87 protein-coding genes, 2 tRNA genes and 1 riboswitch are annotated in these 97,931 nt (G+C 38.3%); of the genes, 43 read left to right on the top strand and 46 right to left on the bottom strand.

What is annotated here, in order from left to right; translation table 11 throughout:
- From AW17_RS03900 to AW17_RS03805, 20 genes are all read right to left on the bottom strand, one after another.
- Positions 1-231: carboxypeptidase-like regulatory domain-containing protein (locus AW17_RS03900; RefSeq protein ID WP_029274810.1), on the bottom strand; the 231-nt coding region annotated here is incomplete at its 3' end.
- A gap of 21 nt (positions 232-252) precedes the next feature.
- Positions 253-1,437 carry a TlpA disulfide reductase family protein gene (locus AW17_RS03895; RefSeq protein ID WP_051691622.1) on the bottom strand — a complete coding sequence of 395 codons (1,185 nt, stop codon included), beginning with the start codon at positions 1,435-1,437 and terminating at the stop codon, positions 253-255.
- Positions 1,438-1,494: 57 nt separating this feature from the next.
- Positions 1,495-2,715: a peroxiredoxin family protein gene (locus AW17_RS03890; protein ID WP_051691621.1), complete on the bottom strand. Its 1,221-nt coding sequence runs from the start codon at positions 2,713-2,715 to the stop codon at positions 1,495-1,497.
- 15 nt (positions 2,716-2,730) lie between these two features.
- Positions 2,731-4,773: a carboxy terminal-processing peptidase gene (locus tag AW17_RS03885; RefSeq protein ID WP_083488623.1), complete on the bottom strand. Its 2,043-nt coding sequence runs from the start codon at positions 4,771-4,773 to the stop codon at positions 2,731-2,733.
- Between the two features lie 21 nt (positions 4,774-4,794).
- A complete protein-coding gene (locus AW17_RS03880; RefSeq protein WP_051691620.1) occupies positions 4,795-6,006 on the bottom strand; it encodes a TlpA disulfide reductase family protein in 1,212 nt (403 codons plus the stop codon).
- A gap of 6 nt (positions 6,007-6,012) precedes the next feature.
- Complete coding sequence (locus tag AW17_RS03875; protein WP_036668958.1) at positions 6,013-6,903, bottom strand: TraB/GumN family protein; 891 nt, start codon at positions 6,901-6,903, stop codon at positions 6,013-6,015.
- A gap of 19 nt (positions 6,904-6,922) precedes the next feature.
- The gene (locus AW17_RS03865) at positions 6,923-8,995 is read right to left on the bottom strand and encodes a carboxy terminal-processing peptidase (RefSeq protein ID WP_083488622.1); all 2,073 of its coding nucleotides are present in this window, start codon (positions 8,993-8,995) and stop codon (positions 6,923-6,925) included.
- Positions 8,996-9,255: 260 nt separating this feature from the next.
- Positions 9,256-10,530 (bottom strand): peroxiredoxin family protein, encoded by a 1,275-nt coding sequence (locus AW17_RS03860; protein WP_167343642.1) that lies wholly within the window; start codon positions 10,528-10,530, stop codon positions 9,256-9,258.
- Positions 10,531-10,599: 69 nt separating this feature from the next.
- Positions 10,600-12,318: a RagB/SusD family nutrient uptake outer membrane protein gene (locus tag AW17_RS03855; RefSeq protein WP_029274801.1), complete on the bottom strand. Its 1,719-nt coding sequence runs from the start codon at positions 12,316-12,318 to the stop codon at positions 10,600-10,602.
- A gap of 110 nt (positions 12,319-12,428) precedes the next feature.
- Complete coding sequence (locus tag AW17_RS03850) at positions 12,429-15,914, bottom strand: TonB-dependent receptor (RefSeq protein ID WP_029274800.1); 3,486 nt, start codon at positions 15,912-15,914, stop codon at positions 12,429-12,431.
- A 188-nt stretch (positions 15,915-16,102) separates the two neighbouring features.
- Positions 16,103-17,275, bottom strand: a complete 1,173-nt coding sequence (locus tag AW17_RS03845) for a FecR family protein (protein WP_051691618.1) — start codon at positions 17,273-17,275, stop codon at positions 16,103-16,105.
- A 141-nt stretch (positions 17,276-17,416) separates the two neighbouring features.
- Complete coding sequence (locus AW17_RS03840) at positions 17,417-18,025, bottom strand: RNA polymerase sigma factor (protein WP_029274798.1); 609 nt, start codon at positions 18,023-18,025, stop codon at positions 17,417-17,419.
- Between the two features lie 164 nt (positions 18,026-18,189).
- Entirely contained in the window at positions 18,190-21,150 is a 2,961-nt protein-coding gene (locus AW17_RS03835; RefSeq protein ID WP_029274797.1) for a M16 family metallopeptidase, read from the bottom strand.
- A 16-nt stretch (positions 21,151-21,166) separates the two neighbouring features.
- Positions 21,167-23,038: a M61 family metallopeptidase gene (locus AW17_RS03830; protein ID WP_051691617.1), complete on the bottom strand. Its 1,872-nt coding sequence runs from the start codon at positions 23,036-23,038 to the stop codon at positions 21,167-21,169.
- Between the two features lie 153 nt (positions 23,039-23,191).
- Positions 23,192-24,106: a DUF6263 family protein gene (locus AW17_RS03825; RefSeq protein ID WP_029274795.1), complete on the bottom strand. Its 915-nt coding sequence runs from the start codon at positions 24,104-24,106 to the stop codon at positions 23,192-23,194.
- Between the two features lie 388 nt (positions 24,107-24,494).
- On the bottom strand, positions 24,495-25,262 hold the full coding sequence (locus tag AW17_RS03820) for a metallophosphoesterase (RefSeq protein ID WP_245235005.1): 768 nt from the start codon (positions 25,260-25,262) through the stop codon (positions 24,495-24,497).
- Positions 25,259-25,525, bottom strand: a complete 267-nt coding sequence (locus tag AW17_RS24825) for a tyrosine-type recombinase/integrase (RefSeq protein WP_245235004.1) — start codon at positions 25,523-25,525, stop codon at positions 25,259-25,261. Before AW17_RS24825 ends, AW17_RS03820 begins: the two co-directional genes overlap by 4 nt.
- 11 nt (positions 25,526-25,536) lie before the next feature.
- The gene (locus AW17_RS03815) at positions 25,537-26,505 is read right to left on the bottom strand and encodes a site-specific integrase (protein ID WP_245235003.1); all 969 of its coding nucleotides are present in this window, start codon (positions 26,503-26,505) and stop codon (positions 25,537-25,539) included.
- A gap of 301 nt (positions 26,506-26,806) precedes the next feature.
- Positions 26,807-26,878, bottom strand: a tRNA-Glu gene (locus tag AW17_RS03810).
- A 70-nt stretch (positions 26,879-26,948) separates the two neighbouring features.
- Positions 26,949-27,024: transfer RNA gene (locus AW17_RS03805), tRNA-Met, on the bottom strand.
- A gap of 115 nt (positions 27,025-27,139) precedes the next feature.
- Here AW17_RS03805 and era point away from each other — a divergent pair.
- The 4 genes from era to AW17_RS03785 all read left to right on the top strand — a co-directional run bounded on the left by era (position 27,140) and on the right by AW17_RS03785 (position 30,921).
- Positions 27,140-28,036: a GTPase Era gene (gene era / locus AW17_RS03800; protein WP_029274793.1), complete on the top strand. Its 897-nt coding sequence runs from the start codon at positions 27,140-27,142 to the stop codon at positions 28,034-28,036.
- A 16-nt stretch (positions 28,037-28,052) separates the two neighbouring features.
- Entirely contained in the window at positions 28,053-28,559 is a 507-nt protein-coding gene (locus tag AW17_RS03795; protein WP_029274792.1) for a TlpA family protein disulfide reductase, read from the top strand.
- A 154-nt stretch (positions 28,560-28,713) separates the two neighbouring features.
- Positions 28,714-30,015 (top strand): ribosome biogenesis GTPase Der, encoded by a 1,302-nt coding sequence (gene der / locus AW17_RS03790; protein WP_029274791.1) that lies wholly within the window; start codon positions 28,714-28,716, stop codon positions 30,013-30,015.
- A gap of 396 nt (positions 30,016-30,411) precedes the next feature.
- The gene (locus AW17_RS03785; protein ID WP_029274790.1) at positions 30,412-30,921 is read left to right on the top strand and encodes a GNAT family N-acetyltransferase; all 510 of its coding nucleotides are present in this window, start codon (positions 30,412-30,414) and stop codon (positions 30,919-30,921) included.
- 152 nt (positions 30,922-31,073) lie between these two features.
- On the opposite strand, the gene AW17_RS03780 is transcribed toward AW17_RS03785, so the two are convergent.
- The 5 genes from AW17_RS03780 to AW17_RS03765 all read right to left on the bottom strand — a co-directional run bounded on the left by AW17_RS03780 (position 31,074) and on the right by AW17_RS03765 (position 35,385).
- Positions 31,074-31,580, bottom strand: coding sequence for a GNAT family N-acetyltransferase (locus AW17_RS03780; RefSeq protein WP_029274789.1), 507 nt, complete (start codon positions 31,578-31,580; stop codon positions 31,074-31,076).
- A gap of 104 nt (positions 31,581-31,684) precedes the next feature.
- The gene (locus tag AW17_RS03775; protein WP_342421133.1) at positions 31,685-32,146 is read right to left on the bottom strand and encodes a short chain dehydrogenase; all 462 of its coding nucleotides are present in this window, start codon (positions 32,144-32,146) and stop codon (positions 31,685-31,687) included.
- 6 nt (positions 32,147-32,152) lie between these two features.
- Entirely contained in the window at positions 32,153-32,281 is a 129-nt protein-coding gene (locus AW17_RS25085; RefSeq protein ID WP_280739920.1) for a Rossmann-fold NAD(P)-binding domain-containing protein, read from the bottom strand.
- Positions 32,282-32,492: 211 nt separating this feature from the next.
- Positions 32,493-33,626 carry a histidine decarboxylase gene (locus AW17_RS03770; protein ID WP_029274788.1) on the bottom strand — a complete coding sequence of 378 codons (1,134 nt, stop codon included), beginning with the start codon at positions 33,624-33,626 and terminating at the stop codon, positions 32,493-32,495.
- Positions 33,627-33,777: 151 nt separating this feature from the next.
- Positions 33,778-35,385, bottom strand: coding sequence for a S41 family peptidase (locus AW17_RS03765; protein ID WP_029274787.1), 1,608 nt, complete (start codon positions 35,383-35,385; stop codon positions 33,778-33,780).
- Positions 35,386-35,575: 190 nt separating this feature from the next.
- On the opposite strand from AW17_RS03765, the gene murQ reads away from it, so the two are divergent.
- The 6 genes from murQ (at position 35,576) to AW17_RS03735 (ending at position 43,616) form a co-directional block, all read left to right on the top strand.
- A complete protein-coding gene (murQ, locus tag AW17_RS03760; RefSeq protein ID WP_029274786.1) occupies positions 35,576-36,379 on the top strand; it encodes an N-acetylmuramic acid 6-phosphate etherase in 804 nt (267 codons plus the stop codon).
- A 95-nt stretch (positions 36,380-36,474) separates the two neighbouring features.
- Positions 36,475-37,041, top strand: a complete 567-nt coding sequence (locus tag AW17_RS03755; RefSeq protein WP_029274785.1) for a hypothetical protein — start codon at positions 36,475-36,477, stop codon at positions 37,039-37,041.
- Between the two features lie 37 nt (positions 37,042-37,078).
- Positions 37,079-37,834, top strand: coding sequence for a Bax inhibitor-1/YccA family protein (locus AW17_RS03750; protein ID WP_029274784.1), 756 nt, complete (start codon positions 37,079-37,081; stop codon positions 37,832-37,834).
- 113 nt (positions 37,835-37,947) lie between these two features.
- Positions 37,948-38,052: riboswitch (SAM riboswitch) on the top strand.
- Positions 38,053-38,189: 137 nt separating this feature from the next.
- Positions 38,190-41,891: a methionine synthase gene (gene metH / locus AW17_RS03745; protein WP_029274783.1), complete on the top strand. Its 3,702-nt coding sequence runs from the start codon at positions 38,190-38,192 to the stop codon at positions 41,889-41,891.
- 69 nt (positions 41,892-41,960) lie between these two features.
- Entirely contained in the window at positions 41,961-42,914 is a 954-nt protein-coding gene (metF, locus tag AW17_RS03740; protein ID WP_029274782.1) for a methylenetetrahydrofolate reductase [NAD(P)H], read from the top strand.
- A 432-nt stretch (positions 42,915-43,346) separates the two neighbouring features.
- Positions 43,347-43,616, top strand: a complete 270-nt coding sequence (locus AW17_RS03735; RefSeq protein WP_029274780.1) for a hypothetical protein — start codon at positions 43,347-43,349, stop codon at positions 43,614-43,616.
- A 249-nt stretch (positions 43,617-43,865) separates the two neighbouring features.
- On the opposite strand, the gene AW17_RS03730 is transcribed toward AW17_RS03735, so the two are convergent.
- The 5 genes from AW17_RS03730 to thrA all read right to left on the bottom strand — a co-directional run bounded on the left by AW17_RS03730 (position 43,866) and on the right by thrA (position 49,868).
- The gene (locus AW17_RS03730) at positions 43,866-44,408 is read right to left on the bottom strand and encodes an REP-associated tyrosine transposase (RefSeq protein WP_029274779.1); all 543 of its coding nucleotides are present in this window, start codon (positions 44,406-44,408) and stop codon (positions 43,866-43,868) included.
- A gap of 199 nt (positions 44,409-44,607) precedes the next feature.
- Positions 44,608-45,915, bottom strand: coding sequence for a threonine synthase (gene thrC / locus AW17_RS03725; RefSeq protein ID WP_029274778.1), 1,308 nt, complete (start codon positions 45,913-45,915; stop codon positions 44,608-44,610).
- Between the two features lie 88 nt (positions 45,916-46,003).
- A complete protein-coding gene (locus tag AW17_RS03720) occupies positions 46,004-46,936 on the bottom strand; it encodes a homoserine kinase (protein ID WP_029274777.1) in 933 nt (310 codons plus the stop codon).
- A gap of 15 nt (positions 46,937-46,951) precedes the next feature.
- Positions 46,952-47,410 carry a DinB family protein gene (locus AW17_RS03715; RefSeq protein WP_029274776.1) on the bottom strand — a complete coding sequence of 153 codons (459 nt, stop codon included), beginning with the start codon at positions 47,408-47,410 and terminating at the stop codon, positions 46,952-46,954.
- 4 nt (positions 47,411-47,414) lie between these two features.
- Positions 47,415-49,868: a bifunctional aspartate kinase/homoserine dehydrogenase I gene (gene thrA / locus AW17_RS03710; protein ID WP_029274775.1), complete on the bottom strand. Its 2,454-nt coding sequence runs from the start codon at positions 49,866-49,868 to the stop codon at positions 47,415-47,417.
- A 1,196-nt stretch (positions 49,869-51,064) separates the two neighbouring features.
- Here thrA and pckA point away from each other — a divergent pair.
- The 8 genes from pckA (at position 51,065) to AW17_RS03665 (ending at position 58,768) form a co-directional block, all read left to right on the top strand.
- Entirely contained in the window at positions 51,065-52,660 is a 1,596-nt protein-coding gene (pckA, locus tag AW17_RS03700; RefSeq protein ID WP_051691616.1) for a phosphoenolpyruvate carboxykinase (ATP), read from the top strand.
- Between the two features lie 298 nt (positions 52,661-52,958).
- Positions 52,959-53,789, top strand: coding sequence for a MotA/TolQ/ExbB proton channel family protein (locus AW17_RS03695; RefSeq protein WP_029274772.1), 831 nt, complete (start codon positions 52,959-52,961; stop codon positions 53,787-53,789).
- A gap of 78 nt (positions 53,790-53,867) precedes the next feature.
- On the top strand, positions 53,868-54,482 hold the full coding sequence (locus AW17_RS03690; RefSeq protein WP_029274771.1) for a biopolymer transporter ExbD: 615 nt from the start codon (positions 53,868-53,870) through the stop codon (positions 54,480-54,482).
- A gap of 3 nt (positions 54,483-54,485) precedes the next feature.
- On the top strand, positions 54,486-54,992 hold the full coding sequence (locus AW17_RS03685) for an ExbD/TolR family protein (RefSeq protein WP_029274770.1): 507 nt from the start codon (positions 54,486-54,488) through the stop codon (positions 54,990-54,992).
- A gap of 18 nt (positions 54,993-55,010) precedes the next feature.
- A complete protein-coding gene (locus AW17_RS03680) occupies positions 55,011-55,829 on the top strand; it encodes an energy transducer TonB (protein ID WP_029274768.1) in 819 nt (272 codons plus the stop codon).
- Positions 55,830-55,835: 6 nt separating this feature from the next.
- On the top strand, positions 55,836-56,063 hold the full coding sequence (locus AW17_RS03675) for a hypothetical protein (RefSeq protein WP_029274767.1): 228 nt from the start codon (positions 55,836-55,838) through the stop codon (positions 56,061-56,063).
- A gap of 8 nt (positions 56,064-56,071) precedes the next feature.
- The gene (locus tag AW17_RS03670) at positions 56,072-56,977 is read left to right on the top strand and encodes a PstS family phosphate ABC transporter substrate-binding protein (protein WP_029274766.1); all 906 of its coding nucleotides are present in this window, start codon (positions 56,072-56,074) and stop codon (positions 56,975-56,977) included.
- A gap of 78 nt (positions 56,978-57,055) precedes the next feature.
- A complete protein-coding gene (locus AW17_RS03665; RefSeq protein WP_029274765.1) occupies positions 57,056-58,768 on the top strand; it encodes a tetratricopeptide repeat protein in 1,713 nt (570 codons plus the stop codon).
- Between the two features lie 128 nt (positions 58,769-58,896).
- Here the strand turns inward: AW17_RS03665 and AW17_RS03660 are convergent, their stop codons facing one another.
- Entirely contained in the window at positions 58,897-59,265 is a 369-nt protein-coding gene (locus AW17_RS03660; RefSeq protein ID WP_029274764.1) for a helix-turn-helix transcriptional regulator, read from the bottom strand.
- 1,040 nt (positions 59,266-60,305) lie between these two features.
- On the opposite strand from AW17_RS03660, the gene AW17_RS03645 reads away from it, so the two are divergent.
- The 22 genes from AW17_RS03645 to AW17_RS03540 all read left to right on the top strand — a co-directional run bounded on the left by AW17_RS03645 (position 60,306) and on the right by AW17_RS03540 (position 79,220).
- Positions 60,306-60,539, top strand: a complete 234-nt coding sequence (locus AW17_RS03645; RefSeq protein WP_029274759.1) for a hypothetical protein — start codon at positions 60,306-60,308, stop codon at positions 60,537-60,539.
- 187 nt (positions 60,540-60,726) lie between these two features.
- Positions 60,727-61,098, top strand: coding sequence for an NADH-quinone oxidoreductase subunit A (locus AW17_RS03640; protein WP_029274758.1), 372 nt, complete (start codon positions 60,727-60,729; stop codon positions 61,096-61,098).
- Between the two features lie 228 nt (positions 61,099-61,326).
- The gene (locus AW17_RS03635; RefSeq protein ID WP_029274757.1) at positions 61,327-61,869 is read left to right on the top strand and encodes an NADH-quinone oxidoreductase subunit B; all 543 of its coding nucleotides are present in this window, start codon (positions 61,327-61,329) and stop codon (positions 61,867-61,869) included.
- A complete protein-coding gene (locus AW17_RS03630; RefSeq protein ID WP_029274756.1) occupies positions 61,869-62,369 on the top strand; it encodes an NADH-quinone oxidoreductase subunit C in 501 nt (166 codons plus the stop codon). Before AW17_RS03635 ends, AW17_RS03630 begins: the two co-directional genes overlap by 1 nt.
- A 93-nt stretch (positions 62,370-62,462) precedes the next feature.
- Positions 62,463-63,677, top strand: coding sequence for an NADH-quinone oxidoreductase subunit D (locus AW17_RS03625; protein WP_029274755.1), 1,215 nt, complete (start codon positions 62,463-62,465; stop codon positions 63,675-63,677).
- The gene (locus tag AW17_RS03620) at positions 63,670-64,185 is read left to right on the top strand and encodes an NADH-quinone oxidoreductase subunit NuoE family protein (RefSeq protein ID WP_029274754.1); all 516 of its coding nucleotides are present in this window, start codon (positions 63,670-63,672) and stop codon (positions 64,183-64,185) included. The genes AW17_RS03625 and AW17_RS03620 overlap by 8 nt, the downstream gene beginning before the upstream one ends.
- A 75-nt stretch (positions 64,186-64,260) precedes the next feature.
- Positions 64,261-65,628 (top strand): NADH-quinone oxidoreductase subunit NuoF, encoded by a 1,368-nt coding sequence (gene nuoF / locus AW17_RS03615; protein ID WP_029274753.1) that lies wholly within the window; start codon positions 64,261-64,263, stop codon positions 65,626-65,628.
- Positions 65,629-65,714: 86 nt separating this feature from the next.
- Positions 65,715-66,251, top strand: a complete 537-nt coding sequence (locus AW17_RS03610) for an ORF6N domain-containing protein (protein ID WP_029274752.1) — start codon at positions 65,715-65,717, stop codon at positions 66,249-66,251.
- 75 nt (positions 66,252-66,326) lie between these two features.
- Complete coding sequence (locus AW17_RS03605) at positions 66,327-67,337, top strand: NADH-quinone oxidoreductase subunit G (protein ID WP_029274750.1); 1,011 nt, start codon at positions 66,327-66,329, stop codon at positions 67,335-67,337.
- The gene (nuoH, locus tag AW17_RS03600; protein WP_029274749.1) at positions 67,337-68,374 is read left to right on the top strand and encodes an NADH-quinone oxidoreductase subunit NuoH; all 1,038 of its coding nucleotides are present in this window, start codon (positions 67,337-67,339) and stop codon (positions 68,372-68,374) included. Before AW17_RS03605 ends, nuoH begins: the two co-directional genes overlap by 1 nt.
- A 2-nt stretch (positions 68,375-68,376) precedes the next feature.
- On the top strand, positions 68,377-68,880 hold the full coding sequence (locus AW17_RS03595; RefSeq protein ID WP_025146332.1) for a NuoI/complex I 23 kDa subunit family protein: 504 nt from the start codon (positions 68,377-68,379) through the stop codon (positions 68,878-68,880).
- 128 nt (positions 68,881-69,008) lie between these two features.
- Positions 69,009-69,512, top strand: a complete 504-nt coding sequence (locus AW17_RS03590) for an NADH-quinone oxidoreductase subunit J family protein (protein ID WP_029274747.1) — start codon at positions 69,009-69,011, stop codon at positions 69,510-69,512.
- Positions 69,512-69,841, top strand: coding sequence for an NADH-quinone oxidoreductase subunit NuoK (gene nuoK / locus AW17_RS03585; protein ID WP_029274746.1), 330 nt, complete (start codon positions 69,512-69,514; stop codon positions 69,839-69,841). The genes AW17_RS03590 and nuoK overlap by 1 nt, the downstream gene beginning before the upstream one ends.
- Positions 69,842-69,854: 13 nt before the next feature.
- Positions 69,855-71,756 (top strand): NADH-quinone oxidoreductase subunit L, encoded by a 1,902-nt coding sequence (gene nuoL, locus AW17_RS03580; RefSeq protein WP_029274745.1) that lies wholly within the window; start codon positions 69,855-69,857, stop codon positions 71,754-71,756.
- Positions 71,757-71,776: 20 nt separating this feature from the next.
- Positions 71,777-73,240, top strand: a complete 1,464-nt coding sequence (locus tag AW17_RS03575; protein WP_029274744.1) for a complex I subunit 4 family protein — start codon at positions 71,777-71,779, stop codon at positions 73,238-73,240.
- A gap of 3 nt (positions 73,241-73,243) precedes the next feature.
- The gene (locus tag AW17_RS03570) at positions 73,244-74,614 is read left to right on the top strand and encodes an NADH-quinone oxidoreductase subunit N (RefSeq protein WP_029274743.1); all 1,371 of its coding nucleotides are present in this window, start codon (positions 73,244-73,246) and stop codon (positions 74,612-74,614) included.
- A 47-nt stretch (positions 74,615-74,661) separates the two neighbouring features.
- On the top strand, positions 74,662-75,321 hold the full coding sequence (locus AW17_RS03565) for a DedA family protein (protein ID WP_029274742.1): 660 nt from the start codon (positions 74,662-74,664) through the stop codon (positions 75,319-75,321).
- Positions 75,322-75,323: 2 nt separating this feature from the next.
- A complete protein-coding gene (locus tag AW17_RS03560) occupies positions 75,324-75,875 on the top strand; it encodes an inorganic diphosphatase (protein ID WP_025146339.1) in 552 nt (183 codons plus the stop codon).
- Positions 75,875-77,299 carry a hemolysin family protein gene (locus tag AW17_RS03555; RefSeq protein WP_083488619.1) on the top strand — a complete coding sequence of 475 codons (1,425 nt, stop codon included), beginning with the start codon at positions 75,875-75,877 and terminating at the stop codon, positions 77,297-77,299. The genes AW17_RS03560 and AW17_RS03555 overlap by 1 nt, the downstream gene beginning before the upstream one ends.
- Before the next feature lie 8 nt (positions 77,300-77,307).
- The gene (locus AW17_RS03550) at positions 77,308-78,012 is read left to right on the top strand and encodes a 16S rRNA (uracil(1498)-N(3))-methyltransferase (RefSeq protein ID WP_029274739.1); all 705 of its coding nucleotides are present in this window, start codon (positions 77,308-77,310) and stop codon (positions 78,010-78,012) included.
- A 119-nt stretch (positions 78,013-78,131) separates the two neighbouring features.
- A complete protein-coding gene (locus AW17_RS03545; RefSeq protein ID WP_029274737.1) occupies positions 78,132-78,716 on the top strand; it encodes a DUF4159 domain-containing protein in 585 nt (194 codons plus the stop codon).
- Positions 78,717-78,719: 3 nt separating this feature from the next.
- The gene (locus AW17_RS03540; protein WP_029274736.1) at positions 78,720-79,220 is read left to right on the top strand and encodes an acyl-CoA carboxylase biotin carboxyl carrier protein subunit; all 501 of its coding nucleotides are present in this window, start codon (positions 78,720-78,722) and stop codon (positions 79,218-79,220) included.
- Positions 79,221-79,386: 166 nt separating this feature from the next.
- On the opposite strand, the gene AW17_RS03535 is transcribed toward AW17_RS03540, so the two are convergent.
- Positions 79,387-81,072: an SUMF1/EgtB/PvdO family nonheme iron enzyme gene (locus AW17_RS03535; protein WP_029274735.1), complete on the bottom strand. Its 1,686-nt coding sequence runs from the start codon at positions 81,070-81,072 to the stop codon at positions 79,387-79,389.
- Between the two features lie 639 nt (positions 81,073-81,711).
- Here AW17_RS03535 and porV point away from each other — a divergent pair.
- Both porV and ispF read left to right on the top strand, forming a co-directional pair.
- Positions 81,712-82,902 (top strand): type IX secretion system outer membrane channel protein PorV, encoded by a 1,191-nt coding sequence (gene porV / locus AW17_RS03530; protein WP_029274734.1) that lies wholly within the window; start codon positions 81,712-81,714, stop codon positions 82,900-82,902.
- Positions 82,903-82,963: 61 nt separating this feature from the next.
- Positions 82,964-83,443, top strand: a complete 480-nt coding sequence (ispF, locus tag AW17_RS03525; protein WP_029274733.1) for a 2-C-methyl-D-erythritol 2,4-cyclodiphosphate synthase — start codon at positions 82,964-82,966, stop codon at positions 83,441-83,443.
- A gap of 6 nt (positions 83,444-83,449) precedes the next feature.
- Here ispF and AW17_RS03520 read toward each other — a convergent pair whose 3' ends face one another.
- The 11 genes from AW17_RS03520 to AW17_RS03475 all read right to left on the bottom strand — a co-directional run bounded on the left by AW17_RS03520 (position 83,450) and on the right by AW17_RS03475 (position 95,847).
- Complete coding sequence (locus tag AW17_RS03520; RefSeq protein WP_051691615.1) at positions 83,450-83,908, bottom strand: hypothetical protein; 459 nt, start codon at positions 83,906-83,908, stop codon at positions 83,450-83,452.
- Between the two features lie 293 nt (positions 83,909-84,201).
- Positions 84,202-87,606 carry a trifunctional glycoside hydrolase family 18/polysaccharide deacetylase/glycosyltransferase family 2 protein gene (locus AW17_RS03515; protein WP_029274731.1) on the bottom strand — a complete coding sequence of 1,135 codons (3,405 nt, stop codon included), beginning with the start codon at positions 87,604-87,606 and terminating at the stop codon, positions 84,202-84,204.
- A gap of 385 nt (positions 87,607-87,991) precedes the next feature.
- Positions 87,992-88,861 carry a pirin family protein gene (locus AW17_RS03510; protein WP_029274730.1) on the bottom strand — a complete coding sequence of 290 codons (870 nt, stop codon included), beginning with the start codon at positions 88,859-88,861 and terminating at the stop codon, positions 87,992-87,994.
- A gap of 67 nt (positions 88,862-88,928) precedes the next feature.
- A complete protein-coding gene (locus AW17_RS03505; protein ID WP_029274728.1) occupies positions 88,929-89,459 on the bottom strand; it encodes a YceI family protein in 531 nt (176 codons plus the stop codon).
- A gap of 164 nt (positions 89,460-89,623) precedes the next feature.
- A complete protein-coding gene (locus AW17_RS03500; RefSeq protein WP_029274727.1) occupies positions 89,624-90,211 on the bottom strand; it encodes a Crp/Fnr family transcriptional regulator in 588 nt (195 codons plus the stop codon).
- Positions 90,212-90,223: 12 nt separating this feature from the next.
- Positions 90,224-90,382, bottom strand: coding sequence for a FeoB-associated Cys-rich membrane protein (locus tag AW17_RS23515; RefSeq protein WP_082458743.1), 159 nt, complete (start codon positions 90,380-90,382; stop codon positions 90,224-90,226).
- A 295-nt stretch (positions 90,383-90,677) separates the two neighbouring features.
- Positions 90,678-91,865 carry an ATP-grasp domain-containing protein gene (locus AW17_RS03495; protein WP_029274726.1) on the bottom strand — a complete coding sequence of 396 codons (1,188 nt, stop codon included), beginning with the start codon at positions 91,863-91,865 and terminating at the stop codon, positions 90,678-90,680.
- 112 nt (positions 91,866-91,977) lie between these two features.
- Positions 91,978-92,805, bottom strand: coding sequence for a type 1 glutamine amidotransferase (locus tag AW17_RS03490; protein WP_029274725.1), 828 nt, complete (start codon positions 92,803-92,805; stop codon positions 91,978-91,980).
- Between the two features lie 7 nt (positions 92,806-92,812).
- Positions 92,813-93,913: a carboxylate-amine ligase gene (locus AW17_RS03485; RefSeq protein WP_029274724.1), complete on the bottom strand. Its 1,101-nt coding sequence runs from the start codon at positions 93,911-93,913 to the stop codon at positions 92,813-92,815.
- Between the two features lie 29 nt (positions 93,914-93,942).
- Positions 93,943-95,037 carry an ATP-grasp domain-containing protein gene (locus AW17_RS03480; RefSeq protein ID WP_051691614.1) on the bottom strand — a complete coding sequence of 365 codons (1,095 nt, stop codon included), beginning with the start codon at positions 95,035-95,037 and terminating at the stop codon, positions 93,943-93,945.
- A gap of 102 nt (positions 95,038-95,139) precedes the next feature.
- The gene (locus AW17_RS03475; protein ID WP_029274721.1) at positions 95,140-95,847 is read right to left on the bottom strand and encodes an esterase family protein; all 708 of its coding nucleotides are present in this window, start codon (positions 95,845-95,847) and stop codon (positions 95,140-95,142) included.
- Between the two features lie 182 nt (positions 95,848-96,029).
- Between AW17_RS03475 and AW17_RS03470 the strand changes: the two genes are divergently transcribed.
- Positions 96,030-96,842 carry an alpha/beta hydrolase gene (locus tag AW17_RS03470; protein ID WP_029274720.1) on the top strand — a complete coding sequence of 271 codons (813 nt, stop codon included), beginning with the start codon at positions 96,030-96,032 and terminating at the stop codon, positions 96,840-96,842.
- A gap of 90 nt (positions 96,843-96,932) precedes the next feature.
- Here the strand turns inward: AW17_RS03470 and AW17_RS03465 are convergent, their stop codons facing one another.
- From AW17_RS03465 to AW17_RS24050, 3 genes are all read right to left on the bottom strand, one after another.
- Entirely contained in the window at positions 96,933-97,151 is a 219-nt protein-coding gene (locus tag AW17_RS03465) for a hypothetical protein (RefSeq protein ID WP_029274719.1), read from the bottom strand.
- Positions 97,151-97,474: a tetratricopeptide repeat protein gene (locus tag AW17_RS03460; RefSeq protein WP_029274718.1), complete on the bottom strand. Its 324-nt coding sequence runs from the start codon at positions 97,472-97,474 to the stop codon at positions 97,151-97,153. The genes AW17_RS03465 and AW17_RS03460 overlap by 1 nt, the downstream gene beginning before the upstream one ends.
- 116 nt (positions 97,475-97,590) lie before the next feature.
- On the bottom strand, positions 97,591-97,767 hold the full coding sequence (locus AW17_RS24050) for a hypothetical protein (RefSeq protein ID WP_157280202.1): 177 nt from the start codon (positions 97,765-97,767) through the stop codon (positions 97,591-97,593).
- Between the last annotated feature and the right edge of the window lie 164 nt (positions 97,768-97,931).

Raw genomic sequence — 97,931 nt, 5'->3', positions numbered from 1 at the left:
GGGGATGCCCGTCATTTCAAAACGACCTTCGGCATCTGTAATGGTAAAGCTTACCAACGACGAATCACTTCTTTTAAGGATGGTGATCGTTGCACTGGCAATAGCTTGTTGTTTCAGCGCAGTGTCTATCACCATACCTTTTACAGACCCGTTCTTTTGTTGTGCCTGGATAGTAGCTGTTACAGATAAAAAAACACAAAGTAGGTAGCTAAATCTTGTTATCGCCTTCATGAATATCTTACTGATCAAATACTACTTTTCTAACAGTTCTTTCAACTTTTTCTCCAACTCATCGCCCCATAAATTACGGGCAATGATTACGCCTTTAGGGTCTATTAAAAAGTTCTTGGGAATTCCGCTAACGCCATATTGCATTGATATTTTTTCTTTATCATCGTACACATGCAACCAATTGCTTTGCTCTTCTATAATAGCCTTTTTCCAATTGGTTTTGGCCGAATGGTAAGAAAGTGATACGCTCAGGATGGTAAAGCCATTTTCTTTATAGGTGTCATACGCTTTGCGCATGTAAGGAAATTCCATACGGCACGGGCCGCACCAATCGGCCCAAAAATCAATCAATACATATTTCCCTCGTAAGGATGCTAAAGACAAATTCTTTCCTAAAGTGTCTGGAAGCGCAAAATCTAGAGCTGTTTTACCTATTTCTGCAACTGCGCCTATATCCAACCACATTTTCATATTTTTGGCTGCAGACAATGCTTTTACTTGGGGCGAAAGCAACTCGTACAAAGGATGTTGAAGATCGTAATTGTAATCCTTTATTAGTCCGCCGATATTAAGCAGCGCCCACAAAGCCAAAGGCGAGTCGGCATGTTTTTTTATATAGGGTATCAAAACATTGTGGTTCAAGATACTATCCAATCCACGGGTCGACAAATAGTTGGCTTTATTATATTTTACGGAATCACTTTTATATCCTTCAAGACCGTAAGCAGCTCCTGCCTTTCCATTTTTATACAATTCTAATGCTGCACTAAGTGTTGCTGCATCTTGCGATGCATTGTAATTGGCATCGTCTGCAAGTTTTAGTTCCTTTGTTAGGTACTGAAAATCTGTATTATATTTAGCACCATTGCCACTTGCTTGCGTGTTGCTTAAGGTTTTGTTAGACAGAAGCACTACATTGCCAGGCACAAGGTATAAATCGTATACATCTGCATCGGCATTACCTTTCAAGTGTACAATTACAGGTTCGGCCATTGAGCCGTTAATGCTATATTGTCCATTTTTAACAAGTGCTTCTATGTGCTGTTCTTCATCATTACCATAAGTAACAACAACCTTATGCATTTGCAAATTGCCTTTAATTGTTCCGATAATTTTAAATGGCTTTGGTGTCTGGGCAAAGGTTAAGCCTACACAACTAACAAGGCCGAAAAGTAAAAAAAGAGTCCGTTTTGTTATTTGGTTCATGATTGTATTTTAAGTATTAGAAGGCGATTTATAAAATGATTACTTTTTTTGCGCTTTCTAATCGCCCAACAGTTCTTTCAGTTTTTTTTCTACTGCTTTGCCACGTAAATTAACGGCAATGATTACGCCATTGGGATCCAATAAAAAATTACAGGGGATCGAACTAACGGAATATAGTTTTGCTATGTTTCCTTTTTCGTCGAACACATGTAACCAGTTGCTTTCGTCTTTTACAATAGCCTCTTTCCATTTTATTATGTTTTCAGGGCTCATAATGGTTAATGCAGATATGCCCAAAATGGCAAAATTTTTATCTTTGTACTTGTTGTAGGCACTGCGTAAATAGGGGAACTCCTTACGGCAGGGCGCACACCAATCAGCCCAAAAATCAACCAGTACATACTTTCCGCGTAACGACGACAGAGACAGGTTTTGCCCTAAGGTATCGGGTAATATAAAGTTCGGTGCTGTTTTGCCTATTTGGGTAATGCTGTTTTGCTCTAGCTTTTCTTTAAAGGCCTTTGCAGTACTTAATGCTTTTATTTGGGGCAATAGTCGCTCAAACAAGGGAAATTGAAGGGGGTAATCAATCGTCTTTCTACGTCCTCCCATATTAAACAATGCCCACAATGCTAAGGGCGATTCCGGATGTTTCTTTACATATGGTATCAAAATACCATGATCTAAGATACTATCCAAGCCCCCGTCAGCTAAATAAGTTGCTTTAATAAATTGTATCGAATCTCTGCTATATTCTTTTGAACCGTAAGAAGCTAGCGCCTTTCCCCTTCTATATATTTCCGTCTTACCGTAGAGATTTATCCTATCTGTAGAGGCTGTAACGTTTAAGTTATGTGTGTTCTTTACCTGTCTATCCAAGTAATGATAATCCTTATTCCAATGGCTGCCACTGCCACTTGCCTGCGTGTTGCTTAAAGTTTTATTCGATACCAAAACCACATTGCCCGGTACGAGGTACAACTCGTACCTACTTATTCTATAATCATAGTCTACATCGTCTTCATTACCTAATCCTTGCAAATTCATGATTACAGGTTCGGTAATGGTAACACGAATACTATATTGCCCATTTTTTACAGGCACTTCTATGGCCGGTTTTCCATAAACACCCCAGACCCTAATTTTCCGAATTTGTGGATTACCCTTAATTGTGCCGGTAATTTTAAAAGAGTGCGGCGCAGGCTGAGCAAAGGTTAAAACTGCACAGGCTATAACGCCGAAAAGCAAAAAAAGGATCGATTTTGTCATCTGATTCATGGTTTTTAGATTGTTTTACATGGTTTTTAATAATTCTAAAGCGGCATCTGCTGCTGTTTGGATATAGAGATCGGCATTAATACTGTTTAAAAAACCTTCTTGTTCTTTGGCCTCTTGCCCGATTGGCATTCGTACCGATAATTTTGTTTTTAACTTGCCCAACGCTACCGATTGGTTAAAACGCATGCTCATTTCTTTTCTAAAAAGGCTATACGCTGCCCAATTGAGGGATACAGGTTCTTTGTCTGCTTTTTTCAGCCAAGCCTCGTTTTCTATAATTTGCTTATAAGCGGCATTGTTGCTCACATCTTTTTGCACTTTCTTTTTAGTCGATTCTAGATCAAAGCCAAAATTCCAGGTTTGGTATTTTACAGGAGCTATGCTATCCCAAGGAAGTGCATTTTTCTGTACGGATTCCTTCTCTTGATCATCATAACGATATTCTGGCAGTACCACATCAGGTATTACGCCTTTTTGCTGTACAGAACGCCCGGTTACGCTATAATACTTGATATAGGTTAAAGCCAATTGCCCAAAATTTTCTTTTTTGTTCTTTACTGTTCCGTTATTCCATGATATATCTTTTACCTGAAACAGGCGACTTCCGTTGCCTTTTCCGGCCGTAGCAGAACCCATAATCAAAGCTCGGTTGTAATCCTGCATAACGGAAGTAAACAAATCGCCACAAGAAATGGTATGTTGATTAGCCAAGAGCACCACAGGGCCGCTAAAATTCATGTTCATATTCTTATCGTTAAACACCTGTACAGGGTCATTTTTAGATTTGGTTTGTATAATAGGCCCATAAGGCAAAAACTCACCTAGCGCTTTAATGGTACTTTCTAAATCACCACCAAGATTATTACGCAAATCCAGTACAATGGCTTTTACATTTTCGGCATTCAGTTTCTGCACCACTTTGGCCATATCATCGCCAGCATTTGCACCCTTACCATTATAAAATTGAGGTATAATAACATAGCCAATTTTCTCTTCATTTTTTTCTATAATGGCACTTTTTATAATATTGGCTGTAACATTTATCACGCTACGTTTTAAGGTTACCGTATACGCAACACCATTGGGCTTTCTGCAATCTATGGTCAGTTCTGTATCTGCAAGGCCGTCAAGCGTACGTTTTAGAAAACCTCCAGTGTAACCTGCAATATCTTCGGGTTTGCCATTTACCTCTTTTACTGTTAAAATGATATCGCCTACATTCATCTTGCCCGATTGCTCTGCCGAGCCATTTGGTTCAAGCTTGGTAATTTGTATAAAACCATGGTACTGACCTGTTTCTACTCCTATACCAGAGATTGTACCACCCAAAAAATTTGCGTACAGTTCTTGCCCTATCGCATCAAAATACATAGAATGAGGATCCAACGTGAGGCAAAACAAGCCCAAATACCAAGCAAGGTAACGCTCATGGTTCATCTTGTTCAAGAAACAATATGCGTAGCCCGTAAATTTTCGCTTAACCGCTGCACGGGCATCCTGTTCTAATGCAACAACTGTTGAAGTAATTCCTTGTTGCGCTCGTTCTTCTTGCAAACTGTACATCTCGGCCTCTATTTCCCAAGTAAGCCATTGCCGCCATCTTTCCAATTGTTCAGCTCTGTTGGCTGGAAAAGCTATTGGAGCTGTAGATAAAAACCGATCTTGTCTGTTCAGGTTAAATGGCTGGCTCAATAATTTTGTGCAAATAACCAAGGCCTCTTTTAACCTAATTTTATACAAGCGTTCTCCCTCCACGCAAAAACGAACTGGGGCACCGTTCAGTTCGTCATCTAGCCTGGTTTCATATTTACTGAGATCTTGAACATCCTTTTGTAAAAAAACGGCATGCCATTTATCGAGCTTTTCTACATATAAGGCAAATAATTTTTTAGAAAAAACATCGTCAAAATTGCTGTATGAATAGTGACCCATCTTTACCAATTTTGCCGACAGGTGGACAATGGAATCAAACCTTGCCAACTCTTTCTGCGTTTGCGCATCAACTGCTCTATTCCCTATACAAAGCATAAATAAAAGAACAGAAATTATGTATTTCATGGTTTAGCTTTTTATATTTTTCTATTTTCCTAACAGCGCTTGAAGTTTTTCTTCTAGCGTGTTGTCTTCCAACGTTCTTGTAATAATCGTTCCATCGGCAGCTATTAAAAAATTACGTGGAATGGAACCGATCTGGTAGAGCCTCGAAACATCAAACTTATTATCTCTAACCTGGCACCAGGGCATTTTATCTTCTTTCACTGCCTTTAACCACTCCGCTTCTTTTTCATCAATTGAAATGGCTAAAATTTCAAAGCCTTTATCCTTATATTTTTCGTATATTTTTTTTAACGATGGATTTGCACCACGACAAGGTCCGCACCAACTGGCCCAAAAATGTACCAGCACATATTTGCCTTTAAGCGATGAAAGCGAAAATGGCTTCCCATTTACATTGGGCAAGGTTATTTCGGGTGCCGGCGTGCCCTCTGCAGTTTTGGCGGTTTTAGCCAGCATTTCACTAAAATATCTTGCGCCGATGTAATTCTTTATTTCGGGCGAGAGTAAATCGAATAGCGATTGTGAAAGTTTGTATTGTTTAATAACTCTTTCTTCTGCAATTTCAGATACATTTCGCAAAGCGAAAAACGAAACCGGGGAACTCGGGTTTTTACGGATATAGGGTATCAGTATCTTTTCATGCAATCTCTGTTTCTGTCTAGGAAATGCACTATTGTTGATCTCTTCTAGCTCAGTAGAATCACGCTTATAACTGGCATAGCTATATGGTGGCTTTTGATTGGCTTTTATGGTTCTTTCGTAAGCATCAACCATGTTTGTTGTTTGTTGAAATTTAGCTATCCAATATGCTGCCGAATCTTTACTTAGCTTTATTTGCTGCTGTAGCTCGTTAAAATCTTTATTCCAGATGCTGCCCTCGCCGCTCATCTCCATATTGTTAAAAGTCTTGGATGAACTGAGGTTAATCATCCCATCGGTAAGGTAAAGGTTAACTTGGTCGCTTTCTGTTCTTCTTTTTTTAGAAGCTGGTTTATAAGTTACCCACAGAACAAAGCCTTGCGGTTCATATATGGTTCCGGTAAAACTATAACTGTTATCGCTAACCTGTACGGTATCGGTAATTTGCCGGCCAAGGTTGTTATAGCGAAGAAATACCTGGTCTGCATCGGCCATGCCCGAAAGACTGCCGTTTATTTGAAACAGACTGCCTGTTTGGCCCTGTACCATGGTAACGGCAAAAACAAACAAGGTAATTAATATGCTTTTTTTCATAGAAATTTAGTTATTATTCGGCACACCTTCTACCGTGTAGCCTTGTTTACGTAATAATGAAACCAAGCCGGTTTTACCAAATAAATGCGCATAACCTACAGCCAGAAATATCTGTTCCGTTTTCATCTTTTCTATTAATCTCGCCACCCAAAGATTGTTTCTGGTATCTAACAGAATATGATCTGACTCATTGGGTTTCTCTGCTGTAACCAAGCTATCTAACGATATCATCTGCTGGGCTACGTACAATTTATTTGTTTTATAAAAAGAATTCTTTGCAGGATTTTTTATCAAAAAAATTGAATACAGCAACGATTTCGCCTGAATTTTATAGGGAATGCTATCGCCAAAATTATTCTGCTCTTTTATGCTGGATATACCGCCTATTTTAATATTAGATGCCTGTGCAACGTTGGTTAACTCAAGCTCCATTTCACTCCTATCTGCACAGGTAAGAAAGCCCTTGTTTACCTGTGATTGTAATATGATAGGCTGCAGGGTTTGTACTTCTATCAGCGGAATAGTTGTTTTGTTTTTACTGAAATAATCTATAATGGTTTTCAGCTCTCTTTTGGTAACCAATTGCTTTAGGGTAGTGCCATTAAGCATATTGCTGTTCTTCATCGATGAAATAATTACCTCTGCGGTGTTTGTAAAGTCAACTTCAAATAACACTTTGTTACAAGATTGGATGGCTTGCTTTAAAGTTGGTGTAATTATTTTTGCGGCCTCGTCTTTGCAAATTACATGCGTGGTTCCAAAAATATACGATGGCTTAGAAAGGCCCTTTCCTGATATCCGCCACAGCAATGTATTCATATCCGGTTTATCCTGTGCAAACAGCCCCGTAGCAACGAAGCAAAGCGAAAAAAAGATTGCTGGTATTATCCTGTTCATAATTAAATTATTGAATGGTTTATTTGGTTTTCAGCAGCTCTAAAGCGGCATCTGCTGCGGTACTTATGTAGAGGTCTGCATTAATACTATTTAAAAAGCCCTGCTGCTCTTTAGCACTTTCATTGTTCGGTATGCGCACGGTTAGCTTGTTTTTTAGCATCATCAACTCTTCCGATTCATTTTGCCGCCTTGTTTCTTCTTTTCTATAGGCACTATATTCTTCCCAGTTAAGGGAAACAGGTTCTACCTTCTTTTTCCTTAGCCAGGCTTCGTTTTCGGCTATGCGCTTATAGGCAGGATTGTTGTTCACTTCGGCCTGCATTTTCTTTTTAACAGCTTCTAGATCAAAACCAAAATTCCATGGGGTATAATTAGCCGGAGCAATACTATCCCAAGCCAATGGGTGTTTGTGGTTAATTTCTCTGTACATATCAAAATCGCGGGAATCTGGTAACAATACATCGGGGGTAACGCCCCTTAGTTGTACAGAACGCCCTGTAACACTGTAATATTTTTCGATAGTTAGCGTCATCATCCCAAAAGATTCGCTCTCCTTGTTTGCAACTTCTTGGTTAGAATCTATTACTCTATCTTCAACTTTTACTGAATATTGTGCTACTGCTTTTCCGGCAGTGGGGGCACCCATAATCAATCCGCGGTTAAAATCCTGCATCATCGATGTAAACATATCGCCTGCAGAAACAGTACGGGGATTTACCAATACCACCACAGGCCCAGCAAAATTCATATTATTATCAAAATCATCCTTGGTATACACCGGCCTGTTTTTGCCTCTTATCTGGATAACATTACCATAGGGAAAAAACTCGCCAAAAGCCATAAGGCAATCATCCATACTTCCGCCTCTATTGTTCCGTAAATCGAGTACAATGGCACTTACATTTTCTTTATTCAGTTTTTTTACGGCATTTATCATATCGACCGATACACTATTTCCCATCCCCGAATAAAATGATGGAACCACAATACAGCCTATTTTTTCACCATTCTTTTCTATCACCGCCGTGTTTATAATATTTCCAGGTAAGGTCATGGTAGCCCTCTTTAGGTTTACCGAATACTTGCTGCCATCGGGGCGTTCGCAGCCCAGGATTATTTCCGAACCCTCCTCGCCCAAAATTGTTCGTAGCAAGAAATAGTTGTTATAGCCCGAAATACCTTCTGGTTTGCCCTTACCCTCTTTTACGGTGATAATGGCATCGCCCAGTTTCATTTTGCCTGATTGTTCTGCCGGCCCCCCGGGCACCATGGATACAACACGCATAGTACCACCAATATCGTTTATAGTAACCCCAATACCAGTAGTTGTACCACTAATCTGATTAGAGTATATTAATTCAGCTTTAACATCTTGGTACACCGAATGTGCATCTAATAACTGACTAAACTGGAACATATACCCACTGAAATAATCTTCATGATCCATTTTAACGAGATAACGATTATTGTTTCCAGTAAGACGCCTTTTAATAGCAGCACGTGCTGCTTGTTCTATATTGGCTAAAGAGGTTTTTATCTTGTTCTTGGCCTGAGCCTGTTGCATATTAAACATTTCACGTTCTACCACCATGGTTAGCCATTTACGCCATCTTTCCCGCTGCTCTTCCCGATTAGCAGGGTAGCTTGTGTAGTAATGTTCGTGTTGTTTGTCCGATGAAGCCGGAAACTGTTCGTGATTGGTTAAATTTAATGGTTGGCTTAACAATTTTGACCAGCATGTTTCTGCTTCTTTCATCCGTTTTCTGAACAAGAGCTCTACTTCTGGGCAAAAACGAATCGGAGCACCGTTCAATTCATCATCGAGCTTAGTTTCGTATTTTTTCTTTAAGTCTTCAATATCTGTCTGTAAAAAAACAGCATCCCATGTATCCAATGATTCTACAAAATCGGTAAACAGGGTTTTAGAAAACGCATCGTCAAAAGAGCTGTACGCATAATGCATTTTTTTTGCAATCTTTGCCGACATGTGGGCAATCGAATCGAACCGCACCAGTTCTTTCTCCGATTGAGCATGCACAGTTGCCGTACACATACATATTGCTACAGCGAAAGCTGTAATGTTAAATTTCATCCTTAGAATTTTTATTTTTTTTAATTGTCTAGCCGTTATAGCAAAAAATTTTATGTTTTTTTTAAAAGAGGGTTTAACGACACTTTTATAGTATTAGGGCATAGAACCAATATCTGTTCTGTAACTGCAGTCACAGGATTATGCTTATTTTTTGCTTAATCTGTGCGCTTTTATACGAAACTTATGTTGCGAAATATATTTTACCGCCTGCCTTTATTTTGCAGGCGGTAAATACGTAATATTTTGCGGTTTTGTATTACTTACAATCCACTGTCAATAGCTTTTTTTAAACTGCTATCGATGTTTTCAGAATACATCACTTCATAGAATGAGACTTTTCCGTTCTTATCAACAACAATATTCGTAGGGAAAGCAGCCACTTTATATTTGTTTGCCAGTTTTAACGAGCTTGGGAGAATGCGGTATTTAAACTCATGTGTTTTTAAAAACTCATTAATGGTATTCGCATCGTCGTTACAAAACGAGATAAACTCTACATCTTTGCCCTGATACTCATCAACCAGTTTATTTAATTTAGGCATTTCTTCTAAACAAGGCGCACATTTTGTAAACCAAAAATTTAATACCACTACTTTTTTGCCCTTGTATTGCGACAAGCTTATATCTGTACCGTTTATATCTTTTGCCGAAAAATCTTCCAACTTGCTTCCAACCGCAGTAACACCTTTAGTATTACCCGGATCAATTATTTTTAATTGAGCAGAACTATTCGTACTACTGCCACCGCCACCAACTATCGATGCATCTATCGGTGTCATCACCGTCATCGTTTGCCCCCTCCCTCTTTTCTCTTCCAGGGTAGATTTACGGTAAATCGCAGCTTTAATTAAGCCATTATCATCGCAATAATCCACATGTTGAAAATTAACATCTCCCATATATTTGGCAAACACTGGGTTTTGGCTTCCATCAGCCAACAACATCGGTATTAATTTTCCTTTCTCATCAAAAAAAGCTACTCTACCGGAGTTCATTTGCCTTCCACCAAATTTTAATATCGGCATTTGATGTAGGCCTTTTATAAACTCGTCTTTATTTAGGTTAGCATCAAATTTAATGGCCTCATAAGTACCTGGCTTGCTCAAATCAAGCCCATTGGGATCAATGCCATCCATTACATACATTCCGGCCTTTTGGCGCAAGAGTCTTTGCGCCTCTTTCTCTTCTGGCGTAGCATCCCGCACCACCATCAGTACAATCTTATTTTTATCAGCTGGATTTACGTAAGGAATTAAGATGTAATTTATTTGGGCAGAATATTCTGCTACTTGACCAGACATCACGATGCTACCGTCTTGTCTATAAATTTCAGTAGATTTTGTAAGATCAAAACTTTTACCTTGTTCTTGAGTAACTTTAAAAGGATCTAGTGCTACTAACCCTTTTAATTTCTCTTTGAACTTTTTGGTATTTTCGGTAGCCTGAGTCTCGGTAACATCCTGCGCTTTAAGATTTCTGGCCATTCCAAAACATAATGCTAGGAACAGAAGGATAATAAAATTATTTTTTTTCATTGTTTTATTTTTTAGGTTTTTAATAATTGATTTAAATAGTGCTGTATCCATAATCCTGCTATTTGTTTATTAATATTCTGTATTCTGTACCAGATTTGTATTGGCTTGCAGTTCTTTTGCCGGTATTGGAAATACATAATACTTGGGCGTAAAAGTTCTGCTAAATTGTACTGTGCTACTATTGGGTATAAGAGTCAGCATACCGTTTGACCGATTTACTGTACCATTAAGGCAATCGTACACATCTTTTATCACATCGGAACCTATTTGCCATCTTACAATATCAAACCAGCGCAAGCCTTCGCCAGCCAGTTCGACTCTTCTTTCTCTGCGTACTAATTCTCGCATGGCTGTTTGGCCAGAATGGGTAGAGGTATTTACCTCCGGCATCATTACACGAGCTCTTACTTTATTAATGGCATCGTATACCGATTGGTCAATTTGCCCGGCTTCTATTTTTGCTTCAGCGTAAGTAAGTAACACTTCGGCATAGCGGATAACAATTACATTACCACCTGTATTGGATAGCTGGTTAAGACCATAAGTGCTATTCCAATAATCATTAAGATTTGCAAGGTATTTTTTAAAACTATAACCAGTGGGCGAATTCATAAAAGCAGCCTTTTTGTAATTACTAGGGATTGAACCATAGCCGCTACTTGGGCCTCCACCACCAGCAGGGACAGGACCTCCACCACCAGCAGGAACAGGGCCTCCAATAATACCAACATTCGGAGGAGTAATAGGATCGAAGAAAATACCATTATAAAACAACCCTGGGCGTATAATCGTAGCACTTAACCGTGGATCCCTGTTTTGATATGGCTGTAACAGATTGTAACTATTATCTTCACCAATGGTTTGGCCATTTAAGGTTTCAAAGGCATCTACCAAGCTTTGTGTAACGGCAATTTGGCTGTTTCCGGCAGGTGCTATAGCAAGTGCGGATAATACATTCTTTTGATTATAATCTAACATATACTGCGCATCGAGAATTACCTCTTTGTTCATGGCATTGTTTTCGAACTGCGGACGAAACAAATTCTCGAAATTGCTATACAGGCTATACGTAAACGGTGCTGTCATTAACTGGTTGCAGGTGGCAATACAAGCATCGTATTTCTTACTGTACAATTCGATACGGGCTTTTAAAGCTAAGGCCGCTCCACGGGTAATGCGCCCCTTATCGGCAGAATCGAAATATTCAATAGGTAAATCGGGCGCAATTGCTGCCAGTTCGTTTAAAATAGTTTCGGTAATTACAGCTTTAGAAACTTGTTTTTGCAAACGCGACTCATCAATGGTTTGTGTATGTAATACCAGCGGTACATTACGATAAAACTGCGATAAAAGGAAATAACGGTAAGCCCTTAAAAAGCGGGCTTCGGCCTTGGTACGCTTTTTAAAATCTGCATCAACAATATCGTCACCTGCCCTGTCAACATTCTCCAGAAACCAATTACATTTATTAATGGTTTCGTAATTATAAAAATCATCAGATACGGTAATTGAAGCCGGATTGTAATTGCCTGATGCAAAATTTTCGTACATTGTTCCAAAAAAATCCTTGTTTACTTCGTTATCCGTTAAACAATCTCTAAAAAGAAGCGGAAAGCCACTTGGCTCCCAATTACGATAACAGCCATTAATAGCGGCCACTACATCTTCTTTTGTAGACCATACCGTTTTATCTGTATATTCTGCCAAAGGGGCAACATCGCTTAATTTTTTGCAAGCACCAGACCCCAGTAAGATCAGTAGCAAGCTTATAGTATATATTTTTTTCATCTATTTAAATTTTATTTTCATTTGTGATGAAGTTGTCATGATTTGTTTAATCCACTATGTAATTTGAAAATCATGACGGTTTCATGCTAAGCACTGATTTAGTATATGAATTAAAATTGAACATTAACGCCTAGTGCATGCATTGTAGGCGATGGATAATTAAGAACCGAGGCTTCTACCTGCGTTGTTTGCGGGTCTAACCATTTCCAAAAATTAGGTGAGTATGTAAACAGGTTGGAGGCAGAATAAAATACCCGAACACCCTTTACTACTTCTTTTCCGAAAAATTTTGGATGAAAACTGTAGCCAAGGGTAATGTTTTGCAAACGAACATAAGAAGCATCCTTTACCCAAAATGATGAAGCATACTGTTGCGGGTTGTTTTGCATATTATAAGCCCAGGCCCGAGGAAACTTATCGGTAGGGTTGCTCGGTGTCCATCTATCCCAAAAAGCAGGGGTAGCTTTATTGTCATAATCGCCGATAGACCCTAAAGCAGAGCCAACACTTGCTTTACGACCGGCTGATCCGGTAAAAAACAGGTTAAGTTCAAATCCTTTCCAAGTTCCGCCTAAGGCCAAGCCTAATGTTGTGGTCGGGATAGAGTTTCCTAAATACACAATGTCATCGGTCGTTATTTTACCATCGCCGTTTTGGTCTTTGTACCTGATATCGCCAGGACCTACTTTATCGTTTAATGTAGCCGATTTACTTACTTCATCTTGGTTTTGATAAATACCCTCGGCCTGCAATCCAAATAAAGCACCGTAAGAATACCCCTCAATGTTCTGACGTAATTGGCCAAATTCTTTTGCTGGCGTTTTATATATAAAATTTGTAATTTTGTTTTTGTTGTAACTGAAAACTCCTTTGGCCGACCAGCCAAATTCGCCAACCCTGTCCTGATAAGAAATTGCAATTTCTACACCTTTGTTCCACATAGACCCTTTATTTTCTGCTGGAGCAGTTGGATAGCCATAATTAGCAGGCCCTCCTATTGTTAATAAGATATCGTTCGTTGTTTTATTGTAGGCATCTACCGTAACGGTCAGCTTGTTATTGAACATAACGGCATCTAAACCTATATTCTTAATCGTTGTTTGCTCCCATCGGATATCTGAATTACCAGGAAGCATGGGCTCTAAACTAGATTGCAGCTGGTTATTAAAGGAATAATTACTAACACCTAGCCTAGTGAGGTATGCAAAATTGCCTATTGAATTATTGCCCAACCTGCTCCAAGAAGCCTTCAATTTTAAAAAATTAATGGTTTTTAACAAACTGGTTGAGTGCTGAAAAAAGGATTCGTTTGATATTAACCAGCCCGCAGCAAATGAAGGAAAAATACCCCATCTTTTATCACTATTAAAAGTAGTGCTGGCATCTCCCCTTAGTGTATGCTCAATATAATAACGATCGCCGTAGTTATAAAACACACGACCAAATGCCGATTGCTGTATAACTTGAGAGCGACTACCCATTAACACTTGCCCATCAGCCGAAGCCAAATCGAGTGATTGGAGGCTGTTGTTTAAAAGGTTCTTTTTTTGGGCAAAAATATTGTTACTATTTCCTGAACTTTCTGAAGCACCCACCAAAATACCAAACAAATGATCGCCTTTAACTTTTTGATAAGAAGCCGTTATTTGCGGATTAATACCTAAGCCTGAGCTCGTATTTTCTGTATAGCGATTTATAAGCTGCGAGCGCCATGTGTTCACAACCAGCGGAGAACCTGCAGGGCCATCAAAATAAGAATTAAGCCTAGCAGCAAATACCTGGTAATTATTAATGTTATAATTAAATCCAAAAGAAGGTTTAATTACCAAATCTTCTATGGGCGTCCAAGTAAGCCCAAGGTTTCCGTTCATGGTAGAACTGCTTGCTTTATAAAAAGAACCTGCATGCAACCATGCTATAGGGTTTATTTGACTAGTTGTACTATATGCTCCATTTTGATATTTTAAGGGTACCATGGGCGAGATTGTATAGGCTCCGCCCAAAATATCTCCTAAAAATCCGGAGCTTCCGCCCGGTTCTTGTGCAGGTGCATGACTAAAGTTTAGCCCTGTTTCTATCTTCAGCGTTTTAAAAGGGGTACTCTTTAAATTAATACGAGCACCATAACGTTTGCTATTTATGCCTTCTATGTTACCATTTTGATTCAAATATTCGAAAGACATACGATACAAGGTATTATCATCCCCACCAGAAAAGTTTAGCGTATGCTGCTGCTGCAAACCCGGTTTTTGGTATACCAAGCCCATCCAGTCTGTATTAGGATAATTGGGGTCGGTACCATCTTTGTATTTCTGAATTTCTTCGTCGGTAAATTTATGAAGAGGTCTTAAAGGGCCAACGCTGCCACCATTAATACCGCCACCAATAATTGAACCACCACCACCACTACCAGCACCATTAATAATGCCCTCATTGTCTATTACCTCGTTAATTAACACAGCTTGTTGCCATGAAGGTAAAAAGGTAGGCCTGCGTTGAATGCCCTGTAACCCCGCAAAGTACTGATAATCTATAATCACTTTACCTTTAATTCCTTTTTTAGTGGTTACCAAGAGTACCCCATTGGCCGCACGAACACCATAGATAGCTGCAGATGCATCTTTGAGCAAGGTAACAGACTCAATATCTTGTGGGTTTAATAAATTCATATCGCCCTCAATACCGTCAATAAGAATATAAGGCATACTATTGCCAAAATTAAGGTTATTGAGAAGAGTATTATTAAAAGGGCTAGTAGGCGCACCACCCTGACCCGCACTCAGAGTAGGCGGATTTAATCCATTAGAGTTTCCCCTTGTAATTAAATCATATTGGTACTTACCTGGCTGCCCACTTTTGTTTATCACATTTAAGCCGGCAAGTCGTCCGTTTAAAATTTCGAACATGCTAGTTGTAGTAGGCGAGCTTGCAATATCTTTACTTGTTATGGTAGAAACAGAACCTAAAATATCTTTTTTCTTTTGTGTTCCGTAACCAACTACCACGACTTCATTCATTGGCGACATTTTACGCACCATTACTATGGCAATGGTTTCGGAAGCTTTTGCAACATACTCTTGCACCTGGAACCCGATATAAGAAAACACCAAAATATTTGATGTGTTATCGGGTATGGGTAAAGTAAAGTTGCCCAACTGGTCAGAAACGGTAACAAAATTTGTACCTTTTATTTTAATTGTTGCTCCGGCCAATGGTTTGCCGTTCTCATCTAAAGTTTTACCCGTAATAATAATTGGGGCAGCTTTTTTAGGAGACGCTTGTCCTTCCTTTCCCATTTCAACTTTCCTGGGTTTAATGACCACCGTTTTATCGATAACGGTAAAACCGAATGGTTGATTTTTAAAGCATAATCGGAGTGCCTCAACAATACCGATGTTTTTTACATTGATGTCAACTGGTTTAGCTTCTTTGATAAGCTTTGGACTATACAGAAATTCATAGCCTGTTTGTCGTTGAATTTCGGTGAATGCCTTTTCAATTGTAGCATTCTTTAAAGACAGTGTAACATTTTGGCTTCTCCCTTTGGCACTTGCCAACAGAAAGCCAGAGAGCATAAAAATTGTAATTAGTTTCATAATTCGAAACGCTTTAATGGTTACGCATCTGTTTTTGCAGAATCGTTTTTTAATCATAACTTCGTTTTGCTTTGGTTTAGGTTATACATTAGACTCCTTCCTGGATTTTAATTATTGAGTTAATCCAAGCTTATAGCCGGTAGTGTTGCTGCACTACTGGTTTTTTCTTGAATACGCAATTCTCTTTTTTACTGTGGTTTTACATATAGTTTTTTTGATTTAATAGAAAATTTCACCATTTCCGTTGCTTCCAAACGTTTCAATAACTCGGATAAATTAGCTTGTCTTGATACAGAGCCAGCAAAATTCAAATCGGATACATCTCCTTCATACGCAATCTCCACATCGTACCACCTACTCACTTGGCGCATAATCTCTTCAATATTTGCATCCTTAAACTGGAACACACCTTTTTTCCAAGCCATTACCTCGTTAAGATCAACATCTTTTTGTACTTCAATTTTATTGGTTATACGGGCTTGCTCTCCTGGTTTTAACTTAGCAGATTGGCCGTTCTGCTTTGTTGTTTTTACAGAACCTTCAAGAAGTGTTACTTTAATATCAGTTTCATTGTCATATGCCTTTACATTAAAATGGGTTCCCAGAACGGTTACTTCCATATCAGCTTTGCTTACTTTAAATGGCATATCGGTGCGATGTGCCACTTCAAAATAGCCCTCGCCGTTAATGGTTACTTTTCTGTCTTTACCCATAAAAGCAACTGGGTAATATAAAGTCGAACCTGCATTTAACCAAACCTTAGTTCCATCCGATAATGTAATATCAATTACCTGACTACCCTTTGGATTAATGAGGGTATTATAAACCATTTTTGTACCTGCATCAGCATTTGTCTGGTAAACAATTTTTCCATCAACAGTCTTTATTACATTTGCATTGCCTTGCGCAACTAGTGTTCCAGCGGCGACTTTATCTAAGTAAACTTGTTGGCCATTATTTAGTTTAATCATAGCACGATTTGATTGAGGGGCCGATATATCCTGTGCTATTTCTACTGCCTTATAATTGCCTTCACGATTGAAGGTCCAAAATCCAATCCCTAATACAAGAATAATTGATGCAGCCACTGCAATTTTTTGCCAACTAAGCCAACTTGTTGTACTAGACACAACTGGTACTTTTTCTTCCAATTCTTCCATTAAAAGTGACATTTTGTAATCCCAGTTAATATTAACATCACTATTTTGTCCTTTTGTTTTTTCCCAAACTACCCATAACACCTCTTCCAATTGTTCATCGTCAACTGATTCCCTTACCAATAAAAAGAAAGTTTCCAATTCTTTTTTAGAACAGGTATTGTTGATATATTTTTCAACCAATATTTGAAGCTGAGCATTCATAGTCGTTAAATTTATTTTATTAAATAGATTCCTATAAGATCAATTATATTACAATGACGAAAAAAAACATGGATACTACTACCCAAGTTAATTATTTATTAACTATTTATTATTTCTAGGAATTTAGGAGGTATATGGGCTTTATTTATTACTTTTTACCTGCTGTAATAATAAAGAAAGAATTATTGCGAGATCGAGATTTTTTAGCAGGAAGGATTTTATAAATCCTTGTGCATCAACAATCTGGTTAGCTACCGTACTTTTAGCGATTGATAATTTTTCTGCTATTTCCGAATGTGATAAGCCCTGCTCCCTACTCATTTGATAAACCTCTTTACGTTTGGGTGGCAACAAGTCTATCGCCTCTCTTAAGATTTTCTCATATTCTAGCTGAATCAATTGCGTTTCTGGGTTTCGGTTGTCAGCAAATTGAATATTATCCCCTAGAATATCAATTAGTTTCGGGCTTTTCGAAGCCTTACGAATAAAGTCTATCGATTTATTACAAGCTACTCGAAAGAGGAAAGCTTCTATATTCTCTATACGAGTAACGATATCTTTCCCCATCCATATTTTCAGGAAAACATCGAGAACCAACTCTTCGGCTACTTCCTTCGATTTTACAATACCCAAAATATATTGATATAACCTGCCTCTATGCTTCTTAAAAAGGATCTGAAAAGCCTGTTCATTCCCCGCAGCTATCTGATGTAGCAGTTCATCTTCTGTGTATGGTGGGGAGAGCTTCAAGAAAACAATATACTAAAAATCAAATATATAATATTATAAAGTGATTATTTAAGCTAGAAACAATAATCGACCCAAAAAAAATAAAATCTTGTGTTCGTCAACAGAACACAAGATTTTCAATTATCATCAATAAATCTAGAATAGAAGTGTTGCAGAAAGCTGTTTTAATAACCAAACACCTCCTCAGGGGTGAGCTTTTTTACATTTCCATATTTCTTCAAATCGGCTCCTTCAAGCACATCTTTCGATCCTATTATGCAATAGGCATATTTTTTATGGGCAATGTATTTATCGGCAAAGGCTTTAAGATCGTTGTAATTTAACGCCTCTAAACTTTCATATATCTGCTGACGGAAATCGGTTGATAGTCCTTTTTTCTCCAACAATAAATAAAAATCTACTACCTTTTCATCCGTAAACCGTTGTGTTTCCAGTGATTTACGCACACTCCTTTTGGCGTTCTGTATGCCATCGTCAGAACGAGGCAAATCATTGAGCAGGGAATCCATTCCATTAATGGCCTCGTCCATTTTATCGGCCTGACAGCCAATAAAGGCAGTCATCCGATAATAATCGTTTTTATAAGCTGGGGCTTGAAATGTTGCAGACGTTGAATAAGCAAGCGCCTTTGATTCACGTAACTGCTGAAAAACCACCGATCCCATTCCATCGCCAAAATAATTGTTATACAGGTTTACGTTAGCCTGTAGCGAAGGCTGATAACCAGGCATGTTTCTAACCCATTGTATTTGTGTTTGCAGCATATCAAAATCGGCGGCATACACTTCATTTTCTTCTAAAATGCGTGGCTGAAAGTTAACAGCAGGAGCCGGTATCGATGTGAAAGAAGACGGCATTTGATGGCTGCTTTTTATCTTTTGAGTAATGGTTTGAAGCGATTCTGGTCCGTAATATGTAATAAGATGTTTGTAACGGGTAAGCTGATGCAAGAGGTTAACCAATGCAGGAGCATCTAATTGATCGGGTTGTAAACTTCCCGCCTGACTAAATGGATTTTTGGCTCCATAAACGGCATAGCTAACCAAACCTTTCATCAAGGCTTCTTTCGATATTTTTGCATCAATCCTTTCTTTCTTCAGTTTTTCTTTCAGCTTATTTAAACTTTCTGCTGTCGGTTTGCAATTAGCTAGCAAATGCTCTAACAACGCTACTGCTTTATCAAAATTTTTCTGAATGCCTGATACAACAATTGCTGTACTTTTATCACTTACACGTATAGAATACTCGCAAGCCAATTGATAAAACTCTTTGTTAAGGTCTTCGGCCGAATATTTATCTGTACCCAATAAACTCAAATAATTTACCGCAACAGGCAATAAATTCGAGTTCCAGCTTCCCATATCAAACCGATATTGCAGTTCGAAAAACCCGTTTTCTTTGTTAGTTGTATACAAAAACCTTGCGTTATTTATTTTGCTATGCGAAATAGCTTTATCAAAATTTAGCCATACAGGTTTTGTTGCAGGTACAGGAATGGCATCCAAATTTTTCGAAAATGCAGACCTATCTGTTTTATTAATGGTGATGGGTGTAATTTTGGGCTTAACTATTTTGGCAGTGTTTGTCGATTTCCCTTTTCGTTTATACACGCAAACATAATTACCTGTAAATACGCGGTTGGCATAATCAACCAATTCTTGTTTGGTAACTGCGTTTAAAATCTCTAAAAAAGAGGCTTCGTTATTCCATGTTTGGCATCTATCGGCTATAAAACCCCTTTCCAATGTCATTAAAGTGGCTATATTATTTCTTTTAGACATGCTCACTTCCAATTCGATATTGTTTTTAATCGCCGTTAAAAGCTTCTCGTCAAAATCGCCATTCTTTACTTTTTTAATTTCTTGCCATAGCAAATCTAAAGCCTGATCGGTAGTTTGACCCGTTTTAGGCATCGCCACGCCCAACAGGGTAATATATTTTTGATAGGTGCCCAAAAGCTCAATCCCTGCCATTTGCATTTTTTGCGGCATATTGATATCGATATCGAACAACCCGGCTTTTCCATTAGAGCATAGCTGACTAAGCAGGTTTACCAACAGCTCGTCTTTACTATTAGTGCCTTTAAACGGTATACGGAAAGCAAGTACACCAACCTCTGGTGTGGGGCTCGTAATTTCCTTTACAACCGGAGTGGCAAAATCGGGCTCTATAGCCTGCAAAAAAGCAGTTAACTTACCGGGCCGCATATAGGAAAAATATTGATCTATCTTTTGAATGATTTCATCGGCATTAAAATCGCCTGATAAAATAAGGCCCATATTGTTTGGCACATAATAGGTATCGTAAAATTGCTTAATAGCTTTTAAGGATGGATTTTTTAAATGCTCTATTGTACCAATAGTGGTTTGTTGCCCATAATTGCTGTTGGGGTACAGCGTTGAATTAACGGTTTCGAACATCCTGAAATCATCACCATCCAAACCTTTGTTCTTTTCTTCATATACAGCCTCCAACTCGGTATGAAAAAGACGGAAGATAGGATTGCGGAAGCGTTCGGCCTGTACTTGTAGCAATTTATCCAACGCACCTGCTGGCACATTTTCATCATATACGGTAGCATCGAACTCGGTATGTGCATTGGTACCCTGCGAGCCCATTTCTTTCATGATATTGGTATATTCATTGGCAATGGCGTATTTGGAAGCAATGCCCGAAATAGAATCTATTTGACGATAAATGACTTTTCTTTCGCTTTCGTTAGTGGTATGATTATAGGCTTCGTACAATTCTTCTATGTGGCTCAAGTATGGCTTTTCTTTCTCCCAGTTAAGCGTTCCATATTTATCGGTACCCTTAAACAATAAATGCTCTAGGTAATGCGCCAAACCTGTATGCTCTGCCGGATCGTTATTACTGCCTGTTCTTACCACCATTTTATAAATTACACGTGGTTCTTTTTTATCTACATGCAATATCACCTGCAAACCGTTTTGCAATGTATAAAACCTTACATTCTGTACATCGTTTGTTACGTAACGGTATTTATATTTACCTGTAACGACCTCTTTCCAATTGTATTTATTTTGGGCAACAGCATTGCCCGAGAAAACACCTATCAACAGATAACAAAAAACGAATAATGGTAGAATTAATTTAATTTTCATAAAATTTTACCTCTTTTTAATTATAATTATTTTTTATCCAAGCGTTTTTAACTAAGCACTGAGAAGGAGTAAGTTCGCTATCTTCTATCAACACCATTTTATAATGTTGTTCTACTTTTTCTCTTAATGCTGATACAGTTGCCGACAGTTTTACTTCTTCCATTTTGCCTACAGCATTTTTACGTTTTACAATTACCGTTAGTGTATCACCTTGTTTTATTTTTTGTTTTACCTTGTTTATAACATCGATATAATTATTTGCGTTAACAGCCATATCATCCATTTGTACAATCTCATCCATCAATTTGTATTGCATTGCTTTGCCAAAGGCATCCATATTGCCGGCATTTACAATACAAACGTTATCTACACCAAGTGATGTTATGCTAATGTTGCCAATAGAAGCCACCTCACTTTTTATATAATCGTGATAAGACACGCCTGCCAAGGCAAAAAAATCGCTGTAAGGTATCGGTGTTGTGCCGGCTACATATTTATTAAGGAAATCTTTTACTTCGGGAAAACTGAGCTCAGCTATTTCATCAAACAGTTGGTCATCATTAAAGTATTTGCCATTACCAAATTTTATCCCCAAATCATGTTTCAATGCTGTTAGTCCGTATTTTCCACCAGATAATTTTAATAGGTAAATATCTAAACAAGCACTAATTAAAGCTCCTTTTTCGTAAACATTTGGGTATTGATCGGCGTAAGTGGTTGCTACTTCTTTGCTCATTACAGTAAAAGGGAGTGAATCTTTAAATTCTCTTTTAGACTTTATGATTTTTGCGGTTAGTGCTTTGAAAAATTGTGTTGTAGTGGTTAAACCCGATTTAACCTGCACATGATGCGCATCATATTCTGTTGACCCCTCGTACAACCATAAATGTTTTGACAAAACGGGTTGCTGATAATTAAATTCTCTAACTTCTTTAGAACTGATGGACAATGGCGTAAGGATATGAAAAAATTCGTGTGCCGATATATTCGTCATAACAGATTTTGCTACAGGTTCTTCCAATTGCGGGAATGCATAAAATGAAGAATAACTATGTTCTAAAGCACCAGATACTTCTTTTGGATTTACTTCATCATTAAAACTATACAGGAAGGCATATTTTTTTACGGGCAGTTTGCCACCAAGATAGGCCTGTGTAGCCATGAGCAAGTTTTCCATCGCTTTAGCTAATGTGGCAGCATGTACCTGTTTATCCGGAGAGTAAACGGAAATAAGCACCTGCGTACGACCAAGATTTACACTAACGGTATCGGGCTTGCAATACATAATGGGCGAATCGTATAACTCGTGTACACTTTTTAATTGAAATAAATCGGTTGTTTCCGTACTGCTTGATGGCACCAGTGCCGTTGACCCATAAAAGCCCGAAGGTTTCTGAAACTCTACATCAAAAGGCAATTTTTCTAGCTGATTGAAATAACCAAAGAAACCGAACGTATTGATAACATACTGTTTGTTTAGTTCGATATTGGTTCCCCCCATCGGGTAAATTTTATTTCCCTTGATATTTGTATGCCATGTATCTTCTACCACATAAGTAATTTTATATAGCTGTTGTGCATTGCCAATTTTCCAAGTGTTTTGGTTCTTATGCTCAACGGTTAGTTCTTTTCCTTGTTTATCAAAAGCTTTAAAATTGCTTACAAAGCGACCATAATCGGCAATGGAATAGGTTCCAGGAACAATAGCTGGAAAAAAATATTCGATACTGGATTGCTTAATAGTAGGCGTAATTAATTCGACCTGCACCGTATGATTGGTTGCCCCAGCAAGATTAATCTTATACTGGTATTTAGATTGGGCAAAAAGACTGATAGGGTTTGCCGCCACAAGACCTGCAAACAAAATAGAAAATAAAAAATTCTTCATTAAATCTGATTAATCGTTGACAGTTTTTCTAAACAACTTGCATTTAGAATTCCTAATAATATGTGAGCACAAAATATAATCTTGCAAAACATCAGCAAGGATAAAAAGCCTATCCAATATTGTATCTAATGCTAAAAAATATAAAGGATGACGCTAATTTGCACCTACTTTTTTAACTGTTTCGACGTAGGAAACAGCCATACTCAGTTTTTGCCTACCATTAGGAGTTGTCATGGTTTGTGTGCCTCTTATTACACTTTTAGCTTCGCTCATAATGCCGGTTGTTTTATTTATATTTAAGGTGCCGGTGCCGTTGAAAAGAGCCGACACTTTTATTTCTCCCAACTCCGCTGTTCCATCGGGTGTTCCATCTACAGTCATTTTGGTTATTGCATCAAGATAAATTTTATCTCCATCGATACGGTTAACGGTATAAGAAACCGTTGTTGCTTGAGTGATGCCTGCATTTTTCTCGGAATAGGTTTTATCCCATTTAGTACCGTTTACGGGTTTTTCATCAGGCATGGTTCCTCCAAAAATGGTTTCAACTCTTCTTTTCAATTGATTATCGTTATAAGGAAAGAAGTTAATTGCCGGCTCTATACCAGAAGGCGATTGTGCCTGAGCTGTATCTTTTACAGGGCGTTCTTTAATGGTAATTATTTTGCGGCTGTTGGCGTCGATGGTAAAAACATAACTTTTTCCGATTACTGCTTTTACTTTCTCACCTCCATCACCATCCATATCTTCCTGTTTTTGCGAATCGAAAGTTATTTTATCATCACTACCAGGTTCTGTGGCCTGAAATTTAATACTGTTGTAGGTAAGTTTAATATCGTAAGTGCCTTTATCGGCGGCCAATACTTCATAAGTGCTGCCCAATATATTTTCATCGTTCAACTCTAAAACACCTCCCTGTTCGTTCATATCCTGACTGCTGTTGGTTCTTTTTAGTTCGTGATACCATTTATCGCCTACTTGCAGATGTAATTGTAGTGCTTTTTGCGCCATACCCGAAAAGGCTGTGCATACAAAAAGAATAGTCATTATAGCTTTGCTATTTTTCATTTTTGGTTTTAATAAATATTAGGTTAGTAAACTAAAGTTCTTTTCGAACTAAATATTAATTTGTTTTTTGTTGTAACATTAATATTCTATGACGTAAACAAAAAAGAAAACTACTATTGAACCATCCATAATATTTTTAAGTATTATAAAGTATTTTCGAGATAAGAGATTAAATACGTTTAAGATCCACTTTTTGACTAAACAACTTACCTGCGGACACGAATATTCCAACCCAATGCAAAAAGGGGTTAATTTCCGTAGACACCAAAACGGGAACCTGTGCGATGGAATTGTGGGCGGGCGGTTCCGTAGGCCGCAAAAGAGCGAAGGGAATAATTGAAATAGTCGTCAATAAACCATACTAGTTTATTGACGATAAATAGGTTTATTATAATGAGAATGTTTTTGTCCTATCAAATCCAGATTGTTCATTATAGCGAACGTACCCTAGCTGATTAGTCAATAACTTAGTTTTGCCGATTTCAAACTGAGTTATATTTTGGTGATGATGTCCAAAAATCCAATAATCGGGTTCACGGTTTACAATAAAATCGTCCAGATTCGAGGCAAAGGCTTCATTTAAAATACTCCCTAAATAAGCAGGCGGATAATGTTGAAGTGTAGGCACATGATGGCTAACCACCACCTTTTTAAGCCCCTGATTTCCAGAAAGTGTACCGTCTAAAAAATCCAAATTCTGCTCATAGAGCTTATTAAAATGCGCTGGCGTAAACGTACCCCCATTGTGGTTGATGACCTGAAAGTCTCCCATTCGAGGAGGAATATGCCACTGGTTTTCCAGACTGATCTTCGACCATAAGGTCGAAAAGATCAATAGACAATGCTCAACCTGCACGGACATATTGTTAAGCAGCAGCACATTCTTTCGGATTTCCTCGGTAAAAGAGCCACAACGCTCGGTAACATCAGAATAATAATATTCATGATTTCCTGGTATCCAGTAGACCTGATTAAAGTGATCCGCTAACCAGTCAAAGAAATAACTGTGTTTTTCCATGAGTGCAAAAGGAACGATATCTCCTGCTAAGACTAAAATCTCAGCCGATGGAATCAAAGCGTTTTGCTGTAGCCAATTTCTATTTTCTGGAAATTCCAGATGCAAGTCCGAGGCGTATTGAATGTTTATCATCTTCATGGTTTGGCTTGGGACAAATTTACTTTATTTATGGCTAATTTCTCTTCTAGCTCACTCATATCCTTACCTACTTTCGCATCCAAAACTTTCGCATAATGCTGCGTGGTCTTCAAATCCTTATGCCCAAGCATCTTGGAAACCGTTTCCATTGCCACATTATTACTAAGGGTAACGGTAGTTGCAAAAGTATGCCTAGCAATTTGAAAAGTCAGTGTTTTTGTAATTCCGCATTGGTCGGCAATCTCCTTCAGGTAACTGTTCATCTTCTGATTGCTCAATACGGGCAAAACCAAGCCTTCATTTTACAATCTGGATGTTCGCTGTACTTATCCATCAATTTTTTCGGAATGGCCAATAATGGTACGTTTGAAGCAATTTCATTCTTTTCCCCATTGGTGAAAATCCACAGCTTGCCGTCATTTCCCTTTTTAATCTCCGAACGGCTCAGCTTCTTCACATCGGCATAAGAAAGACCAGTGTAACAACTAAAAAGAAAGATGTCCTTAACCTGATCAAGTCTTTTAATTCCGAATTCTTTGTTGGCTATTTCATTCAGTTCGTCGCTGGATAAAAATCCCTTGTCTTTTGCCTTCGCCTTATTCTTATAGAAAACAAAGGGATTATATTCAATCCAACGGTGGGCGAGGCAGAGATTAACAATCTTTCTAAAGTGTTTCATGTATTTTGCGACCGAAACATCGCTGATCTCTTTTTCCGTCCGCAGATAAAATTCATAACCGATAATAAAGGCATGGTCAATTTTCCTAATGTCGATATCCTTGCTTTTATAGTCTTTGAGCAGATAGGCGGTTAGGTGGATTACAGAAGATTTGTAGCCCTTTAAGGTATTCGCCTTGAAACCTTTCCCGATAGAAGCTTCCATTTTTTTATTGTGGTCTTCGAAGATTTCCATCAGGAATTTTTGCTTTTCCTCTTTTCCGAGGTATGCGTTCATCATGGTTTCAGCAGAAATTTCCTGCGCCATCTTTTTAAGATGGGTATGGATCTGCTCGATTTTTCTGTCGATGGCATCGATGTAACTGTTCAGTGTCCGTGCAGGTTCGGAGTTTCCCCTTGCACGGTTTACACTCGAAATCCAATCGTTCGGATCGCACATTCTGCCAATCGAGGCTTCTTTTGGGACGCCGTTGTTTACCGTAATCCGCATGTAGATGGCCTTTGCGCCACCCTTGTAGTACTTTGGTTTCTTCAAGAAAAAATGAAGAGAATAATTCTGACTCATAAAATTGATACATTAATAGGTTAGTAACCCAAGCCCGATTTTCGGGATTGAGCTGCATCGCCTATAAAAAATAATAGAATAGACGATGCAAATCTAGCAATGTGGTCAATCGTAACCAAGATGTTCAATTAATTAACTAGCTGTAAATCAGTTTCTTAAGTCCTTTTCAGTGAGTGCCTATTTTGACGGAGGTACTCACTGATAGTATGGGAATTCGTGTACTTTTTGACTTGTCTGTAAAACAAAAAAGGCCGTAAATCTTAAATTTACAGCCTTTTAAACGTTTTGATATTGAAATTTGTAGCCCGTAGGGGAATCGAACCCCTGTTTCCAGAATGAAAATCTGGCGTCCTCACCCCTAGACGAACGGGCCATTTTTCAGTTTTAAATTTCCAATTTTCAGTAAGCAATTAAAACTGCCAACTGAGAACTACCAACTGAATTGGTAGCGGGGACACGACTCGAACGTGCGACCTTCGGGTTATGAGCCCGACGAGCTACCAACTGCTCCACCCCGCACTCTATACAACTCGTTTTTTTTCTTTGAATTAAATCCTTAACTCTGTTTCCGAATTGGAATGCAAAGATATAATTCGTTTCTTTGTGCTGCAAATTTTTTTTTAAAAATATTTTAATGGCGCATAAAGCAGGTTTTGTTAGTATAATAGGTAAACCAAATGTAGGTAAATCTACCCTCATGAATGTGCTTGTAGGCGAGCGACTTAGCATTATAACTCCTAAGGCACAAACCACAAGACACCGCATTTTAGGTATCGTAAATGAAGAAGAATATCAGATCGTTTTCTCTGATACTCCGGGTATAATTAAGCCAAAATACAGTTTACAAGAGAGTATGATGAGCTTTGTTAACGGATCTTTGACCGATGCGGACGTACTTTTATTCGTAACCGACATCAACGAAGAGCATGATGAGGAAGACGTTCTGGAGAAAATTCTGAACCGTAACATCCCCACAATTGTACTCATCAATAAAATAGATAAAGCATTACAAGAACAGGTTGATGAGAAGATTGCCTACTGGCAGGAGAAGCTAAATCCGGTTGCTATTTATGCAATTTCGGCTTTGCATAAACACAATGTCGACGGATTATTGGATCGCGTGCTCGAAATGTTGCCAGAGCATCCACCATATTACGACAAAGAAGATTTGACTGATCGCTCAGAACGTTTCTTTGTTTCGGAGATTATCCGTGAAAAAATTTTCCTTAATTATCAGAAAGAAATTCCTTACAGTACTGAGGTAATTGTGAAGAGTTTTAAAGAAGAGGAAATGAAAAATGGTAAGGGTGCATTGATCAGGATTACTGCAGAAATTGTGGTCGAACGCGATTCGCAAAAGAACATTTTAATCGGTACGGCCGGAAGCATGCTGAAAAAGGTAGGTACCGAAGCGCGTTTAGAGATTGAGAAATTTTTAGACAACAAGGTTTTTCTGGAAATGTTTGTGAAGGTAATTCCCGATTGGAGAAGTAAAAAGAATTATTTAAAAAGCTTCGGTTACGATAATTAATTTCGATTTTTAGGATATGAAGAAAAATTTGACGTTTCTCTTACTGCTGATCGGTACAGCAGTTTTTGCCCAGGAATCAAACAATGGTAAAAAATTGTGGGCAAAATCTATCCTGAACGAAAAAGCGCCAGACTTAGTTGTTGAAAAATGGATTTCGAACCAGCCCGATACCAAAGGGAAGTTTGTGCTGATCGATTTTTGGGCAACCTGGTGCGGACCATGCAGGGCATATATCCCTACATTAAACGATCTTCAAAAGAAATATGCCGATAAAATTGTAATTATTGGTGTTTCTGATGAAGCAGCAGAAAAAGTAGAAGCTTTTAATAATCCTAAAATCAACTATTTTGAAGCCATAGACACTAAGGGAACGGTAAAAGACTCACTTCAGGTTAAAGGCATCCCGCATGCTATTCTTATCGATCCGAAAGGAATTGTTAGGTGGGAGGGCTTTCCCTTATTGCAAGGAAATCAATTAACCGAAGAGGTAATAAAAGGACTTTTAGAAAAGTATAAAAATTAATATTAATGGAGGTTACGAAAATTAACCTTACCTTTGCAGCCCGAAATAAATCGGTTAGTAGTTGATAGTCAATGGCTGATAGCCAAATAGTTTGAGCAGCTTGCCTAAACATCACGACCATTAACTATAAGCCATTAACTATCAAAAGAACACCATGAGTAATATTATAGCCATCGTAGGCAGGCCAAACGTAGGCAAGAGCACCCTTTTTAATAGATTAACCGAAAGCCGTAAGGCGATTGTAGATGATATCAGCGGGGTAACCCGCGATAGGCACTATGGAGTGGGTGAGTGGACAGACAGACAATTTACAGTAATCGATACTGGTGGTTATGTAGCCAACTCAGAAGATGTTTACGAAGCCGCCATCCGCGAGCAGGTAATGATCGCCATCGAAGAAGCCAGTGTATTAATCTTTATGGTGGATGTAACCACAGGCATCACCGATTTAGATGATGATATTGCCCAGGTACTGCGCAGAAGTAATAAACCTGTTTATGTTTGTGCAAATAAAGTAGACAATACCGCTTTATATAACGAAATCCATACTTTTTATGGTTTCGGATTAGGTGATGTATATGCATTGTCATCAATGACGGGTTCTGGAACAGGAGAGTTGTTGGACGAGGTTGTTAAAAATTTCGAAGATATCCCGGAAGAAGAAAACCAATTGCCTAAAATTACCATTGCAGGTCGTCCGAATGTGGGCAAGTCTTCTTTGGTTAATGCATTAATAGGTAAAGAGCGTAATATTGTTACTGCAAATGCAGGTACAACCCGCGATTCGATCAAAATTCATTATAACCAGTTCGGTCATGAGTTTATGCTGATCGATACTGCAGGATTACGTAAAAAAACAAAGGTTAAAGAAAACTTAGAGTTTTATTCGGTAATGCGTACCATTAAAGCTTTAGAAGAAGCTGATGTTGTGGTATTAATGATCGATGCAGTAGAAGGAATCGAAAGTCAGGATATCAATATCTTCCACCTGGCCGAGAAGAACAAAAAAGGGATCGTAATTTTGGTTAATAAATGGGATCTGATCGAAAAAAATACGCAAACGATGAAAGCTTTCGAAGAGCAGATTCATGAGCGTATCCGCCCGTTTACCGATGTGCCAATTGTATTTACTTCGGTATTAAATAAGCAACGTATTTTTAAAGCAATTGAAGCGGCTTTAGAAGTTTATAAAAACCGTAGCAAGAAAATCCCTACATCTAAATTGAATGATGTGATGTTGCCACTGATCGAGAAATTCCCACCACCGGCATTAAAAGGGAAACACATTAAAATCAAATACATCACGCAAATTAATGCTACTTCGCCAATGTTTGCCTTCTTCTGCAACTTGCCACAGTACATTAAAGATCCGTATAAACGTTTCATCGAGAATAAATTGAGAGAAAACTTCGATTTTTCTGGTGCACCGATCCAGATTTATTTCAGACAAAAATAGGTTTGAGGTTGAAGGTTTAAAGGTGGAAGGTTTAAGGCTGAAAAACACCGGATTAAAATATTAGCAGGGCTTGCATTCGAAAGAGAAAGCAGCCCTGTTTTGTTTTTGCTATTCATGTCATTCTGAACGCAGTGAAGAATTTGTATGGTGTTTACAGTGTACTTTAATGAATTTACTAACGTTCATGCCGTGACAGTTTGGAGGGCAGTGTTTCGTAGGCTAGGGATTCTTCACTGCGTTCAGAATGACAGCAGATACTTTTTTTGTTCGTCGGGATTTGTAATCTCGTCGCGCTGTTCTGTGGATTTGCAATCCATGAAAGGCTAACTCCAAAGACGGGATTACAAATCCCGACTAACGAAACTTACGGAAAAAAAATACCCTTACCTTTACTTCATGCAATTACAAGTACAAAACAGCCTGGCATCCGACATCGATGTCATTTTCGAGTTTTACGATATGGCTATTGCCCACCAGAAAAAAGTATTTAATAAACACTGGCAAGGCTTTAGCAGAGAAATGGTGCAAACCGAAATTGATGAAAACCGCCAATATAAAATTCTTGTAGATGGGGTGGTGGCCTGTGTATTTGCCGTTACGTTTAACGATCAGTTAATTTGGGGAGATCGCGATCATGATGCGATTTATATCCACAGGATTGTAACCCACCCCGAATTTAGAGGTTATTCTTTTGTGAAGGAAATTATCAAGTGGGCTAAAGATTACGCACCAAAAAACAACATTAAATTTATCAGAATGGACACCTGGGCAGATAATGAAAAATTACTCGAATATTATACAGGCTGTGGCTTTGATTATGTTGGGGCAGTAAGCATGGAAAAAACTGATGGACTACCGAAACACTATGAAGGAATCAGTTTAAGTTTGTTTGAGATCCTGCTGTAGCGCATTGCAAACGTGCATCAACGGTAATCATTATCGTCCTCGTTTGTAACGAGGATGAGTGAAATACACATTTGCAATGTGTTCGAATCACTTAAGCCGATACAATCGGCATACTCGTACATCCTCGTTACAAACGAGGACGATAGATTAAGTCACTTCAATTCAATTTTCCAGCTTAACATATCATCCACTTCTCCAAGATGGATAAAGTTGTTTTTTTCTAAAATGGAATACGAGGCCACATTATCTTTTGTAGTGGCGGCAAAAACGGATTTCACTTTTGGCTGCTCCTTGGCCCATTCTATTAATTGACCAACCGCTTCAGTCATAAAGCCCTTACCTCTAAATTCTTCGTAAGTACCATAGCCGATTTCAATTTCGCCATTTGGATCAGGCTCACCAACAAAACAGATATCGCCTACCATTCTATGATCGGGTTTAGATATGATTGTCCATAAGGTATGGTACAGATAATCTTTATCCTTATCGAAAACGTTAGGTAAAATCGTTTCTTCCAGAGCATCGTGAAGCGAAGAAGAGATGTTTTTTTTGGTTGGCAAAAGGCCAAACTCTTCTTCAAGTGAATGATCATCTTTAATGTATTTTAAAAGCTGATCGTGTGTTAATGGTCTTAAAATGAGGCGTTCTGTTTCTATCATGCTTGAGTTTGTTAGATAGACTAATATAAAGTTTTGGGTTTTGAATAACCGAAATTTTAGAACAAGCTTTTGTTAAAAAAAATCTCTTAAAATGCCGAGCGTAATTAATAAACCTTTATTACCTGCCCGGTTACAATGCCCAGTACACTTTTCTCGTAAGTTTTAACCACTTTCTCCATGGTAACCGGAATTTCGCCGGGAAAAGAATCGAAATAAGCAGGCGAATCTTCAACCACGTTAGGACTAACGGCGTTTATACGAACCCCATTTTCGAGTTCTGGAGCAGCAGCGAGAACAAAAGAATTTAACCCTCCGTTTATTGCGCTTAGTGCGGCACCTGCAGCAAACGGATGATCAGCCAATATGCCCGAAGTTAGCGTAAATGAACCACCTTTATTAATGTAATGCTGACCGATAAGCACGAGGTTAACCTGGCCCAATAGTTTATCCAGTAAGCCACTCTTAAATACTTCACCCGTCATCTGGCTTATAGGAGCAAAAGGGCCTTTTCCGCTCGTACTGATCAAGGCATCGAATGGCCCAATCTGCTTAAACATGGCTTTAATCGATGCTTAATTGGTAATATCTACCTGAACATCGCCTTTGGTATTTCCAACGTGGATGACCTCATGTTTTTGCGCAAAAGCTTCCGCTACTTTTTTGCCCAATGTGCCTGTCGCGCCTACAATTATTATTTTCATACAGTATTATGTTTAACATAAAAAGGTACACATAATTTCCCCTCAAATTTCGCAGAAAAGCGCTGATTTGGAATTTTACGCTGCGTTAATCTGCTTGATCAGCGGGAAATTGATAGCCATAGTACAATTCTTATCACGAGGTGTGTTTAACGTGTAAATACTAATTAGCGTCGTTATTAAACATCGGGGTCATTAAAATGTTTGCATAACATCAATCCTGCAACACAATTTCAGCTTCAAGGTCAGCAATCAAGAGATCGATATGCGCTTGCGTAACGTTGGGCATGCAGATGATATGCGAATTTCCTTGCTCAGCTGCCAGCTGCCATTTTTTACAGATTGTTGCAGATGGGGTAGGAAAGTTTACAGTTATGGCATTCGTGTTTCGCCATGCGGCAATACCCAGCACTTTAAGTTTTTGCTCGGTATAAGCTGCAGTTGCTAAACTGTGCATGGCTCTGGTTTTTAAACCTGTTATACCCAAACGTTTAATGGTGTGCCATAAAAATAAGGGGCTATGGCCATTTCTAGATCCGGTAATGGTGGTATCAACACTTCCGATGTAAGCCACCGAACGGGCAATCCGATCACGGTTTGATTTTTTGGCAATCACCACACCGCAAGGCATCGGCGAGCCAAAAAACTTGTGACCGCTAATGGCGATGCTGTCTGCGCCATCTTCAAAGTCGAATGCTGGTCTGGGTTCAATCAATGCACTGTAGGTGCCAGAAAGTGCAGCATCGGCATGGATATAATAATGTTGGATAGCCAGTTTTTTTAAGATGCTTTTAATTTTGGCTACATCATCACGTGCTTCGGTCATGGTGGTGCCAATATTGGCCATGATGATAACAGGCATGTGGCGGTTCATCCTAATGGTGTGTTCAAGATCTTCGTAATCGATTTCTCCATTTTCCTGGGTACGGATAACGATATTTGACATGTTGAGTAGGTGCAGGTTCTTTTGTACGCTATAATGTGTAGCTTCGGAGTAATAAACCATTCCTTTTGGATGTAATTCTCGGGCAAGATACAAGCCATAAAGATTTCCTTCTGAGCCACCATTGGTTACATAACCCCACCAGTTATCTGCAGGGGCACGGAAAAGTTCAGCAAAAAACTGGACTACTTCTTTTTCGAGTTCACGCGAGCCTACACCATAGGTCGAAGTAACAAAAGGATCACCCAGGTTGTTCATCGGGTATTTTAAAAAATCTGAAAGTGATTGATAATCGAAGTCCTTTGAAACGGGATAACCTAAAAATAAATCGGTCTGTTTCTTAACATGCGCTAACAGATCATTTAATACCTGTTGGTCCTTTTCCTTTAATTTGCTCGCTTCCATAAAGATATGATTTGCTGGCAAAATTAATAAAACAAAATATAGTATTATTTTTTGTCTTAAATTAAGAATATTGTATTGAATATGGTTGTATTTGTAAAATTAAAATCCTTTTTAACGGCTGGATTTATCCGCCATAGCATATAAAATATGGCTATTGAAGGTTAAGTAATGCTAGTCTTACGGCGTTGTCGGTTTGGTTTGCAGCCTTGTAATAGCCTACATCGCCAAGATAGTAACGGCAAAGCAAAGCTTTTAGATCATTCAAGATCACATTTTTCGAATTATACAATTGAAAACGGTCTATCGCTACATTTTTGCGTTGAAGATACCCGATAAAGTCTTTAAAGTCGTTATCATTTATAGTAAAGATATTGATGTTCTGCTCTACAAAACTGGCGCTATACTTATTGGTAAGTACATTAAATACATAATCAGAAAGCACTTTTTTGCTCACTAAATTGCTGTAAAACTTGTTGTAGCCACTCGTGTCTAATTTTACAAATACATCTGGCTGGATACCACCAAGAGGTTTGATTTTTCTGGTGGGCTGAACGGTTACACCCTCTGTTTTCTCAATAGAATCTTGAAAAGAGGTACGGTCTCCGGTGAGCTCGCCATCCATCATGCGTTCGTCTAATTCATGTTTGTAGGCGTCGTAACCTTTTTTATACGACTTTTGGATACTGCGCCCTGATGGTGTGTAATATCTAGCGATGGTTAAGTTCAATGCAGAGCCGTCGCCAAAAGCAAATTGCTCTTGTACCAATCCTTTACCAAAGGAGCGGCGGCCAACAATAATTCCTCGGCCCAGATCCTGGATGGCTCCGGCTACAATTTCGCTGGCCGAAGCGGTATTTTCATTAATCAGGATGGCCAGTTTACCATTTTGAAAAGCTCCGGTGCCCGTAGAGAAATAATCGGTACGCGGCTCATGCTTACCCTGTGTATATACAATAAGTTTGTTTTCAGCTAAAAACTGATCGGCCAAACCTGTAGCAGCAGTAAAATAACCACCTCCATTGTCACGCAAATCAAGAATCAGTTTTTTCATGCCCCTTGCTTTCAGGTTGTTGGCGGCAACAGAGAAGTCGTTATCGGTATTGGCGCCAAATTTACTGATCCTTACATAACCTGTTTCGTTATTGATCATGTAGGCCGCATCAATACTGCTGATGTTTACTTTGCCGCGGGTAACCATAATGCGGTTACTTTGCGGTGCACCTGAATGTAAAAGCACCACGCTAACACCTGTTCCTGATCTGCCTTTAAAACGGCCCGTAAGTTGGTCTTTTGGTAAGTTTCTTCCACTTACAACTGCCGTATCAATACTCAGAATTTTATCGCCCAGTTTTATCCCCGCCTGGTAAGCAGGGCCATCTTTAACCACGCCGGTAACCATCATGGTATCGTTAAGCATATAATATTCTATGCCCACACCTTCAAAGTTCCCTTCCAGGTTATCGGTCATGTCCTGCGCATCGGTTGGCGGCAGGTAAACACTATGTGGATCGAGTTGGTGTAGAACGCTATCTATGGGTAAGTTTTGAAGCGAATCGGTATTGATGTCATCAACATAATTACCGTTGATGATGTGTAAGATCTCATTTAATTTCTCATCGCTGTTGTTGGCGAGTTGAGGGCTCTTTTTAACGCCAAAACCTTGATCTTTAATAAATTTTATGCCCAAAAACATGCCCACTATTAAAATTACAGAATAGCTTACAGCGATCAGTATGTTATTTCGGGTGTTTTTTTTCATCAGCGTTACTGCAAATTTATGAAAATTAGCGAGTTGATATATTTTTTAACTGCATTTTCATGTCTTTTGTTTATAATATTTAACAATAATTAACGTGATGGAGCGATAGGTTGAAATTTATGACAGATATTTTTGGGTTTTTAGGGTAGTTTTTAGAAAGAATTTACCGAATTTTATCAAAATTAAATTTATGAATAGAGTTACCGAGCAAGAGTCTAACTATAACCACATCGATCAGATGTCGGTGTTAGAAGTTTTGCAGGGCATTAATAACGAAGATAAAACTGTAGCATTTGCAGTTGAAAAATCTTTGCCTCAGATCGAAAAATTAACATCGGCAGTGGCCGAGCGAATGAAAAAAGGTGGCCGTCTCTTTTATATAGGTGCGGGTACTAGTGGTCGTTTAGGTGTAGTAGACGCATCAGAATGCCCACCTACATACGGTGTTCCTTTTGATTGGGTTGTTGGAATTATTGCCGGTGGAGATACAGCCATTAGAAGAGCAGTAGAATTTGCTGAAGATGACGCCGAACAAGCCTGGAAAGACCTTCAGGAATTTGAAATTAACGAGAAAGATTGTTTGGTTGGCCTGGCAGCCTCAGGTACTACGCCATATGTAATCGGCGGATTAAACACGGCACGTAAGCATGGTGTTTTAACAGGTTGCATCGTTTGCAATACCGGCGGACCAATTGCTGCAGAATCGGATTTTCCGGTTGAAGTGGTGGTTGGCCCTGAGTTTGTAACCGGCTCTACCCGCATGAAATCTGGTACGGCGCAAAAAATGGTATTAAATATGTTAAGCACTACCGTTATGGTTCAGTTGGGGCGTGTAGTTGGCAATAAAATGGTCGATATGCAGTTAACCAATCATAAACTCGTAGACCGCGGTACACAAATGGTGGCCGATGAACTAAATATAGGATACGATGAAGCAGCTGAGTTGTTAACCCGTTATGGAAGTGTACGTAAAGCAGTTGAAGCAGGACACTAAGAAATGAGAGAAGGATAGAGGGAGTAAATGATAGAATGTGGGAATAACTTTGATATTCTATCATTCAAAATCGACTCATTCAATAATTAAAGTATATGCACGAAATTGAGCCTTATTACCAGTGGAGAGATGATTATATTTCGGCAGAAGATGAGCGTTCGCCATTTTACAATACCGAATATTCAGAACTTTACTTCGATAAGCAGATTTACAATTTTTTACTGCACCCGCAATGGGACGAGTTTGGTTCGAATACCCTATACATGAAGGTGTTATACGCCGATTATGATCGCAGTTATGCCGTTATAGAATTTATAGGAGAATGGAACGATGCCATTAACAACGATATTATGTTAATGAAGCGTGATATTTTAGAGCTGATGATGGATGAAGGCATTAATAAATTTATCCTGATCGGCGAAAATATACTGAATTTTCATGCTTCAGATGACAGTTATTACGAAGAGTGGTTTCAGGAGGTAGAAGATGGCTGGATTGTTGGGGTGAATTTCCAGGAACACGTAATCACCGAGTTTCGCGATAATAACATCGATTATTACATTAACTTTGGTGGTGCATTTGACAATCTGCCCTGGCGCACATTAAAACCTTTACAGTTCTTTAAAAAAGTTGAAGAATTGCTGACAAAAAGATTAAACTAAATATTTATTTTTATATAGTTAAATACACAAATTTAAAATGGAACAACAAAATTATCAATATCAAAAAGACAGTGTTTTTGTACAGGAAAAATCTGTTTCTAAAAAATTCTTTGCCAACGTCTTCTTATGGATGTTCGTAGCATTGAGTTTGTCAACAGTCGCGGCCTATTTATTTGGTACAAATGCTGAATTAATGCAATACCTTTTAAATATTAATCCAACAACTGGTAAAGTGAGCATGTCAATTTTTGGTTATGTAGCCATGTTTGCACCACTTGGACTGGTTTTATTAATGGGATTCGGTTTAAGTAGATTATCATTGCCGGCGTTAATTGGCGTTTTTGTGCTTTACTCGGTATTAACAGGAGTTAGTTTAAGTTTTATCTTATTAACTTATACCTCAGGTTCAGTGGTGAGCTGTTTTGCAGGGGCTGCAGGAATATTTGGAATTATGGCATTTATGGGTTACACAACCAATATAGATCTAAGTAAATTTGGCCCGATTTTAATGGTTGGTGTAATTGGGTTAGTGATTGCCAGTGTAATTAATATGTTTGTTCAAAGTGAGCAGTTCAGTTTGTTTATGGCATTCATTGGTATTGCCATATTTACGGCATTAACAGCTTATGATGTGCAAAAAATCAAAAGAATTGGTGAAGGGATCGAAGCTAGCGGCGAACAGGTTCTTCAGATTGAATCTAAAAAAATGGCTATTGTAGCTGCGTTGTCTTTATACTTAGATTTCTTAAATATCTTCCTTTTCTTACTTCGTATTTTCGGAAGCAGAAAGTAATCACTAACAGAATAATATTCTTAAGGCTGCGCAGTTTTGCGTGGCCTTTGTAATTTTATTTGGTAGCAAAGCGATAAATTTTGGAATTGATGTTGCTTTGTTGCATTTTTGTATGCTTATTAAGAAAGACGGAGGGATTAGACCCAACGAAGTCTTAGCAACCTGTAACCATACAAGGTGCTAAATTCTATTCTGCAAATAGCGGAAACAGATAAGTTTAGGATTACGATTCACGTACCAACTTTTTAAATAAGCTTTTTTTGAGATTTGAGATGGGAGACATGAGATTTGAGCGATAAGTTGTGCTTAATAATTCTCATATCACATATCTCAATTCTCATATCTAACGACAAGAATGAGCATAAGAGAAGAATTAGAAAAACGTATTTTGGTGATTGATGGTGCGATGGGTACCATGATTCAGCGATATACCTTAACCGAAGAAGATTTTAGAGGGGAACGATTTAAAAACCATCCCTGTGATGTAAAAGGCAATAATGATTTGCTCAACATCACACGCCCGGATATTATTAAAACCATACACCTGGAGTATCTGGCCGCTGGTGCCGATATTATCGAAACCAATACGTTCAGTACACAGCGCATTTCCATGGCCGATTACCAGATGGAAGACCTTTCTTACGAAATGAGTTTTGAAGGTGCGCGGGTGGCAAAAGAAGCCGTAAACGAGTTCATGGCTGCAAATCCAGACCGCAAATGTTTTGTTGCTGGTGCTATTGGCCCAACCAACCGTACCCTTTCCATGTCGCCGAATGTAAACGATCCTGGTTTTAGGGCAGTTTATTTTGACGAACTGGAAGCCGCTTATTATGAGCAGGTGCGTGGTTTGGTAGATGGTGGTTCTGATGTATTATTAATCGAAACCATTTTCGATACTTTAAATGCTAAAGTGGCTATTGTAGCCATTAAAAAATACGAAGAGGTAATTGGCCGTAAACTGGAGATCATGATTTCTGGTACCATTACCGATGCCTCCGGAAGAACACTTTCAGGTCAAACTGCCGAAGCTTTCTTAAACTCTGTAATGCATGCAAAACCATTAAGTATCGGTTTCAATTGTGCTTTGGGTGCCAAAGAAATGCGCCCGCATATTGAGGAGCTTGCTGCAAAAGCAGGCTGTTATGTTTCGGCCTATCCAAATGCAGGTTTGCCAAACGAGTTTGGTGCTTATGATGAACAGCCGCATGAAACGGCACATTTGGTTGATGATTTTATTGCCTCTGGTTTTGTCAATATTGTGGGTGGTTGTTGTGGTACCACGCCAGAGCACATTGGCTGTATTGCCAAAAATGCGAGAAAAGCTGAGCCTCGGAAAATACCTGTTCTTGAGCCTTACATGCGTTTAAGCGGATTGGAGCCTGTAACCATCACTCCTGAGAGCATTTTTGTAAATATTGGTGAAAGAACAAATATTACCGGATCTCCAAAATTCTCTAAACTGATTTTGGGCGGCGATTATGAAGCGGCACTGGCCGTTGCCTTACAACAGGTTGAAGGTGGTGCGCAGGTAATCGATGTGAATATGGATGAGGGGATGTTGGATTCGGAAGCAGCAATGACCAAATTCTTAAACCTCATTGCCTCTGAACCTGATATTGCCAAATTGCCCATCATGGTCGATTCATCCAAATGGTCGGTTATTGAAAATGGCTTAAAATGTTTGCAGGGAAAAGGAATTGTAAACTCTATCTCATTGAAAGAAGGGGAAGATAAATTCCGCGAAAGTGCACGCAAAATTATGCAATACGGTGCTGCGGTAGTAGTAATGGCTTTTGATGAGCAGGGACAGGCCGATAATTACGAACGCAGAAAAGAAATCTGTAAAAGAAGTTACGATATTCTGGTACACGAAATCGGTTTCCCGGCAGAGGATATTATTTTCGATCCGAACATCTTAACGGTGGCAACCGGATTAGAAGAGCATAATAATTATGCTGTCGATTTTATAAATGCCACCCGTTGGATCAAAGAAAACCTACCTCATGCTAAAGTGAGTGGAGGGGTTTCTAATATTTCTTTCTCTTTCAGGGGAAATAATACCGTTCGCGAAGCAATGCACTCCGCATTTCTTTATCACGCCATTCAGGCTGGTTTAGATATGGGGATCGTAAACGCAGGGATGTTAGAAGTTTATCAGGAAATTCCACCCGAATTGTTAGAAAGGGTAGAGGATGTACTTTTAAACCGAAGAGACGATGCTACAGAGCGTTTGGTAGAATATGCCGATACCGTAAAATCGAAAGGTAAAGAGGTAGTTAAAGATGAAGAGTGGAGAAAAGGTTCTGTTGAAGAGCGGTTATCGCATTCTTTAGTAAAGGGAATTGTAGAATACCTGGATGATGATGTGGAAGAGGCCAGGCAAAAATATGCCCGCCCGATTCAGGTAATCGAAGGACCGTTGATGGATGGGATGAACATTGTGGGTGATTTATTCGGTGCCGGAAAAATGTTCTTGCCACAAGTGGTAAAATCGGCAAGGGTAATGAAAAAAGCCGTAGCCTATTTATTGCCATTTATCGAACAGGAAAAACTGGATAATCCCGATCAGGATCAAAGTTCATCTGCAGGAAGAGTTTTAATGGCCACTGTAAAAGGCGATGTGCACGATATTGGAAAAAATATTGTGGGTGTAGTATTGGCTTGTAATAACTTCGAAATTGTTGATATGGGCGTGATGGTTCCTGCGCAGGAAATCATCAAAAAAGCCAAAGAAATAAAAGCCGATATTATTGGTTTAAGTGGATTGATTACACCATCACTTGATGAAATGGTTCACTTTGCCAAAGAAATGGAGCGCGAAGGTTTTACCATTCCCTTAATTATCGGTGGGGCCACTACTTCAAGAATCCATGCTGCTGTAAAAGTAGCGCCAAATTATTCAGGTCCTGCTATCCACGTGTTAGATGCTTCCAGAAGTGTTACTGTTTGCAGCACCTTGATGAATCCTGAAACAAAAGACGATTATGTGGCAGGTATCAGAGCAGAATATGACAAAGCCCGCGAAGCGCATTTAAATAAGCGATCGGATAAACGTTTTAAAACCTTAGAAGAAGCGCGTGCAAATAAATTTAAGATCGATTTTCAACCTAACCTACCCGTTCCGGAATTTACAGGCACAAGGGTGTTTGATAATTACCCCTTAGAAGAACTGGTTCCCTATATCGATTGGACGCCGTTTTTCCATACCTGGGAACTCCGTGGCAGTTATCCGAAAATTTTCGATGATAAAAATGTAGGGGATGAGGCAAAGAAACTTTTTGATGATGCACAGACTTTATTAAAACGCATCCTCGACGAAAAACTGTTAACAGCAAGAGCCGTAATTGGTTTCTGGCCAGCAAATGCGGTAGGAGACGATATTCAGTTAACAGTTGCCGGTGATCAGTTGTCAAATGACTCAGAACTGAAAACTGAGAACTCCAAACTGGTAACTATCCACACCCTCCGCCAGCAGGCCGAAAAAGTAGATGGGCAGCCTTATTATGCTTTGTCTGATTTTATTGCACCGAAAGAAAGTGGTATTCAGGATTATTTTGGTGGTTTTGCTGTAACCGCTGGTATCGGGATTGATGAACTGGTAAATGAGTTCGAATCCAATTACGATGATTACAATAGTATAATGGCTAAAGCATTGGCAGATCGTTTGGCTGAAGCTTTCGCAGAACGCTTGCACGAACGTGTGCGTAAAGAATACTGGGGTTATGCACAAGATGAAAATCTGAGCAATCAGGAACTGATTAAGGAAGAATATGCAGGTATCCGTCCCGCGCCAGGTTATCCTGCCTGTCCGGAACACACCGAAAAAGGAACTTTATTCCAATTGCTTGATGCGGAGAATAAAATTGGACTTCACTTAACCGAAAGTTATGCCATGTATCCAACAGCGGCGGTAAGTGGGTTTTATTTCGCGCATCCCGATTCGAGGTATTTTGGATTAGGAAAAATTACCAAAGATCAGATTGAAGATTACGCCATCAGAAAGAATATGCCGGTTGAAGAAGTAGAGCGGTGGTTAAGTCCAAATTTAGCTTATTAACCCCCAGCCCCTAAAGGGGAGGGAATCGTTTACAAATTAAAAATTTAAAGCCCCTTTAGGGGTTGGGGTATGAAGATTACAGACCATATAAAAAACGCAAAGGGTAAAACCTTGTTCTCTTTTGAACTATTGCCGCCTATTAAAGGGCAAAGTATACAATGGATTTATGATGCGATAGAGCCATTATTAGAATTTAATCCTCCTTTTATTGATGTAACTTCGCTCCGCGAGGATTACATTTATAAAGAACAGGCGAATGGTTTGCTACAAAAGGTATCTTATCGTAAGCGCCCGGGAACCATTGCCATTTGTGCTGCCATTATCCATAAATATAAGGTAGATGCCGTTCCACATCTTATTTGCGGTGGATTTACCAAAGAAGAAACCGAAAATGCATTGATTGATTTACAGTTTTTGGGTATTGATAATGTTTTGGCTTTGCGAGGCGATGCCCGTAAGGCAGATGGGAATTTCGTGCCAACGCCTGGCGGACACTGTTATGCTACAGATTTGATTGAGCATATCAAGAACCATAATGAAGGTAAGTTTCTCCACGAAGATATAGAAACCTTTAAAAGCGATTTCTGTATCGGTGTGGCTGGCTATCCTGAAAAACACTTCGAAGCACCTAACATGAGTACTGATTTCAAATACCTGAAAAAGAAAGTTGAAGCAGGGGCAGAGTTTATTGTTACGCAGATGTTTTTCGATAATCAGAAGTATTTCGACTTTGTAAAAAAATGCAGGGAAAACGATATCAATATTCCAATTATACCAGGTTTGAAGCCGATTAGTACCTTATCGCAGTTAAATGTACTGCCTAAGATTTTTCACATTGACTTACCTGATGAGTTAACGGATGCACTATCGCACGCTAAAAATAATAATGAGGCAAAAGAAATAGGTACCGAAGCCATGATTAAACAATGTAAAGAACTGATTGATTTCGGTGCCCCGGTACTACACTTTTACACCATGGGCCGCCCTGAACAGACCAAAAAAATTGCGAAAGCTATATTTTAATGAGCTGACTGGTTAGTCGGGATTTGCAATCCCGTCCTTTGGATTATCTGTTAGTGGATTTAAAATCCACAGTACATAACGTCGAGATTACAAATCTCGACGAACAAAACGTTTCGTTAGTCGGGATTTGCAATCCCGTCCTTTGGATTATCCTTTAGTGGATTTTAAACTACAGTACATAACGTCGAGATTTTAAATCTCGACCAACAAAACCTGGTTAGTCGGGATTTGTAATCCCGACTCTAGAATATCAAATTCAATAATCATGAATAATCTAAATATCGACCAACAAAACCTTGATGCCATACTAACAGAAGTTAACCAACAGGGAATAGATTATTTAAACCAAATTCATGACGGCCTACGGCCAGTTCTGCTGAAGTAGAGATTATTCGGGATTTAAGCGAGCGAGGTTTTGGTACACTTAAAGTCTTGAAACAATTTAACCAGCGCTTCGAACCCATTATGGTGGCCTCGTCTGGGCCAAGGTACTGGGGTTTTGTAACCGGAGGAACAACACCTGCGGCTATTGCTGGCGATTGGCTGTCGACTATCTACGATCAGGCAAAAAATGCTACTATTACCAAGGTAGATTATGAAAGTTTAATCCCGCTTTTGGTTGCCAGCATAAAGGAACAACAGCAGCAAATTGAAGCACTTAAGCGTGAGTTGAAAACACTAAAATCGCAAAATGCTAAATAATTTTTTAGGTAGTTGGTCCGGATTTGTAATCCGGACCGATTGTACTCAAGTTGGTCAGGATTTGTAATCCTGATCGGTTGTACCTCAGATTTGCAATCTAGTTTAAGGTAATTTTGAGTGGTTTTTTTAAGGATTAAAAATCCTTAGCTCAAAAGACGGGATTGCAAATCCCGACTAGCGGCGTTAGCCCAGATTTGTAATCCGGACTGATTGTGCCCCAGATTTGTAATCTGGTTTATAAATTTCTAATCATAAATAAACAACTTCCAACAGGCCTAAACCACCAGCATAGTTTACAGCCGAACTGTAGTTATAATGTTCTGCTTCCGAAACAATTCCCGACTCAATGGGATTATTATGAATGTAATCTAATTTTTGATCTTTAAATTCATTTGAGTATAAAACAATTGGATGGAAACCATCCTGCCAAAATTTATATTCTTTGTTTTTGATATTGATCCGGGCAGCAAATGAAAACTTATCTAAGAGCCATTCTCTACTTTCATTAATTTCTCCAATCGTTTTTATAATCTTTTTAGAGGTAAATTTTTTAAAATCCCTGATAATGTCCGAAAGTTTGTAATTTTCTTCAGCGCTAACAATCATATGTAAGTGGCTTGGCATTAAACACCATGCATAAATAATTAATCCCTTTTCAGATTGACAGTATTTTAAACTTTCAATAATAACATCTGCAAGTTCTTTACGTGTAAAGGCATCAATCCATCCAACTACTGTTGTAGTAATGAAATAAAGATCATTCTGATCTGTTACAGCGTATTTGAAAGCCATAATTCATGAGTTTTTAACAAATAATATAAGGATTAAAAATCCTTAGTTCTAAAGAAGTTGGTCCGGATTTGTAATTCCGGATCTTTGTACCTCGGATTTATAATCCGATTTAAGCTTAAGCGTTGTTTTTTTGTTAAGGATTAAAAATCCTTAGCTCAAAAGTCGGGATTACAAATCCCGACTAACGATTCCTTTTATACTACCCTTTTAACAAATACTTTTTAAACCCTTCAAAATCCACTCCTAACTGATCAGCATGTTTTGGTTTACTTTCTAAAGTTTTTACCTGTTCAGGGATTTCGATTTTAGCCGCAACATCTGCAGGGAAAATATCAGGGAACTTACAAGCATGTGCAGTAGATAAGAAAACTGCGGCACTTTGGTCTGCGGGATTTTCGTTCCTGTATTTTTCAACGGCTAAATAGGCAATCGCAGTATGCGGACAAGCCACATAGTTTAACTTGCTGTCAATTTCTTTGATCCCTTCTAATGTTTCATCATCAGTAAAACGATAAGAGGTAACCACCTTTTTGATGGCTTCTACATCCTGATTAAAAAGATCCATAATGCGTACCCAATTGCTTGGTGCCCCTACATCCATCGCGTTCGAGTAGGTTTGTGTAGATGGTTTCGTTTCATATACGCCACTCTCTAAAAAGCGCGGAACGGTATCATTAACATTGGTAGCTGCTATAAATTGTTTAACAGGTAATCCTAATTTATAGGCCAGTAAACCTGCTCCAATATTTCCGAAATTTCCACTTGGTACAGAAAACACCACGTCTTTAAAACCTTGCTTTTTCAGTTGGGCATAAGTATTGAAATAATAAAATGTTTGCGGAATTAATCGCGAAATATTAATCGAATTGGCAGAAGTCAATCTAAATTTAGCATTCAACTCATCATCTGCAAAAGCTTGTTTAACCAAAGCCTGGCAGTCATCAAAAGTACCTTTAACTTCAACGGCCCTAATGTTTTCGCCGTTGGTGGTTAACTGCAGTTCCTGTATCGGGCTCACTTTCCCCTCCGGGTAAAGAATAGTTACTCTGGTGTTCGGCACACCCAAGAAACCCAAAGCCACTGCGCCACCGGTATCGCCAGAAGTAGCAACCAGAACATCTAAAAGTTGTTCGCCGTCTTTTAAGAAATAAGCCATCACACGACTCATAAAACGGGCGCCAAAATCTTTAAAGGCCAAAGATGGACCGTGGAACAATTCGAGCACAAAGGTTTTGTCATCTAATTTAACGGCAGGAGCTTCAAAATTAATAGCATCATCAATTAAAGCTTTTAAATCATCTGAAGGGATCTCATCTTTTAATAAAGTTGAAGCTACCTTGTAAGCAATTTCAGGCAGAGAATATTTTTCTATATTCTGGATGAATTCGGGGTCAAGCTGTGGGATTTCAACAGGCATATATAAGCCTTTATCCTGCGGCATGCTGTTAAAAACAGCTTCTTTGAAAGAAACACGTAAATCTTTATTGTTGGTTGAGTATAGTTTCATTTTGAGGTATAGGGTTTAGGGGTGTAAGGTTTAGGGTTATGGCGCCGAGTACAACCCTACGCCCTACGCTTTCTACCTTAGGCCTTATTTACATCACTCTCGGTCCTTCCGCGTTAACCGGAGATACAAAAGCTTTGCTGTTAATATTTATTTTATGTAAATGTTGCTGTTGCGATTTTGTTATTTTTCTAGCTGTTTCTTCATCTTGAGTCAATGCGAAAACAGATGGACCCGAACCTGAAATTCCGAAGCCGATTGCCCCATTTTCCATCGCCAGTTTTCTCATTTCTTCAAAACCAGGTATCAAGATCGAACGTGTTGGTTCTACCAGAACGTCTTTCATGCTCCTTCCAATTAAATCAAAATCATTCATGAACAATCCACTCACTAAACCTGCAACATTTCCCCACTGGGTAACCGCATCTTTTAATGCGACTTTACTGCGGATCATTTGGCGTGCATCTTTGGTTGGTACATCTACCTCTGGATAAACAATTGCCGCATACATGCCGGCAGGCGTAGGTAAAGAAATCACATCAAGCGGTTCGTAACTTCTCACCAGTACAAAGCCGCCCAACAATGCAGGGGCAACGTTATCGGCATGGCCATAACCGCAGGCAAGTTCTTCGCCTTTCATGGCAAAAGGAACCAGCTCTTTAGTGGTTAATAAGTCGCCCATTAATTTGTTAATGGCAAATAAACCAGCTACTGTACTGGCCGAGCTTGAGCCCAATCCACTGCCAATAGGCATTTTCTTGTGCAGTTCAATTTCTACACCAACATCTAAACGGTTTATATGCTTTAAATAATGTTGAACACTGGCACTTACGGTATTTTTCGCTGCATCTAGAGGCAAACGGCCATCATCGCCAGTAATTCTTTTGATCACCACACCAGCTGTATCGGTAAATCGCATTTCAACTTCATCACCAGGTTCGTTTACAGCGAAACCCAGTACATCGAAACCACAAACTACGTTTGCAACGGTTGCCGGAGCGAAAACTTTTATACTATTTTTCATTATTAATTGGCTTAGCTATTTGTTAAGCGTTATTTGGTTTAAATGATATTTCAAATGCACTAAGTAATCATCGATAAAAAAAGAAAGGGTGTGCATTTCTATTTTCCCTTTTCCTGTGTCGCAGGTATTTTGAAGCTTTTCCTCTGGAATATTTTCAATTACCCGGCTAATCTGATAGTTTAATAACTTCCAAAGCATTATAACTTCCGCAATGGCTGCCCCCTGGTAGTTTTGGTAGTTTACCCATTCATCCTGATGATAAATAATTTTAACCCCTTGTTCGTATTGTCCAACAACCAAACGACGGATGTTATTAACTGCACTATCTACCAAATGCCCCAACAGTTCCTTTTTAGACCATTTTAAAAGCTGCGGTTTATTATTCCAGGCCTCATCCGGAATATTTTTGAAATCGATCATCGCCTGATTAACCAGCTGAAGGATCTCGTTCTTTTTGTCTAAAACCGAATTCATCTTGCTACTTATTTAAAGTACCTACGTTAATGATATCCGCAAAAACTCCGGCAGCGGTAACTTCTGCACCTGCACCAGGGCCTTTTACTACCAACGGGCGGGTTTTGTAACGATCGGTTGTAAAAGAGATAATATTATCACTTCCCGATAGCATATAAAAAGGATGACTGTCGTCAACCATTTGCAGGCTGATTTCTACATTTCCATTTTCAAGCTTACCGATGTAACGCAAAACTTTTCCATCGTTGGCTGCGGTATTTTTTAAATTTTCGAAGTAAGCTGCATTCGCCTGTAATTCAGAATAGAAATCTTCAACCGATGTAGCATTTAAGCATGCTTCTGGCAAAATGTTGTCGATTTTTACATCACTGGCTTCTAATGGATAACCAGCATCACGGGCTAGGATCAGCATTTTACGCATAAAATCTTTTCCATTTAAGTCGTCGCGAGGATCTGGTTCAGTATAACCCAGTTCTTGCGCTTCCTTTACAGTTTCGTAAAAACCGGCATCACCTTTAAAATTATTGAAGATGTAAGAAATGGTTCCTGATAAAATCGCTTCAATCCGCGCTACCTTATCACCGCTCATCATCAGCTCGCGCAGTGTACGGATGATTGGCAGGCCTGCACCAACATTGGTTTCATAATAAAAATCTACACCAAATTTGCGGGCGGTATCTTTAAATGATTTATACTGGGCAAAATCTGCCGAATTTCCTTTTTTATTGCAGGTTACTACCGAAATGCTGCTTTCGAATATGCCCTGATAAAATTCTATTGGCGATTCTGCAGCGGTGTTATCTACAAAAACGCAGTTTGGTAAGTTTAGCGCTTTCATTTTGGCAACAAAACCCGCTAAATCTGCCTGTTCACCATTTGTATTCAGTTCTGTCTCCCAATTTTCTAAAGACAGACCGTCAGTATTGAAAATCATTTTGCGTGTATTGCTGATACCCGTTATCTTAACCTGTAGATCGTTATTCGCCGCTAAGAAAGGCATCTGTTCTTTCAGTTGGTTAAACATGGTTTTGCCAATGTTTCCTGTGCCCAGGCAGAAAACATTCAGTGTTCTTTTCAGGTCGGTAAAGAAAGCGTCGTGCACTGCATTTACTGCTTTCGATAAATCGTCTTTGCTGATGATTACCGAAATGTTGTATTCTGAAGATCCCTGAGCAATAGCCCTTACATTGATACCGTTGCGGCCTAAAGCGCTGAACAAACGTCCGCTCATACCTGGTGTACGTTTCATATTTTCGCCAACAATGGCCAAAACTGAAAGGTTATTTTCAACTTCTGGCAGCTCTAGTTTTTTAGCATCTAACTCCAGTTCAAACTCTTTTTTGATTAAAGAGATCGCCTGTGAAGCATCTGTTGGTTTAACAGCGAAGGTAATGCTATGTTCTGATGAAGACTGGGTAATCAATACTACATTGATCTGTTCGCGCGAAAGCAGCGAGAATAATCGTCCGCTAAAACCTGCCTTGCCCACCATACCACTACCAGTTAGGTTAATAATGCTGATATGATCGATAGAGGAAATTCCTTTTATGGGTAAACTCGATGCTTTAACATCGCTTTTGATATAAGTTCCTGCGAAATCAGGTTCGAAAGTGTTTTTGATCACAATCGGAATCTTTTTCATAAAAGCAGGGATCATTGTTGGTGGATAGATCACTTTCGCCCCAAAATAACTCAGTTCCATGGCTTCGGTGTAGCTTAACTCCGGTAACGAGAAAGCCTTTTTCACAATGCGTGGGTCAGCAGTCATCATACCGTTTACGTCCGTCCATATCTCTATTTCTTCGGCATTTAAAGCTGCACCCCATACTGCTGCGGTATAATCAGAGCCACCACGGCCTAAAGTTGTTACCCTGCCTGCTGCATTGCTTGCTATAAACCCAGTAACAAAAAGTACTTTGCCTTTATTTTCCTGGTAAAAATTGTTGATCAGCATTTCAGTCAATTCGGTATCTACTTTCGCTTGACCGAAGTTGCTGTCGGTTTTAATCAGGTCAGAACCGTTAACATAAAGCGTATCGCCAAAATTTTGAGAAGCAATGTGGCTGATCATAAAAGTAGAGCAGCGTTCGCCGTAACTTAAAATCTGATCTTTGGTCTGCAAGCTCAGTTCGCGCAGATTGGCCACAGCCTGTAACAGATCTTCCAATTCGTTAAAAAAGATCTTTAAACGTGTAAACACAGGGTTTTGTGCAGCCGCAGGTAAAAGCGAGCGGATTACAGCAAAGTGTTTTGCTTCGATTTCTTTTAAATGGGCGTCGTAATCTTCTCCACGCTCGGCCATTTCGGCCATATCGGTAAGTAAATTGGTTACACCACTCATTGCCGATAATACAACTACCGGGCTGTTCTTCTGTTTTTCTTCGCCAACCAGGCGTAAGAGGGTTTTAATGTTCTCGGCCGAACCTACGGATGTGCCGCCGAATTTGAGTACTTTCATTAGTTTATATTGGTTTTAACTGTTTGATGCTGAGCAAATTATTTCATCGTTTGTATTGTTGCTTGTGCAGGTTTCATTCAGCATGGGTTAAAAAAAAAGCGTCCCGATTTTCATCGGGACGCTTTCTGTGTTTTATGTTTTTTCAATTTACAACAAATTAGCCCCGCTGGTTTATACCGGTGGTAATAATAATCGTTGTAATAATCGAAGTGTTAAAATTCATCTTGTCTTTGTGTACTTTGTACACCGTAAAGTAGGAGATTATTTTTTTAAAATGCAAATGTTTTTTAATTTTTATTTCGAAATTTCTATTAAAACGTTTACACAGATGAAATAGCCGCATTATTCCCCTCCTTTGGAGGGGTGCCCGGAGGGCGGGGTGGTTAAAATCCACTATGGCATTTCTCCCACTCAGATTTTTCCTATAATTAAAGGTATACAACCGTTGGCTTTATTGGAAAAGATACTGTAGCAATACTCCCGCTACCACAGCCCTGCTAACCGCTTTAGTCCCGATGGTAGTGCAGTTTTGTTGTTGGTGAGATCGGGAGCTGCCGCTTTTATCAGGTTTAGTCAAATTCGGGTTGTGGTACTATTTAAGTGGGTTACCTTTCCAGCGTCTAATTCCCCTCCTCTGGAGCTATCGTGTGGACACATCTTTTGGTTTGGGTTTTTATGCGTTTTGCTAACCAACTTTAATAAAGCAAAGGTTTTACAGAAGATCGCCGTCAATCCCAAGTGGCGGAGAAATCAAAAAAACAGTTGCACAAAAGAAAAGACATTTGTGCCTTCTTAAGGGATCAAGGCCAGTTAATAGCAGTAAAGATGCTGATCCCGAACATTCGGGACAGCATGACGATCGCCTTAGGCATAAGGAACTAAAAACAAATTAGATTAAAAAGATGTGTCCGCACGATAGCTCCTCTGGCGGGGTATCAATATTTAATCATTTAACAATACATCATTGATTTTCAAAACCTTACCTATTAAAAGTTTAAACCAGCTAAAACCATTTAACAGATTGTACTTAGTGTAATTTTTTAATTTTTTTTACCTTGTAAAAATGAATGTAAATATCTGTAAATAAAATGTTTACATAATAGTGTATTTGCTACAATATGTAAAAAATTACGCTTCAAAACTAGTTTTTGTGGAAGATAAGTATTTACCTTTGCTGTACTAACTAACTTATTGTTATGAGCAAAAAGAAACTGCAAACGCCAGATTTAAGCTATTTAAATCTAGGTGGAAACATTGCTGTAAAGTACCAATTATCTCCAACGGAATTAATTGATGATGCCTTATTAAATAAAGAAGGTACGCTGGCTGCTTCAGGAGCGCTGGCGGTTGATACCGGAAAGTTTACCGGACGTTCTCCTAAAGACCGTTTTATTGTATGCGACGAAGTAACCGAAGATCAGGTTTGGTGGGGCGATGTAAACATTAAAATTTCTCCGGAGAAATTCGATCAGCTGTTTTATAAGCTAACAAATTACCTTGAAGATAAGAAAATTTATGTCCGCGATTCTTCAGCCTGTGCCAACCCGGATTACGATATATCCATTCGGGTAATTACAGAAACTGCTTATCAGAATCTTTTTGCTCATCATTTGTTTATCCGCCCTGAAGAGGATCGTTTGGGGACCACGCCAGAGTGGACCATCATTGCTGCGCCAGGTTTTTTGGCCGATCCGGCTATTGACGGAACCAGACAGGAAAACTTCTCCATCATCAACTTTACCAGGAAAATGATTTTGATCGGGGGAACTGGCTATACCGGCGAAATTAAAAAAGGAATTTTTTCTGTTTTAAACTTTATCCTGCCAGTATATAAGAACACGCTATCCATGCACTGTTCGGCCAATGTGGGTAAAAATGGCGATACCGCTATATTCTTCGGCTTGTCAGGGACGGGAAAAACCACCTTGTCTGCCGATCCCGAAAGAGGATTGATAGGTGATGATGAACATGGTTGGGGTAAAGCTTCTATATTTAACTTCGAAGGCGGTTGCTATGCAAAATGTGTTGATTTAACCGAAGAAAAAGAGCCTCAGATCTTTAAGGCGATCAAATTTGGCTCCTTGCTAGAGAATGTTAATTTTTTTCCAGGTACAAAGGAGGTTGATTATAGCAATATCTGTAAAACGGAAAATACCCGCGTGGCTTATCCAATAGATTATATTGACAATGCGATTTTACCATCAATAGCGGCTGTTCCGAAAAATATCTTTTTCTTAACTGCAGATGCGTTTGGCGTATTGCCTCCAATTTCAAAATTGAATGTAGAACAGGCCATGTTCCACTTTATGAGCGGATATACAGCCAAGGTTGCAGGAACAGAAACAGGGGTGACAGAACCTCAGTTAACGTTTTCGGCTTGCTTTGGTAAAGCCTTCTTACCATTGCACCCATCTAGATATGCCGCACTATTGGGCGAGAAGATGGAAAAACACCAGGTAAACGTATGGTTAGTAAATACGGGTTGGAGCGGTGGAGCTTACGGCGTAGGTAAAAGGATGAAATTAAGTTATACCAGAGCGATGATTACGGCAGCGTTAAATGGAGACTTAGATCATAATAAATATAAGCAACATCATGTATTTAAATTGATGATGCCGTTAAATTGTCCTGGGGTGCCGGACGAAATTTTAGACCCCTCTAAAACATGGAGCAATCAGGAAGAATACTTTTTGAAAGCCTACGAACTGTCGGATGCCTTTAAAGAGAATTTCAAGCAGTTCGAACTGACAAAAGTACCAAAAAGCAGACACGAAGCGTTAAAATTATGTTAAATGCACTTTAAAATGCATTTTTTGAGCGAAAAATTTGCAATTCGATTTTTTTTTAGTTTTTATTGTGAAAGAATTGCCTCGGCTGGGGCAATTTTTTTGTTATACACCCTTGGTGATTTACCGAAACTAAATTCTAAGTAACGATTTAATTGCTTATTGATTTATTAATTTGTAATTTAAAATCAATTTATAAATTTGTTTTTCGCAACAATTTCGGATATGAAACGTTGAGTGTAGTACAAAAGAAAAAAACAGCTAAAAATTAAAAACAAGAACTAAAACTAAAATTTCAAAAAAAATGGCAAACGCACCAAAACCAACAACTGTTAAAAAAGAGAGCTCTTCTAGTGCTTCAAATGTATTTGCAACATTCGTTATTCCAATTTGTATTATCATTGGATTCTGTGTTTGGAGATTCGTATTCGGAGAAGGAAGTAACTTTATCGATGGTGACAGAGAAAAATTACCATTAGCTGGTAACTATCTTGGAACAGCTTACAAAGGAGGTCCTATCGTAGCGATCTTAGTTGGATTACTATTAGTAGTAATTGTATTCTCTATCGAACGTTTCATCGTTATTGGTAAAGCAAGTGGAAAATCTAGCTTAGACACTTTCATTCGCAAAGTACAAGGTTTATTAAGCGCAGGTAACATCGAAGCAGCAAAAGCTGAGTGTGATAAACAAGAAGGTTCAGTTGCTAACGTAATTAAATCTGGCTTGAAAAAATACAGTGAAGTTGAAGCAGATACCAATATGGATGTTGAGCAATCAATCGTTGCAATCCAAAAAGAGGTTGAAGAAGCTACAGCTTTAGAGATGCCAATGTTAGAGCAAAACTTAACTGTAATTGCAACTTTGGTATCAATTGGTACATTAGTAGGTTTATTGGGTACAGTAACAGGTATGATCCGTGCATTCGCCGGTTTAGCAAACTCTGGTGCACCAGATCAGTCAGCATTAGCGGTAGGTATCTCTGAGGCATTGATCAATACTGCAACAGGTATCTTGGTTTCTACTGTGGCAATTATCATGTATAACGTATTAACTTCTAAAATCGACAAGTTAACTTACGCTATCGATGAGGCTGGTTTCAGCATCGTTCAAACATACGCTAGTTCGCATAAATAAGAATTTTGAAAAAATTTTTACCGGCTTTATGGAAAACCGGAAAAAAGATCATCATTATTAAAACTAGTAAAAAATATTATGCCTAGAATTAAAGTTAAAAGAACAAGTACAGTAACAGATATGACCGCCATGTGTGATGTGGCATCATTGTTACTTACTTTCTTCATCTTAACTGCTACAGCAAGGCAACCAGAACCACTAGCCGTTTCTACACCTTCATCTACATATGAGTTTAAGGTACCGGTAGAAAACAATGCGATATTAACCATTGGGCAGGGTAAAGTTTTCTTCGAAGTAGCAGGGGTCAAAGTAAGAGCGAAAACATTAGCGCTAATGGGCGAACAGTACAAAATATCGTTCACTCCAGTAGAAATACAACGCTTTTCAGCGATAGGAAGTTTCGGCGTTCCGATCCAGAGTTTAAAATCTCTTATTGCCTTGAATGGGGCTGATCGTATGAAACCAGGGATACAAACTGGTATACCTTCAGATTCCACTGACAATCAGTTAAATGCATGGGTATTAAATGCCCGTAAAGCAACTAAAGAGATTAATAATCAGGATATGCGTATCAGTATTAAAGGTGATGCAAAAGAAGAATATCCGGTAGTTAAAAAGATTATTGATGTACTTCAGAAACAAAGTGTAAACAAGTTTTTATTGGTTACCAACTCTGAAGCTAAAAAGAAATAAGAAATGGCAGAATTAAACACAGGCGGGAAGAAAGCCACCCCAAGGGTTGATATGACTCCGATGGTGGATCTAATGTTTCTTTTGGTAACATTCTTTATCTTAACAACAGTAATCTCTACGCCGCAAGCGATGGATATTGCAAAGCCAGATAAAAACGAAAAGTTACCTGAGAACAGATTGGAGCTGAAAGCAAGTAAAACAATGACTATTTTGTTGGGTAAAAGCAATAAGGTAGCATGGTACATGGGAGTAGCTGGCGAAAGCGCACCAACTATAGAATCTGGTTCACAAATCGAAGATGCTATTGTTAAAAATAGAAAAGCAGCTGATGCCTCAGGCGTTGCTGGAGACTTTGTTGTACTGGTAAAACCAACATCAGGTTCTACATTCCAAAACTTTGTAGATATGATGGATGAGCTGGAAATTCTTAAAGTTAAGGTTCGTCAGATCGATGATGATAACATCCTTGACAATGAGAAACAGTTCATGAAAGAAAAAGGAATTTTATAATCAGTAAAACCAATAGTTATGTCGAAGTTAGATATATTCAGAAAAGAATGGCTTGAAGTGGTTTTTGCAGATAAAAACAAAACCTACGGTGCGTATCAATTGCGTAAAAGCAATGGTGCCAACACCTCAAGAGCATTAATTATCGGCTCTATTATATTTATTGTGTTATTTTTCTCTCCTAAAATCTATAGCCTGATTAAAGGCTCAATGGATCATGAAGATGAGCAATTAAAAGCACAAGAAGTAATTTTAGCGCCACCAGCACCAGTAGATCCTAAAACACCACCTCCACCACCGGTAGAGCCACCGCCACCGAAAGTTGATCAGGTGAAAATGCCACCTCCAATTGTAAAACCAGATATTGAGGTTCATGATGAACCACCTACGGTTGAAAAGTTGAAGGAAGCAGATCCAGGTCAAAGAGATATCAAAGGTGATCCAACAGCAGAAATTAACATTGCTGAACCAGTAGGTGAAGGACCAAAAAAAGAAGCTGCTGTTGCAGTTGATGATAATAAGGTTTATGACTTTGTTAGTATCGAGAAACAACCAGAATACCCAGGTGGTATTGCTAAATTCTATAAGTACTTAGGAGGAGCAATTAAATACCCACCAATGGCACAAGAAAACAACGTTCAAGGTAAAGTATTTTTATCTTTCGTTGTTGAAAAAGATGGTAAATTAACAGATATCCAGGTTACCCGCGGTTTGGGTAGTGGAACTGATGAAGAAGCCATCCGTGTATTGAAAGCTAGTCCACGTTGGAACCCAGGTATCCAAAATGGTAAGCCGGTAAGGGTAAAATACAACATCAACGTTAACTTTACATTGAACTAATAGTAGATGTTAAATTTTGATATTTTTAAGCAAAAATCGCCTAAACAGCGGTTTTTGCTCATTTTAGGCCTTGTCATGTTCGTTTTTTATGTGGTATTGGGCTTTGCATTTATATTTTACGAACCAATTGCCCTGCGCTTAAGCACTATTCCACAATGGGGCCGCATTGCAATCGGTATATTCTTAATTATTTATGCATTTGTAAGACTTTTAAGCCTTGGAAGGCGCGACTAATCAGCTCAATGAAAAATTTCTTTTTAATATTTTGTGTATTAGCTTTACTTGTATCCTGCAAACGTAAAAATAAGGCCGATGCAGTTAAAGAAACCAGAACAAGTGGTACCTTAAAAATATTGGTTGATGAAAGTGTTGGACCGATTGTTCAGGATCAGATCGATATTTTTAGTTTGGATTATCCCGATGCAAAATTTCAGACAACAGTAAAACCTGAAGAAAAATTATTGCCTGCCTTTCTTAACGATAGTGTAAGGGTAATTGTTTTGCCAAGGTTATTAACCAAGGCAGAAGAAAAATATTATAACCAGCGTAATATTAAAATAAACACCTCACGATTTGCTGTAGATGGTATTGCTTTAATTACAAATCACGGCAATATCGACAGTACAATTAACGTTAAAGAGGTGATTGATATATTACAAGGGAAGAAATCAGATAAAAAATTGGTCTTTGATAACGCTTATTCAAGTACCTTCCAATATTTTAAAGAGTTGGCCCATATCAGCCAATTTCCAGCTACAGGTGTTTACTCTAAAAATTCTAGCAAAGAAGTAATTAAACTTATTGCAGAAGATAAAAATTTTATTGGTATTTTAGGCGTGAATTGGATCACGGACAAGGATACAGAGATGAGCGAATACCTTTCTCAGATAAAAGTGCTGGGCGTAAAGAATGTAAAAGGCAAGGTAGGAGACGATCAGTTCTATAAACCAACTCAAGATAACTTAATTAACGGTGTTTATCCTTTCTTAAGAAATATAAATATTATAGATTGCGAAGGAAGAGATGGTTTAGGCACAGGATTTGCAACATGGTTAAGAAGTCAGAGGGGACAATTGATTGTGCTTAAATCTGGACTTGGCCCGCATAAATTAATGCCAAGACAAATTAACCTGACAAAAGGAAATTAAATTAAAATTATAAATTGAACCACGAAGTAAATCTAAAGAGACACTTCATTTTTATTAAATAAAAAAACAGAATATCCGATGAAAATTTTAAAGAAAGCAATAACCTTAAATGTAGGTTTGGTGTTGATGGGTTCTGCAGTTTTTGCTCAAGATTTAAATGACGCGAAAAAAGCCATCGACGCGGAACAGTATCAGAAAGCATCATCAATGCTGAAATCTTTGGTGAGCTCAAAAGCATCAGATGGTAATAACTATTACAATCTTGGTTTGGTTTATTTGAAAACCGGTTACATCGACTCTGCTAGAGCCGTATTTACCAAAGGTGTTACCGCTGATCCAAAAAACAACTTAAACTTAATTGGTTTAGGCGAAGCAGATATGTTATCTAATAACCCAAGTTCTGCTAAAACTAACTTCGACAAGGCTGTAGCTTTGGCGCCAAAAGATTACAAGACTTATTTGTATATCGGTAAAGCGTATTTAGCTCAGGATAAACCTAGTGATGATGTATCTAAACCTGATTTCACTAACGCTTTGGCTAACATTACCAAAGCTGATGAATTAGATGCTAAAGATAAAGATGCAGAGGTTTTCTTGGCACAAGGTGATGCCTATGCGTTACAGAAAAAAAATTCAGAGGCATTAGGTCCATATTTCCGTGTAAACGATATCGATCCTAATAATAGAAGAGCAAAAACTCAGATTGGTAAAATGTATAAGGAATCAAGAGCGTTTCCAGAGGCGGAGAAAGAATTGTTGGATGTAATAGCTGCCGATGCAAACTACGGCCCTGCTTACCGCGAGTTAGGTGAGTTGTATTTACAGTGGAGTAGCTTTGGTGTAGATAAGGAAAAAGCAACAAAAGGAATTGAGAACTATAAAAAATATCTTGATTTAACCGATAAATCTTTGGAATCCCAATTGCGTTATATGCAGTTTTTATATTATGCAAAAGATTTCCAAACTTTAGAACAAGTTGCTTCTTCAATTCAAGTTCCTGCTAATAATCCAAAAGCAAGTACTGTAGCTAGACTTAAAGGATGGGCAGCTTATGAGAATAAGAACTATCCTCAAGCTTTAACTTACATGACTGAATTTTTCGCAAAGGAAAAAAGTAAGGATAAAATTTTAGGGAACGATTACCTTTATTTAGGTAAATCTCAATTAAAAGCAGGTCAGGATAGTTTAGCTGTTGGTAATATTATCGAAGCGGCTAAAATTGATTCAAACAATGCTGATGCATTAGCAGAAGCGGGTTTAGCTTTAATGAAAGCAAAAAAATATGGTAAATCTGCAGAAATATATCAATTGGCGATTAAATACAATCCAAATGGTAAAGGTTCCTTAACCAACTATTACTATTTAGGTCATACTAGATTCTTAGAAGCTTATATGGCTCAAAAGGAGAAAAAACCAATTAACACTGCGGCTTTAGTAGAGGCTGATTCTGCATTAAGCCACTTGAATAAAGTATCACCAGAATTTGCGTTGGGTTACTTTGTAAGAGGAAGGATCGCAAATTTAGTTGACGACAAAACAAACCCTAAGGGAACCGGAGTGCCGTATTTCGAAAAGTATGTTAGTTTGGTAAAACCTGAAGAAACTGCTACTAATAAAACTAACTTGTCTGAATCTTACAATAACATAGGTGCTTGGTATGCAGATAAAGATAAAGCTAAAGCTATTGATGCTTTTACCAAAAGTTTAGCATTAGATCCTAATGATGCTTATGCTGCATCAAGATTGAAAGAATTACAAGCGCCTGCACCACCAAAAGGTAAAGGCAAATAATTCTAAAGTTAAATAATTTAGAAAAGGCAGAGTTAGTTACTCTGCCTTTTTTGCGTTTAATGTTTAGGTAAATTTGTATCCCGACAATAGCTTTGCAGTCTTATCTATTAGTTGGGTTATTAACCCAACTAATAGATGGTATTGATTCGCTTCTTTAGTTCTTCAATCTTTAAGTTCTTACGGCTAACCTTTTCTTCCAATTCTTCTATTCTTTTCTCCAGTTGAATTATTGTTTTTTTCATCAATTCCACTTCATTACTTGTATCCGCTTCTTCAAATGATGATAAAGGATTATTAAAAATTGCGGTTAATTTTGCTATGAGTTCCATTGATAACTTAATTTTTCCCGTTTCAATTCTTTGATATGTACTTTGATTAATTTCAAGTAAATTAGCTATGTACTCTTGACTTAAGCATTTTTCATCTCTGAATTTTCTAAGGTCCTGACCGCAAAATATCTGTTTCATTTCAGATCTTGTTAATTTCTTAGTATCCATAAATAAATCTAATTAAATCAATTTATTTTTTGACGCATAAATTAATGCTTGAGACGAATACTTCTATGCCAAAGAAATTGATGAGTAAGGAACTATTAATAATATATTTATGTATCTATTAATAAAATAAACATTAAGTATTATGAAAAAATTAACGTTAAAATCTACCTTTAGTAGAGGCGAAGTGTTAAGTAGAGCCCAGTTAAAAAAAGTACTAGGAGGAAGTGGTAGCTCAAGTTTGTGTTCTACAACTTGTAATTGTCCAACGGGAGAGAGTGTTTCAATAAGCATGGATTGTCCTGGTTGTACAGCTACTGCAGGAGTGGAAGTAGCATGTTCTAACAATGATTTTCCTGGTATCACTAGTAATACATGCCAAATAGAATGCTTAAAATATTATACACCACCTCAATAACGCGATATTTTCTTTGGTCAACTAGAGTTTTTTGCTTCGTGATAAGGGCAGAGTTTCCTTTCCCTGCCTTTATGTCTATTCTTTTTATTGAATAATATTGCAAAGTCACACCAGAAAAAAACAATTTCATGCGCAATATCGATTTGTCTCTTTAGTTCCTCAATCTTTAAGTTTTTACTGCTCACCTTTTCCTTCTATTACTTTCGCCATTTGAATTATTGTTTTATTCATCAATTCTAATTCATTGCTTGTGTCTGTTTCTGAAAATGATGGTAAAGAATTATTAAAAAACGCATTTAATTTTGTAGTGAGGTGTACTGATACCTTGATTTTGCTGTTTCAATTCTTTGATAGGTACTTTGATTAATTTCAGTAAATTAGCTATATACTCTTGGCTTAAGCATTGCTCATTTCTGTATTTTCGAAGGTCTTCACCGCATGATATTTGTTTTATTTCAGATCTTGATAATTTCCTAACATTCATAAATAAATCTAATTGTATCAATTACACTTTAACGCATAAATTAATGCAATTAACGAATAGTTCTATGCTGAAGAAATTGATCAAGAAGGAACTATTAATATTAGATTTATGTATCTATTAAAAAAATAAACATTAAGTATTATGAAAAAAATAGTTTTAAGGTCAACTTTTGACAAGGGAGAAGTATTAAGTAGAACGCAATTAAAAAAAGTAATGGGGGGAACAGGCAGTACAGATAATGCAGGAAATGTTACATGCACAGCTGTATGCGGACCAGAGTTTACTATAACCTGTAACGGTGATAAAAACTGTAGTGCTACGGATTATGTTGGTTGTAAATCCGATTTGGAGGAAAAATCATGCATTCTGGCATAATGATTTATTTTATTTGACCCTATCTAATTTGTTAATAATTGCTAAATTAAAAAACTAGGGTGTAAAAATAGATGCCTTGTCAATTAGATGACGTTTTTTATCTTAATTAAAGTTTTTTGCTTTGGTTCATGGCAGAGTTTGGTTACTCTGCCTTTTTCTTTTACTTTTGCATCATAAAATAAATAATATGCAAGCGCAGAGTTCGGCTATAGATTTTTTACCAATTATATTTCAAGTAATTGTTGCTTTAGGTTTTGTGGTCACCACATTGGTTGCTACCCACTTTTTAGGTCCAAAACGTAAAACAAGCGATAAATTAGAAACTTTTGAAGCCGGTATTAAATCAGTAGGTAATGCACGCCAGCCTTTCTCTATCAAATATTTCGTAGTAGCCATCTTATTTGTACTATTTGATGTAGAGGTTATCTTTATGTATCCCTGGGCGGTTAATTTCCGTACATTACGGATGGATGGAATGATCGAGATGTTCATTTTCATGGGTACATTATTGTTGGGCTTTATCTACGTAATCAAGAAAAAAGTCTTAGACTGGAACTAGTCAGCTGGCAGTTATCAGCTCACAATTGGCAGTTAATAGTTCATGGTTTAAAAACTGTAAACTGAAAATTACCAACTGCAAACCAAATGTGTATCACTTACACTAACTTATAGCTATTTTGGTTATTTAGAAAGGTTCTAAATCGAGTAAAGCTAGTTTGTTTGCCTTTAAAATATTGTAAATTTGTTGCTCATTCTGCAAAGGGATGAGCATTTTTTGTTTATAAACATGAGTGAAATTAATATAGTTGATGCGCCTCCAGGAATAGAAGGATCTGGCTTTTTCGCCACTTCTTTTGATAAAGTGATTGGTTTGGCCCGCTCAAATTCATTATGGCCTTTACCTTTCGCAACTTCTTGTTGTGGAATCGAGTTTATGGCAACCATGGGTTCTCACTACGATCTTGGTCGTTTCGGTGCCGAACGCCTAAGCTTTTCTCCTCGTCAGGCTGATGTTTTAATGGTTATGGGAACTATCGCTAAAAAGATGGCACCGGTATTAAAGCAGGTTTATATTCAAATGGCAGAGCCACGTTGGGTAATGGCTGTTGGTGCCTGCGCGAGTAGTGGTGGTATTTTTGATACTTATTCCGTATTGCAGGGTATTGATGAGGTTATTCCAGTGGATGTTTACGTTCCGGGTTGTCCGCCAAGACCTGAAGCTATTTTAGATGGTTTTCAGCGTATTCAGGATTTAGTGAAAAACGAGTCGGGCAGAAGAAGAAATTCTGATTATTACAAAGAACTTTTAGGTCAATACGGCATTAAATAATGGAAGAAACGACGCTAAATAATAATATTCTGGCAAAACTTAGCGATAAGTTTGGCGAAAAGGTAACTGGAGTTTCTGAGTCATATGGCTTATTAACTTTTGCAACCACCAAAGATGTTATCATCAATGTATTATCGTTCCTTAAAAACGATTTGAGTTTTAATTTCTTGACCGATATTACGGCGGTTCATTATCCGGGTAAAGATCATGGTATTGCAGTGGTTTACCATTTGCACAACATGGTGGAGAAAGTTAGGATTAGGATTAAGGTTTTCATTTCAGAACAAAATCCAACTATCCCTACAGCAACAACTGTTTGGAAAGGTGCCAACTGGATGGAACGCGAAACTTATGATTTCTTTGGAGTTAAGTTTGAAGGACATCCTGATCTACGCCGTATTTTAAATATGGACGACTTAGGTGTTTACCCGATGTTGAAACAATATCCATTGGAAGATCCGAACAGAGTAGATAAAAAAGACGAATTTTTTGGAAGGTAACCCCCTTACCCCCTAAAGGGGGAATTGGGTAGAAGATAAAGTTAAATATTTATAAACATTGAAAGGAAGTCCCCTTTAGGGGATTTAGGGGATATGAATCATAACCATCCGGTATTTACAGATAACGACCCGCAAAGTGAGCTGGTAACCTTAAACTTAGGCCCAACACACCCTGCAACACACGGCGTTTTTCAAAACGTTTTGCAATTAGATGGCGAACGTATTGTAAGCGGCGTTTCTACCATTGGGTATATCCACCGTGCTTTCGAAAAGATTGCCGAGCATCGCCCATTTTATCAAATTACACCACTTACCGACCGTTTAAACTATTGCTCGTCGCCTATTAACAATATGGGATGGCACATGACGGTTGAAAAGTTGTTAAATATTCAGATGCCGAAACGTGTAGATTATCTTCGGGTAATCATTATGGAGCTTTCGCGTATTGCCGATCACATTATCTGTAACACGATTATTGGTCAGGATACCGGCGCAACAACCACTTTCTTATACCTATTTCAGTTCCGTGAGCATATTTACGAAATCTTCGAAGAAGTTTGTGGTGCACGTTTAACCACAAATATTGGCCGTATTGGTGGGTTTGAAAGAGATTTCAATGATATCGCCTTTGCTAAAATCGATAAGTTTTTAAAAGAATTCCCTAAAGCGTTAAAAGAGTTCGAAAATCTGTTAACACGTAACCGTATTTTTATTGATAGAACGGCTGGTGTTGCAGAAGTAACTAAAGAAGCTGCTTTAGAATATAGCTGGACTGGACCGCTTTTGCGTGCTACCGGTGTAGATTACGATGTGCGTGTAAGCGATCCATATTCTTCATATCAGGATTTCGACTTTGAAGTTCCGGTAGGTACAAGTGGGGATATTTACGACAGATATTTAGTGCGTAATGAAGAGATGTGGCAGAGCATCCGCATTATCGAACAAGCGCTTGTGAAGTTAAAAACGGAACCAAAAGGTATTTTCCATGCCGATGTTCCTGAATTTTACCTTCCTCCAAAACAAGAAGTTTACAACAATATGGAAGCATTAATCTATCACTTCAAAATTGTGATGGGTGAGATTGATGCGCCAAAAGCAGAAGTTTATCACGCTGTAGAAGGCGGAAATGGTGAATTAGGATTCTATCTGATTAACGATGGAGGCCGAACGCCATATCGTTTACACTTCCGCAGACCAAGTTTTATAAACTACCAGATGTTTGCGCCAATGAGCGAGGGCATGTTATTGTCTGATGCCATTATCAACATGAGTAGTATGAATATTATTGCAGGAGAATTAGATGCTTAAAGTAGAAGAACAAACACCTGTAGTGTTTTCATCAGAATTGCTGGCCAAATTTGATGATGTAAAAAGCCGTTATCCTGAAGGTAAGCACAAATCAGCTTTGCTGCCATTATTACACTTGGTACAGGCCGAATACCTTTGGGTGAGTACATCAGCTATGGATAAGGTTGCCGAGTATTTAAATATTCAGCCAATTGAAGTGTATGAGGTGGCAACATTTTATACCATGTACTTTTTAAAACCACAAGGTAAGTATGCTTTGGAGGTTTGCCGTACCGGGCCTTGTTGCCTGGTTGGTGCCGAAAAAATATTAAGCCACTTGGAAAACAAGTTAGGTGTTAAAGAAGGTGAAGTTACTGCCGATGGTTTATTCAGCTTTAGAGGAGTTGAATGTTTAGCGGCCTGTGGTTTCGGTCCGGTGCTGCAAATTAGCCCGGAATATACTTTCTACGAAAACCTTACCGAAGCAAGTGTAGATAAATTGATTGAAGATTTGAAAAATAAGTCTTAAGTCGAAAGTCTTAAGTCGAGAGTCGTTGTGACTTAAGGCTATGGACTATGGACTACAGACTATAGACTAATTAAAATGTCTCGAAAACTGTTACTTGAGCATATAAACGTACCGGGCATCAATACACTTGAAGTCTATCGCCAAAAAGGCGGGTACCGTGCTGTGGAAAAAGCCCTTAAAACTTTAACACCCGAAGAGATTGTTGAAGAAGTTAAGAAATCGGGCTTACGCGGTCGCGGAGGTGCGGGTTTCCCAACTGGGATGAAATGGAGCTTTTTGGCTAAACCAGAAGGTGTTGCACGTTATTTGGTGTGTAATGCTGATGAATCTGAGCCAGGAACTTTTAAAGACCGTTATTTGATGACTTATATTCCCCATGCGTTAATTGAGGGAATGATTGTATCAAGTTTCGCATTAGGTGCCAAGGTTTCGTACATCTATGTACGTGGCGAGATGATGCCTCAGATCCGCATTTTAGAAAAAGCAATTGCTGAAGCTAAAGCTGCAGGATGGTTGGGTAAAAACATTTTAGGAACAGGTTACGATTTAGAATTATATGTTCAGCCAGGTGGTGGCGCTTACATTTGCGGTGAAGAAACTGCTTTGTTAGAGTCGCTTGAAGGTAAAAGAGGTAATCCACGGATTAAACCACCATTTCCTGCAATTGCAGGGTTATATGGTTGCCCTACAGTGGTTAACAATGTTGAATCTATTGCTGCAGTGGTGCCGATTATCAACGATGGTGGAGATGAATATGCAAAAATTGGTATCGGTAGAAGTACAGGTACAAAATTAATATCCGCATCAGGTAATTTAGTAAAACCAGGCGTTTACGAAATCGAATTGGGTTTACCGGTAGAAGAATTTATTTATTCAGACGAGTATTGTGGCGGTATTGCGAATGGTAAACGTTTAAAGGCAACGGTTGCGGGTGGATCATCTGTGCCTATTTTGCCAGCTAATTTAACCTTGAAATATGCTAACGGCGAACCTCGTTTAATGAGCTACGAATCGTTATCAGAAGGTGGGTTTGCTACAGGAACCATGATGGGTTCAGGTGGTTTTATTGCTTTTGATGAAGATCAGTGCATTGTTCGTAATACCTGGAATTTTTCTCGTTTTTATCACCACGAAAGCTGTGGACAGTGTTCACCTTGCCGCGAAGGTACCGGATGGATGGAAAAAGTGCTTCATAAAATCGAACATGGCCATGGCAGCATGGAAGATGTTGATTTATTGTGGGATATTCAACGCAAAATTGAAGGGAATACAATCTGCCCGTTGGGTGATGCAGCAGCCTGGCCAGTAGCCAGTGCAATCCGTCACTTCAGGGATGAATTTGAATGGCATATTAAAGAACCTGTTAAGAGTCAGAGCCAAAATTACGGTATCGCAAATTATGCAACACCGATTGAGAAAGCTCCGGTAACGGAAGAGAAATAAAATCTTAAGGTCGCGATTTGCGACCAGTTGAATATGTAATTTAAAACCTAAGATCACAATTTGTGATCTTAGAAATAAACTTGTAAATGCCGAAACAAGAGACATTAATAATTCCTAATGAGGTAATTGTAAACAAAATTTATCTTTTTAGAGGAGTTAAGGTGATGTTAGATTCTGATTTAGCAGAACTCTTTGGCGTTGAGACTAAAAGATTAAAAGAACAAGTTAGAAGAAATATAGAGCGTTTTCCAGAGCACTTTATGTTCGAATTAACAAAAGAAGAAAATGAGGTCTTAAGGTCGCAATTTGCGACCTTAGAACAAGGAAAATACTCAAAGTATCTTCCGTTTGCATTTAGTGAGCATGGTGTTTTACAACTATCAAACGTTTTAAAAAGTAAACAGGCGGTAGAAGTAAGTATTAAAATTATTGATGTGTTTGTACAGCTTAGAACGATGGTTTTAAGCAATACAGAAATAAGATTAGAAGTAGAAAAGATTAAAAAGAAAGTAGATAATCAAGATAAAAATATTGAAGTGATCTTCAGATATTTTGACGAACTATTGGAACAAAAAGAAAAACCAAGAAAAGAAATTGGTTATAAAATCTCGAAAGAGAAATAATAAATTGTAAAAAAGATTACTTCGTACCTCGCAATGACGGTAGAAGTATAAAAAATAAAAAGAATATCATTAACCATGAGTGAAAAAGTTAAGGTTACGATAGATGGAATAACAGTAGAGGTTGATAACGGCACAACCATTCTGAATGCTGCAAGGCAGATCGGAGGGGATATTGTTCCGCCAGCAATGTGCTATTATTCTAAATTACAAGGCAGTGGCGGTAAATGCCGTACCTGTATTGTAAAAGTGACTAAAGGTTCGGAGAAAGATCCTCGTCCAATGCCTAAGTTGGTGGCTTCTTGCCGCACAACCGTAATGGATGGGATGGAAGTGCTTAACATTACTTCACCAGAAGTTTTGGAAGCACGTGCAGGTGTTGTAGAGATCTTATTGATTAATCACCCCTTAGATTGCCCTGTTTGCGATCAGGCAGGAGAGTGCGATTTGCAGAATTTGGGCTACGAGCATGGTTTGCAAAAAACACGTTATGAGTTTGAACGCCGTACTTTCGAGCGTATCGATATAGGTGATAAAATCCAATTGCACATGAACCGTTGTATTTTGTGCTACCGTTGTGTTTTCACGGCTGATCAGATTACTAACAAACGTGTTCATGGGATCTTAAACCGTGGCGACCATTCCGAAATTTCTACTTACATTACCCAGGCTGTTGATAACGATTTCTCAGGAAACGTAATCGATGTTTGCCCGGTAGGTGCTTTAACCGATAAAACTTTCCGTTTTAAAAACCGTGTTTGGTTTACCAAACCAGTTGATGCACACCGTGATTGCGATCACGAAAAATGCAACGGTAAAGTAACACTTTGGTATAAAGGAGCAGATGTTTTACGTGTTACCGCACGTAAAGATCAGTTTGGAGAAGTAGAAGAATTTATTTGCAATACTTGCCGCTTCGATAAAAAAGCAACAGCTGATTGGGTAATTGAACACCCAACACACATTGATGATACTTCGGTAATTGCATCTAATCACTACGAAACATTAAAACCTTTGCATGTAATTCAGCCAAATGAGGCATTACAAGCTGCAAATGAAATTGAATTACATAAAACAGTTAAATACTAATGGATAGCGCTTTTGTTATAGAAAAATTTATCCTGGTAGCTGTAATTTTCGGCATCAGTTTAGTTATTGCCATGTATTCTACTTATGCAGAACGTAAAGTTGCTGCGTATTTACAAGATCGTTTAGGCCCTGATAGAGCTGGTCCCTTTGGTATTTTACAACCGTTGGCCGATGGATTAAAAATGTTTATGAAAGAGGAAATTATTCCTACCTCATCAAACAGATTTTTATTTATAGCTGGTCCGGGTTTGGCATTGCTTTGTGCCTGTATAGGTACGGCGGTTATCCCGTGGGGCAGTCCTGTTTTAATTGCAGGCAAAACTATTCCTTTACAGGTTTCAGATATCAATGTTGGAGTTTTATACATTTTTGGAGTCGTTTCTTTAGGTGTTTATGGCGTAATGATTGGGGGATGGGCCTCAAACAACAAATACTCTTTGTTAAGTGCGATCCGTGCAGCTTCGCAGAACATCAGTTATGAAATTGCAATGGGATTATCGATCATCGCTTTGCTTTTAATGACGAATACCTTAAGCTTAAAAGAAATCGTTGATCAGCAACATGGATGGAGATGGAATGTTTTATATCAGCCACTTGGATTTTTAATCTTTATGGTTTGTTCATTTGCAGAAACCAACCGTGCGCCATTCGATTTACCTGAATGCGAAACGGAATTAATCGGTGGTTACCATACCGAATATTCTTCAATGAAATTAGGTTTTTATTTATTTGCTGAATATATCAACATGTTTGTATCATCGGCAGTAATGGCCGCTTTATATTGGGGTGGTTATAATTACCCTGGTATGGATTCGATGGCGGTGTGGTTAGGCCCAACCTGGGCACCACTTTTTGGTACAGCAGTTTTCTTCGGTAAAATATGTGCTTTCATCTTTTTCTTTATGTGGGTACGTTGGACAATCCCTCGTTTCCGTTACGATCAATTGATGAATTTAGGTTGGAAAGGTTTAATACCTTTGGCTATTGCCAATATTATAATAACAGGTGTTGTGATTGCGATTATTGAGAAGTTTTAATTATGGAATCATTAAGTAATAAGAAAAAAGTACTGGAACAAAAGCCATTGAGCTTTATGGAACGGATGTACCTACCGGCAATTGCTAAAGGTATGGGCATTACCATCAGTCACTTATTTAAAAAAGAGGCTACTATAAGATATCCTGAAGTAGAACGTGAATTCTCTACCAACTTTAGAGGGATGCACTCGCTAAAGCGCGATGAGAATGGTAAAGAACGTTGTACTGCCTGCGGTTTATGCGCTTTATCTTGTCCAGCTGAAGCCATTACCATGATTGCAGCTGAACGTAAACCTGAGGAGAAAGATTTATACCGCGAAGAAAAATATGCAGCAACTTACGAAATCAATATGTTGCGTTGCATTTTCTGTGGATTATGTGAAGAGGCTTGTCCAAAAGAGGCAATTTACTTAGATGGACCTATTGTACCTGCTGATTATTTACGTAAAGATTTCATTTACGGAAAAGATAAGTTGGTAGAGGCTCCATTGGAAATGAAAAAATAAAATGATGGTTCGTGAAGACACGAACCATGGTAAACAATCTTAAGCCTCGGTTCGTGTCTTCACGAAACGAAATATAAATAATGGTTTGTGGAGACACAAACCATGGAACATAAATAAACAATTAATTAATGAGTACACAAGTATTCTATTTCGTAGCCACATTAAGTATCATCTTTTCGCTGATGGTGATTTTTGCAAAAAATCCGATCCACAGTGTATTGTACTTAATCCTTACCTTTTTTACCTTTACTGTACACTATGTGCTATTAAACGCACAGTTTTTAGCGGTGGTAAACTTTATCGTTTACATGGGGGCCATAATGGTATTGTTTCTTTTTGTACTGATGCTACTTAACCTGAACAAAGAAACTGAACCGAGTAAATCGCCACTGATCAAAATCGTAGGTGTAATTGCTGGCGGTTGTTTGGTTGTAACCTTAATCGGTTCTTTAAAATCAGCAAGTATTACCAGTCCATTGATTTTGAAAAATCCAGGATTAGGATTGGTAGAAAATCTAGGTAAGGAGCTTTTTGGCCCATTCTTATTACCATTCGAATTGTCATCTCTATTACTATTGGCAGCAATGGTTGGAGCCGTTTTATTATCTAAAAGAGATGAGGTAGAAGCATAATGGAAAATTTATTCACACAAGCAGCAGGCGTTCCGCTAAACCACTACATCTATTTAAGTGCCATTATTTTTTCTATTGGCGTAATCGGTGTACTTACGCGCAGAAATGCCATTGTAATTTTTATGTCGGTTGAGCTGATGCTAAATGCGGTTAACTTACTTTTAACGGCATTCTCGGTTCATAACAATGACCCATCAGGGCAGGTTTTCGTATTCTTCATTATGGCTTTGGCAGCTGCAGAGGTTGCAGTAGGCCTGGCAATTATCGTAATGGTTTACAGAAATACGAAATCAGTAGATATTAATGTTTTAAATCGCCTTAAGTGGTAAATATATAATAAGAATGACAATAGAACAATTGATTTGGTTGGTTCCGTTACTTCCTTTTTTAGGGTTTGTAATTAATGGACTGGGCAGAAACTCTTTATCTAAAGGACTTGTTGGTATCATCGGAAGCGGGGTAATCTTAGCCTCCTTTATCATCAGCGTAGTTATTTTCTTTAGTTTACAAGGCGACACACAAAAATCTCACGAAGTATTTTTATTCGATTGGATCAGCGCGGGTGCATTACACATTCCATTATCTTTCCTGGTTGATCCTTTAAGTTCGATCATGCTTTTGATCATCACCGGAATTGGTTTCCTGATCCATTTATATTCTACCAGCTACATGTACAATGATGCTGGATTCGGTAAGTTTTTCTCTTATCTGAACCTGTTTGTATTCTTCATGCTTTTATTGGTATTGGGATCAAACTACATCGTTATGTTTATCGGTTGGGAAGGTGTAGGTTTATGCTCTTACCTGTTAATCGGTTTCTGGTATACAAACAGTGCTTATGCCTCAGCGGCTAAAAAAGCTTTCGTAATGAACCGTATTGGCGATTTAGGCTTTTTGTTAGGCGTATTCTTAATCTTCACCACTTTTGGTAGTGTAGAATTTGCTAAAGTTTTCCCTCAAGCAGCTAATATGTTGCCCGGTAATGATACACTGGTTTTAATTACCATCTTGTTGTTTATCGGTGCCTGCGGTAAATCGGCTCAATTGCCTTTGTTTACCTGGTTACCAGATGCAATGGCCGGACCAACGCCAGTTTCGGCTTTGATCCACGCAGCTACAATGGTTACAGCTGGTATTTATATGATTGCACGTTCGAGCGTATTGTTCGATCTTGCTCCGCTTACACAGCACATTATTGCTATTGTTGGAGCGGCTACGGCTTTAGTTGCAGCAATTATTGCTTTAACACAGACTGATATTAAAAAAGTGTTGGCTTATTCAACCGTATCGCAATTGGGATATATGTTTTTAGGCCTGGGTGTTGGCGCTTATACAGGTTCATGCTTCCATGTTTTAACCCACGCATTCTTTAAAGCACTATTATTCTTGGGCGCAGGTTCGGTTATCCATGCCATGCACCATGAGCAAGATATGCGTCACATGGGCGGATTGAGAAAGAAACTTCCGGTTACTTTCTTAACTATGCTGATCGGTACCATTGCTATTGCAGGTTTACCACCGTTCTCTGGTTTCTTCTCAAAGGATGAAATTTTAGCACATGCTTTCCAGGCTAGTCCGATACTTTGGGGAATTGGGGTTTTAACCGCATTCTTAACGGCATTCTATATGTTCAGAATGATGTTCTTGACTTTCTTTGGCAAATACCGTGGAACACATCATGAAGAAAGCCATGTGCACGAATCGCCAAAAGCAATGACTTTACCTTTAATCATTTTGGCTGTTCTTGCTGCAATTGGTGGAGCAATCAACTTCCCGCATATTTTTGGTGGAAACGAATGGCTGGCACATTGGTTAACTGGTGCAGGCGTTGCGCAACACGAACTAGATTTAAACCATTCAACTGAAATAGGTTTAATGGCGATATCAGTAACCGCCGCTATAGCAGCTTTATTTTATGCTCATAGCAGGTATGTAAGGGGAGCACGCGTTCCTGTTGCTGATGAAGCACCGCGTTCTGCTCTGGCAAAGTTATCCTATAATAAATTCTACCTCGATGAAATTTATGATTTCTTGATCACTAAGCCATTAGATGCACTTTCGAAATTCTTTTATAAGATTATCGATAACAAATTTATCGATGGAATGGTGAACGGATTGGGATGGAGTACAAATGAAGCCAGTAAAGGTATTCGTTTGCTACAAAGTGGAAACGTAGGTTTCTATATTTTTATGATGGTATTTGGTATCATCGCATTACTTGCATATACATTTTATTACATATAAAAAGGGTTCAAAATTAAATAATGGAACAACTTTTACTACTTATATTTCTTCCGCTTGTAGGTGCAATTATTACTGCATTTGCTGGTAAGTCGGCTAAAATAGTTTCGACCGTATTTTCGGTTGTTTCTTTGGTTTTGACTTTGGTTATCGCCGGTAATTTCATTCCAAATGCAAGTACCCAGTTTGAGGTTAATTTGCCTTGGATTGCAGATTTAGGCATCAATTTCCACGCAGGTATCGATGGCATTAGTATGCTTGTGGTATTGCTAACCAATTTATTGGTGCCGATCATTATTTTATCGAGCTACAACCACCAGTATAAAAATCCGGCTGCATTTTATGCGTTGATTTTGTTTATGCAATGTGGCTTATTGTTGGTATTTACTGCATTAGATGCATTCTTGTTCTATATTGGATGGGAAGCAGCGTTAATCCCAATTTATTTTATCTGTGCCATCTGGGGAGGAAAAGACCGCATCCGTATCAACATGAAATTTTTCGTGTATACCATTGCAGGTTCGTTATTTATGTTGATGGGTATTATTTACCTGTACCTTCAAAACCCTGCACACAATTTTGATATTCAGGCTTTTTACGCTTTAAACTTAGATAGTGCACAACAGGGATGGATTTTCTGGGCTTTCTTTATCGCTTTTGCTATTAAGATGCCGATTTTTCCTTTCCACACCTGGCAGCCTGATACTTATACCGCGGCACCTACACAAGGAACGATGCTATTATCGGGCATCATGTTAAAAATGGGTATTTATGGTGTAATCAGGTGGTTATTACCAATTGTTCCGGCAGGCGTTCACGACTGGGGCCAAGTGGCTATTGTTTTATCAATAATCGGTATTGTTTATGCTTCGCTGATTGCTTTTACACAAAAGGATGCTAAACGTTTGGTAGCTTATTCATCTATTGCTCACGTTGGATTAATTTCAGCAGGTATCTTCGCTTTCAACCAGCAAGGTATGCAAGGTGCGATGGTACAAATGTTGAGTCATGGTATTAATGTAGTGGGTTTATTCTTTGTTTTAGATATCATCTTCTCTCGTGTTAAAACCAATAAAATTGAAGAGTTGGGCGGAATTGCGAAAGTAGCACCGCAGTTGGCGCTTACTTTTCTGATCATTGTTTTAGGCACGGTAGCTTTACCGGGAACAAACGGATTTATTGGTGAATTTTTATTGCTGATGGGTGTTTACAACTACGGTATTTGGGCTGCAGCTATTGCAGGATTAACCATTATCTTCGGTGCAGTTTACATGTTACGCATGTACCAAAATGTAATGCTGGGCGAAACCAACAGCTTAACCATCACTTTTACCGATATTAAAGGAACCGAAAAATTGGTTCTTTATACCATATGTGCATTAATTATTGTTTTGGGTATTTATCCAAAACCAGTTTTGCATTTAACAGAGGCATCTGTACAACATTTATTAGAACAGGTAAATCAAAAATTAAACACAGTAAAATAAGCAATGAATATTATTATAACCATTAGTATAACAGCTTTTATAGTGCTTTATGCAGGTTTGTTTAAGGCAAATAAAGCATTACTACCACTTACCGTTGTTGGCTTACTTACTGCACTAGGATTTACTTTTTGTGCATGGAATGGCAATGCTGTTCATTTCGGAATGATGCAGACAGATAACTTCGCCTTGGCATTTTCCGGGATCTGTATTATCGGTACACTTTTAATCTTTTTATTAACACAGAATTATTTCCACGCTAAAAGCGATAACATAGCCGAATATTATACCTTGATTCTTTTCGCGCTGGCGGGAATGATCATGATGGTATCGTATAAAAATATGGCCATGTTATTTGTAGGCTTAGAAATCATGTCGGTGAGTTTATACATTTTGGCCGGTATCCGTAAAAAGGATTTTGCCTCTAACGAAGCTTCATTAAAGTATTTCTTAATGGGTGCTTTCTCAACAGGCTTCCTGTTATTTGGTATCACCCTAATTTATGGTGCCACAGGCTCATTCGATTTAGATAAAATACAAGCCTATCTAGTAAATAGTCAGGCAATTTCTCCAATATTTTATCCAGGTGTTATCCTGATGATGATCGGTTTAAGCTTTAAGGTTGGTGCTGCTCCTTTCCACTTCTGGACTCCAGATGTATACGAAGGCGCTCCTTCATTAATTACCACTTTCATGAGTACTGTAGTTAAAACTGCAGGCTTTGCTGCTTTTTTAAGATTATTTGCTGGTGCACTTGCGCCACTTCACGATTTTTGGGCTGCACCACTTATGGTGATTGTTTGTTTAACCTTATTTATCGGAAACGTAACTGCGCTGTTCCAGAAGAACTTCAAACGCATGTTGGCATACTCGAGTATTTCGCATGCGGGTTACCTGTTGTTTTCGCTTATTGTGTTAACCAAAAACTCTGGAAACAACGTATTGGTTTATGCGGCGGCTTATACTTTCGCATCAATTATCGCTTTTGCGGTATTAATATTAGTAAAACAAAAAACGGGTAGCGATAGCTTCGAAAGTTTCAATGGTTTGGCTAAACGCAATCCACTAATAGCATTATGTTTAACAGTAGCTATGCTTTCGTTAGCCGGTATTCCGCTAACAGCTGGCTTCATCGGGAAATATTTAATGTTCCTGAATGTAATGACCGAATATAAAACCTTACTTGTTGCATTTGCGATTTTAAATGCGCTGGTTGGCTTCTATTATTATTTTAGGGTAATTGCAGCCATGTGGTTTAAAGATGGCGCAGAAACAGAGCTTTCAGCTCCGGCACAGTACAAGGTTGTGTTACTGGTTTCTGTAGCAATTACATTAATTTTAGGTATTTATCCTGCAATTATTTTAAACCTGATATAGGTATGCTGTTGTTTGATAATTATTTGTAGTTTTACGAATAATTGAATATGCACGATTTTTGGAATAACCTGCATCAGCTACTTGATCCCGAGAAATTATTGAGGGAGGGTGGTTTCTATCTCGTCGTATTCGTTATCTATGCAGAAACGGGCCTGTTTTTTGGTTTTTTTCTTCCCGGTGATTATTTATTGTTTTTAGCGGGAATGTTTGTAGCAACAGGCAAGCTTGATGTGAACATTGCGGTGCTCTTGGCGGGCTTGTGTTTCGCAGCCATTTCTGGAAATTTTACCGGCTATTGGTTCGGGCGTAAAACTGGCCCCGTATTGTACACCAGAAAAGACAGTTTCTTTTTTAAGAAGAGATATTTAAAAGCTGCAGAGGATTATTATCATAAACAAGGAGCCTTTGCATTAATTATGGGCAGGTTTGTGCCAATAGTTAGAACTTTTGCACCGATTTTTGCGGGAGTTGTAAAATTAGAGTTTAAAAAGTTTGCGCTATACAATGTTGTTGGTGGCGTACTTTGGATCTGCTCCTTAACTTTGCTCGGTTATTTTTTGGGCAGAAGGTTTGAAAAAGAAATTAACGATTATTTATTATATATTATTATTGGCTTTATCCTTATTACAACTATACCATTATTAATTACCTTTGTAAAAAGTAAAGTAGTGAGTGGTCCTGAAGAGGATAAAACAGATTTAAATTAAAAATGGCAAAAGACGATCATCACGCATGGCATAGCGTATCTCCTGGGCACAATGTTCCGGAAATTGTAAACGCAATTATTGAAATTCCAAAAGGATCAAAAGCAAAATACGAAATAGATAAAGAATCAGGTCTGATCAAGTTAGATAGGGTTCTTTTTTCATCAGTAATGTACCCGGCAAATTATGGCTTTATTCCGCAAACTTATTGCGATGATAAGGATCCATTAGATATTTTGGTGCTTTGCTCGGTAGATGTTTATCCAATGACATTGATCGAAGCGAAAGTTGTAGGTGTAATGCACATGGTAGATAATGGAGAGCAAGATGATAAAATTATCGCGGTTGCTGCTCACGATATGTCGGTAAACTACATCAACGATTTAGATGAATTGCCTCCACACCAAATGAAAGAGATTGTTCGTTTCTTTCAGGATTATAAAGCATTAGAAGATAAAAATGTAACTATAGAACATTTACTTGGTGTTCGTTATGCGCATAAAGTAATTAAAGAAAGCATAGAACTTTATAACACAACATTTAGAGAATTGGCTTAATGGATTTACCCACGGTATGTTTGTTTTTAAATTTTGAGCTAAGTGCAATCCTGCCCACAAAAGTAGTTTTGGTTGCTTTACAAGAACCCGATACCACTTCTGTAGGCTGGCGATTATTCTTTGCATTATTTTTGGTGTTATTAAACGGATTTTTTGTTGCAGCAGAGTTTGCAATTGTAAAAGTCCGGGCATCACAGATTGAAATTAAAGCAAAAACAGGCAGTCGTGTTGGCAAAATGGCCAAAGGGATTATTCATAACCTTGATGGATATCTGGCAGCCACACAGCTGGGTATAACGCTTGCATCACTTGGCTTAGGTTGGGTAGGTGAAGGCGTTATGCATACCATTTTCAAAAATCTGTTCGATAGTTTGGAGTGGGGATTGAGCGATGCTTCTATCCATACTGCATCTACAATTGTTGCCTTCTCGTTGATTACGATTATGCATATTGTATTTGGTGAATTGGCGCCTAAATCTTTTGCTATCCAACGGCCGGTAGCAACAACCTTATTTGTTTCTGTACCATTGCAGCTATTTTATGTGGTATTTAGACCATTCATCTGGACATTAAACAGTCTTGCTGCGATTATTCTTAAACCATTCGGAATCGACACTTCAAGCGGACATGAATCGCTTCATAGTACCGAAGAACTTCAGTATTTATTAGACCAGGGTAAAGAAAGCGGAGCCTTAGATAATAACGAACATGAGCTGATTAAAAACGTATTCGATTTTAATGAGCGAGTGGTGAAGAATATCATGGTACCTCGGACCAAGATTTCGGGTATTGAACTAACTTCTCCAAAAGAAGAAGTGATTGATACGATTATTAAAGAAGGGTATTCGCGTTTACCGGTTTATGATGAGATCATGGATAAAATTGTAGGGATTATCCATGCAAAAGATATTTTACCATTGGTTGCAGCGGGTAATCAGCATTGGACATTAAACGATATCATCAGAAAACCATATTTCGTTACAGAAACCAAGAAAATCAACGATCTGATGAGTGAACTGCAAAGTAACCGCATACAGATTGCTATTGTATTAGATGAGTTTGGCGGTACAGCGGGCATGGTTACGTTAGAAGATATTGTTGAAGAGCTTGTTGGAGAAATCCAGGATGAATACGATGAAGAAAAGCCACTGGTAGAAAAAGTTTCTGACAATGAGTTTATCGTAAATGCATTCGCTACTGTATATGATGTAAATGAACATCTACCTCACGATTTACCAGAGGATGAAGATTTCGATACCATTGGTGGTTTGGTTTCTCATGTTTTTGAACGTATTCCTGAGGTAGGCGAAAGCAACGAATCATACGGATATCTGTTTACCATCCTTAAAAAAACAGAGCAGAATATCGAAACAATCAAGTTAGAATTGGTAATCAATAAAGCGGATATGGTTGATAATCATTAATTTCAACTATGCATATTTTTTATACACCAGATACAATCCAAAATACTTATACGCTTAACGAAGAAGAGAGCAAACATTGCGTTAGGGTACTTCGCCTTACCATAGGCTCAATCGTTAACCTCGTTGATGGGAAAGGTGGTTTTTACACTGCTGAAATCACTTCTGATAATCCGAAAAAAGTCTCCTTATCCATTTTAAACGTAGAAACGGAGTTTCATAAAAGAAATCATTACCTGCATATTGCTGTTGCGCCAACTAAAAATATCGACCGAATCGAATGGTTTTTAGAAAAAGCTACAGAGTTGGGTATTGATGAAATTACACCAATTATTACCGATCGATCGGAGCGTAGGATAGTTAAAGAGGATCGGCTCAACAAAGTGATTACTTCGGCTGTTAAGCAATCGATAAAAGCCTATCATCCAAAATTAAATGATGCCATTTCTTTGGATGCTTTTTTAAAAGAATCATTCGATGGTCATAAATTAATAGCGCATTGTATCGATAACGGGGAGAAACAATATATATCCAAACTTGTAGCTCCACATCAAAAATACTTAATTCTTATTGGTCCTGAAGGAGATTTCACACCTGATGAAGTTAATTTAGCTTTGAACAAAGGCTTTAAAGCATTAACTTTAGGTGATAACAGATTGCGCACAGAAACGGCTGCATTATCTGTTTGTTTTGAAATCAATTACCTTAACCGATAATCAATTTGAAGTTTTCAGTTTTCAGTTTTCAGTTTTCCAGGTTTCAGCTTTGGTCTTTCAGCTTTGGTCTTTTAGCTTTTAGCTTCGTGTTTTTTGCTTTTATCCCGCCAACCTACCGCATGGCCAAATTAAAGTATAACGGTGGTGGTGATTGGTATGCAGATAGAACAGCTTTGCCCAACTTAATTGCCTACTGTAATGCCAATTTGAAGACTAATTTTTATGCCGAAGAAAGTATCGTAGAAGTAGGCTCGAAAGAAATATTCAATTATCCATTTGTTTACATGACTGGCCACGGAAACGTAGTTTTTAACGATCAGGAAATTAAAAATTTAAGGCAATACCTTACAGGTGGTGGTTTTCTTCATATTGATGATAATTATGGATTGGATAAATTTATCCGCCCGCAGATGAAAAAAGTATTCCCGGAACTTAGTTTTGTCGAATTGCCGGCCAACCATGCATTATATAACCAGAAATTTAAGTTCCCGGGAGGCTTGCCAAAAATCCACGAGCACGATAATAAAAGACCTCAGGGATTTGCATTAATTTATAAAGGTAGAGTTGTGTGCTATTACACCTATGAGTGCGATTTAGGGAATGGCTGGGAAGATTTTGGTACTTATCCTGAAGATACACAAGAAACGAGGACTAAGGCACTTAAAATGGGTGCAAATTTGGTTCAGTATGCTTTAACCCAATAACAAATGTATAAAGTAAAAATAAACGATCAGTTTTTATTCGAGGTTGAAAATAAGGAGTTACCTTTTTTGGTAAACGGAGAACCTATTCAGTTCGATCTGAGTTCAATTGGGAATAATATTACGCACGTTTTATACCAGAATAAATCTTTTAATACAGAGCTGGTTGAGCTGAACAAAGCAGATAAAACCTGTAAAATAAAGGTTAACGGTAATATTTATCAGATTAGCATCGAAGATCAGTTTGATGTTTTGTTAAAACAGCTGGGACTGGATAATTTAACCGCTAATAAAGTTTCAGAAATTAAAGCACCGATGCCTGGTTTAGTACTAAAGGTTTTGGTTGAAGAGAACGCTGAGGTAAAGAAAGGTGATAACCTATTGGTGCTGGAAGCGATGAAAATGGAAAATATCCTAAAATCATCAACCGATGGTGTAATAAAGAAAGTTTTGATTAAGCAGGGCGATAAGGTAGAGAAGAACCAGATCTTGATTCAGTTTAAGTAGATAGCTTTTGCCATTAAAGAGTTAATATAGTGTCGTCACCCTGAATTTATTTCAGGGTCTTTTAGCTTGAAAGATGCTGAAATAAATTCAGCATGACGATCGCCTCGTCAAATGAGCGAAATACAATACACAAAAAAAGTCCCGATCATCTCGGGACTTTTCTTTTTTATTTACCTCTACTTACCCGGTAAGGTTTTTGAGGAGGGTTTTTAAAATTTCTTTTCCCTGCAGTACTAATTTCTGGAGCGCCAAGCATAGTCATGGCGCAACGGAAACCAACTTCTGCAGATGATTCATCTTGTTGCATAAAACGGCGTGTTGCTGGGTTTAACCAGTAAGCCATGTCATTCCAAGAACCACCTTTATAAACTCTGGATTTATCGTTTACAAGCGTTACACCTTCTTCATTTAATAAAATATTTTGTCTATCACGGTAACCTCTTTGATCGGCCTGATAACTGGTCGATGCTACTGGAGATTGTGGATCAGTCGATTTTGAAATCGAATCGGAACGTTTCGCCTGTGCCTGTTTTTCTGCCCAGGTTTGTTTTCTTCCAGCGTAAGCATTTTCCTTAATCGGGTTACCATATTTATCCAATGCAATTTTTCCGCTTTGCGAATCCTCTAGTTTTTTATTGGTGAAATAGTTACCACGATATGGGTTAAATGCATCTGCATCAGTAAATGTACCTGTTCTGTACACATCATTAACCCATTCATTCACGTTTCCAGCCATATTATATAAGCCGAAGTCGTTTGGTGCATATTGAATAACCGGAACAGTTAAATCTCCTTTATCATTTAATGAACCACCAACACCCATATAATCGCCAGGTGCTCTTTTAAAGTTGGCCTGAATCATACCTCTGGTTTTCTTTTTGGCCGAACTTACGCCTAAGCCATTCCACGGGTAGATTTTATTCTGATTGATGTTTTCGTATTCTGTATTGCCAATTAAACCTAAAGCAGCATATTCCCATTCAGCTTCTGTTGGTAAACGATAAGGCTGCATAATTACACCATCCTCTAGTGTCGCAGTTCTTCTAGGCTGGTTGTTTTTACCTCCAGATGCTGGGGCTGCTGTTCCTCCAGCGGTTGATGTAGCTGCACCTGATTTTGTATTGTAATCGATTGGTGCATTTTTCCCCTTATCATCATACTGGCCATTTAAATATGCATCAGTATTAAAAGGTTTGTCTGGTTTTGGAGTCGCCGCTGCTGTAGTAGCAGCATGGCCTTTTCCATTACCAGCTAAAGTTTTATAATCAGTTAAAATTCCTTTTTCGCGTAGAATAAATTCGTTAGCTCTCGAAGTTCTCCATTCGCAATAACGTGATGCCTGCTCCCATGAAACACCTACAACAGGGTAGTCACGGTAAGCTGGGTGTCTTAAATAGTTATCTACATAAGGTTCGTTGTATGATAATGCGCGGCGCCACACTAAAGTATCAGGAAGCTCATTATAATAAAACTCACGATCTTCAGGGTAGTTGTATCTGATCCAGTGTAAGTATTCTAACCAATCGGTATTCGATACTTCAGTTTCATCCATGTAAAAAGATGGAACAGTAACCTGTCTTTTATAATTGTAAATATTTGGCTCAACACCTGCAACCTCGATGGCGCTACCCCCCACAACTAAAACTCCACCTTCAATTGGAATTAAACCAGGCCCCGGAGCTCTCTTGTATTGAGTAGCTACAGCAAAAGCACCAGATTGGTTGTTTTTGCTTTTCCTATCGGCATAAGGAATACCTGTTTTGCTAGAACTGTTCCCTCCTTTTGAGCTACAGCTCGTAAGTAGGGCAGCTAATGACAAACAAGTAAAAGAATATAGTAACAGTTTTTTCATATAGTTCGTTGGGAATATCGTCCCTATAGGGATCCAACCGATAAAATTAAACAATTTTAAATGAATATATAAATAATGTGGTAATAAAATATCGATTATATTTTTGAGTGATAACGTATTATTTTAAAGCGTATTGTGTCTACTTACTTTTTCAGTTAAATTTAAGTTAAATAATTATAAATAAGCAAGATAAAAAGAAATGGAGGTGATTGAGAAGTGCTGTTAGCAAGCCATTAGCCCAATAGGTGGAATTACTTTTATTATAGCTCAGGTCATCTCAAGATTAATTTTTTTTATGTTTTTAGTGACAGCTTAAACACGCATATATAAAAAGAGTATTGTTATAGTTTATAGAGATTGCAATAAATTAACCATATTTGATTTAAAGATTATTAAGTTGACAAATCGAATTAATAATTTTATAAAAAAAGGAAATAGCTCAATTACGATGCTAAATGGTTATTAGTTATGGGTTTAGGTTTTTTGCAGTCACACCGGTATGTAAAAATCGTAGGTTTAATTAGTAAATAATCATAGAATTCGTATTTTGGGTGAAATATAAGTTTTGGTTTTACGTTACAGAATATATTCTCCAGTTATTGCTAAATACCAAAATCTAAAATCACGTACCTTTAAAGGATGAATTTCAAGTACATCAGTAAACTTGCTTTTTCTGCACTCTCAATGGCCTTGGTGTTTGGTAAAACAAATGCTCAGGTAACCATAGGCAATACCCAAACAAATGGTAGCGAGGCAAACAATATTGTAACAGCAGTTCCATTTCTGCTGATAACACCCGATGCCCGTGCCGGTGCAATGGGTGATGCTGGCGTAGCCGTTGCAGGTGATGTAAATTCAGCCAGCATTAATGCCGCTAAACTTGCTTTTTTAGATAAACCTTATGGATTTTCTGTTTCATATAGTCCATGGTTAAAAAGCCTGGTGCCTGATATTAATCTTGCTTATTTAAGTGGTTTTTATAAATTGGATGATCGCAATACCATTGGCGCATCTTTGAGATATTTTTCTTTAGGCTCTATTCAGCTAACTGATATCAACCAACAGGACTTGGGTATTTCCAATCCGAATGAATTGGCATTTGATGTTTCTTTCGCCCGTAATTTTGGTAAAGAGTTTTCATTAGGGACTTCATTAAGATATATTTATTCAAATTTAGTTTCAGGTCAGTTTGCATCCTCAGGACAAGTGCACAGTGGAAATGCGGTAGCAGTTGATGTTTCGGGATTGTATAAAACGACTACAACGGTATTTGGCAGGCAGACTGTTCTTTCTGCTGGTGCTAATATTTCCAACATCGGAACAAAAATGAGCTATTCTGATGGTGGAGAGAACTTCTTTTTACCAACCAATTTTAAACTAGGAGGTGCGTCTACCTTCACGATGGACGATTTTAGCACCTTAACCTTTGCGCTCGATTTTAATAAATTGTTGGTGCCAACACAACCGATATACGATTCGAACAATAACATTGTAAGCGGAAAAGATCCAAACCGATCCGTTCCAGCAGGAATTTTTGGTTCGTTTACTGATGCACCAGGCGGTTTTAGTGAAGAATTAAAGGAAGTAGGAATTTCAACAGGCTTAGAGTACTGGTATAACCAACAGTTTGCAGTGAGAGCAGGTTACAACTATCAGAGCCCAATGAAAGGCGATAGCCGCTACTTTACCTTGGGCCTTGGATTAAAATACAACGTTTTTAATATAGATTTCTCTTATTTGATTGCAAATGCACAAACAAGTCCACTTGCAAATACCTTACGTTTTGGTCTATTGTTTAACTTTGGCGACAAAAAGATTGTTAAAAAGTAATTTTAAGCTATCAGTTTATAATTAACCGATTAACGTGTTTAAACAATTAACCTAAATACCCATGAAAATTAGAGTAGGTTTCGGATTCGATGTACATCAGTTAAAAGATCAGCACCCTTTTGTTGTTGGTGGAGTTATATTAGATCATCATAAAGGTGCTTTTGGGCATTCGGATGCCGATGTTTTGCTTCACGCCATCTGCGATGCGCTTTTAGGGGCAGCCAACCTTCGCGATATTGGTTTCCATTTCAAGAATACAGATGATAGATGGAAAGGCATCAGTAGCCTCGTTTTATTGAAGGAAACGGTTAAATTGTTGACCGAAAAAGGATGGCAAATTGGCAATATAGATGCGATGCTTTGTTTAGAAGCGCCAAAAATTAACCCTCATATTCCTGCTATGCAGCAAAATATTGCTGAGGCCATTGGAATTTCTACCGAGGATATTTCGATAAAAGCCACTACCAATGAGCAAATGGGATTTATCGGCAGAGAAGAAGGTGTTGTTTCTTATGCCGTTTGCCTGATAGAAAAACCTTAGTCTATATTAGAATTTTCTTGCCGTTAAGTAAGAAATCGGTAAGCCAATACAGAAAACAAGGATTACCGCATTTAAAATCGCCCGTTCATAATGAAACGGTGCTGTAGGTATTTTGGTTAGCGGAACAATCAAGAGGGTCATAATCGTCCAAACGATAATGCCATATAGTATTCCTGAAATGATAATGTTTTTACGTAAAACAGGTGTTTTTATTGATGCAATAGTAAAAATCAAGGTGAAGCAAAAAGCAATAAAGTAGTGGAGTGCTAAACCTATAAGAGCCGTTTTGGTCCCTCCAGCAAAAGCATTTGGTCCCATAATAGCACTGGAGATATACTGAAATACCCCTATAAAATTCATCTTTCCTAAAAATATAACTGCTGCCAGTCCATCTAATGTTCCGGCGATAAGCGCAATAAATAAAACCTGTTTAAAGGAAAATATAGTTTGGTTAGATTTTTCCATAAACAATAATAATGTTTTTTTAAATAGCTTGTTATTAATTGTTTATGTTTTTTTTTGGTTATGTGTAATAATATTAAGTTTTGATTCGGAGCTGTCACATTGAGCTTGTCGAAATGCTTTACATTGCATTTTAACCAGCTTTTCAACAGGCTATCAATGACAGATTGCAATATAAGGTTCGTCATTGCGAGGAGGAACGACGAAGCAATCTTTCATGCTAGTGATTCTGCTATAAAGATTGCTTCGTCGGCTGAAAAAGTCTTCTCGCAATGACGATAGCTTGATGACAAGCATTAAGCCAACTGCTCTTTAACATTTCCTGTCCGCTTTAACGTTCCCCAGGTTTCCAGCTCACCTTTTATGGCTTTTCTGAACGAACGGAATAGTACAACATACATTAATTGTCGCCAGAAAAACCTTTGCGGGAATATGTAAAGCAAATTCGTATATTTTTCCTTTTCCATGCGGAAAGCGATTGCTGCAAAAATCATATCTACAACAATAAAGATAATGTAATAGAAAAGCACCTGACCAAATCCGTTATGCAGGCTTAAAATTCCTGAAAATCCGGTTAGGGTTAAATTATTTATAGCACTTAATGAAAATAGGCCACTAATTAACGAGATAAGCATAAAAAGATCGGCAAGTGGTGAAAATAGCGGCAAAATGATCTGATAGATCAAAATATTCGGCATTCCTACCATTCCGAAGTAGCCGTATTTCTTGTTTAGTAGTGTTTTTCTGTTTTTCCAGAAACTTTGCATTACGCCAAAACTCCAACGGAACCGTTGTTTAAGTAACATACTCACTGTTTCTGGTGCTTCGGTATAAGCAATTGCAGTATCACAGTTTTTTACGCGGTAACCTGCTTTCAAAATACGCATGGTTAAATCGCAGTCTTCGGCAAGTGTATCAATGGTAAATCCGCCGATTTCTAAAATTACATTTTTTCTGAAAGCACCAATTGCTCCAGGCACAACAGTAATTGTATTTAATAAGTCGAAAGCACGCCTATCCATATTCTGTGCAGTAATATATTCAATAGACTGCCATTTGGTAATAATGTTGTTGGCATTCCCAACTTTCACGGTTCCGGCAACGGCAGCGATTTTATCGCTGTAGAAATAACGCATCAGTTCGGTAACGGCATCATCTTTCAATTGCGTATCGGCATCAATACAGACAACAAAATCTGAGGTAGCTTTAGATATGCCATAATTTAAGGCCGAAGCTTTACCGCCATTTGCTTTACGGAAAACCTTTACCTGGGGATGGTTGCCAAAATGTTGGTCAATAATTTCAAAGGTTTTGTCTTTCGAACCATCATCTACAAAAATCAGTTCAAAATCGGGATATGTGGTTTTTAAAAGACTATTAATGGTTTGCACAGCAGTAACTTCTTCATTGTAAGCCGGAATGATAATACTCACTTTTTCTGAAGGATTTACTACCAATTTGCTGACATTCTGTTTCGCCCTTTTTCGCTGTCTAATGGCCAGATAAGCGATAAAAATGGTCCTTAAAATGGCAAGTACAATCGCCACAGAGAATATGATGTTTAAAATCATGTTTCCGTAGTAAAAAAAGTTGATGAAAAAATAATCTCCAGAGCCTGAAAAACCACTGTTTGCAGTAGACTTAACCGCAGGCATCAGTTCTGATCTTTTTTTGCCCATTAAATTGCCAACTGTTGTAAAAGTATAGCCTTTGGCTTTGAAGAATTTTATAATCCGAGGCAAAGCAGCAACAGTAGCCTCACGGTTTCCACCTGCATCGTGCAATAAAAGAATATTACCATTATCCTGCTGCTTCACTACTTCATTAAAAATCTGATCGGCAGTTTTGCCAGGTTCCCAGTCTTCAGGGTCGATAAGTTCACCTATATTGATGTAATTCTCTTTTCGGCTCTGTGCAACTGGCAAAATTTCTGAAATGTTCTGGGGTTCGGCATCGGCATTAAATGGTGCACGAAATAGAATTGTACTGTGGCCGGTAACCGCTTCAATTAACCTGCGGGTAGCATTTAGCTCGAATTTTACCCGTCTTGGTCCAATGGTCGACATATCAGGATGGAAGAAAGTATGGTTTCCAATTTCATAACCATCATTATATTCTTGTCTTAGCAGTTCCATATTCTGCTCAGCCATAATGCCAACTACGAAGAAACAGCCTGGTACTTTTTCCTGTTTCAATATATTTAACACCTGCGGTGTATAAACCGGATCAGGTCCATCATCAAAGGTTAAGACAATTTTCTTATCAGCCTCGCCAAACCTTTTAATTACATATTGCTCAGGAAGACGGGTATATTTTTGATCGGCAATAGAGAAATTGTCTTTATTTAAAGTGAATTTTACACTACCTGGTGTTGGGGTAGAAATCAGATCCAGAATTTCCCCATCGCCTAAATACGAGATCCCACCCATATTTAATGAAGCAATTTTGCGTAAATCGAATGGTTTTTCCTTTAATGTATCCAAACTGAGGTCGTTAGAGATAAAAGACCATAAACGTTTGTCTTCAGAGCCTAAACGCCATAAAGCTATCCCCGCAATATCCCAATCATCAGCCTTGCGGATTAAATTAAAATAGGTTGCCGCATCAGTAAAGTAAACTTCATGTTTAATCCCACTGCCATCATTGTACGTGTAGTTTAAATTGGCAGAGGCCGGATCATAGTTTATTTTACTTTTGTAATTAACCGCACTGGTCATTGCATCTTCGTAGGTTACTGATTTACCCACGCTATTTTTTGGCCAATCGTAACCGTAGCAGGCCAGGGCAAGGATTACTTTGCTGGCATCAACTTTACTGCAAATGTCATCAAGTTTTTCTTCTACCCATTCCTGATGAGAAATATCGCCCGCATTACTTTGCTCGGTATGCTGATCATAAGCCATCAATACAATGTAATCGTTATATTTTTGAAGAATTTCTGGTTTATAATCGTCGTTTTCGGGTGAAATATCCTGAGAAACAATCAGTTTTTCTGCATGAAACTGACCATAAAGGTTTTTCATAAAAGCATTAAAACTGTCGCTGTTCTGAAGGTTTAGTTCTTCAAAATCGATGTTAATTCCGCGATAGCCATATTTTTTCGTAATGGCAATCAAATCATAGATTAATTTTTGTTGCGCGGGCTGATCATTTAATAACCGTCTTACAGCTGCACCGTCCCAGTGATCTTTATTGTAATTAGAGACAACTGCAATGGCCGATTTTTTAGCTGTATGGATAACTTTTAAAGCAGCAGTATCTGCCTTGTCTACAATAGAATCGCCATTTAAAAAGAAAGATTCTGTAGCCACCATATCCAAATGGCCAATGTTCCTCTTAAGATCGGGCAATGATTTGCTAACAGTTGAAGCCCAGCTTACATAAAAAGCCATGTTTATCCGTTTGTTATTGCCACGATGGGTTAGAATGCGGTGCTCCCGGTCTTTTTTGATTTTTTGCAGCTTTGATTTTTCAATTGTGAAATCTTTGTATTGTTGCGATTTCTTTAATTTATCTAACTGTTTTTCAGTTAAGGGTGTATTGGTATTTATAAAAGGCAAATTTGGTGCCTGTACTGAAGACAGTGTGTACACCACGCAGATGATTGCGATAATGAAGACTAAAAAAAACGTACGGCTTACCCATGTAAATGTATGCCAGCGTCTTTTAGTCTCAGTTTGAAATATTTGTTTTCCGGACATTTTTCTTTTCTGATTTATTAATCAAATGTCACTAACGAATATGAAGATTGGATGAATGATTGATAATTAAGCGCTAGGATATTAGATCGTTAGTTCTTTTCTAATATACTATTTTTATCTGTCTATTTATCAGAGGAATAAATGGCCTTTCCAAATCTTTTCACCATTAAGGAATTAAGGTTTTTAGCGTAAATTAAAATGCGCTTCGTCATTCTGAACTTGTTTCAGGATCTATTTAGTTCTGTTTATTTTGAAAGGGGGCAACTGGATTGTCCTGTAATATAAAGTCACAAAAAAAACCGGCAAATTTTACAAAAAATGCCGGCTTATTTTATCTATTCAGTATGATGGATGCTGAAACAAGTTCAGCATGACGATTTTCCGTTTACTCTTCTAAATAACCAAATCTACCTTGGTTATAATCTTCAATGGCCTGATGGATTTCTGCCTGGGTGTTCATTAAGAACGGACCGTATTGGGCAATTGGTTCATCTATAGGCTCACCGCTTAAAACCAAAATCACACTGTTTTCTAAAGTCTCGATCTTAATCTCTTCACCTTTATTTTTGAAGTGAACAAAATTATCTGCTACTGCAGTTTCCGATCCGTTGATTTTAATCGAACCTTCAATCACCATAAATCCGGTGTTAAAATGCTCAGGAAAGTTAAAAGTAGCTTCACCACCTTTATTTAGCCTGGCATTATAGAACGCTATGGGAGTAAAGGTATTTGCATTGCCTTTTATGCCATTATAATTACCAGCAATGATCTCGATTTTTCCCCCATTTTCAGGAAGGTCAAAATGAGCCATATCAGCCTGCTTAACTGCCTGATATCCCGGTTTACTCATTTTATCTTTAGCTGGCAGGTTAATCCAAAGCTGAACCATTTGAAATGGACCACCAGTTAAACTGTATTGCGCTTCATGGTATTCTTTATGTAGTATACCACTTGCAGCGGTCATCCATTGTACATCGCCGGGGTAAATCACACCGCTGTTTCCAGAGCTATCGTGATGGGCAACCGCACCATGATAAGCAATAGTTACCGTTTCAAAGCCTCGATGTGGATGTACACCAACGCCCCTGGGTTCTTTCCTGGCAGAAAATTCGATTTTTGAACCATAATCCATTAAGAAAAACGGACTCATGTTGATTTTATATCCACTTGGGAAAAAATTGTGTACCCTAAAGCCATCGCCAACCATATGTGGCGCTGGTGCTTTTAGTACTTTTTCTATTTGTTTTGTTTCCATTACCTTTTATAGTTAGATAAGGCATGGGGCTAAGCGCATAGTGCCGCCATACGCTTAGCTCTACGCGCTATGCTTGTTTAACAAACTGTAATTCGCCTAAAATGCGAACTTCTTCACTTACCATCACACCACCAGTTTCTAATGCAGCATTCCAGGTTAAACCGAAATCAGAACGGTTAATTTTTCCACTTAAAGTAAATCCTGCTTTGGTATTTCCCCATGGATCGGTAGCAATACCCCCAAATTCTGCAGTTAATTTTACAGGTTTGGTTTCGCCTTTAATAGTCAAATCACCTTTAACGATATAATCGCTGCCATCTTTTTCTACTGAATTGGATTTAAATTCGATGTGTGCAAATTTTTCAGCATCGAAAAAATCGCCACTTTTTAAATGATTATCGCGGTCAGTATTTCCGGTATCAATTGAATCAATATCACCTTTGAAAGAAATTTCTGCATTTTCAAATTCATCACCTTCGGATGATAATTCTGCTGAGAAAGATTTTAAACTACCGGTTACAGTAGTAATCATTAAATGTTTTACTTTAAATTGTAATTCGCTGTGAGTTGGATCTAATGTCCATTTTGTAGTTGCCATATCTTTTGTTTTTTGAGATGTTTAATATTTACAACACAAAAGTACAGCGCAGGTTTTTACTACAGATTGATGTATGGTAAGTAATGATTGAATGAAAGAGGGATTGAATGTTGTAAAGTTGAAATGTTAGATTTGACTAAGCCCTTCACTCATTCAAAATCAGTCTAAGGCCTGAAATGTTTATTGGCCAGTTCTTTTCTCACGCGACTTAACGATTCGGGGGTAATGCCCAGATATGAGGCGATCATCCATTGTGGTACGCGGAGGGTAAGGTTAGGATAAAGTTTTATAAAATCGAGGTATCTTTCTTCAGCAGTTGCACTTAATAACATATTGATCCTTTTCTGCATAAAGCGGATCGAATTGTTGAGCAGTTTAATTTGCATGGGTTGTAAACATGGTACTTGCCTGGCGGCTTCTTCCATGAAATTGTTGGGCATTAACACGGCTTCGGTTGCTTCGATGGCATCTATAAAAAATATTGATGGCTCATTATTCATGTTGTTGCGATCAGAAACCAGCCAGTTTTCGGGGGCGAACTGAAGGATATGTTCTTTGCCCTTCGCATCAATTGAGTACGCACGTAACAGACCTTTGCCTACAAAATATCCGTGTTTAAAATTATCGCCGGTATATTGAACTATTTCGTTTTTCTCGAATTTTTTAACCTTTAAAACAGATGATATGCTTTCGAACTGTTCATCAGTTATTTCTATTTTTTCCTGTAAGTATTTCTGGAACTGATGAATCATAAAGGCGGAATGTTATTTTTTTACGGGCTTAATATCGGAAAAATCTACACCACATTTACAATTACCGCCACATCCATCTTTTTTTACCTGTAAAGATTTAAAAACCAAACGGCCAACATATACCAATGCTACCGCAAAAAGTAAAAAGACTAAAATCGTTTGAATATCCATATTACAAATATAAAGGGTTTTAAGAGGAAGGTGTTCAGTTAAATGTAAATATATTGAGCACAAATCTTGTTTTACCACAGAGAGAACAGCGTTTTACACCGAGGGCACCGAGAGGGTTTTTAATACATTTTTTGCCACGGATTCACAGAAAACACGGAAAAATTATTTCTCTGTGTACCTCTGTGCCTTTTTCTTCGTGATCTCGGTGGTTAGTCTTCGACTTCGCTCAGACTGACAAGGATACCTATTTTGTGTTCTCTGCGCCTTGTCTTCGCGAGCTTTGCGGTTAAAAAAGTTATTCTTCCATAAAACCTACTGTACCGCCAACCCAATCGAAATCGGCATTGTAGCGTACGCCAATCATTTTTCCTTTGCTTAACCTAGCCAAATTAATGCAGAGCTGAGGCTCACCACCATCAGGCCACAAGTACATCATCCTGATTTCGGCTTTTACCCCACCATCTGGTGCCTGTACAGCTGGCTCGTAATTTACTTTTCTTTGTAAAATCCAGTTTTCGGGATCTTTTATATTGGTAATGTCCGTTTCACTTACATCAATAATTACGCCCATTCCTGCGAAAGAGAACAATGGCTTAAGTACGTAGTTCTCTAAATCTTTAGGGATTGTATTTAACTCATTTAAAAAACGTGTTTCGGGTACAAATTCGCTTTTCAAGAAAGGCATGGTGTACTTACTAATGCGGTAAAACCAGTTTGGGTGCGTTACCCATTCAACATCAAGCTCTTCACGTGGGTCGAAACTGTTTTTGAAAATTTCGGTGTTATTGGCTATCTCATCAAATATCAGGCGGTTATAAATTCTTTTTAACTGGATCTTTTTGCCATTTTCTTCGTAAAAGAGCTGTTTGCCTACTTTTTTAATGTCTTCTAATGCCAAAATCTTAATGCCGAGCATTTTTTGAGTCACAAAAAAATCAACGGCCGTTTTTTGGTTAAGCGCATCTACATCCATCAACGCCACTTCTTCTGGCTGGTGGGAGCCAATAACGACTTCTTTAAGCAGCTTAATGTACTTTTCTTCGTTAAAGCCGTTTAAGAAATGATTCACAGAGCCGTCAATCTCAAAACTTGTCTGGAAAGTTTTGGCCAAATGATGCTGAAAGCCATACAAGGAAGGAAACCCCTGCATTTCGATTAGCATGGGTGTAAGTTCTCCGGCTTGATTTTTACAAATACCAAAATCGAAGGTTAAAAAGTGAGGCTGTTCATTTTCATTAGGCACATTCCAGTTTAAGGGGATTGCCTTTTGAGTAAGCGTTTTAAAATTGGGCTGCTTAATCAGGTTTATAATTTCTTCTCCTGCCGCAATCAATTTTCCTTTCAATGCTTTCGGAACAAATACCGGCGTTTCTGCAACCCTGAAAGGGATTTCCGGATAGCCATTTTGCAGTTTAGCGATGAAGGTTTTGTATTTTTCTTCTGTAAATTGCTGATTGTATTTTTGGCGTTGAGCAGGTATCATAAGTTAGGTATTTAGTTCTATTCCTGAATCGTCATTGCGAGGCACGAAGCAATCCTACAACCATCGCTAAAGCATTAAGATTGCTTCGTGCCTCGCAATGACGGCCATTGTGCTACACTTCCTGCAAATCCCCAATTGCCTTTTGTAAGAAATTAGGTAAAATAACACTTTGCGTAAGCACAATCCTTGCCGGATCGTCTAAACTGTTTAACATATCCAGGTATTTTTGTTCCCCATGCATATCAACAATTGCTTTTTTCTTTTCTTCCTGAAGCAAATACATTTTCATGCCTATCGGATCGGCTTCTGGATGGAATTGTGTACCGACGATTTCATCTGAAAAGCGGATCGACATCATACAGCGTTCTAAATCGACATGTTTACGTTCTTTTTCGATGGCCAATAATTTAGCACCTTTTTTCTCGAAAGCAGCAAAATCTGGCTCGATCACTTGCCAGTCTCTACTGTCGACTGAAAAGAAAGGGTTGGTAATGCCATCAAAAATTTCATCTTTTTCTCCATCTTCAGTTAAGGTAATCGGGAAAATACCAAAAGCATTCGACCGTCTTTCGGTTACGTTGCCCAATTCATATTTCCTACAAGCCAATTGGAAAGAATGGCAGATCAAAAAAGCATACTTTTTTCTTTCGTCGTTTTTATGGTTAAAAGCTTCTATCTGATCTAAGAGATTAAAGAAATCATTTTCCCATTGTTCGCCTTTACTTTCAATCGGACTCCCTGGGCCACCACTGGAAATATAAGCATCATAATCGATGCCCGGTATTTCTCCTTTTTGCCTTAAATCAAATATATCAAAGGTTAAATCGATATTGTTGTCGTTTTTAAAACGGGATAAAATTTCCTGAATTCCCCGCATACCCTGATTAGGTGCGCCGTTATTCATGTCAATAACGGCCACCTTTAAGCTACTTTTATCCATTATAAAATTACTTTGCGCCTATAAGTGTTTGAGTAGTAATGTAATCTACCACTGCCTCAAAGTTACCAGTTTGTTGGTAAACTGCCAACTGCCGGTCTGCGCCTGTACCATGCTCCAATATTTTATGCACATAATTAATGTCATCACGGCAACCTAAATCATCCACCACATCATCCACAAAATCCAATAATTCTAAAATAAGATTGCGACAGTTTACTTCCATTTCTTTTCCGAAATCGATTAAATTTCCATCAATTCCATAACGGGCAGCACGCCATTTATTTTCGTTAATTAGTGCTCTCGAATAGCTGATAAACTCCATATTCTGCAAACGCAGTTTGTACAGTTTGGCGCACAAAGCCTGAAATAATGCAGTAAAAGCCATCGTTTCATCAATCAGCATCGGGCAATCGCAAATGCGGAACTCAACGGTGTCGAAAAACGGATGAACACGGATATCCCACCAGATTTTCTTCGCATTGTCCATGCAATTGGTTTTGATGAGCAGTTTTACATAATTATCGTAATCCTCGATGCTGTTAAAAATATCGGGAATGCCCGTACGCGGAAATTTGTCGAAAATTTTTGTACGGAAAGATTTGTAACCCGTGTTCCGCGATTCCCAGAATGGAGAATTAGTAGATAAGGCGAAAACATGTGGCAGGAAATACCTCACCTGGTTGGCAATATGAATGGCCAGCTCCCGAGATTGAAAACCTACATGTACATGCAATCCAAAAATGAGGTTAGAACGTGCAGCTTCCTGTAGTTCGTTCACAATCTCGTTATAGCGGGGGTGCTCTGTAATTAACTGTTTTTCCCAGTGCGAGAAGGGGTGAGTACCAGCAGCTCCAATCCTTAAGCCTTGCTCTCCGGCGAGCTGTGATACGGTATATCGCAGTTGGGAAATTTCTTTACGTGCTTCGGTGGTCGTTTTACAAATGCCCGTTCCAACTTCTACCACAGCCTGGTGCATTTCTGCCTTAACCTGGTCTTTGTGGATTTTTTGTGCGGCTTCTACAATTTTTTGGTCGTGAGAAGTAAGCTCTCTGGTAACGGGATCAATTACCATGTATTCTTCTTCTATGCCCAGCGTAAATTCGTTCATCCTTGTATTGATTAAAAATTAAATCCCAATTATTTTTTTGGTGCAGCTTTTTTAGGCTTTGCTGGTGTTTGTTCTGCTGTTGCCGATTTCTTTGGTGTAGCCTTAGCCTTTTCTGCAACGGTAACTTTCTTTGGAGCGGCCACTTTAGCCACATTCGGGGTAACTTTCGCAATTAATGGTTTGCCACTAACCGACGATTTAATGTATTCGCCCCAGGTTAAATTATCCTGTCCGTCTTTTTGCGCTTTAGCCCTTTCAATAGCATAATTTGCCGTAGTTTCTACTACCCAATCAAAATTTTCCTGACCAACGCTTTTAATATCAGCATCAGGAGCAGGGTTACAGAAATCGATCGCAATAGGCACTCCATCGCGCACCGCGAATTCTACCGTATTAAAATCGTATCCTAAATACTTGCATAGTTTTAGGGTGTACTCTTCTACAGTTTTAAGCAGCTTTGCATCTGGCGCTTTGCCTTCAGTGGCATAACGCAAGTGATGCGGATTCCGCGGGTCATATTGCATAATACGGACATATTTGCCTCCAATGCAATAACACCTGAAATATTCTTCAAAAATGATTTCTTCCTGCAAAAGCATCACCAATTGTTGTGTGCCGCTGTGTTTATCAAAAAAATCTTCTTTGTCATGAAGTTTATAAACATCTCTCCAGCCACCACCATCATAAGGTTTCATATAGGCCGGAAAACCAGTGTATTCAAAAATGGCATCCCAATCTAAAGGCATGGTTAAATTAGAGAAAGATTCTCCGGTGGTTCCTGTAGGGTGCTCCCGTGATGGGATTAAGGCCGTTTTGGGTACGGGTACGCCAATCTGTTCGGCCAGCGCATTATTGAAAAATTTCTCGTCGGCACTCCACCAAAATGGGTTGTTAATTACGGCAGTTCCGGTAATGGCGGCATTTTTTAATGATGCACGGTAGAATGGTACATCTTGCGAAATGCGATCGATGATTACCGAATAACCTAATGGTGCATTCTGAAATATTTTGTCGATTTTAACAGCTTCGGCGGTTATGCCCTTTTCTGCTTTTTGATTAATTCTTTCAATTACGGCTTCAGGAAAAGAGCGTTCCTGTCCAAATAAAATCCCTATTTTCTTCATTGGTAAATTTTAGTTTAAATGTTTAACTGGTTAATCGGTTAATTGTTTGATAATTATATCCTAAATCGACTCGGGACTTAAGACTGCCGACTTTGGACCAAACTAAAGCTGTGCAATATAATCTGGAAACATTTCTCTCCAGATGGGCCAATCGTGATCTGCATTCTGTCTGATATCAAGCCAGTGGTCGATGCCCTTTTTGTTTAAGATGTCGGATAAACGCTCATTATCTGGCCTGCACATATCGCGATCGGTTGTGCCCAAAACAATTTTCATATAATGCAGTTCAGGGTTACTGTTGTTCAACAGATAGTCAACAGGGTTGTTGAAATAAACATCATCATTATAAAAACCATCTAACTGGCCAGAAATATCGAAAGCCCCGCTCATACTAAACATATGGCTAACCAACCAGGGATGCCGAAAAGCGAAATTAGCAGCATGATAGCCTCCAAAACTACAGCCAGCAGTAATAATTTTGCTGTGCCCGGTTTCGTGCCTTGCCAAGGGGGCTACCTCTTCCAATAAATACTTGTCATACCAGATGTGGTTTTTAACCCTGTCGGCAGGATGAATACTTTTGTTGTACCAGCTTAATTTGTCGACACCATCGGGGCAATAGATCTTAATTTTTCCTTCATTGATAAATCCCTCAACAGAATCTATCAGTTTGAAATCCTTGTTTTCAAAATATCGGCCCATGCTTGTCGGGAACAGTAGGATAGGGATACCACCGTGACCAAAGATGAGCATGTCGATTTCGCCACTTAAATTCGGGCTGTACCATTTCTTATGTTCTTCTTTAACCATAATAAAAATTGAATGATTTAAGGTATAAATTAAAATCTACAAAAAGAATTGTTTAAGCAGTAAAATGATGCAAATTAAAGGCGGATTATAAAAATTAACCTATGATAATTAATAATTTACGGAGATTTGTACCTTTGCACCCTAATTCTGAGGCGATAGCCATGTGATAGGGGATTTTGATTATGATGTACACCACAATTTTATCGGTAAAAGTTAATACCAGCAACTTTAAAATACCCTCAGCTTATTTAAAGCATGAGGTAGAAATAGATATTTATACACCCGAAGGTATTTTAGGGAATGAAAAAATTGAGCTTCTTTTATTAAATGATGGGCAGGATGTGGCCAAAATGGATTTTAGCCGGATTTTGGAAGAGGCCCATCATGGCAAAAGAAACCACAGGTTAATTGTTGTGGCCATTAAAGCATCAGAAGACCGACTAATGGAATATGGTGTAGCAGGTGTGCCCGATTTTAAAGGGCGCGGAGCGAAAGCCGATTTATATACCGATTTTGTGATCAAAGAGCTTTTGCCTTTTGTTAAAAAGAAAATTGCAATGCCGATAACCGGCAAAGTAGGTTTTGCTGGGTTTTCTTTGGGCGGTTTGTCTGCTTTTGATATTGCCTGGAGTAATCCTTCCGCTTTCGATGCCATCGGTGTTTTTTCAGGGGCATTTTGGTGGAGAAAAAAAGATCTGAGCGAAGGGTATACTGATGCAGATCGTATTATGCATGCAAAACTAGAAAGTACCTCTACCGGGCCTGATATGAAATTCTGGTTAATGACCGGAACGGAAGATGAGGAGGCTGATCGGAATAAAAATATGATCATCGATTCTATAGATGATACGATTGATGTTGTTAAAATACTCCTGAATAAAGGTTATAAACGGCCTGAAAATGTTTTTTACTACGAAAAAGTTGGTGGCAAACACGATGTTCCAACCTGGGAAAGTGTAATGCCTGCCTTTTTAGATTGGGCATTTGAGGTTTAGGATATTATCCACTTGGAGGTGCGTTTAATTTGTGATTTCAGTAGAATAGTGTATGTATGAGCAAGATATTTGCGAAGAAAACTATATAAATCATTTTTTCAATTCAGTACTTAACTCTATCCTATAGTTTTGAATTAGGTCTTTAATCGTTTGGGGATCTAATTTTAAAGTAACAATAAATTCCTCAAATAATTTGATACATGCGGTAATTTCCTTATGATCAATTTTTGTTTTAGTTTGGAAAAATAAGTTGTGTTTGAAAGGTTTTATCTTATGCTCATACAGGTTTTGAAATTCTTCTTGCGTCATCAGTTGTCCTTATTATTTTCAATATTTTTTTGGTATTCGCCACTTTCTATTTCTCTTATTACAGCTTTAATTTCGGAATCATTCGTTTTTAAAACGGCTCTTTTTAAATAAATGAGGGCATCAGCATAGTTTTCAAGATCCAGGTATGCCACTCCAATAATCATCATAAATTCATCATCTCTAGGAGATAATTTTAGTCCTGATTTTGCTAATTTTATTGCACTTAAAAAATCTCCATTATCACTAAATTCTATCGCTTTTTCTTTAGCAAGCTTTAAGATAGGAATTAACTTAGTAATGTCACCTATACTGATTTTTTGCACACTGCTTTCAAGTTGGGCTGAGGCGGTATTATATCTTTCTCTTGTAGAAATTGAAATGTTTTTTTGATTTTTTAGTCCTTGATCAAATCCATTATTATAACCATCTTCATAACTATTTAAGCCCTCACCAATTCTTGGATTGGAGGAATAGGTGAGATTGGCTCAATGCAATTTACACCTTGACCATAACAATACCCTTTTTTATAGCCTCTAGAGAAACCATCGGCAAATTTTGATTGAGCAAAGCTTGTAATAGTAAAAAAGCATAGTATTAGAATAATATTAACTTTCATTATAAAATTTTAGCTAAATATAAGAATCACAATTTAATTCAGGGAAATCGCTTTTAAAACATGTGCAAAAATTAATTAGCCACGGGAACACAGAAATCACGGAGAAGAAGTAAATTTTTCCGTGTTTTCGTGCTTCCGTGGCAACCATAATGCTTAGGTATGCG

Source organism: Pedobacter borealis DSM 19626 (genome assembly GCF_000708285.2).
GTDB classification, from domain to species: domain Bacteria; phylum Bacteroidota; class Bacteroidia; order Sphingobacteriales; family Sphingobacteriaceae; genus Pedobacter; species Pedobacter borealis.
Note: the sequence above shows the minus strand (reverse complement) of the source record. Positions and strands in the feature narration are given on the sequence as shown.

Coding starts and splice junctions, on each gene's coding strand:
- AW17_RS03895 (WP_051691622.1), bottom strand. CDS start 1,437: ATGAACCAAATAACAAAACGGACTCTTTTTTTACTTTTCGGCCTTGTT.
- AW17_RS03890 (WP_051691621.1), bottom strand. CDS start 2,715: ATGAATCAGATGACAAAATCGATCCTTTTTTTGCTTTTCGGCGTTATA.
- AW17_RS03885 (WP_083488623.1), bottom strand. CDS start 4,773: ATGAAATACATAATTTCTGTTCTTTTATTTATGCTTTGTATAGGGAAT.
- AW17_RS03880 (WP_051691620.1), bottom strand. CDS start 6,006: ATGAAAAAAAGCATATTAATTACCTTGTTTGTTTTTGCCGTTACCATG.
- AW17_RS03875 (WP_036668958.1), bottom strand. CDS start 6,903: ATGAACAGGATAATACCAGCAATCTTTTTTTCGCTTTGCTTCGTTGCT.
- AW17_RS03865 (WP_083488622.1), bottom strand. CDS start 8,995: ATGAAATTTAACATTACAGCTTTCGCTGTAGCAATATGTATGTGTACG.
- AW17_RS03860 (WP_167343642.1), bottom strand. CDS start 10,530: ATGAAAAAAAATAATTTTATTATCCTTCTGTTCCTAGCATTATGTTTT.
- AW17_RS03855 (WP_029274801.1), bottom strand. CDS start 12,318: ATGAAAAAAATATATACTATAAGCTTGCTACTGATCTTACTGGGGTCT.
- AW17_RS03850 (WP_029274800.1), bottom strand. CDS start 15,914: ATGAAACTAATTACAATTTTTATGCTCTCTGGCTTTCTGTTGGCAAGT.
- AW17_RS03845 (WP_051691618.1), bottom strand. CDS start 17,275: ATGAATGCTCAGCTTCAAATATTGGTTGAAAAATATATCAACAATACC.
- AW17_RS03835 (WP_029274797.1), bottom strand. CDS start 21,150: ATGAAAATTAAATTAATTCTACCATTATTCGTTTTTTGTTATCTGTTG.
- AW17_RS03830 (WP_051691617.1), bottom strand. CDS start 23,038: ATGAAGAATTTTTTATTTTCTATTTTGTTTGCAGGTCTTGTGGCGGCA.
- AW17_RS03825 (WP_029274795.1), bottom strand. CDS start 24,106: ATGAAAAATAGCAAAGCTATAATGACTATTCTTTTTGTATGCACAGCC.
- AW17_RS03820 (WP_245235005.1), bottom strand. CDS start 25,262: ATGAAGATGATAAACATTCAATACGCCTCGGACTTGCATCTGGAATTT.
- AW17_RS24825 (WP_245235004.1), bottom strand. CDS start 25,525: ATGAACAGTTACCTGAAGGAGATTGCCGACCAATGCGGAATTACAAAA.
- AW17_RS03815 (WP_245235003.1), bottom strand. CDS start 26,505: ATGAGTCAGAATTATTCTCTTCATTTTTTCTTGAAGAAACCAAAGTAC.
- era (WP_029274793.1), top strand. CDS start 27,140: ATGGCGCATAAAGCAGGTTTTGTTAGTATAATAGGTAAACCAAATGTA.
- AW17_RS03795 (WP_029274792.1), top strand. CDS start 28,053: ATGAAGAAAAATTTGACGTTTCTCTTACTGCTGATCGGTACAGCAGTT.
- der (WP_029274791.1), top strand. CDS start 28,714: ATGAGTAATATTATAGCCATCGTAGGCAGGCCAAACGTAGGCAAGAGC.
- AW17_RS03785 (WP_029274790.1), top strand. CDS start 30,412: ATGCAATTACAAGTACAAAACAGCCTGGCATCCGACATCGATGTCATT.
- AW17_RS03780 (WP_029274789.1), bottom strand. CDS start 31,580: ATGATAGAAACAGAACGCCTCATTTTAAGACCATTAACACACGATCAG.
- AW17_RS25085 (WP_280739920.1), bottom strand. CDS start 32,281: ATGAAAATAATAATTGTAGGCGCGACAGGCACATTGGGCAAAAAAGTA.
- AW17_RS03770 (WP_029274788.1), bottom strand. CDS start 33,626: ATGGAAGCGAGCAAATTAAAGGAAAAGGACCAACAGGTATTAAATGAT.
- AW17_RS03765 (WP_029274787.1), bottom strand. CDS start 35,385: ATGAAAAAAAACACCCGAAATAACATACTGATCGCTGTAAGCTATTCT.
- murQ (WP_029274786.1), top strand. CDS start 35,576: ATGAATAGAGTTACCGAGCAAGAGTCTAACTATAACCACATCGATCAG.
- AW17_RS03755 (WP_029274785.1), top strand. CDS start 36,475: ATGCACGAAATTGAGCCTTATTACCAGTGGAGAGATGATTATATTTCG.
- AW17_RS03750 (WP_029274784.1), top strand. CDS start 37,079: ATGGAACAACAAAATTATCAATATCAAAAAGACAGTGTTTTTGTACAG.
- metH (WP_029274783.1), top strand. CDS start 38,190: ATGAGCATAAGAGAAGAATTAGAAAAACGTATTTTGGTGATTGATGGT.
- metF (WP_029274782.1), top strand. CDS start 41,961: ATGAAGATTACAGACCATATAAAAAACGCAAAGGGTAAAACCTTGTTC.
- AW17_RS03730 (WP_029274779.1), bottom strand. CDS start 44,408: ATGGCTTTCAAATACGCTGTAACAGATCAGAATGATCTTTATTTCATT.
- thrC (WP_029274778.1), bottom strand. CDS start 45,915: ATGAAACTATACTCAACCAACAATAAAGATTTACGTGTTTCTTTCAAA.
- AW17_RS03720 (WP_029274777.1), bottom strand. CDS start 46,936: ATGAAAAATAGTATAAAAGTTTTCGCTCCGGCAACCGTTGCAAACGTA.
- AW17_RS03715 (WP_029274776.1), bottom strand. CDS start 47,410: ATGAATTCGGTTTTAGACAAAAAGAACGAGATCCTTCAGCTGGTTAAT.
- thrA (WP_029274775.1), bottom strand. CDS start 49,868: ATGAAAGTACTCAAATTCGGCGGCACATCCGTAGGTTCGGCCGAGAAC.
- pckA (WP_051691616.1), top strand. CDS start 51,065: ATGAGCAAAAAGAAACTGCAAACGCCAGATTTAAGCTATTTAAATCTA.
- AW17_RS03695 (WP_029274772.1), top strand. CDS start 52,959: ATGGCAAACGCACCAAAACCAACAACTGTTAAAAAAGAGAGCTCTTCT.
- AW17_RS03690 (WP_029274771.1), top strand. CDS start 53,868: ATGCCTAGAATTAAAGTTAAAAGAACAAGTACAGTAACAGATATGACC.
- AW17_RS03685 (WP_029274770.1), top strand. CDS start 54,486: ATGGCAGAATTAAACACAGGCGGGAAGAAAGCCACCCCAAGGGTTGAT.
- AW17_RS03680 (WP_029274768.1), top strand. CDS start 55,011: ATGTCGAAGTTAGATATATTCAGAAAAGAATGGCTTGAAGTGGTTTTT.
- AW17_RS03675 (WP_029274767.1), top strand. CDS start 55,836: ATGTTAAATTTTGATATTTTTAAGCAAAAATCGCCTAAACAGCGGTTT.
- AW17_RS03670 (WP_029274766.1), top strand. CDS start 56,072: ATGAAAAATTTCTTTTTAATATTTTGTGTATTAGCTTTACTTGTATCC.
- AW17_RS03665 (WP_029274765.1), top strand. CDS start 57,056: ATGAAAATTTTAAAGAAAGCAATAACCTTAAATGTAGGTTTGGTGTTG.
- AW17_RS03660 (WP_029274764.1), bottom strand. CDS start 59,265: ATGGATACTAAGAAATTAACAAGATCTGAAATGAAACAGATATTTTGC.
- AW17_RS03645 (WP_029274759.1), top strand. CDS start 60,306: ATGAAAAAAATAGTTTTAAGGTCAACTTTTGACAAGGGAGAAGTATTA.
- AW17_RS03640 (WP_029274758.1), top strand. CDS start 60,727: ATGCAAGCGCAGAGTTCGGCTATAGATTTTTTACCAATTATATTTCAA.
- AW17_RS03635 (WP_029274757.1), top strand. CDS start 61,327: ATGAGTGAAATTAATATAGTTGATGCGCCTCCAGGAATAGAAGGATCT.
- AW17_RS03630 (WP_029274756.1), top strand. CDS start 61,869: ATGGAAGAAACGACGCTAAATAATAATATTCTGGCAAAACTTAGCGAT.
- AW17_RS03625 (WP_029274755.1), top strand. CDS start 62,463: ATGAATCATAACCATCCGGTATTTACAGATAACGACCCGCAAAGTGAG.
- AW17_RS03620 (WP_029274754.1), top strand. CDS start 63,670: ATGCTTAAAGTAGAAGAACAAACACCTGTAGTGTTTTCATCAGAATTG.
- nuoF (WP_029274753.1), top strand. CDS start 64,261: ATGTCTCGAAAACTGTTACTTGAGCATATAAACGTACCGGGCATCAAT.
- AW17_RS03610 (WP_029274752.1), top strand. CDS start 65,715: ATGCCGAAACAAGAGACATTAATAATTCCTAATGAGGTAATTGTAAAC.
- AW17_RS03605 (WP_029274750.1), top strand. CDS start 66,327: ATGAGTGAAAAAGTTAAGGTTACGATAGATGGAATAACAGTAGAGGTT.
- nuoH (WP_029274749.1), top strand. CDS start 67,337: ATGGATAGCGCTTTTGTTATAGAAAAATTTATCCTGGTAGCTGTAATT.
- AW17_RS03595 (WP_025146332.1), top strand. CDS start 68,377: ATGGAATCATTAAGTAATAAGAAAAAAGTACTGGAACAAAAGCCATTG.
- AW17_RS03590 (WP_029274747.1), top strand. CDS start 69,009: ATGAGTACACAAGTATTCTATTTCGTAGCCACATTAAGTATCATCTTT.
- nuoK (WP_029274746.1), top strand. CDS start 69,512: ATGGAAAATTTATTCACACAAGCAGCAGGCGTTCCGCTAAACCACTAC.
- nuoL (WP_029274745.1), top strand. CDS start 69,855: ATGACAATAGAACAATTGATTTGGTTGGTTCCGTTACTTCCTTTTTTA.
- AW17_RS03575 (WP_029274744.1), top strand. CDS start 71,777: ATGGAACAACTTTTACTACTTATATTTCTTCCGCTTGTAGGTGCAATT.
- AW17_RS03570 (WP_029274743.1), top strand. CDS start 73,244: ATGAATATTATTATAACCATTAGTATAACAGCTTTTATAGTGCTTTAT.
- AW17_RS03565 (WP_029274742.1), top strand. CDS start 74,662: ATGCACGATTTTTGGAATAACCTGCATCAGCTACTTGATCCCGAGAAA.
- AW17_RS03560 (WP_025146339.1), top strand. CDS start 75,324: ATGGCAAAAGACGATCATCACGCATGGCATAGCGTATCTCCTGGGCAC.
- AW17_RS03555 (WP_083488619.1), top strand. CDS start 75,875: ATGGATTTACCCACGGTATGTTTGTTTTTAAATTTTGAGCTAAGTGCA.
- AW17_RS03550 (WP_029274739.1), top strand. CDS start 77,308: ATGCATATTTTTTATACACCAGATACAATCCAAAATACTTATACGCTT.
- AW17_RS03545 (WP_029274737.1), top strand. CDS start 78,132: ATGGCCAAATTAAAGTATAACGGTGGTGGTGATTGGTATGCAGATAGA.
- AW17_RS03540 (WP_029274736.1), top strand. CDS start 78,720: ATGTATAAAGTAAAAATAAACGATCAGTTTTTATTCGAGGTTGAAAAT.
- AW17_RS03535 (WP_029274735.1), bottom strand. CDS start 81,072: ATGAAAAAACTGTTACTATATTCTTTTACTTGTTTGTCATTAGCTGCC.
- porV (WP_029274734.1), top strand. CDS start 81,712: ATGAATTTCAAGTACATCAGTAAACTTGCTTTTTCTGCACTCTCAATG.
- ispF (WP_029274733.1), top strand. CDS start 82,964: ATGAAAATTAGAGTAGGTTTCGGATTCGATGTACATCAGTTAAAAGAT.
- AW17_RS03520 (WP_051691615.1), bottom strand. CDS start 83,908: ATGGAAAAATCTAACCAAACTATATTTTCCTTTAAACAGGTTTTATTT.
- AW17_RS03515 (WP_029274731.1), bottom strand. CDS start 87,606: ATGTCCGGAAAACAAATATTTCAAACTGAGACTAAAAGACGCTGGCAT.
- AW17_RS03510 (WP_029274730.1), bottom strand. CDS start 88,861: ATGGAAACAAAACAAATAGAAAAAGTACTAAAAGCACCAGCGCCACAT.
- AW17_RS03505 (WP_029274728.1), bottom strand. CDS start 89,459: ATGGCAACTACAAAATGGACATTAGATCCAACTCACAGCGAATTACAA.
- AW17_RS03500 (WP_029274727.1), bottom strand. CDS start 90,211: ATGATTCATCAGTTCCAGAAATACTTACAGGAAAAAATAGAAATAACT.
- AW17_RS23515 (WP_082458743.1), bottom strand. CDS start 90,382: ATGGATATTCAAACGATTTTAGTCTTTTTACTTTTTGCGGTAGCATTG.
- AW17_RS03495 (WP_029274726.1), bottom strand. CDS start 91,865: ATGATACCTGCTCAACGCCAAAAATACAATCAGCAATTTACAGAAGAA.
- AW17_RS03490 (WP_029274725.1), bottom strand. CDS start 92,805: ATGGATAAAAGTAGCTTAAAGGTGGCCGTTATTGACATGAATAACGGC.
- AW17_RS03485 (WP_029274724.1), bottom strand. CDS start 93,913: ATGAACGAATTTACGCTGGGCATAGAAGAAGAATACATGGTAATTGAT.
- AW17_RS03480 (WP_051691614.1), bottom strand. CDS start 95,037: ATGAAGAAAATAGGGATTTTATTTGGACAGGAACGCTCTTTTCCTGAA.
- AW17_RS03475 (WP_029274721.1), bottom strand. CDS start 95,847: ATGGTTAAAGAAGAACATAAGAAATGGTACAGCCCGAATTTAAGTGGC.
- AW17_RS03470 (WP_029274720.1), top strand. CDS start 96,030: ATGATGTACACCACAATTTTATCGGTAAAAGTTAATACCAGCAACTTT.
- AW17_RS03465 (WP_029274719.1), bottom strand. CDS start 97,151: ATGACGCAAGAAGAATTTCAAAACCTGTATGAGCATAAGATAAAACCT.
- AW17_RS24050 (WP_157280202.1), bottom strand. CDS start 97,767: ATGAAAGTTAATATTATTCTAATACTATGCTTTTTTACTATTACAAGC.